Source organism: Paenibacillus sp. Y5S-9, from assembly GCF_036894235.1.
GTDB lineage: Bacteria > Bacillota > Bacilli > Paenibacillales > Paenibacillaceae > Paenibacillus.
In genome coordinates, this window is sequence record NZ_CP145887.1 from 1,845,486 (window position 1) to 1,960,828 (window position 115,343).

Below are 115,343 nucleotides of genomic sequence, written 5' to 3' on the forward strand. Positions count from 1 at the left end.
GTGTATTGGACGAAATTCCGTCTCAGGAAGCTGAATTCATTGGACTCATTAATAATGCAGCGATGCTGGAGCCTCTAAAACCTATCAATCAGTGCAGTGCGGCAGAGATAAGTCAAAGTCTCAACATCAGCCTCGCAGCGCCAATGATATTGAGTTCATCTTTTATTCAACAAACAAATCACCTGTCCGCCAGACGTAAAATTGTTAATCTCTCATCGGGTTCGGGCAGTTATCCCGCGCCTTCAATGGCAGTGTACTGTACATCCAAGGCAGGCATGAACATGTTCACCCAATGCGTATCTTTGGAACAAACGGGCCAACAGAACCCTGTTGAGATTATTGCTTTTGATCCGGGGATGGTCGATACGGAATTGCAGGCTGTTGCACGAGGCAAAAGTGCAGAGGAATTCGCCCTTGCAGGTATGTTCAATCAAGTATATGAAGCAGGACAATTAAGATCGCCACGAGACGTAGCGATGCAGTTGATCGAGCGGATGGACGAAAACAGTGATGCAAGCCATGTTATACACACCATGGAGAGCTAATATGATATATGTATTTCGGATCGTTTTCTTCACAAAGCATGGATACCTTTTGATATAAGCCCAACTTCCCTGTACACTGGAATCAACGATCGGAAGAACGATTCGTAACGGTAAAGGTGATCCTGCAACAACGGAGTCTAATTACCTTTTTCAACCTTAGAAGATCAGAAACGTGGTGAAGTCTCTTGTTTAAAATTATGCTCATTGAAGACGACGAATCGTTATTCAGTGAAATCAAGGAACGTTTGTCCCAATGGTCGTATGACGTGTATGGTGTGCAGGACTTTGGCAAGGTATTGCAGGAGTACAGTGTAATTCAGCCGCAACTGGTCATTATTGATATTCAGTTACCCCAATATGACGGGTTCCATTGGTGTCGGATAATCCGTTCGCACTCCAATGTGCCGATAATCTTTTTGTCCTCACGGGATCATCCTGCGGACATGGTTATGTCCATGCATTTGGGGGCAGACGATTTTATCCAGAAGCCTTTTCATTTCGATGTATTGATTGCCAAGATCCAAGCGACTTTGCGGAGGGTGTATAACTATAATACAGAGCATATTGAACTTCGAACCTGGCGCGGTGCCACTATTGAGTATGTGAAAAATACACTGACCTGCGGGGATGAATCTGTCCTGTTAACGAAAAATGAGATGTTTATCCTTAAAGTGCTGGTGGAGCACAAAAATCAGATTGTTACCCGTGAGGACCTCATACGGAGCTTGTGGGATCATGAGCATTTCGTGAGTGACAATACGCTGACGGTTAACGTTAATCGGTTACGGAAGAAGCTTGAACCCATCGGCTTGGAGCGTTACATTGAAACCAAAGTAGGTCAGGGGTACATGGCAACGGAAGAGGCAGAAGCATGATCGGAAAGTACATACGAGAAAGGGCTAGTTGGTTATGGCTACTGGTAAGCATGCAACTTATTATTTTATTGGTGGCCTACCTGGACTCGTCCATTCCATTCCAATCTGTGGCGTATATCGTAGGACTGAATGTGGTGGTATGTCTTGTTTTTATCTGGGCGAGATACCTGAAAGAAACCCGTTTCTATAAAAAATTGAGCACCTGGGATCATACCTATGATCTGGGAGAACTCGACATCGCCGAAAGTCCATATGAGCAGATTGTACATGAGGCCGTCAGTTCCCAGACACAGCGGTATCGTAAGGAGTCTTCACATCATTTTATCGCTCTGGAACAGGAGAAGGACGAGATGTTGTCCTGGATTCATGAGGTGAAGACCCCACTGACTGCGTTGCAACTGATGATCGAGCGCTTGCCAGATGACAAGTTACAGAGCCAAATGACATATGAATGGTTACGAATTCATCAGTTGCTGGATCAGCAGCTTCATCAGAAGCGTATTCCGTTTATGCATAATGATCTGTTCATCGAAGAGACGGAACTTGAACCAGTATTGAATAGCGAGATACGAGCGTTGAAATCGTGGTGCATTTCCAAAGGCATTGGCTTTGATATGTCTTTAATGGTATCGCGCGTGCTCACAGACAGCAAATGGTTAGGCTTCATCCTCCGCCAATTGTTGAGTAATGCGGTGAAATATAGTGATTCATCGGATATCCTCATTGAAAGTCGGGAACAGGATGGACACATCATACTCATGATTCAGGATCACGGGCGAGGGATTGAGACTCAAGATCTGCCGCGTATATTTGATAAAGGATTTACGTCCACCCGAGGCAGAATGGATGGGGCGGCTACCGGGATGGGACTATATTTGGTTCTTCAGGTTGTCCAGACGCTTCATATGAACATTCATGTAGAATCTTCTCTTGGCGAGGGCACAATCGTCACACTTACTTTTCCGCGAAAAAACGACATGGTGCATCTTGCAGGCGTGTGACAACAATGTCACATGCTTTTTGGTTTTGTTCGGTGAATCACACGATAACACTGCACATTCCGCCTATGATATAGACATGAGCATTTTGCAGAAGATCTAAGAGGAGTGAGTGGGATATGTGGATACTGGAAGCCAAAAAAATTCATAAAGTCTATGGGAATAAACTGAATAAACAGGAAGTGCTGAAGGGGATTGATCTTGGGGTAAGTAAGGGAGAGTTTGTTGGTATTATGGGGCCTTCGGGTTCGGGTAAAACGACGCTGCTTAATGTACTTTCCTCCATTGATCGGGTGAGTCAGGGCACGATTGATATTGAGGGCAAGGAATTCACCGGAATGAAGGAGAAACAGCTGGCTGAGTTCCGCAAACATCATCTGGGCTTTATTTTTCAGGAATACAATCTGCTGGATACCCTTACGGTGAAGGAAAATGTATTATTACCGCTCTCGATTACGAGCATTCCAAAGCAGGAGGCACACCGGAAGTTTGAACAGATTGCCCGTGAACTGGGAATCTACGAATTAAAAGATAAGTATCCATCTGAGATTTCGGGTGGGCAGAAACAGCGAACGTCCGCAGCACGGGCATTTGTCCACGATCCAAGTATCATTTTTGCGGATGAGCCGACAGGAGCGTTGGATTCCAAGTCCGCTTCGGATCTGCTCGGCAAGTTAAGTGATATGAACAGCGCACGAAAGGCGACCATCATTATGGTTACCCATGATCCGGTTGCCGCAAGTTATTGTAGCAGAGTGATCTTCATTCGAGACGGTCAGATCTACACCCAGCTGAATAAAGGAGACGAGTCCCGGCAATCGTTCTTCAACGATATTATCAAAACCCAAGGCGTATTGGGTGGTGTACAGCAATGAGCTTGAATTATATCATCATCCGCAATCTAAGGAAAAATCTTAAGAATTATTATCTCTATGTATTTGCGCTTGTGTTCAGTGTGGCTCTGTATTTTTCCTTTGTGACGTTACAGTATGATCCTTCCATGGATGAGGTGGCTGCTTCAACGAAAGGTGCGGCGGCTATAGGCGCGTCTTCGGTACTGTTAATCGTCATTGTCGGCATCTTTTTGCTCTATGCCAATACGATCTTTATCAAGCGGCGTAGCAAAGAAATTGGATTATTTCAATTGATCGGGCTGACGAAAGGCAGAATTTTTGGTATTTTGAGTGCGGAGAACAGTATTCTTTATTTTGGCTCCATGGCTATTGGTGTGTTAATTGGGTTTCTTGCGTCCAAGCTGGTATTGATGATATTGTTCAAAATTCTCGGTGTGGATGCGATTACGAAATTGTATTTCTCTCCGATGGCACTGATGCAAACGGTGATTGTTTTTACGATAATGTATTTGCTTATCATGCTGATGAACTACACTTTTATCAAGAGACAGAGTATTCTCTCGCTCTTTCGGGTGTCGGCGACTACGGAGCAGCAGGTGCAGAAGATGTCTGTCGGACAGATGATTATTGGCGTCTTGGGTATTGCTCTGATTGTGTATGGATACTACATGTCTGCACGGCTGTTCAGCGGTGAGGCAATGGATATGCAGCAGTTGATGTATACGATGATCCTGATTCTGTTCTCGGTCATACTGGGGACATACCTGTTCTATAAGGGTTCGGTAAGTTTTATTTTTAATCTGGTTCGCAAAAGCAAAAACGGCTACCTATCCATTCATGAGGTGTTATCGTTATCTTCAATCATGTTCCGCATGAAATCCAATGCATTGCTTCTCACGATTATTACAACCGTGTCGGCACTTGCTATTGGCATGCTGTCACTCAGTTACATTTCGTATTATTCGGCAGAGGCTCAGGCGAAGGAAAGCTTGCCGGAGGATTTCTCTTTTGCTCAGGTAAATGTGAAAGATCGCTTTGTAGCCGAGTTGAAACACAAACAGATACCATATGAAGAGAAGCACAGAGAGCCTATTTATATTGAAATTGATGCTCACGAAGTGATGGATGAGTCCATGACGGAACAGTACCTGTTCAGTAGTGTGTTGAGTGACAACATGGTAGATAACATTGATTTGCAAGCGGGTGAAGTGGTCTTCATGGGATATGGAAATGCCCTTCAGCAGTTAATTTCCATTCAGGAGAAAGGTCCAATCGTCTTGAGCGGGTTGAAACATACGCTGGCACAACAACTGATCGGAACAACCAAACTTGGAATTCTTCCCACGTATTATACTGGGGGCACGCCTGTAGCGGTGGTAGATGAGACGGTATACCAGCAGCTGCGGCAGGATCTCAATCCCAAGCTGCAAAAATCCGAGTGGGCTGATTACTATGGTGTACGTATTCTGAACGAGGGGCAGGCTGAAGAGGCATATGCCGTATATAAGGAGTTGCAGTTGGAAGCACCGAGCTTCTCCCAGATTGAGTTCAGAAATAACCAACGTAATAATATGGGACTGATTATGTTTATTGTTGGGTTCCTGGGGTTGACGTTCTTGATCACATCGGGATGTATCCTGTACTTTAAACAAATGAACGAGAGCGAAGAGGAGAAGGGGAATTATACCATTCTGCGAAAACTCGGCTTTACGCAAGGCAATCTGTTGCGTGGAATTCAGATCAAGCAGTTGTTTAACTTTGGTATTCCGCTTGTGGTGGGATTGAGTCATAGTTACTTTGCCGTGAAATCAGGTTGGTTCTTCTTTGGTACGGAGCTGGCGACACCTACGGTCATTGTTATGATTGTCTATACATTGTTATATTCGATTTTTGGTCTGTTGTCTGTGTGGTACTATAAACGGGTAATTAAGGAAGCTTTGTAGAATTGGGATGTGCTGGACTATAAGTTGTTAGAAAGAAGAAGATAGGAAAAGTCATCGTATTATGGCTTCACATTTCGAGTGTTGCCCTGCATTCAACGTGCAGGGCTTATTTGTCGTTGTTTCTGTTCAGAAATATGTGGGGCATAACCGAGGTTCCTTGTATACTTAGAGTATCTGAATGTACATATAATGAATCGGAAAAAAGTGCACCATGGTGCTGATTCAGGAGGATCTCATGCAACAGGAACATACCGCTGGTCTCCACGGAGACTGGCTTCAATTTATGATTTTAACAACCAAACTGGAACTTCCACCCTTGCCAGCAGATACAATGGACCGTCCACGGCTAAGTTTGCAACGCAAAGAATTGTTCCAATCCAAAGTCACTTTGTTGACCGCCCCGGCAGGTTCAGGGAAATCAACACTGTTAGGCAGCTGGGTAAGAAGTGAAGCTGTTCAAGCAGCCTGTGTCTGCCTGGATGATAAAGATCAGGACCCACTTCAGTTTTGGCTCTACATTATTCATGCACTGGATCGAGTGAGTAAGGAACTCTGCGGAGATGTACTGCCACATTTTTTGCAACGGTACCCGATAGACCCCAGGTCGGCATTGATATTATTGCTGAACCGCGTTGCCCAGACCAATCAACATACGTTGCTCATTCTGGATGACTATCATGCAGTAACCCAGCCGGAGATTCATGAACAGATGCAATACTTTATTGAAAATCTTCCCCTATCCATTCATCTAGTCCTGTCTAGTCGAACATATCCTCCATTCAAGCTTGAAAAGCTGCGTCTGAGAGGTGAATTGAAGCAATTTACGCTTCAGGAACTGGCATTTACGCCAGAAGAGGGCATTGAATTTTGCCAAGAGATCATGCAATTGGATATTGCCGGGGGAGATGCGCGTGGTTGGGTACAGCAGACGGAGGGTTGGGCTGCCGGATTGAAGCTGCTCGCTTTATCTCATGCATGGGGCGGAAACGCGTTGGTCAGCCCTATGAATTCGATATCGTCACCTCTGTCTCTTGAAGATCACGGAGCAACTGGCGAGAGGACGATTTCGGATTACCTGCTAGAAGAGGTATTCCAGCGTCAGTCACCGGAAATGCAGCAATTTCTGCTCCGGACAGCGATCACGAGAAGAATGAACAGCAGTTTATGTCAGGTATTAAGTGATATGCAGGAAGCTCCACAATTATTAAGGCAACTGGAGAAGGAACATCTTTTTCTTGTTCCACTTGATCGGGAAGCGCACTGGTATCGTTATCATCATTTGTTCTCTGCATTTCTAAAGCGTGAGCTGGATCGTTGTGGTACAGAACAAGTAAATGAATTACATGCTCTTGCTGCACTTTGGTATGAACAGCAAGGATATCCGGCAGAAGCGCTGGATCATTATATTCTCGGACAACACATGCAGGATGCATCGAGACTGCTGGAAGAGTTGTTTGCCCATTTTATTATGGGAGAGTGGTGGACGCTCCGGCGATACTTTGATGTTGTTCCACTGGAGATCGTGAAATCACGTCCCAAATTATATATGTCTTACCTGTTCCTTGTTGCACGTGAAATGCCTTATGGACAGATGGTAAAGCAGCTTGATGAACTGGAACACGTGATCCGGGTGCATCTTCAAGGGCAGCTGGAACCTGAGATCATCGGTTATTTGTTGCAAGTTATATGTGTGATGCGAGCATACATGGCCTATTTGAACAGAGATTTGGATGGGCTGGCTCATTATTTGGTGTCCTATATCGATCAGGGATATCCTGATGATATTGCCTTTCAGTATATGGACTATGATCGGAGAGAGAGCATGCGCCTGCGCAGCTTCCATGGCGTTAATGGCTACTTGAGGCGTGGGGAAGCTTGCTTCGGAGCGATTACGGAACGTTGGTATGCTGAACATGCCTATGTAACGTCCTACTATGGTGTTGGATATGGTGAGATTTTAATGGAACAGGATCGAATTGCAGAAGCGATCAGTTATGCGGACAGAGCGCTTGAAGTGGCTTTGCAGATCAAGGTGGCTGCGTTGCTCGTTCCAGCTTATGTACTCAAAGTCAGACTTGAACTTACACTGGGTCGATATGAAGAAGGCTTGAAACTGCTTCAGCAGGTATCAGGATTATTATCTGTGAAGGATATGGAGTACTGGCAGCCAGCATTGGAAGCACATCAATACCGAATTTTAATTGAAATGAGTCCGGTGGCATCGGCCCAAACCATTCTGGCTAAGCCTGCAAACGAAGGAGATGTGGCTACTGAGATTAGTTGTGATCAGATTTTCCTTTCTATGATTCGCATACGTGCGATGCTCATCCTTGAGCACTATGATCATGCACGAGAGGAACTGAGACGACTCCGTAAACAGGCTGAAGAACGGGACTTGCTTGCTGAACAGGTAGAGTGTGCTCTGCTAGAGTCAATCATGCTGCAAAAGCAGGGACTCACAGATGCCAGTGTTGTGACGTTATCCCGTGCTCTGGTACTGGGAGGACCCGAAGGGTATATCCGTTCATTTGTTGCTGAGGGTGAGCAGATGAAGCAGTTGCTGCAACAATATCTGTATCTGTGCCGTACGAAAGAGATACAGGATCATGGTGTAAAAATGGCTTATGTGAAGCAGTTAATATCAGCATTCGCTAAAGACAAACGGGGACGAAGCCGTTCCTCTATAGGGGAAGCGAAACTTGATTCGAAGGAAGTGGGACTCAGCCCGATGGAGCAAAAAATATTCGGTCACATCGCTGAGGGCCTGACCAGCAAACAGATTGCTGCCGAGTTTGGCATCTCTCCCGGAACTGTTAATACACACATTCGCCGGGTGTTTGCAAAGCTGGGTGCGAGTAGTCGTACTCATGCTGTACAAATCGCGGAGCAGCGGGGATTATTATAATTTTGTGAAACAGTGTCTACTCTTTTGTAGACTGTTTTCAAGCTAAGGTCTCTCCTACAATGAAGATAATCAAATAACGCTGACGAGTCTTTGCTGACACCAGAGTTATGTTCACGTGGGAGGTAACGTTAAGAGATGTCAACACGAATATCCAAACGAAAAGTTCATTCGAAAAACAAGATCCGTAAGGTCTCGCCTTATTTGGCAGCCCTTCTGTCTTTATCCGTCATTACTGTGCCCGGGACAGTACATGCAGCGACCGATGCATTAAGCATTCGTGACTTGCAGCAGGCAGCGCCGTGGGCCAAACAAGCCATTGAAAGGGCTGCCGAGCAACAGATGATTCTGGCGGACGAAGCAGGGAATTTCAACCCGAGCGCAACGTTAACAAGAGGGGACCTTGCGTACACGCTGGCTCAACTGTTGGAGATGAACGTGCCGTCGTCGGTTCAGCTTCCAGATCTGTTATTCAGGGATCTGGATCGTAATGCTGAGTATGGATCCTATATTCATGCACTTCAATTGGCTGGAATTATGAATGGTTATCCGGATAGAACGTTTCGTCCAGCTGGTCTGGTAACAAGGGAAGAACTGGCAACGACGATTATTCGGGCTCTGAAGGCTAAAGGATATGATGAAACATTAAACTTGACCAAAGAGTTGTCATTTAAGGATACTTCCGACATCAGTGCCTGGGCTTTGCCAAGTGTACAACAGGCTGTTGAGTTGGGAATCTTGAAAGGGGACAATGGAAACTTTGCGCCGAAGCGTTCTACTTCCAGGCAGGAAATGGCCGTGATCGCATTACGCGCAACTGAAGTGATTCAAGCGCTTGATGAAGCTGTGAGTCAAGGGGGTACCAATTCGGAATCCAAACCTGATGAGCCAGGAAAGGTAACTGAGGTGCAGGGTACAACTTCAGGCGGCAATAACGCAGGGAACGGTACAGGAAACGCAAACGGTAATTCCGGGGTGACAGCAGGGAATGGAAATGGCAGCACCGGTGGAGGAGGTGGATCTACGCCAACTACTCCGACGAATCCTTCCACTCCGTCCAATCCAGGTACGGGGAACAGGGCGCCACTGATTATTAGTGGCGGTTTGCCTGATCAGGAACTTACACTAGATCATGCCGGATTGAACTTGAACGTCTCGACGTATTTTAGTGATCCAGATGGTGATGAATTGCAATTCAGTGTCATAGCGGGAGAGGAAACCATTGTTTCCTCCACTGTGGTAGAAAAAGTGATTCGACTTGTTCCACAGGCTGCTGGAGAAACAATGCTGACGATCAAAGCAGTTGATGTCCAGGGCGCCAGTATCACGGCACAACTCAAGGTTAAGGTACAGCCCAATACGATAAGTCGCCAATTTCCTGATCCACATTTAGCTGGAGCGATTGCTTATTGGTTGCAAAAGAATGTGGATGATCCACTGACCAAAGATGAATTGGTGGAAGCTCTCATTCAGACCAATGGAGGATTGTATGCGAGAAATGCGGGTATTTCCGATCTGACAGGAGTCGAGATATTCAAAGGATTAAATGTAACCGAAATTGATCTGTCCGGAAACGCCATAAGCAAAGCGGATGCCTCTGGATTCGATCGTTTGAATTGGCTTGATTTATCCGGTAATGAACTGACGCAAATTAATGTGACAGGATTGGACCAGCTGGAGTATCTGAATCTCGCGAATAATCGACTTCCTTTATTGGATGTGAGTGGAATAGACTCCTTGCAAGAACTACATCTGAACAGTAATGAGCTTGTTCATCTACCAATTGGAGTTGTTGGGCTGTCTGATCTGCAATACTTGGATGTGAGTAACAATGCCCTACCCCTGAGAGAAGAGCCTGATTTCGCTCTACACCAGACGTTGCTGCAACGTTTGGACATGTACGATTTTGATGATGCTCCCCCTGTACTGGTGGAGGCACCTGCGGGTAATACCGCTTATGTTCATGGAGATGAGATTGAGATCGACCTGTCCTTTATGTTTGAGGATGAAGATGACGCCAGGTCGACCCTAATCCTACTGGCTGACTCTCCTGATCCACAATTGGCAGATGTCAGAATGGTTGGACAGAAACTATACGTTACTGCACTGGGGACGAGTAGTGAGACTATTCGGATTGAGGTGAAGGCTACGGACCCTCTGGGCAGAGTTGGTGTAGGTCACGTGTACGTGGATCTGAGAGAAATAGAGTAGCGTATTTTAAAACAGCATATGTGAACTAATGCAAGTTACATCAACGTGCCTTCCTCTATGGAAGGTGCGTTTTTTTTATATTGTATGGGATAAATTTATGTTAAAATATGCAATAAACGGAAGCTGTTGCGAGTAACGGCGTCCAATGTTGATCAACTGGAAAGAAGGAAATAATCCCATGTTATCGATTCATCGAGCGGAGTACCAACATAAATCAACTTTGCGGAATCTGATGGAATTGTACAAATATGATTTTAGTGAATATGACCCGGAAGATGTTAACGAAAACGGGTTATATGAGTATGTGTATCTGGATCATTATTGGACAGAAGCAGGTAGACATCCTTTTTTGTTTCGGGTAGAAGGACAATTGGCGGGATTTGCACTGGTTCGTGAAATTGAAACTGAACAGGGAACAAGGATATATCAAATGGCGGAATTTTTTGTAATGAAAAAATACAGAAAGCTGGGAGTGGGCGCGCAAGCCGCCATTCATGTGTTCAATCTTTTTCCCGGAACATGGAAAGTAGCGGAGATGGAGACAAATGAGCCTGCTCAGATTTTCTGGCGTAAGGTCATTGCGCGCTATACCGATCATAAATACCAAGAGGTTAGAGAGCCTGACTGGGAAGGTCCTATTCAGATATTCACTACGAAGTAATAAAGAAAAGGGGAGAAGAGGATGTCCCAAATAAATATCAATCCAAGTACTTCAGAGGATTCAGAGTACGTTCGCCAGCAATTAGTCGCATACAATGCGACCCATGTGAGCGAGGAATTAAGGCATCGGTACGAAGAACTGAATTTCAATATCAAAAATGAGACCGGCGAGATTGTTGCAGGTGTGCTTAGTACACTTTGCTGGAACTGGCTGGAGATTGATATTCTTTGGGTGGATTCTGAACAACGGCATCGGGGATATGGTTCCCAGTTGTTGCTTGAAGTTGAGCGAATTGCGCGAGAGAAATCTTGTGATTTTGTCATGTTGAATACTTCCTCCTATCAAGCACCGGAATTTTACAAGAAACATGGCTACCAATTAATCACAACGATCGAGAATGCACCGACTGGACACAGTCATTATTATTTTAAAAAGGACCTCATGTAAGACAAAGCGTGCGAAATAGGCAAAATCAGGAGGGTTATCATGGTTACCATTAAAGGAATCGAACTTGAAGATTTACCGGCACTAAGCCAGCTATACCATGAGTTGATGGGAATGTCTACCAATGAACAGCAGATGAAAAAGATGTTTCATTACATACAGCAGAATGGTCATTATCATGTGCTTGGAGCATTTTACAATGGCAAACTGGTTGGGTCCGTTATGGGGGTTGAGTGTATGGATCTGGTGGGGCCATGCAAACCGTTCATGGTTGTGGAAAATGTGATTGTATCGGATCAGGTACGCAGGCAGGGCATTGGGCAGAGATTAATGCTGCAGATTGAGCGGATTGCAAAAGATCTGGGTTGTGATTACATGATTCTGGTGTCTGGCGATCAGCGTAAGGAAGCACATATATTTTATGAGAAGTTAGGTTTCAAGGATGAGAAGGTTCAGGGTTACCGGAAGCATTTCTAAATAACCAAGCGGATGAAAATTTCTTACACAAGTGGAAGGATTACTTAAGGAACATGGCGAATAAGGCAGAGTCTTAACAAAAGAAACGAATAAGAGGGAGGCACTCTCGTGCTCAAAAAATGGGCTAATGTTTTCATGATTCTGAGCCTGGTATTCGCCGTATGTTCCCCAACCTCCTATGCTGCCGCCAAAACGGTTAAGGTAACGGTGACGTTGGTGAGCGCAGAGCTTGTCGAGAATAACTCTGTCGGTAATGAGTGGGCCATCGGAGCAAGTGTGAACGGCAAAGATCTGGAAGAGGGTTCATCGGTCACCTTAAATCTGAAGTCCACAGGTACGTTGAAACTGGAGGCCATCGCCGAAGAACAGGACAAAATTCCCGATTACGGGAGTAAAAGCACCAACGTCAAACTGTCTTCGTTCTCCAAATCAACCAACAAGACACTTTCCGTGGTGGTGACCGAGAACAGAGGTCGATATTCTGGTAACACAGCGACTTGGGCGTTCAAGTTTAAGATTAGCAAGAAGTGAATAGGAACCAACTGTGAGAAAAGGGAGCCTGGCTCTCTTTTTTTAATGCGTAGATAATTGGTGATCTAAAGGAAGAGAACGTTTCGAGCCACGCTGATCTTTGTTAAACTAAGGAAAACAACAGATAGAAATTTAAGATGAAATATTCAAAATAATACATAGGAGGTTAACACAATCATGCGTATCGTAGATAACATTAAAGTCTGGGGGGAGCCGCTGGAGAACGCCGTAAGTCAGGCGGTGACTTGCTCGCAATATGGAGATGTATTGGGTGTGGCTCTGATGGCCGACCATCACAAAGGTTACTCGCAACCCATCGGTGGTGTTGTCGCTTATCGGAATATGATCAGTCCGTCAGGTGTCGGATATGATATCGCCTGTGGCAACAAGGCTGTGCGCACAAATCTGATGTGGGATGATATTCGGGATCAGATTATAACGATTATGGATGACATCAATTCGACCATATCTTTCGGTGTGGGTCGTAACAATCCAACACCCGTGGATCATGAACTGTTCAACGACGCGAGCTGGAAGCTGTTTGATACCATTGAGCCGGGATTACAACATAAGCTGAAGACACTCGCACGCAACCAACTTGGAACCGTAGGCAGTGGTAATCATTTCGTGGATATTTTTGTAGAAGAGGCAACGGGAAAGGTATGGATCGCAAATCATTTTGGCAGCCGCGGGTTCGGTCACAAAGTGGCGAGTGGGTTCCTTAACCTGGCCGCAGGGCGTCAGTTCAGTGGCAAAGCGCCGGGCGAATCCATGGATCAACCGCCTACGTTGTTTGACTTGAACAGCGAAATGGGTGATATGTATTGGGATGGAATGACTCTGGCGGGTAGATACGCCTATGCAGGACGTGATTATGTCATTGAACAGGTGCTTGGAATTCTTGGGGCAAGTGCTGAATACGCCGTTCACAATCATCACAATTTTGCCTGGAAAGAACAACACATGGGTGAAGAGGTAGTTGTGGTCCGCAAAGGTGCAACACCACTGGCGCCCGGGCAACTCGGTTTTGTCGGAGGCAGTATGGGGGATATCTCGGTAATCGTGGAAGGAATCCACAGCGAGGAGAATACCGAGTCATTCCGCAGCACCGTACATGGGGCAGGGCGCACGATGAGCCGAACCCAGGCGGCTGGCAAAATGAATTACAAGTTGCGCACACGTATGGGCGGCGAGATTAGCGAAGCACAGATGCATGAGGCGATTCGTGCCTATGGTGTCGAGCTGCGGGGAGCGGGCACAGACGAAAGTCCGTTTGTGTATAAGAAACTGCAAGACGTACTGAATGCGCATGCGAATACGCTGAAAATCAACCATGTGCTGCGTCCCGTTGGTGTCGCCATGGCCGGAGGTAATGAATTCGATCCATATAAGGATTAGTCATATATGTTCAACTGAACATTTACACGATAACGGAGAGGGCAGAAATGACTTGAAGAAGCGGAGCGTTCGCCTAAAAGCTTTCTAAAGAAAGCTACATCGGAAGCATACGCTATCACTGGATTTCCCCTTTCAAAAAAAAGTAATAAAAAAATCTGGGGATAACAGCGATCGGAAAGTTATTCTGCCATCGGAGTGCCAGTGTAAATATTCATTAGTTGAACTATATATAGAGAGAGGGTGAGCTTCATGAGAAATTGTGCGATATATAGTTCTCAGTTTGACCTGGATCAGCTGTTTGAAGTGATTCAATCCATTTATCCTGAGGGGACGATTAAACGCCGGGAAGACAAGACTCATATTCAAGTGACTCAGAAGAAATGGTTCAGTAAAAAAACCAAAGGCTTCAATATCATGACCAGCCAGACACATCCTGAGGAATTTACGACAATGATTCAGGGAATGCTTGGATTTTTGAGTCAGATTGAGGGGCGCAATGCTTCGCTTCAGGAAAAGGTATTGATCAAATGTTCTACACTGAATATGGTGATTGGTATTGAGACGGAAGAGGATATCTCGGAAGAATTCTTCGGCGAGTTATTGCGATTGGCTGATGCGCTGGATGCTGTTATCTTCTGGGGAGGTGGATCTCTGCTGAATGCACAAGGCCAGCTATTGCTGGATGTGAATGGAGAATCTGAGGTAGAGGATTACACGGTGACAGCGCACACCAGTTTCCTTGACGGTAACAGACCCCAGTCGGAGTCTGGTATTCAACGTAAAGCGCGCTCAGAGCAATTGTTGACTGAACAAGGCATTCCGTATAATGCAAACTTACCTGCAAGGGCCGGAGATGAGCACACCACGATTCGGAGTAAAGAGGAAGTTGCGCGCCGTGCGGTTGCCCTATGTCTTGCCGCGCTTAAGGGTGAGTGTCTGGGAGCAGGCGAAAGTGCGGACGATACCGCAACTCTAGTTCAGGAAGTGATCGACAAGTATGAGGCTGAATCCTTTTTCTCACCCGTAGAGAAGAGGTTTATCGACCAGCACGGAGCAGAGCAGCAGGAGATCATCTCCTTTTCCTGGGGATATGAAGCGTACCACGTGATGTTGTGGGCGCTTGGTTATGTGAAGGAACTGGGTGCACCAACGGAGTTGTGTAACGTAGGGAAGGATGTCGGTTATTTGCAACAGAAGGATAGCTTTACCGACTTTCTCTCCGATGCATCTCTGCGTAACAAGAGCGAGATTCTGGATGAAGCAGATCTGATCTACCGTTATAACTGGGTGTGTGTCGATAGTCGTGTGAATGACAAAACACCTCCCGCTGGACTGAATGGTGGAGTGGCTTATGAACGTCACCGTGCATTGAACTGGTTGATCTGTTATCTGGATCAGGCGTGGGATGATGTGCGTACAGACACGTAGAGCTGGATGATGTTATGGCCTAATGTAATAAACAATAAACATTACACAACATACAACAATCAAAATACCCCTATAGCCGCACGAATACGGTTAAAGGGGTGTTTGGCGTGCTGTTCTGTGTGGACATAAGCTTTATCCATATATGCTTTTATCCACTATGCCTGCCGAACTGTTCACGAATAACGACGTCAGCAAGAATCAACTTTTTCTCGACGTTACTCTCTGGATTCGCAATGCGCCATAACATCTGATCCACTGCACGTGCACCGAGCAATTCCTTGTTCACATTGACTGTAGCCAGTAATGGGATATTGTCGTATAGATTATCAAATCCCGTGACAACACACTGATCGGGTACACGAATACCCATACTTTCAAGGGCTTCTATGGTGTATAAACCATAGAAATCATTCGCACATACAAACACTTCAGGCAGGTTATCCTCATTAATCACCGAAGTGAACGTCTGGCGGAACTCATCCAATGCCTGATTACTCAGCTCTGGAATCTGATGTATTTCCATCCCATTGCCCATAAGCACAGAAGTATACGCAATCCAGCGTTCATAGAAGCTATGAGCGTCCCCGATATTGCCAACAAACTGGAAGGTTTTGAAGCCCTTGCGGAGCAAATAGAGCATGATCTCGCGCATGGATGCAAAGTTATCGGTGAATATGCTGTCACTGTGAAAAACAGGGTCCAGGTGATCGACCATCACAACCGGAATACTGAGACGCTTGATTTCAAGCAGAATCGGGGTCGAGATCGAGCCAACGGTAATGATTCCACGAATGGCATCCGGGTTGAGCAGGGTAAATAGCTGGTCTGCTGAGGGTTCCGTCAAGGTCAGAATATTAATCCCTTTTTGGTTCAGTTTGGAAGAGATCCCGTTAAAGACGGGTCCCCAGTATACGGAGTCTTGATTTTGGTACCGAACATTGGGAAACAAAATCAAGATCGTTCCGCTTGAACGTGTGTTCTTTGGTTCCTGAGATTCATTGTTGTTATACAGTTCACCAGACAACATGCTGTTATCTTTGAAATATCCAAGCTTGCCAGCGGCCTTGAGAATGACATCCCTCGTTTGATCGCTAACTCCCGATTTTCCAGACAAGGCTCGTGACACCGCGAATTTCGACAAACCCGTAAAATGTGCAATCTCCTGAATTGTTACCTTTGTCTTCATCATACCATCCTTACACTCGTAGTTCTGCCGTATTCCTTATTTGGAGCGATATCCAACTGTTCCTAGTATAACATGATGTATTTCTCTTAATCTAATAACGGACAGAGAATTCAAAATGTTAGTGAAGCACAGTATTTTAGGATAAACGTTCAACGTGACAGTAAGCGCCATTTTCAGATAGAATGACGAATTTTGTCTGTTAAATTATTATTTTGTTATTATATAAAAATAACAAAATAAAAAAATATAGTCAGGGTTGTAATAAGTGTGTACTTAGGATTGAAGGTATTGAATAAGTTGTAACACAGGGATATAACAGTTTTATCAGCATTTTATCAGAATAATTAGAAAATGTTAACAACAAAAATGTTGACGCTTACATTTGGCTGTGTTAAATTTTGTTTGTCAAAAACAAACAAGAAAATAACAAATGGTGGTGGTCGTTCATTTTCGATTGGTTGGTGAATGGGGTTAATGATTTAGGGTGAACCATGATTGGTATACACATTCGGGGAGGTTGTTAAAATCATGATCAGAAGATGGAATGTTCTACCTCTGATGTTATTGGCCGTGATGCTTTTTGTATCCGCTTGCAATGGTGGGGGGACAGCGCAGACGGGGACCGAAGCAGAGGGAACAACGAACTCAGGTAACAGCACCGAAGTCGCTGAGACAGAGAAAGAGGGCGGAGCGGAAGAAGCTGTGGTTAATGTGCCTGATCTGGGTGGACGTGTCATCAAGGTCGCGGCCTGGTGGGACTTGAAGCCGGCGGGAGAGACGGCCTCCGATAAGGCCAGGCTCGATAAAATTGCAGAGGTCGAGAAGAAATACAACGTGAAACTGGAGTTTGTTAACGTACCTTTTGAAGAATACATGAACAAATTCACAACGTCTGCACTGGCTGGCGAACCGTTCGCCGACATCGTTCAGATGGAGTACAAATCCGCACTACCCGCCATCCTCAAAGGGCAACTATTGCCCATCTCCGAATTCACTACACCTGAGAATAACATCAACCAAGAGGCTAATCTGATTGCAAAATTTCCTGCCATTGCAGGCAACGAATACGCCTTCGACTCGCCAACCAGCATTGGTCTGGGACTTCACTATAACCGTGACTTGTTCAAAAAATTATCTTTGCCTGATCCTCAAGAACTGTATAACCAAGGCAAATGGGATTGGGACAAATTCATGGAACTTGCCAAACAGGCAACCAAAGATACCAATAACGACGGCAAAACTGATGTATACGGATTTTCTGGCTGGGCCCTTGATGTCGTTCGCCATTTTACCGCAGCCAATGGTGGCACGATCGTGGATGATACCAATAGCAAAGAAGGATTGTCTGATCCGAAAACGATTGAAGCTGCCGAATTCGTCAAACGCCTGTATAACGTGGAGAATGTCGTGAAGGTCAAAACCGGCGACAAAACCAATTGGGAGGAAAGCAATACGTTCAAAGATGGAGATGTAGCTCTGTTCACTGCTGCTGAATGGCAGTTGGGCGATCTCACCTTTGCTGTCGGCGTTGTGCCGATTCCGAACGGGCCACAGGGTAGCAAAGAGGTAACGTATGCAAACAACGCGGCATCGGCGAAGTTCATTCCAAAAGGTGTGGAAGATCCAAAGATCGTCTACCAAATCTATGAAGAGACCTTCGACATCCCGCAGATTGAAGAGTATCCAGGTCAGGATTATCTGGAAAGTCGTTATACCGACGAGAAGGATATCGCCATCATTCGCGAGCACATCGCTGGAACGGGCCGCATCTTGCTGGATGATGCCTACACGGGATACCCTTTCGGGGATTATGTGAACGATATTATCAAAAACAATGCTTCCGTGACAGCAACAGCCGAGAAATACAAAGCACAGGCACAAGCTGCCATTGATAAACTCGGCAAACAATAACAACACTTATCACAAGCAAACGATTCAGGCAGGGGCTCGTGTCGGCAATGTTGCACGGAGTCCCTTTTTCCTGAACCACCAAATCGGCATTGCTGGCATCAGCCTTGATGAGGAGGACTCGTAGGATGGCTGGAATTCTACAACGTAAAACATGGATATTGTCCACAGTGATCATCGTGGCGGCAGCTTGCATCATTCTATATGTAACTTCCGGCGCTGATGGGAAGAGTGCAGACGTTCCACCTGACAGTCTGCCTGCGATTGAAGTGGATGCGATTTTGCAGCAGACCCGGCAGAAGAAGGGATACGAACAGTATCGCTCGGGAACAGGGCAGGCTTCACAGCCGAGTGTGGACATCACCATTGAAGCAGGAGATTACATAAGAGCCGAAGGTGAAGACGTCCGCACACTGACGAATTATGAGGGAATGAATGGTGTATCTCTCCATACCGGAGAGACAGGACAAGTCGATTGGACCATTAACGTGCCGGAGACCGGGCTGTATAACCTGTCCGCGATTTATTTTCCCGTTGAAGGCAAGAGTTCGGCCATTGAGCGTGCATTATACATTGATGGTGAACTTCCTTTTGCGGAAGCCGCCTATTTGCAGTTTGACCGGGTATGGGCGAATGAGAAAGATGTTGTGGAGCAGGACAATCAAGGCAATGACCTACGCCCGAGACAAGTGGAGAAACCTCGCTGGATGGAAGAAACGTTTCAGGACTCAGACGGATACGAACAGGTTCCATTCAAGTTTTATTTGGAAAAAGGTGAACACACGCTAACGCTAAAATCATCGCGTGAACCCATGGTGATTCGGTCCATTCGTCTTTTCAATGAGAAGACAGCGGTCCCTTACGCGGAGACTGCGGGTGCACAACAGTCGGATTCTTCTGGACAGCCGAAGGATGTACTTATTCGCATTGAAGGAGAAGCCGCTGTTGCCAAATCTTCACCTACGTTATACCCGACGAGCGAAAGGTCAAGTTCTGCTGTATCTCCTTATAGCGCTTCCCAGGTACGCATCAATACGATTGGCGGCTTTAGCTGGCGTCTGCCAGGACAATGGATTGAATGGGAAGTGGATGTACCGGAGAGTGGACTGTATCATATCGGTTTTACCGCACAGCAGAATTTTGTCAAAGGCATCTATTCTACACGTAAACTGACCATCGACGGTGAAGTTCCGTTTGCAGAGATGGCCAAAGCACCTTTCCGTTACCAGAGTGACTATCGTATTGACGTCATGGGCGGCAAGGAAGCATACAAATTTCAATTGGACAAAGGAAAACATGTACTGCGGCTGGAGAACAGCCTGGGTGACTTCGCGCCGCTTATCCGCAATGTGGAGGACAGTCTGTACAACTTGAACTCCATGTACCGACGCATTCTGATGATTACAGGTACCAAGCCTGATGAATTCCGGGATTACCGGGTGGAAAAGCAGATCCCGAACCTGTTGGAAGTGTTCAGCGGGGAAAGTAAACGACTCAAAGACGTGGCCGTACAGCTTCGTCTTCTATCCGGGCAGTCCAGCGATCAGGAAGCCTTGATTAAGACGATGGCGCTTCAACTGGACGAGATGATTGACAAGCCAGATACCATTCCAAGACGGCTTGCGGCTTATAAAACCAACACAGGCGGTCTCGGCACATGGGTGCAACAGGCACGAGAACAGCCCCTGGAGATTGACGCACTGTACGTCACTTCGATTGACCAAGATATTCCCGGAACAGGTATGGGGCCACTTGCCAAGCTTGGTCATGAAGCGAAGATATTCTATCATTCGTTCTTTATTGATTATAATCAGATTGGCAATGTAGCCACATCGGAAGATCAGCGGACGGTAACCGTCTGGATTGGTAGTGGACGTGACCAGGCAAATACGATGAAAGCGATGATTGACAAGACCTTCACACCAGACAGTGGCATTAACGTGAATCTGAAGCTGGTCAACATGGGAACCTTGCTGCCAGCGACGTTGTCCGGTGAAGGACCCGATGTTGCCATGCAGATCGGCAATGATCTGCCGGTGAATTTTGCGATGCGGAACTCGGCTGTAGATCTTACGCAATTCAGTGATTATAGCACCGTGGAACAGGAGTTCAGGGAAAGCGCGATCGTGCCGTATGCCTATGATTCAGGTGTATATGCCCTGCCGGAAACACAGACCTTTAACATGCTGTTTTATCGTAAAGACGTGCTCGAAGAACTCGGACTTGAAGTGCCTCAGAACTGGGAGGATGTCGAGGCTCTACTCGCGATTCTGAGCAAAAATCATATGGAATTCGGTATGCCGATTGTGACCCAGGCGAATATGCAGGGTGTCAATATTCCGCCGAACTCACAGTATGCCACGATGCTGCTTCAGAACGGAGGCGCTTTCTATCGAAACGATGACAAGGAGTCGGATCTGGATTCCCGGATTGGAATCGAGACGTTCAAGCAGTGGACAGAATTCTATACCGATTACAAGCTGGAGCGGGAATATGATTTTGCCAACCGTTTCCGGACAGGACAGATGCCTATTGGACTAACGGATTACACCATGTACAACCAGTTGTCCGTATTTGCACCGGAGATTCGGGGACTATGGGGCTTCGTTCCTGTCCCGGGAACCGTTCAGGCGGATGGAACCTTGAATCGGGACGTACCGGGTGGAGGCAGCGCAGTCATGATGCTGGAGGGTGCCAAGGATCAGGATGCGGCGTGGGAGTTCATGAAGTGGTGGACCAGTACACCGATTCAGGCTGAATTTGGACGGGAGATGGAAGGACTGATGGGTGCCGCTGCCAGGTATCCAACGGCCAACATCCAGGCGCTGGATTCCCTGCCGTGGCCTGCGGAGGATTACGCCAATCTCAAGGCACAATTCGAAACGGTGAAGGGCATTCCTGAAGTACCCGGTGGTTATTTTACAGGCCGCCATCTGTTCAATGCATTTTACAAAACCGTTGTTGGCCAAGTGGAAGCCAGGGAATCCATCATGGATTATACCCAATATATTCAGGACGAGATTCGAGTCAAACGTAATGAATTTGGTCTTCCGTAAGCAGAGGGAGGGTTAATCGTGCCACAAATATCACTCCGAGACGGACAAAACAGTCCTCCTGAGAAAGCGTCAAGGATGGGCATGAAATCGTGGTGGAGCTGGAAGCTCCAGGAAATGAAGGCCAGCAAACATTCCTATGTTCTGCTTGCACCTTATATGCTCCTGTTCCTCATGTTTACCGTGATTCCGGTTGTCATCTCGATTATACTCAGCTTCACCTACTTTAACATGCTGGAATTTCCACGTTTTATTGGCTGGCAGAACTATACTCGTCTGTTTCTGGAGGATGATGTATTCCTGATTGCAATCAAGAATACGCTGCTGTTTGCCATTATTACCGGACCGATCAGTTATATTGCCTGTTTTGTCTTCGCGTGGATCATTAATGAGTTAACACCGAAATGGAGAGCGTTCATGACGCTGATCTTCTACGCGCCCTCCATCTCGGGCAATGTGTATTTTATCTGGCTGATGATTTTTTCGGGAGATCGTTATGGTATTGCCAATGGGCTGTTGATCAAATGGGGTTTTCTGCTGGAGCCAATCCAATGGCTGAAGACGGAAGCCTACATTATGCCTATTCTCATTCTCGTGCAGCTATGGCTGAGTCTCGGAACTGGATTTCTGGCGTTTATCGCCGGTTTGCAGACGGTGGACCGGACATTGTACGAAGCGGGAGCGGTGGATGGCATTAAAAATCGCTGGCAGGAGTTATGGTACATTACCTTGCCTTCGATGCGTCCGCAGCTCATGTTCGGTGCAGTCATTCAGCTCACAACCTCGTTTGCCGTGGCCGATGTGTCGATCGCACTGGCCGGGTTCCCAAGCGTGAACTATGCGGCAGAGACGGTGGTCACCCACTTGATCGACTTTGGTACAACGCGATTTGAGATGGGATACGCATCGGCGATTGCCACCGTGCTGTTCATGATTATGGTGGGGACCAACTTGCTGGTACAGAAACTGCTTCGAAGGGTGGGAGAATAGCTATGGCTGCAATTGCGACAGGCAAAAAGCGGGTGAATCGCTCGCTATCGGGAAGCCTCTCCCTGTTTGCCCTTCTGCTCGTATTTGGTGCCTTCATGGTGCTGCCGCTGATCTATGCGATCAACAATGCATTCAAACCATTGGATGAGATTTTCACCTTTCCACCAACGCTGTTTGTCAAAAATCCGACGTTCAGCAACTTTACAGATCTGCTGAATCTGCTGAGTGACTCGTGGGTGCCGTTCTCACGTTATATATTCAACACGGCATTTATTACAGGCATCGGTATCGTAGGCCATGTACTGCTGGCTTCCGCAGCGGCGTACCCGCTTGCCAAGCATAAGTTCCCGGGCAAAGTATTCATGTTCCAAGTGGTTGTACTGTCACTGATGTTCACACCTGCGGTGACGGCCATTCCGAACTATATGATCATGTCTTGGCTCGGATGGATTGACACGTACTGGGCTGTTATCATTCCGGCATTTGCCTATTCACTCGGGTTGTATCTGATGAAACAGTTTATGGAGCAGATCCCGGATGCACTGCTGGAAGCAGCCAAGATTGATGGTGCCAGTGAATACCGGATCTTCTGGTCCATTGTTATGCCTAATGTGAAGCCCGCGTGGCTTACATTAATCATCCTGCTGTTCCAGATGTTATGGGGCAGTGATGGCAATGGATACATCTACAGCGAGCAGCTCAAGACCCTGCATTATGCTGCAGGTCAGATTATTCAGGGCGGAATATCCCGGGCAGGAGCGGGTGCTGCGGTAGCACTGATTTTGATGAGTGTGCCGATCACGCTATTTATTTTCTCTCAGAGCCGAATCATTGAGACGATGGCGAGTTCGGGCATGAAGGATTAAGGGGGAACGATATGGCACGCACAGTGAAAAGATGGCTTGTTCTCCTGGCGGCAGTATCTCTGCTGCTGGTGAATGCCGTGCCTGCGGCGGCCTCCCCGGCGCCGTATGAGAGTTATAACTACAACTACTGGAAAGAGGCTGTACCTTCACCGGATGCCTATCTGCCCGAGCGTACTCTATCAGGCCGTGACCTCGGCATTAGTGAGTTCAAAGACCCCGGTGATGTGAACGTTTCACCCTCCGGGTTGATCTATATTTTGGATAGCGGCAACAATCGAATTGTTGTATTGGACCCAAGCTTTAAGCTGCTGCGCGTCATCGATGGATTCATGATGGATGGTAGCAAGGAGACCTTTAACCTTCCAGGTGGATTGTTTGTAGATGAAGAAGAACGCATATATGTCGCCGATACAGGAAACAGTCGTGTGGTTGTCCTTGATGGAGAGGGGACGCTGATACAAACCATCACGAAGCCTGAGTCGGATATCCTGTCGACCCAATTCCAGTTCCAGCCCTTGAAACTGACGGTGGACCATGTAGGCCGAGTTTACGTTGTGGCACAGGGGGTCTACGAAGGGATTATGCAGTTTGACGAGAGTGGGAAATTTATCGGATATGTCGGTACGAACAAAGTGGAGCGGGACTACGGCGAATATATCTGGCGCATGTTATCAACCAAAGCTCAGCGCGCACAGATGGTCCTGTTTGTCCCGACGGAGTTCTCCAATGCGGATATCGACCACAAAGGATTCGTGTATGCAACGAATATTGATCCTGGCTCAAATGAACCGATCAAACGCCTTAACCCGTCTGGCGAAGATGTACTGAAGCGGTTTGGTTATTACGACGTCAAAGGCGATATCCGGTTCCGCAACAATCCGGGTCCCTCCAAACTGATTGATGTGAAAGTGCTGGGTAACGGCATGTACAGTGTATTGGATGCGACACAGAACAGGGTGTTCACGTATGACGATGAAGGTCATCTGCTCTACATATACGGTGGCAAAGGAAATCAGGTGGGCACGCTCAAAACACCTGTCGCGATTGAACAATCGGGTGAGCATCACTTGGTTCTGGATCGGGGCAAGAACAACCTTGTCGTCTATGAGCCAACCCGTTTTGGTGCCCGTGTGAATGAAGCGGTGGCACTCCACTATCGGGGCGAGGACACGGAGGCCGTAAATATATGGAGAGAAGTGCTGAAGCTGAATGCCAACTATGACATCGCTTATATCGGTATCGGCAAGTCCTTATTAATGGAGAAGAAAAACGAGGAAGCGCTAAGTTACTTCGAACTTGGAATGGATCGCAAGAGTTATTCTGTGGCGTTCAAGAGGCATCGGCGGGAGATGATAAAGGAACATTTTGGTACATTCCTGACCGCTGCAATCGCGCTGATTGTCATTCTGATCCTGACCCGGGTGGCGGTTAAATGGAGACGGAGGAGGCAGGTTGATCGTGAAGCAGGATTTCATTAAGTTTCCGCTGCATCTCATTTTTCACCCCATTGATGCATTCTGGGACCTCAAGTCGGATAACCGGGGACGGCTTCTTGTTGCTTTTGCAGCACTGGCGCTTACTATTGTTATGATGATTTTGCAAAAGCAGTACGCAGGATTCCTCGTTAATTACATCGATCCTCGTACAATTAACAGCATCATCGAGATCGCCACGGTTGCCGTACCTTTCTTTCTATGGTGCATGGCCAACTGGGCAGTAACAACCTTGATGGAAGGGGAAGGCAAGTTCAGGGAAATCGTTCTGGCGACAGGTTACTCGCTTATTCCGGTTATTCTGATCTATGCCCCAATGATCGTGATCAGCCGTTTTATGGTACAGGAGGAAACTGCTTTTTATTATCTGTTCAATAGCATCGCGTTTTTCTGGTTTGTGTTGCTTCTGTTCATTGGCATGATGACGGTACACCAGTACACGGTGATTAGAACGATCATTACGATGGTGCTGACACTCATTGTGATGGGCATTATTGTATTCCTTGGCGCGCTGGTCTTCAGCATGTTGCAACAGCTGTACGAATTCGGTTATAACATTTACCGCGAGTTGATTTTTCGGACCTAAAGGAGGCGGCATCCGTGAACAAAAGGCAACGATTATATACGGTGCTGGCTGGTGGTGCAGCTGTAATCATGATTGCAGCCGGGCTGCTGTATATAAACAACAGGGGAATTCCTGCCGTAGAAGCCGCGGCTTATTTGGAGACAACAACCCAGGCCATGCCCGTCACGGAGGACCCGTTGCAGTTCCTTAGCGACTCTTCGCAGGGTGTACCTGGTATGCAGCTGGTCGCCGAGGATCAGGGGTTGGCCCTGTACTATAACGAGGAGACAACGGAAATTGCAGTACGGGACGGGAAAAGTGGAGAGATCTGGTACAGCAATCCGAAAGAACGGGCTGAGGATGGTCTTGCTTCCGCATATGAAAAAGATGTGCTGTCCTCCCAGTTGAACGTGTCTTTCCGGGATTCGATGGGCACACTGGAGAACTTTCCAAATTTCAGTTCGAGTATAAGCAACAAACAATTCACAGTGGGTCAGATCGATCAAGGGATTCGGGTGAACTATACACTTGGTGATACATCACTTGGTATTGATGCACTACCGAAGTTGATCAGCAAACAGCGTCTGGAGGAGAAAGTGCTTTCCAAGCTAGATGTTACTGTCGCAAGGTACACATCTGCCCGATATTATCCAACCAAGAACAATCCGGATATTCTGGAACGGCTGGATGGACAGATTTCGAAGCAACTTGTGCTGAACAAGATGCTGGGAGCCTTTGAGACGGCGGGTTACACGGCGGACGATCTGGCTTTTGACAATCAGGAGAATGGAGTCGAAGGCGGAGCTGTATCAGATAAGCCCAGCTTTGTCATTTCAGTGGAATACCGACTGGAGCAGGGGGCGCTTGTTGTGACCGTGCCTCTGAGCCAAATAGAAGAAAGTGGGCAGTATCGCATTCGGAATATTGATTTGCTCGCTTATTTTGGTGCGGCGGATACGAAGGGTAAGGGTTATATGCTCGTGCCCGACGGTTCAGGCAGCCTGATCCATCTGAACAACGGAAAAACCCAGGAAGAGCAGTATGTACAGCGCGTATATGGCACAGACCCAAATGATAATTCGCTCAGTCGTCCTCAGGTTAGTGAATCCGCGTATATGCCTGTGTTTGGTCTGAAGAACGGGGGAAATGCCTGGTTTGCAGTCATTGAAAAAGGGGATGGCATTGCCAGTATCTCCGCGGATATTGGAGGCAGACAGAATAGTTACAACCATGTACACGCGACCTTCTCCCTGCGCGGGGAGGATGAGCTGGAGATGTACACCTCGCAGAAAATGCAGGAGATCCAGCTGCTTAGCGAAGAGCCTTACCGTGGAGATATTCAGGTCCGTTATCATTTCCTTCATGGAGAAGATGCCAATTACTCGGGTATGGCCCGCCTCTATCAACAGCAATTAATAGAGCAGGGTGTACTGAAGCCGCTCGCAGAACAGACAGAGTTGCCATTCTATGTAGATGTGCTTGGTGCAGTAGACAAAAAGGCTTCGTTCCTAAGCGTGCCGTATCGGACGACTTTAGCCATGACGACGTACGAACAGGCCACCGAAATGGCGGCAAAGTTACAGCAGGAAGGTGTGAACCGCGTTCAAATGCGCTATCAAGGATGGTTCGGCGGTGGCATCAGTCATCATACGCCAACCCAGGTGAAGTTGGACAGTGAATTGGGCAGTCGTTCCGAACTGCAGGCGTTGTCCACCAAGCTGGAGCAGTCGGGTGGAGCTCTGTTCCCGGATGTGGCTTTCCAGCACATTTATCACGATGATATGCGCTTTGCTCCTTCCTCGGATGCAGCGCGGTTTGTAACAAAGGAGACAGCAGAATTGTATCCGTACAATCCTGCACTTAATCGCATGGATCAGAGTAGGGACAGCTATTATTTGCTCTCAGCGGCCAAGCTTCCTTATGTAGTGAGTGAGTTTGCTGACAAATTCAATCAACTGGACCTCGGCGGATTATCCCTTCGTGATCTCGGGCAGGTCCTGACTTCCGATTACCGGGATAGTCGGGTGATTCATCGGGAGACGGCGAAAAACATTGTGAAGGAGCAACTTGGCAAGTTGGAACAGTCCTATCCGAACCTGATGATATCTGCCGCAAATAGCTACGCTTGGGGTAGTGCACAACATGTTGTGAATGTGCCCGCAGGATCGAGTCGGTTCAATATTACCGATGAAGAAGTTCCTTTTTATGGGATGGTCATTCATGGATACATGAACTATGCGGCATCTCCGATGAATACGTCAGGGGATCAGGATCTCCGCAAACAATTGCTGCGCAGCCTGGAGCTTGGGGCAGCTCCATTTTTTCAATGGACCTATGAACCATCATCCAGGCTGAAGCTGACGAATTATGATTCGGCATACGCAACGGAGTACAGCTATTGGGTGGATGACGCTGTTGCCCTGTATAAGCAGGCCAATGAAGTGCTGGGAGAACTGGAGAATGAGCAGATCCTGAAGCATGAACGCATCCAGGATGGCGTGGTCCGGATCACCTATACTGGCGGTACATCCATCCTTGTGAATTACAATGCGGATGCAGTTACCGTGGATGGAACAACAGTTGGCGGGACGGACTATGTGGTGGGAGGAGCGAACCGATGAGAACCATTCGATTATCGCTGAAGTCACGGAGAGCGCTGCTTGGACTTGCATTTATTTCCCCGTGGCTGGTCGGCTTCATCTTCCTCTTTGCCACACCGCTCCTGCAATCGATTCGATTCAGTCTGAGTAATCTGTCTGTTGCTCCGGGCGGGTACGTTCTGGACTATGTCGGATTTAAAAATTTCAAGGATGCGCTTCTGGTTGATGCTACATTCAACCGAATTCTGGTCGATTCGGTTGGAGGGATGGTACTTAACGTGCCGATGATTCTGTTCTTCAGTCTGTTCACGGCGACACTGCTTAACCAGAAGTTCAGAGGCAGAACGATGGCACGTGCGATCTTTTTCCTGCCGGTTATTCTGGCTTCCAGTGCAGTTGCAGCAGCTGAGTCTGCGGGATTAATCAATCTGATGGGGGATGCAAGTGCGGTGGATGCATCAGCCGATGGCGGTGCTTCGTTCAATGTGGTGTCCATTGTACGGATGCTGGCGGATGTGGGATTGCCGATGGCCTATGTGGATTACATTGTAGAAGCCATCATGCGGATCTATGAGATTATTAGCAGCTCTGGCGTCCAGATTCTGATCTTCCTCGCTGCGTTGCAATCGGTACCGGGATCGATGTATGAGGTTGCGAAGATCGAAGGGGCGACAGCTTATGAATCATTCTGGAAAATTACATTTCCCATGGTCAGTCCGTTGATTCTGACAAATGTCATCTATACGATCATTGATTCATTTGCCGGGAGTCCAGTCACACAGGCTATCTACCAAACTGCATTCAAAACCCAGAACTTTGGCTTAAGCTCGGCGATGTCCTGGCTGTACACACTTGTGATTGGCCTTGTACTGATCGTAGTGGGCTGGGTATTGTCACGGCGGGTTCACTACAACTGATGGTTAACGTTAAGGGAGGCTTCAGATTATGGCTGCATCAGGGACAGATCGCATGGTGGTAGTTCCGAAGCAGAATTATCACATGCATCGGGTGCGAAACAAAACATCGGACCTTCTCTATTCCATATTTAGATATGCACTGGTCATCGGCATTTCATTTATTATTTTGTACCCGTTATTTCTCAAAGTGTCAGTTGCGTTCAAGGATAAACAGGATATCTACAATCCAACGATTTATATGATTCCTCAGCATTTTACGCTGGATAATATCCGGCTAGCGGCGCAAGTGATGGATTACCTGCCTTTGCTGGCGAACACGTTATTGTTCGTTACCATCACAACGCTTCTGACAGCCATGTCCTGTGCACTTGCCGGATATGGCTTCGCCCGGTTTTCGTTTCCGGGTAGTAATGTGCTCTTTGTGCTGGTAATTCTCACAATTCTGGTACCGACAAGTACGCTCATGGTGCCGATGTATCTGCATTTCCGCAGCTTTGACTTTATGGGCATTGTCCAGTTGTTCTCGGGAAAAAATGGCATCAATCTGCTGAATACGTATTGGCCTTCAATGATTACGGCTGCTACAGCGGGAGGACTGAAGGCGGGGTTGTTCATCTATATCTTCCGTCAGTTCTTCAAGGGCATGCCAAAGGAAATCGAGGAGGCCGCACTGATTGATGGTGCGGGTGGATTCAAAACGTTTGCCCGAATCATGCTGCCCAATGCGATCTCGCCACTAATTACGGTCATTCTGTTCTCGTTTGTATGGCAGTATAACGATACGTTCTACTCCGCGTTATTCATGAGTGAAAGTCCGCTGATTTCACTGAAAGTGGCTTCTTTACCGGCTCAGGCGAACCAGTTGATTCCGCAACTGATGGGATTTGGTTCGAACTCGGGCATTAAGGCCGATCCGAACTATGTGGCCATGATCGTGGATACAGGCATCTTGCTGGCAATTGCACCGCTGATTATTTTGTATCTGTTTGTGCAACGTTATTTTGTTGAGAGTATTGAGCGCTCCGGGGTTGTAGGTTAGCATGGTAAATCCAGTTGGAGGTGTAGGATGACAGTGCGTGAGATCAGCAGTGTTCCGGTGAATGAAGCAGCGACACCTGAAGCGCGAGAACTAATGACGTTTCTGGTTGAGCGTTATGGAAAAAGGATGTTGGCAGGCCAGCAGGATTACAGCAATCTTAACTGGATTAATGAAAATACAGGCCGAAAGCCAGCTGTGATTGGCTTTGATCTCATGGAATATTCCCCTTCAAGAACAGAACGCGGCGCGGTCTCCCAGGAGATTCGGGATGCGATTGCATGGCACCAGCAAGGTGGAATCGTGACGCTATGCTGGCACTGGAACGCACCAACGGATCTGATCGATGAACCAGGTAAAGAGTGGTGGCGGGGGTTCTATACGGATGCGACCAACTATGATATTGCCTCCGCGCTAGCTGATACTGAATCGGAAGCATATCGGTTATTGATTCGGGATATCGATGCGATTGCAGCCCACTTGCAAGAGTTGAAGGATGCGGGTGTACCTGTATTATTCCGACCACTTCATGAAGCAGAAGGTGGCTGGTTCTGGTGGGGAGCGAAAGGTCCTGAACCTGCCAAACAGTTATACCGTTTGTTGGATGATCGATTGGTTCAAGAACATCAGCTGCACAATCTTATCTGGGTCTGGAACTCGGAAAAACCGGAATGGTATCCCGGTGATGATGTCGTGGATATTGTCAGTGTGGATGTATACCCTGAAGCAGGAGATCACAGCCCGTTGGCTGCGCGTTACACCAACCTGAGTGAGCTTGTGAAGGATAGCAAAATCATTGCTCTGGCCGAGAACGGCTCCATCCCGGACCCTAAGTTGATGAAGGAGCAGGATGTACACTGGAGTTGGTTCTGTACCTGGACAGGTGGATTCCTGAGAGACGGGACGCATAATGATGTGGCATTTTTGAAGGAAGTGTATAACAGTAAAGAGGTCATTACGCTGGACCAGTTACCGAAGTGGAGCTGGTTATAAGCATCTCGCTTCCAACATGTATTGGAATCAGAGAAGCGTTAGTATTCGCTGTAAGAATTCATGCGAATATTAACGCTTCATTTGTTGGTAGCGCACATATGTCAATGGAACGCCTCATCCCTGAAACATGAGAAGTTGAACAACAATCTAGTTTGACGGGTGCAACATAGCTTGGATATTGGTATGTAAAGACACGCTGGAAGTGAATAAAATATACGATTGATTAACCGTGCGGATCAGAATCCTTTCGCTTGTGCCATTGACAGGACCGATCCGAATGGCGGATGGTTCGCTGCCACCGTACGTATCATCCAGGGTGACCGATGTGATATGTGCGATAGGAATTTCAATTTCGGAAAACTGCCACCGGATGACCAGCTGATCTTCTATTTTTTTCACGTTAACACCAAACATAAGATGACCTCCTGTTGTGATTCATATCATTGAAGTAATATCGTATGTCCAGTTTATCATATTTTGGGTAAAATTACCTTATTAATAATAAAGAGTGACGATCTCGATCAACTGATATCAGGGGTGGGAACTTAATGTAAAAAAATACAGGATTAACCATAATACATATCGAATACAAATAGAGAAATTAGAGAACTTATACTCCAACACAAAGGGTGTGCCACATGACGAATCTATTCGAACATTGTTCAGGTCAAACATTATCTGCCAACCTGGGATGGCTGAACGAGCCAACAGATTGGTCCATTGAAGACGGCAAAGTAACGATAACCGTTTCGCCAATCAGTGACTTTTTCATTGATCCGGGTGGTGAGCCAGTGAAAGCTTCAGCTCCATTTTTACATACGATAGTCAAGGGAGATTTCAGCATCGTCACTCGAGTACAGGTGGACATGAAAGAACAGTATGATTCGGGCTGCCTGATGGTGAGGGTGGACGATACGAATTGGGCTAAAGTTTGCTTTGAGTATTTTGAAGAACAGCCGTCTATTCTTAGTGTTGTTACTCGAGGTAACTCGGATGATTGTGTATCAGCACCTGTAGACGTTAACAAGCCTTATTTACGTGTAGCCCGGGCAGGCAACAGCTTTGCTTTCCATTATTCTCAGGATGGAGAGAAGTGGAAGCTGGTTCGTTATTTCGGACTCGACTGCCCGGACGAGATCAAAGTTGGCATTGTGGCCCAATCCCCTATTGGGCAAGGTACCACGGTTACTTTTACAGACGTGCAGCTTCAACATGGAGTGACCGGAAGTGTTCGGCGGGTAAAATAATCGGACAAATGTGAGCACAGCATGACAGGTTATGGCGTTGTTTTTCAGTTATATTAGACATCAAGGAGTGATTAACACATGAACTGGATCAACGCATTACAGGTCGCTATTCAATATATGGAAGACCACTTGCTCGAAAATATGACGATGGAGCAGATTGCAGCGCAGGCCCATATCTCTCCTTTTCATTTTCAACGTACCTTTGCCATACTAACTGATGTTACTGTAGCTGAGTACATAAGACGCAGACGATTGACTTTGGCGGCACATGAGCTGCTTCAGAGTGATGTTAAAATTATCGATTTGGCACTTAAATACGGTTACGACACACCCGAATCTTTCTCCAAAGCTTTTCGGAGACAACACGGTATTGCACCCAGTGAAGCACGCAAAAATAGTAACGCTGTCCAATCATATAATCGTCTGGTGATTCAAGTGAGTCTAAAAGGAGCAGAACCGATGAAATATAAAATCGTTGAACATCCCGAATTTACGTTGGTCGGAGTAGAGCAAACTTTCTCATATGCAGATGGAGAACATCTGCAAGGCATCGGAAAGATGTGGCAGGAAGCGTGGACGAGCGGTACAGAGGATCGTTTGTTTGAACTGAACAATGGGGATATTCAAGGATTACTCGGTGTCGTTGTGGATCAGAGCGAAATTCAGGAGAAACAGATGCAATACTGGATTGCTACGACTTACGATGGTGAAGTACCGGAAGGATTATCAAGCTTTACCATGCCTGCTTCCAAATGGAGTGTATTTGAAGTAGAAGGCCCGATGCCGGAGAATATGCAGCTTCTGTGGAAACGGATTATTTCGGAATGGTTTCCATCCAACCCTTATGAGCACGCATATATGCCGGAGCTGGAAGTATACCCGGGGCCCAACCAACCGCCACAAATTTGGATACCGATTAAATAAATTTTAACCGTTTCAAACTCGATCACTGTAGCCCATAAACATTCGGATAACCGAAGCTGTTTATGGGTTATTTGGTTGTGATTAATCAGAGATTCGAAGTTGTACAGAGGATGTTCAAGCGTTGTTCATTTTATTGCAGCCAGGTAAACATGATATATTGGAATGAAGGTTAACAGCTATAAGAGGACAATGAGGTAAACCGCAGGAGGCAGATATGTTATATGAGGACCTTTTCATTCAGACGATCATCAAACACGAGCAATTAATGCATGACCTGCGGAGAGTTCGTAGTCTCCATTTGCCTCAAAGTTACATAGGTGCAGGATATATTCGTAATTACATCTGGGATGTTCTGCATGGATATGATCTTCGCGAGCTGCATAGTGATATCGATGTTGTCTATTATGATGCGTCAGACCTGCGTGAGGAACGAGACATCCAGTTGGAGCGTCAGCTTCGCGAGTTGACAGGCAATGCCAAGTGGTCGGTCAAAAATCAGGCGAGAATGCATCTACGCAATGGCACAGTTCCTTATCAATCTACTGAGGATGCTCTTCGCTATTGGCCAGAAGTTGTGACTGCCATAGGAGTACAGCTGGATGAAGAGGATCAGGTGAACATCTGTGCTCCGCATGGCTTGCATGATCTGTATCGACTCGTAGTCCACAAAAGTCCGTTCTTCACGGATGCTGACTATTATAATCAGAGAGTACAGAAGAAGCACTGGCAGGAACAATGGCCGAAACTAACGATAATAACAGCTTGAATAATAAGTGATTTGCGGAATAGTGGGTACAAGAAGGAGTGTCTACGGATTTGATAAAAAAGTTCTTACAAAAAAATGGACTGATCATTGATCTTGTCCTGTTGGCATGTTTTGTGGCATTTCTGGTCTTCTGGGGCCGAAGTTTTGCAGTCATGTTTTTTGGAATGATCACGGTGGCTTTTATCGTGCTAAGACGGATTGACTATCAGAAGCATGTTATTTTGAAACGGATTATCCTTACCGGATTTGGCGTGGTTGCCGTCTCTTTTGTCATTATTGAAGCACTTGTATTCACACAGCTTGGTGCGAATGATCCGGAAGAAGCGGACTATGTCATTATTCTGGGTTCAGGCATCCGTGGAACGGAATTGTCATTAACCCTGAAGCAAAGGTTGGATGCCAGTCTGGACTACATTCGAAGTCACCCTCAGACACCGGTCATTGTATCGGGTGGGCAGGGACCTGGAGAATCCATTCCCGAAGCGCTCGCCATGAAAAACTATCTAATTGAACAGGGGATTAGCCCCGCTCAAGTCATTATGGAAGATCGCTCCACAAGTACACAGGAGAATTTGGCCTTTTCCAAAAAAATCATTCTTGAATCCGGGTTAGAGCATCCCGAGATCATGATTGTCACCAGTGACTATCATATGTTCCGCTCCAAATATATTGCTGCCAAGAACGGTTATGCGGCAGAATATGGCATATCGGCCCCGTCACCGGGTTATCTGAAACCCGTCAACATGATCCGTGAATATTTTGCTACGATCAAAACATTTATCTAATGCACATGACAGAAAAACGGAAACAGGACGAAGCGGAGATCTATGATCTATGCTTCGTCTTGTTTGCATATAAGGTGGCTATTGCTCCTTAAAGATAGGTTATTTTTCTGAAGGAACAGGTACAGCTTTGGTGACCTGGGCCTCAGAAGGGACGGATACGATTTCAGGAGATACACCCGTAGAAGGAACAGTTGCTGCTTCTACAACTTTAGCCTCAGAAGGTTTAGTAGTAGAAGGTACAGTAGCAGACGGAACTGGCGCAGCTTCGGAAACTTCATCCTCAGGGAGAGCCACGATTTCAGGAGTTTCGGAAGTGGAAGGAGCAGTTACAGCTTCGGAAATTCCGACCTTGTTGGGAGAAGCTACGATTTCAGAAGATCCATCAGTAGAAGGAACAGGCACAGCTTCAGTAGCATGGGCCTCTACTTTAACTGTGTGGTTTGATGCCCATACGGCAGTGGACGTACTTATGCCTGTAATAAGCAGGAGGGCTCCTATACTTAACATCCAATGTTTCTTTTTCAGTTTCTTTACATTAAACATAATCATCAATCTCCTTTTTAATTGTTTGCCTTCACCCGATAGGGACGAACAGAATTGAGCAGGCATTTTCTTGGTTCCCGCCATCACATTTAAAATCGTTTCACCATATCGTCTTCGCTCTTCATGGGACATCTCTTTCACCACATCTTCATCACAGGCCAACTCGCTCCAGGTATGAATGTCCCGGCGAATCATATGAATCAGGGGATTGAACCAGTGCAGTGCACTAACCCCCAAGGTCACAGCTTTGACCCACAGATCTTTATGTTTTAGATGTACCAACTCATGATGAATTACCATGCTGATGTCCATTTTCACCGTATTTTCGGGTGGCAGATATATCGTTGGTTTAAACAAGCCAACCAGTATAGGGCTTCGTACTAGAGTGCTGTGAGCAAGCGTGATATTACGTTTGAGACCCAAAGCCTCTTGGATTAATGGTAACTGTATAACTGCTTCACTATGACAGAGGACTGGGGTACGTGTACGAGATAATTCATTCAAAAATCTTCGATAACAGTACACCTGCCATGCAGAAAAACCTATGACTCCAATGCCCCATACACATAACAAGAACCAGGCTGTAGTTACCGAAATGGTTTGTTCCGGGATAAACGTTCCTGCAAGTAAGCGCGAAGCTGTTGCATTCTCCGTACCCGGTATAGTTGATGTCGTTTGGAATGCCATATCCAAAAGCCATGAAAGGCCAAGAGATACCGGGAACAGATAAAACAAGATAGCCAGTTTACCGAGTCTGTAGAGCCACTTGGTCGGAAAAACAGATACGGGTATAAGTCGTAGTGCCAAAATACAAACAGAAACGATACTTCCCGCCACGGTCAGGCTGCACAGAATTTCAAAAAATATGTTCATCATCTGCACCTACTTTTCCGAAAGCCATTTTTTCAGTTCTGAAATGTCATCGTCTGAAAGCTTGTCACCGTCATACATGGCCGAAACCAAATTCTTGACTGAACCTTGATAGAGTCCATCAAGAACATGCTGCGTTTCCTGTAGTTTGTAATCTTCGGGCTGTAGAAGAGGTACATAATCATTGGTTCGTCCACGTCTCGTGACGGTAAGTGCGCCTTTATCCACCAACCGTGACAAAAAAGTAGACATAGTCTGCGCTTTCCACGCTTTCCCCTTCTCAGCGAATATGTCTAATAGTTCTGTTGAAGTGACGGGTGGATCGCATGACCATATAACGACCATTAATTCCATTTCTGTTTCGGATAATTTTTGAATCTGGTTCACCGTGAACACTCCTTAACATCGTTATGCGTCCATAACGATTGTATTACTACGCTACGTAGTACGTATAAACTACTACAACTTGTAGTGGATAGTCAAGTTATCCTGATAGATGATTGCCAAACCATGTTATAATATAGGTCATTAATAGAAGAACGATGTAGGAGTGAATGATCATTACAGCATATCAATTACCTGCTCTCTATGAGCAGCAGCGAGTTTCAATGTACGAGATGGAAGAGATTGTACGCCTGTTGGCCCAGGCACCGCTATTATACGATGATGGACAGAGCATTCAGGTTCAGGATTACATGGGAGGCTTGGAGGTCGAACTTGAGCATGAGGTACGCCGTGCAGTGACCGAGTTGTATGAACTGGCTGTTCAGGCCTGCCGCGTCTTCGCCGATCCATTGGCGTACGAGCAACTTCAGGATGCGCTTGGGTTACAGGCTGAGTTATGGCAGGAGGAAGTGCTTACTCTTGCAAAGTGGATGGACTGGCTGAAGCAGATCAGTGAAGGAAAGAGAACACTGCCAGAGTACAACTTTACAGCGATGTTTGGGAACTTGCCGGACGGATTCATGATCCATGATTTTTATGATGAACTCCGATATCAGTTGGAACAAAACCCTGCAAACGCATGGGCTATCGAAGAGCGGGATCGCTTGTACGCCTCCCTGGGTGCGAAATAAATCAAACTAACGGCTCATCGGCGGTGTTAATCTAATATCTGCATTTTGCATGCATAGAAACATTCCAATCTATATCTTACGAATTCTTTACCCAGTATGGGAAATGAGGGGATACCGTGAAGAAGGTTGTATTAGCTGGTGGAACAGGATTTGTCGGACAGGATTTTGCCCAAAGATTCAAGAAACTGGGTTATGAGGTATTGATCATCTCGCGTCAGCCCGGTCAAATTGCTTGGGAGGATCGTGCAGGAATCATAGAGGCACTGGAAGAAGCAGAAATGTTGATTAACCTGGCAGGTAAATCGGTGAACTGCCGTTATACGGAGGAGAATCGCAAAGTCATTCTGGAATCCAGAACCCGGACAACGCGCATTCTCGGCGAAGCCGTCCTGGCTTGTAATCAACCTCCTGAATTATGGATTAATTCGAGTACGGCGACCATATACAGACATGCTGAAGATCGTCCCATGACGGAAAAAGAGGGCGAGATTGGCTCCGGATTCTCGGTCGACGTTGCCAAGGCATGGGAACAGGCTTTCTTTGAATTCAGTCTGCCGTCTACGCGTCAGATTGCACTGCGGATTGCGATTGTGCTGGGCGAGGGTGGTGTGATGGTGCCCATGACAAACCTCGTCCGTTTTGGACTGGGAGGATCGCAAGGCGCAGGAACACAGCAGTTCAGCTGGATTCATATCGAGGATCTCTTTCGCATGGTAATTTATATGCAAGAGCATCCACACTTGAATGGTGTGTTCAATGCGTCCTCTCCGCATCCGGTGACGAATCGGGAGCTAATGGCGCGTCTGAGAGAAAAGATGGGTGTTCGGATCGGACTACCTTCTCCTCGCTGGATGCTTGAACTGGGCGCACGTTTCATTCAGACCGAGACGGAACTTGTTCTCAAGAGTCGTTGGGTGATTCCCGAACGAATGGAGAGGGAAGGATTCACTTTCACATACGGTACACTAGATACCGCTCTTGCCGAGATTCTGAATAAGAAGAAATGACAACACAGTATAAATAATAAAACACAACAGGGAGGGCAGAGGCATCTGCCCTTCTGTTATATTCTAAAGCTTTCTGATAATGGCGTTTCGCCATTTGAGGTGGAGGATTCATTTCATTTATATATGTTCAACTAAACATTTACACGATAACGGAGAGGACAGAAATAACTTGAAGAAGCGAAGCGTTCGCCTTTATCCCCGGATTTCCCCATTTTACAAAAGGATTCAAGAAATCTGGGGGTAACAGCGATCGGAAAGTTGTTCTGTCATCGCAGTGTCAGTGTAAATACTAATTAGCTGAACTTATATATATCAGTCAGATGAACAGAAAGAGGTTGGGGAAATGCAACTTAGAAGAGTAAGGATCGCGGGAACAGGGAAGTACTTGCCTGAACAGGAAGTCACCGATGAGGAACTTGATCGCCGCTTGGGCGTGCCTGCGGGCTGGGTTAGCAAAGCCACAGGTGTAGGTGTACGCCATTATGCTTCGGGTGAAGAAACCTCCTCTTTCATGGGCGCGCGGGCTGCGGAAGCTGCACTGGCGGACGCAGGATTACAATTCAGTGATATCGACTGTCTGGTGTGTACCAGTGGCACGAAGGAACAACCGTTGCCAAGTACGGCGGTATTTATCCAGCAGGCCATGGGGCAGCAAGATTCGGGCGTACCTGCTTTTGATATGGATGCAACCTGCCTGAGTTTCCTGAACGGACTCGATGTGATCTCCTATATGGTAGACGCCGGACGTTACCAGCGAGTACTGCTCGTAGCCACCGAGATTGCCTCCGCGGGACTAAATTGGTCTGATAAAGAGAGTGCGGCCCTGTTCGGAGATGGAGCGGCCGCTGTTATTATTGAGCGTTCGCCTGAAGGGTCATCCTCACAGATTGTACATGCTTCCCTTCAAACATACAGCCGAGGTGCTCGCTTCTCGGAGATTGCAGGTGGAGGTACACGGCTGCATGCTTCGAATTATAAGGCAGATCAGCCGGAACCCTACCTATTTCATATGGATGGACAGGCCATCTTCCGCATGGCTTCCAGACTTTTGCCTGGATTCATTGGTGATATGTTGCAGGCAACTGGGAATCGGATGGAGGATTTCCAATTGGTGATTCCCCATCAGGGAAGTGCCATGGCGATGAGACTGATTCGCAAGAAGCTTGGCATTGCTGAAGATCGGTTTATGGACATCACACGAAATCACGGCAATACAATTGCGGCATCGATCCCGATGGGTCTGCATGAAGCGATTAAACAACAGCGTATTCAGCGTGGAGATCGGGTGTTGATGATTGGAACAGCTGCCGGATTATCATTGGGAGGACTCATTTTTGACTACTAGATCTGGGGGAACCAGACAACGTACATCTGCTTCTCTCCGTGTGCTGCTTACAGGCGGAAGGGCTCCCGTAACGCTTGATCTGGCACGCATGCTTCATCGGGCAGGCCATCGGGTCTATGTTGCGGAGAGTGCCGTACAGCATCTGACCAGATTATCTCGTGCAGTGGAACAGTGTGCTGTGGTCCCATCGCCGCGTCATGACACACGTGCTTATCTGGCAGAGCTGGAACGGTTGGCACAGGATTGGCAGATCGACCTGTTAATTCCGATGTGTGAAGAAGTCTTCTATGTTGCCCAAGGGGCAGGCAGATTGCGTGCATATTGCCGTGTTCTGGTTACAACTCTGGAGCAGCTGCATGAGCTGCACCACAAATATGATTTTATCCAGCTCGCAGGGTCACTCGGTCTTTCGGTTCCGGATACACGTCTGATCCACAGTCGGCAGGAATGGATGGAAGCCCAGTCTGTTCTAGAAAAAGTAGGAGATTGGGTGTGGAAACCGGTGTATTCCCGCTTCGCAGCCAAAGTTCGCATGCCAACACTCATGAACGATGAGGCTAGGGCAGGGACGGATCAGGAAGGAAACGTAAGCGAAAAGAAACATCGACATTTCCGTAACGACCCTCCAGACGAAGTAGCATTATCATCTAGTTCACCTTGGGTTGCACAGGCCTACATTCCTGGTCAGATGTTATGTACATACAGCATAGCGCATGAAGGGCAACTGGTTGCACATGCCACTTACGACAGTCGCTATCGTACAGGAAGCGTGGGAGCCAGTGTTTTTTTTGAACAGGTGGAACATGAGGGTGCCCTTGCGTGGGTGAGACAATTTGCCCAGGCAACGGGTTTTAGTGGACAGATTGGGTTTGATTTTATAGAAGGTCAGGATGGGCAAGTATACGCAATTGAGTGTAATCCGAGGGCAACGAGTGGGATTCATCTGTTTCACCCCGGAGATGACTTGGTGCGTGCACTGACTGAACCGGAGACGTTGGTCAAAGTAAGAAAAATGATCACGCCCGCACGGGGCAGCAAAGCCATGCTCATGCTTCCCATGCTGGGAAGCGGGGTTCAGCAGATATTCGGCAAAGGGAAACTCCGTGCATGGATAGCTGCGTGGCGTGGAGCCAGGGATGTGGTCTATGGAGGGCAGGATATCCAGCCTGTATTTGAACAATTTGCAGTGGTGCTAGCCGCATGGCGTCTGTCAAGATCACAGAAGTTCTCGCTGACTGAAGCTTTGACTCACGACATAGAATGGAACGGTGAACAACAATGAATAGAGCACTGGTTACAGGAGCTACAGGATGTCTGGGCAGGCATCTCGCGATACGGCTTGCACAAGAGGGATGGGAAGTAACTGGCATGGGCCGACAGCCCAAAGTTGGGGCAGAACTTGAGTTGGCAGGAATCCGATTCCTGAATGGAGATATACGGGATGAGGCTTCAGTAAACGAAGCGTGTGCGGGGCAGGATATGATCTTTCACTGTGCGGCACTATCATCGCCATGGGGCAGATATCGTGACTTCTACAGCAGCAATGTAGAAGGGACACAAAACCTCATTGATGGCTGCCTGCATCATGAGGTACAACGATTCATACATGTTTCGACTCCAAGTATATATTTTAACTACAACCCGCGATATAACGTACATGAGAATGACCCGTTGCCATCCAAACCAGCCAATCATTATGCAGCCACGAAGCTTCTCGCTGAGCAGGTTGTAATGGAGGGGCATGCGAAGGGACTTCCGTCGATCATGATTCGACCGCGAGCGATCTTTGGTCCGTATGATCAGACGTTATTTCCCAGAATTGTCACAGCAAACGCAAAATCGGGCGTGCCCATGATTGGTGGTGGACAGGCGGTAATCGATCTGACATGTGTGGATAATGTGGTGGATGCCTTGTTGTTGTGCCGCGATGCCTCTGATGAAGCGCTCGGCAAAGCTTACAATATCTCCAATGGCGATCCAAGGGCGTTCAGTGAATTGGTAAGCAGTTTGTTTGGTATGTTGGATATGCCCTTGCGTCGTCGAAATATTCCTTATCGGACGGCCTATGGTGTGGCAGCGTTGCTGGAGCGAGTTCATGGCTATATTCCTGCGTTGGGTGAACCTGCGTTGACACGGTATACAGTCGGATCCTTATCCATCCCACAGACGTTGGATATTACGGATGCACGGGAGCAATTGGGATACATTCCTCGGGTGTCCATTGAAGAGGGATTGCAAAAATTTGCAGACTGGTGGAGGGCTGAATCATGCTGACAACAACTCCGGTGAAACTATATTTGGGTGCGGCGGGTTACTGTACACATCCAGAGTTTCTGACGTTGCGCGGTGGTCGGTTGAGCCCGGTGCCTTTCCCGGCAGGATTTGCCTGCATCATTCATCCCGTACATGGACCGATCCTGCTGGATACGGGATATAGTTCCCGCTTTTTCGAGGAAACGGCTCATTTGCCTAACGCAATGTATAGTCATATTACACCAGTGGTCTATCGTGAAGAGGATAGTGCCGTTCATTTTTTGGCTGGAATCGGACTGAAAGCTTCGGATATTCGGTATATCATCCTCTCGCATTTTCACGGCGATCACATCGCGGGTGTGCGGGATTTCCCTGAGGCACAATTTATCTATTTGCCAAGAGCCTATGATGCTGTGCGCTCACTCGGTCCGATTGCGGCTGTAAAAGCAGGTTTTCTTGCCGGGCTGTTGCCCGAGGATTTTATGGCCAGATCATGGCCTGTTATGTGTCAGCCTGAGCGGTGGACGAGAACGGGGAAAGAGTTCCCTTTTGATGAGGTCTACGACATCTTTGGTGATGGCAGTCTGCTGGGGGTGGATGTATCCGGTCATGCGGAAGGCATGATGGGACTCCTGTTGCGTACAGAAGAACATGACTATTTTCTCTGCGCGGACGCGGTGTGGTCGAGTCGGGCTTTTCGTGAACAGCGTAGACCGAATATTCTTGCTGGAATCATTATGTCGAATCGACAGGAATACCACCGTAACTTTGACAAGCTGGTTCAGCTGCATCAGCAGTTTCCACACATTCGGATTGTGCCGAGTCATTGTCGAGATGTACTGGACGCTTGGGGTGTAGGAGGGCCGAAACGATGAGTAATACCTTTCGTATTGTGGTTCATTATGCTCTCGCACGTGGGCTGAGAAAGTGGAAAACGCGAGAACAACTGGAGCGCTGGCAAGAACGCCGGATTATTCGGCATGTTCATCAGATTCGTAACCGATCTCCATTTTACCGGAAGTGGTGGGGGAGCTTGGACGCATCCAATTGGAGAAGCTTTCCGTTGATTGACAAATCAATCATGATGCAACATTTCGATACACTGAACACGGTGGGCATTACCAAGGACGAAGCGCTGGTTCTTGCGGGTGAAAGTGAAGAAACGCGTGACTTCAAACCTTCCATTCAAGGTGTGACGGTTGGACTGTCTTCGGGCACGTCAGGGAACCGGGGGATATTTCTGGTGAGTGATCGGGAGCAGGGTGCGTGGACGGGCACAGTGCTGGCCAAGTTGCTGCCTGGTGGACTGTGGAAACCTGCAAAGATTGCGTTTTTCCTGCGGGCCAACAGTAATCTGTATGAATCGGTGCAACGTGGCAAATTGCAGTTTGAGTACTTTGATCTGCTGGAACGTGTGGAGACCTTGGTTAAGCGGCTGGAAACCTACCAACCTACCGTGTGGGTGGCTCCTCCATCCATGCTGCGTCTGTTGGCGGATGCTTATGTGGCAGGCTATCTGACTGCTGTACCGGATAAAATCATCTCTGTTGCCGAGGTGCTGGACCCCCTGGATCGCAAGGTGTTGGAGCAGGTCTTCGGACAGACCGTTCATCAAGTCTATCAGTGTACAGAAGGGTTCCTGGGTGCGACCTGTCGTTACGGCACACTGCATTTGAATGAAGATATCGTGCATATTGAAAAAGAGTTCATTGATCCGGCCACCCGGCGGTTTGTGCCCATTATTACGGACTTCTCCAGAACATCACAGCCGATCATCCGGTATCGGTTGAATGATATTCTGACCGAGGCGGCGCTGCCATGTGCCTGTGGTTCCCCGTTTACCGCCATTGAGCGGATTGAAGGCCGCTGTGATGACACGCTTTATTTTACACAACTACATACGGGTGAGGCGGTACCAGTCTTTCCGGATTTCGTTACCCGTTCGGTCATTGCGGCTTCGCCGGATATTGAACATTATCGTGTGGTGCAGCAAGGAGACGGAACAATGGAAGTATCCCTTCGGCTTGGCGGGAGCGCAGTGATGGAGCAGGTCGAGACGGATGTACGGAGTGAGCTGATGAAGCTGGGAGAGCGTCTGGAATGCACCTTACCTGAGATCAGATTTGTTCCGTATACGTTCGAACCGGGAATCACGAAGCTGCGCAGGGTGGAGAGAAAAGATAACGGAGTGGCGGATTAAGCAGCAGGGGAAGTGCGGTATAGGTAGAACGGAAGTAAGTAATTTACCGAGGAAAGAAGGACACACCGTGACAGCTGATGAACACTTAACAGAGGACGAGCAAGGACGAATTAATACGGGTCTTGATTCAGTGAGTAAGACAAAGGAGAGAGATAACGCTCCGGTGGCCTTAATTACAGGTACCTCCAGTGGTTTTGGTATGCTCACCGCAATCACCCTTGCCAAGCAGGGGTATCGCGTTGTTGCTACAATGCGTGATCTGAGTCGAAGAGAAGAATTGGTGAAACTGGCTGAACAGGCGGGGGTAGCTAAACGTTTGCAATATGTGCAACTGGACGTGACCGATGCTGAATCGGTGCAAAAAGCTGTGGGGGCCGTACTTCTTAATAGTGGCCGAATCGACATGCTGGTGAACAATGCGGGATTTGCGGTTGGCGGGTTCATTGAGGAAGTGTCAATGGAGGATTGGCGGCGCCAGATGGAAACGAATCTGTTTGGATTAATTGCCGTGACACGTGAGGTCCTGCCTGTGATGCGTGAACAGAAGCAGGGGCTGATTATTAACTTGTCCAGTGTAAGTGGGTTATCCGGTTTTCCAGGGTATGCACCTTATGCTGCCTCCAAATTCGCTGTGGAGGGATTCACGGAAAGCCTGCGGCATGAGATGTCTTCGTTTGGCGTTCGGGTGGTTTTGGTTGAACCAGGTGCTTATCGCACGCCGATCTGGAATAAAGGTTTGGGTGAGATTCATCGGAGCGAGAACTCCCCGTATAAGCATAAGCTGGATGCGGTTCTTCGTTATTCCCAACATGCGAGCGAGACGGCACCTGATCCACAGGAAGTGGCAGATCTGATTGGCCGAATTGCACGGATGCGTGCACCAAGACTTCGATATGCTTTGGGAAAAGGTTCGCGTGTGCTCATCATAGGCAAAGCCGTGCTACCCTGGAAGTGGCTGGAGTGGATCATTGCCCGTGGATTAAAATAGAGATAAAGTACGATTCACGATTGCAGAATTTCCGAAAGGGAGGGATTAACCATCTTCGAATTCATCGTTATTATTTTACTTCTTGCGATTGTGGTTCTGCTCTTTCGAATCAACAGCAAGCTGCCGGAACGTGATTGGGTGAAGGAAGCGATGGAACGGGATCGGAATCAGAAACTTAATCAGGATGCTCCAAATTAAAAAAGCGGAGGTTACCAATGAAAATTGCATTCGTTTTGTTTGATGGACTGACTTTCCTTGATTTTGCAGGGTTTTATGATGTGATCAATCGGTTGAATTTCTTTGAACCAACCAAAGGAACGACGTGGGAAACCTGTGCCATGACAGATCAGGTCACGGATGAGTCAGGTTTAACGATGAAGGTGGATCGAGTGAAGCCTGACCTGTCGGAATATGATCTCGTGTTCATCCCCGGGGGCATGGGAACGCGCAAGCTTCGATATGACGAGGCATTTGTAGGTTGGCTGAGACAGGCTGCGTCTGTACCTTTGAAGGTTTCGGTGTGCACAGGATCTCTGCTGCTGGGTGCAGCTGGTTTTTTATCCGGCAAAAAAGCAACAACACATCCCTATGCATATGATTTACTTCAGCCGTATGTCGATGAGGTGATTCAGAAGCGGATTGTAAAAGATGGAAATGTCATTACGGCCGGTGGAGTAGCCACGTCCATTGATCTGGGGATTTATGTTGTTGGGTTGCTTGCAGGACAGGAAGCGGCAGCGAATGTAAAAATTCAGATCGATTATCCTTATGAAATGCAGGGAGTGGTCGAAGAATGAACGAAGATCGAAAGCAAGAGACCTATATCATTCGTAATATTCAGCGGGATGAAGCAGACATCTACTGGCCTTTGCGACTGGAAGCACTGAAAACACATCCTGAAGCCTTCGGGGCTTCGTTTGAATTGTCCATTCAGATCCCCATGAATGAAGTACAGGAACGTATACATAATGAACACGATGATTATATTCTGGGGGCATACACAGCAGAAGGAACACTGGCGGGAATGATGGGTTTCAAAAGGGAACACGGCCTGAAACTCAGGCACAAAGGCATGATCTGGGGCGTCTATGTTGCTCCGCCATATCGGGGAAGTGGGCTGGCTTCGCGTTTGCTCCGCGAGGTGCTGGATCGGGGAAGACATCTGGAGGGTATCAAGCAGATTAATCTGAGTGTAGTGACAACAAATGAATCAGCCCGACGTTTATATGAGCGATATGGATTTGAAGTTTATGGCATCGAGCGCAACGCATTGGAAGTCAACGGTCAGGGATATGATGAGGCGCATATGAATTACTTTTATACGGAGCATTCAACATTGAATGAAGATATCACAGCAGGAGGGGCCCTATGACAGATCAGGTTGAACTTGAGATCAATGGTGTTTCCTTTGTCTTAAAAGAAGCCCACTCTTTCGATTGGTTACGGCCCATGGGTACGGTATTTCGCGTATTTGATCAGCAGGATTCAGGGAATCTCTCCTTCGGTATTGTACAAAAGGATGGAAAGCGATTGTTCGTAAAGTATGCGGGAGCACATACAATTCATGCGAATCATACGGGAAATCCCCCGGAAGCCATTCGTAATCTGAAATCATCTGTTTCCGTTTATGAGGATCTGGCGCATGACACGTTGATTCGACTAACGGATCATTTTGCAACGGATGAGGGTTATGCCTGTGTATTCGATTGGGTGGATGGGGAGTGTCTGCACTCCCAGTGGTATTTTCCGCCTCCTGCCAAGTATGAAGATCCACGTTCGCCCTACTATCGGTTCAGACAGCTTCCAGTGGAGACGCGCATTCGGGCGATGGAACAGATTCTGGATTTTCATATCGAGGTGGAACGAAGAGGTTATGTGGCTGTAGATCTGTATGATGGCAGTCTGATCTATGATTTTGACAGAAACTTTATGAAAATTTGTGATATCGACTTGTATCGGAAGGGCTCTTTCACCAATACCATGGGGCGCATGTGGGGATCTTCCCGCTTTATGTCTCCCGAAGAGTTTGAGCTAGGCGCGCCCATAGATGCGGTTACCAATGTATTCAACATGGGGGCAATAGCGTTTGGTTTGCTTGGCGGGGAGAAAGATCGTTCCTATGCCAGATGGGATGCCGGAGAAGCGTTGTATCAGGTTGTGATGCGTGCAGTGAGCGCCGATCGGTCCGAGCGGTATGCAACGATTGCGGAACTCGGTGAGGCTTGGAAACAAGCTGCGATTAAAGGTCAATGAGTGAGTGGTGGAATTTTCGCAAATATGCAAAATCCATTCGTATGTGCGTGTGAAATCCCGTATAATGGAAATTATTAAGGGGGTGCAGATGATGTGCAGATATGCCATGTCAGGACCATATAAAGACATCTATGCATGTTTCATTTGTCGCAAATCATTTAAACAAGTCTCCAGACATGACCTGAGCCCTGAGGTGGTGGCACAACTTGAATATAAATGCCCGCAATGTGCCACGTCTATGGTTAGCATGGGACACGATTTCCAAGCGCCCAAGAAAAATGATACCAAACAATGGACCAAAGTGATGAGGCTGTACCGTCATGGTTATACCTATCATAATTGCGGGTGCGGGGCTGGATATCGCCCGGCTGATTTACGTGAATTATCCGATTTTCTGGAGCAGCAGGAAGCGGGTAAAGGCAGTGAAGGCAAACGATTATTGCAAAGGTTAACTTCATAGTCATGGTCCCGAAATCAAACCTGTCGTCTATGGAAATGTTGAAAATACAGGTGAGTACTTTATATACGATCAACGAGCAGCAGCGTCTATTAAGCATCAACGAGCCAGGTGGTGGGCAAGCTCCAGCCATTTTTATCGGCATGACTTCTGCTGGTTCACTGATCTATTACCATGAGCAGTTACCGCCTAATCTAATGAATGAGTTGGGTAAGGATTGCGAGCTTCCGTTGGATATTCCGAAACTGATTCGCAAGGTGGAAACCTATGAGCTCGTTAACCGTGTGTGGATGGGACCCGCCTATGCTTTTCCTGAGTTATCTCACGAGTGGAATCAGAAGGTGCAGTTGATTGGTCAGGAGCAGCGTTATATGCTGGCAGAGCATTTCCCGGAATTAACGGATCACTTGCATGAAAAAAGCCCTGTTGCCGCTTATGTTATTGGGGATTCTGCTGTGGCAGTGTGCTGCTCCGCAAGGCTCTCCGATCATGGGGCGGAAGCGAGTCTGTATACGGCACCGGGTTATAGAGGACATGGATATGCAGCGGAGACGGTAAAGTGCTGGCAGTATTATGTCAAGGAGCGTGGACACGTGCCAATCTATAGTACATCTTGGGATAATCTCGCTTCACAGCAAGTTGCCCGTAAACTCGGATTAATTCAGTTCGGTGTGGATTTCAGTATCACAACTGTGGATTTGAGGAAGGACTGTGACGTCAGATGATCCGCACTTTCGTACAAAAAGATCTGCAGTATGTCATTGAAGCGCATATCCGAATCTATCGAAACGAGTATAATTATGATCATAGCTTTGCTGAATTTATTACCCATGCGGTGAATTCGTTTGGACTGACGGGTAATCACTTGAGGGAGATGTTGTGGATCGTTGAGTTGAATCAGTCAGCTTCCGGCTCCATAGGTATTACTCAGGTGAATGAAAATACGGCTCAACTGCGCTGGTTTCTGATCGAACCGGAAGCACGTGGTGCAGGATGGGGCGGGAAGCTTCTCGAACAGGCAGTTCTTTTTGCAAAAGAAAAAGGCTACACATCCGTGATCCTGTGGACCAATGAGTCTTTGATTGGCGCGCGTAGATTATATCAATCTGTGGGCTTTGAAGTGAAGGAAGTCCGCAAGCAGATGTTGTCAGGTCAGGAGCTTACCGAAGAACAATGGGAACTTGTTCTGTAGTTGGCCGAGGGCTTGAGTATGAAAGTCGAATCTGTTGCGTTAACTCGTTGTTGAAAGGAGTGGTACAGTGAATCGGAGAAGACTGATTCTGGGTTTGTTATCCGTATGCACAGCATTGACGGTAGTAGCATGTTCGACTCTGACAGAAGACCAAGCATTATCAGCAACCATTGAAAGCAACCTGCAGCAGATGGTTAGCGACCCTGTCCTCCTGACCAGCAGCAATCCCAATGATTATATTACTGGCAACCGGGAGGCTTACGAGGACATCCTGAATACGGGCGAGGCGGGACTGCTTCTCCTATTACAGCAACTCGAATCCAGTCCGGATAACGGTCTCAAGGAATGGATCATGGCTCAGGCCAGTACTGAACTGCTTGGAGAGCATAACCCCGTAGAGGCGTGGCATAGTGGCAAGGACTGGCTCAGACAGTATAAAATGAACATAGAATAATGGCTCATCTTCTCTATAGTACCTGACTTAGCGGAAGTAATGGAGGGGGCTGAATCGATTCTGAAGAAGCGATAGCGTTCGCTTTTGTCTCCGAATTTATACAATCTATAAGGTTATTCAAGAAAATTTGGAGACAACAGCGATCAGAAGAACGATCCGTAACCGGAATGGTTCCCGCAAGCCGTCAAGCACTGTAGTATCTGACGAGCCGGAAGTACAAACCTCACCTCCAGTCAGCATGAGCAGCATTGAGAGGTTCTTGGAACCCGAAAGAATACATTATAGAGGTGAAATCCTTGAATAAGAAAATTGCTTTTTTTGATTCAGGTATCGGTGGTTTAACCGTTTTGCATAAGGCATTACAACAGTTTCCGGAAGAAAAATTCCTGTATTACGCAGATACTTTACATGTCCCGTATGGAACCAAGTCTGCGGATGAGGTTAGAGGACATATTTTTGATTGTGTGGAAGCGATCGTTCAGGAGGATGTCCAGGCAATCGTGATTGCTTGTAATACAGCAACAAGTCTGACTGTTAAGGATCTGCGCGCCAAATACGATATCCCGATCATTGGCATGGAGCCTGCGGTGAAACCAGCCGTGGAGATGAATCGTGATAGTGGGAAGAGAGTGCTTGTATTTGCCACGGCCCTCACCTTGAGCCAAACCAAGTATAACGAACTGGTATCGCGTGTTGATGATCACCACAGTGTGGATTCCATTGCGCTGCCGGAACTTGTGGAGTGGTGTGAACAGCTGGATTTTGATCCGGGTAAAATCGCTGATTATTTCCGGTTCAAGCTGGCAGATCTCGATCTTCATATGTATGGCACAGTGGTGCTTGGTTGCACGCATTATCCATACTATACGTCCATTCTGCGCACGGTTCTGCCAGATCATATACAGATTATTGATGGCAGTACAGGCACGGTAAACCATCTGAAGCAGCGGCTTGGACTGGTGGCTCAGCATGGAGACAGAACAGGGGAACAGGTCACTTTCCTCAGTTCATCAGGCCGACCGGAAGAGCAGGAGAAGATGCACAGTGCACTCCAATATCTTAAGAAGAACTCCATGTAGGTTACACCATAGGAGGTGATAGCTATGAAGTCCATTTATCTTATCCGTCATGCCAAGGCCACAGGGCAGGAACCCCATGCAGAGCTTACAAATGAAGGGATTAGGCAGGCCGAAAAACTTGCAGATATCCTGGCTCATCATTCCATAACGTATATTGTCTCCAGTCCATGGAAAAGGGCTGTTCAGACCGCTATGCCACTAGGCATAGCAACGCTGCAACATATACATACCGATGAACGTCTCCAGGAGAGGATACTTAGCTCTCTTGATCTGCCTAACTGGATGGATGTGCTGAAACGTACATACGATGATGTGGATTGGGTGGAAGAAGGCGGGGAATCTTCGAGAAACGCGGCTGCAAGAGGGCTGGCACTCCTGGAAGAGTTGTGGAGCAGACCGGAACAGCACGGGGCCGTGGTTACACATGGGAACTTGTTATCACTGCTTATTCGTGAGTATGAACCATCCTTTGGTTATGAAGAGTGGACCAAACTGTCTAACCCGGATGTGTATGTGCTGGAGAGACAACGACCAAATGAAGGGCAGTCCACTATTCGAAGAATTTGGACAGATTAAACAGTAAAAGAGTGCTCCAGCGATATTATATCAGCCAGAACACTCTTTTCGTTTATCCTCGGGGCATGTTTACAATGCGGCAATCATGATCATAACCCATCCAGCCAAAAATGCGACTCCGCCAAGTGGGGTAATGGCTCCCAATTTGCGAACACCCGATACACTTAAAGTGTACAGGCTGCCGGAGAACAGGATGATCCCGGCGAACATCAACCACCCGGCAAGCATGACGAGTGAAGAGGATTCAAGACGATCTGCCAGCAGTCCGATCAGGATGATGCCAAGTCCATGGATGAGGTGATATTGAACACCGGTTTCATAGTTTTTAATCATGTCAGCGGATAGTTTGCGCTTGAGCGCGTGTGCACCAAAAGCACCCAATGCAACAGCCAGGAACATCATAATACTGCCGAGTATAATCAGGGTTTGCAATGTGTTTTTCTCTCCTTTTAAGGGTAATTAGATATAACATCAAAGTGTACTGTACGAGTGTTGTCTACAGTTTACGCAATTGAATCTGCCCAATGGAGTGGTCGGCTTCCTTTTTCAGAATCAGTCTGGCACGTCCTTTGGTTGGCAAAATGTTTTCATGCAGGTTTTTGGCATTGATATCTTGCCAGATCTGGTTGGCCGTACGCACGGTTTCTTCTTCATCGATATTGGCAAATCGTTGATGGAAAAAGGAATCCGTGTTCTGGAACGCTGTATTGCGGAGCAGCTTGAAACGCTCAACGTACCAATGTCGTATATGCTCTTCTTCCGCATCAATGTAGATGGAAAAATCGAAGAAATCACTAACCAGCAAAGGCGTTTCCTTTTTGATCTGGAGCACATTGATACCTTCAATAATGAGAATATCCGGTTGACAGATCTGCTTCTCTTCCCCTTGAATGACATCGTAGGCGAGGTGAGAATAGACCGGTGCTTTCACTTCGGGCTTGCCAGATTTCACATCACCCATGAACTGAATCAGGGATTTGATATCATAGCTTTCCGGGAATCCCTTGCGGTTCATGATGCCCTTCTCTTGCAGCACGGCATTGGGATATAAGAAACCGTCGGTTGTGACAAGGTCAACCTTTGGGCTATTCTTACCTCTGGCGAGCAGTGCCTGTAGCAAGCGGGCCGCTGTACTTTTGCCCACGGCAACACTTCCCCCGATTCCAATGATGTAGGGGGTGGGGAGGGCTTCTTTTTTCATAAAGGAGGCCGTCAGTTGATTCAGCTCTCGTGAAACTCTTGCATATAGGTCAATAAAGTGGGTCAGAGGCAAATATATATCTTCGACTTCTTGAATCGATACCTCTTCATTCAATCCCTTTAACTGTTCTAATTCGGCTTCCGTCAGTGGAAGAGTGGTCTGATGTTCTTTAAGTTCAGCCCATTCCTTGCGGTTAAACTCGATGTAAGGAGAGTATAAATTCATGAGATCCCGCTTTCTGTATGTAATATAATTGTGGACACAACCTTTAGTGTATCAAATTTCAGGAAACTGACAACACCTTTACATTGTGCCTTTCATAATGCCTTTCGTCAAAATGGAGCGAAAAACAACTTACTAGGAAAGTTTAACCCAATTTATGTTAAAGTCAACGTATACCATGCGGAAGGGTGACAGCAAATGATCGTATATGAGAGAGAGCATGATTTTGTTTTGACCGCACAGCATGAGCATGGATTAGTAGCCGGAGAAATGGCTTCCCACTGGAAAAATGAATTATTAGCCGATGCTGTGCATCGGGATGAATTGATTCTAGCGGCCAAGGAACATGACCGTGGTTGGATTGAACTGGATTCATCTCCGTTCTGGAATGATTACAGTCAATCGCCGTATTCGTTTCGTGACTTTCCATTGCGTCCGCGTTTTGTATTCTACCATAAAGGGATTGAAGAAGTTCGTCAGAAAAACCTTTACGCCGGATTATTGTGTAGCTTGATGTATACGGAACTGTTTCAGAAAAATCTGGGGGCCAATGCTCAGGATGATGATGAAATCCGAGATTATCTGCAGCAAGAACACGAACGTCAGTTGAGTTGGGAGAAACAGCTTGGTGGCGATGCTGAAGCACTGAAACAGAGGCTGCAAAGTGATGTGGAGATCATGCTTTTCTGTGATCAGCTCAGTTTGTTTCTCTGTATGGAGGAACCTGGAACACCTGCTGCGCGTTATGATTTTTTTGCAGAAGGGCTCAGTTGTACGTTTGATGCCTGTTCCAGACAACCGATTCAGGCAGAGTGGTTATCCAATGAAAAAGTAGGCCTGTCGTTTTTCCCGTTTGATGAGGACTTTACGGTCGTTTTGCCTTATAAATCGGTGCCAAAGGCAAGTATCCGCAAATTTGGTATGCAACAGGCTTATCGCCGGGCTGAATGGAAGGAACGCCGGGTGTTGATTACGGAATTGAACTGAGAACTGGAAACTCCAGGCTTGAGGAAAGAGCAGCATAGAATATCACAAAGCAGGCGGGCTTCTGATGTACAGGTGTACAGGGCGTCCGTCTTTCGTATGCATATATATCATCATAGACTATACTGTGAGACTGGTGAAAACAGCAATGAATCAGAGTGGGAATAAAGAAGGAAAACATAGGTTATTCCCAGAAATGTTAGTGTACAACAGAGAAGCACACGTTAGCAGGAGGACGAATATGGATACTAGAATAGAGATATTAACGATGTGTATGGTATGGGACAAAATGAATGATCAGGTGTTGCTAATGAATCGGCCGGATCGCAAAGGATTTCCGGGATACATCGCTCCTGGGGGGAAGGTAGACTTTCCGGAGAGTATCGTGGATGGTGCCGTGCGGGAGGTTCTGGAGGAGACGGGGCTAGCGGTCAATGAGATTACGTATAAAGGGCTTGATGAGTTCTGTGATCCCGAACAAGGATTGCGGTACATGGTATTTAACTATTTGGCGACTTCATTCGAGGGTCAGTTATTGCAAGATCCGCCCGAAGGCGAACTGTTATGGGTGCCTATGAAGCGGGTTTTTGAGTTGCCTATGCAGGATTGGTTTGCTGAACGTCTCCCGCGTTTTTTCCAAAAAGGCACTTTTGAGCGGAGTGTGATCTGGGAGAAGTCATCCGGACGTACACTTCAAGAGACATTTATGGTGTATAGCGATTCGATACTTGAACAGAGTGGGATCCGATAAGTTAAACCGTCAGAAGGAGGAAAAATCATGGGATACCAGCATGCCCTGCAAAGCTACATTGCGGCGACAAATACACATCAGTTTGATGAAGTCAGTAAATGGTTATCGCCACAAGCCGTATATTGGTTTACGGGAACGTCCTGTACTACCCCTAACGAATTCGGGCTTATTTTGAGAACGCTTGGGAGACAGTCAAGGAAGAAGTGTATCGTGCTGAAGATGTTAAGTGGATTACAACTAGCAAAGAGCAGGCCGTTTGTATTTATACCTACCAATGGAAGGGGATTTATCAGGGAGAGCCGGCTTATGGCAAGGGGCGGGCCACGAATGTATTTGTTGCTGGGCTTGATGGGGAATGGAAATTAATTCATGAGCATTTTAAGTTTGGGTTAGGATAAAAATAATGCCTCATAATGTATCATCCATATCTATATATTTATATCCAGATATTATGATATAATGAAGTTTACTATTTTTATAGGAGATGACTAGTCTGTGGGTATCGTATTTCGTGATACGTTAGAAAGTATAGCTCTTGAACAACTAGGTGGGAATTTCTTTGATGGTTGGCCAAACCCGCCGTCTACGCCAACATTTCTGAAGCTGCTGGAACAATCCTATGCTATTGAACTGGCTGTTGATGAAGATACCGGAAATGTGGTTGGATTCGTACAAGCAATCTCTGATGGTGTTCTCAGTGCTTATATCCCCTTACTGGAAGTAGTGCCAGAGTATAAGGGGCGTGGAATAGGTACGGCTCTTGTTCAGCGTATGTTCGAACGTCTTCGTAATCTTTATATGATCGATCTCTTGTGTGACCCAGAGCTTCAGGCATTTTATGAGAAACAGGGCATGGCCAATGCATCTGGAATGATCATTCGACATTATCAAAATCAATCAGGAGCAGTGTGTGTTTATTAGATTGAGAAAACTAGTTTGTTGAAATGAAGAATGATATATTTGTGGATTTGCCATACATAGGCTTCTGCAAACAGGACGTAAATGAATATTGTACGATGAAAAGGTGGAGATTGGCATGAAATTGTCGTTCCGGATTTTGGACTGGGAAGAAGAGAGACCCTACGAACTTTTATTGATGGCTGATCCTTCAAAAGCAATTGTGGATGAGTACCTGAGTCGGGGTGTTTGTTTTATTGCCGAGTATGAAGGAGAGATGGTTGGGGAGTTCGTATTGTTGAAGACTCGTCCAGAGACTGCGGAGATTGTTAATATTGCCGTACAGGAAGAACTGCAGGGACAAGGTGTAGGCAAACACATGATTAAGGAAGCGATGGAAGCTGCACGTAGATTGGGCTGCCGGATTCTCGAAATTGGGACGGGCAACTCCAGCTTTCATCAATTGAAGTTATACCAACGTTGCGGTTTCCGCATTATCGGGGTTGATCGTGACTTCTTTGTGAGGCATTATGAGGAAGAGATTATAGAGGATGGTATCCGCTGTGTGGATATGATCCGTATGGCCATAGATCTGGATGCTATTACAGAGGATGAAGATAAATAGGAAGTATTTGCTGAGATTAAATTTGCTATATCCAAAGAAGCTGCTCGGATAATTTATGTCTGGGCGAGCTTTTTTCAGTTAATCTCCTGAAGAAAACCCCAATTATTTGTTGAATGTGACGTCAAATGGTTAATGTTTAACTTGACGTTTGTTTTTGAACATAATGGACCACAATTCAATTAAGGAGGTAAAATGGGAGATCGTATGCCTATTTTGTTGTAATTAAGTGTTCGTTGTTCTATCCAAATTGACCGATTTATTCGATTCATCTAATTTATGCATCAATTGAACTAAAAATAGGAAATGCTCCTGAGCGTAAAAGTTTATAGAATAGATATTAGAACATGGACTTCACTTGAAGAAGAGGAGAAAGTGTAACCTTCGAACGGATCAGGACAGTATTCGACATCTGTGCGACGGTATATACAATCATTGTTTTACTTTGATTTTGAAAACGCAGACAAACCTTGACGGGAGCGTCGGACTAACGTTACTACCACCAACAGCACGATTATTGGACTTCATGAAAAATTTAGCTTAAAATGTTGAACGAACGCAAATTACGGCTTAGTCAATGATTTCCGTCAAAAACTTATGACTAAATCAAGACGGAGGGAACGTCGATGACGATCGTGGAAGGCAACAAGAAGCCCTGGGAAAGTTACTATGGCCCCAATATGGGATACGTACAGGAACAATATGAATTATTCACTCAAGACCCTGGTTCGGTTACACCGGCCTATCGTGAATTATTTGAACAATGGGGTGCACCGCCGATGTCTGGCAGGGATGCACGCACAACCTTGAATTCCGGCAATGCCCAATCGGCTTCCGGAAGCGTAGACATTCAACTATTACAGAAAGCGGTTACAGCGGGTAAACTGGTATGGAACATCCGTACCTATGGTCATCTTGCTGCAGATATAGATCCGCTTGGAATCAGTGAAGATACAGACACATCTTTGCTGGAACCTCAGCATTTTGAATTAAACGAAGAAGATCTGAAAGCTTTACCTGCTTCCCTGATCTGGGAAGGTGCAGATGGGCAGACAGCAACCGGATGGGATGCAATCCAACGCTTGCGTCAAATTTACACTGGACCTATGGCCTACGAATTCAGTCATGTGCACGAAGTTCAAGAGCGTGAGTGGCTGAATCGTCGTGCGGAATCTCGCACATCACCGGCTCCACTTACGCCGAAAGAACGTAAGGCTTTGCTGGAACGTTTGGTTGAAGTTGAGCAATTTGAAGATTATCTTCACAAAACATTTGTTGGGCAGAAACGTTTCTCCATCGAAGGTAACGATGTGCTTGTGCCGATGCTGGATGAAGCTGTTCGCATCATGGCAGAAGCCGGATCAAGCCACATTCTGATGGGTATGGCCCACCGTGGACGGTTAAATGTACTGGCTCATGTTTTGGGCAAACCGTACAGCAAAATTTTCTCTGAATTTCATCATGCTCCGAACAAAGATTTGGTTCCATCGGAAGGTTCGACTGGAATCAACTACGGTTGGACGGGGGATGTCAAATATCATATGGGTGCCAACCGTTTTGTAAAAGACGGGGAAACTGTACAGGCACGCCTTACTCTGGCGAATAACCCGAGCCATCTGGAATACGTTAATCCGGTTGTACAAGGGTTTGCACGTGCGGCTCAGGATGACCGTCGTGACCCTGGATATCCGAAGCAAGACGTGACGAAGGCAGCTACCATTTTGATGCACGGTGATGCAGCATTCCCTGGAGAAGGGATCGTTGCAGAGACGCTTAACTTCAAAGCTCTGCCAGGATATCAGAATGGTGGAACCATCCATATTATCGTCAACAATCGTCTGGGTTTCACTACAGATAGCAGTGATTCCCGTTCAACGTACTACGCAAGTGACCTTGCTAAAGGGTACGAGATTCCGATTGTACACGTGAATGCGGACAATCCGGATGCTTGTATTGCAGCCATTCGTATGGCAGCCGAGTATCGCAATCGTTTCAAAAAGGATTTCCTGATCGACTTGATCGGTTATCGTCGCTACGGCCATAACGAAACCGATGATCCCGAAACAACTCAACCTATCGTTTATGACAAGGTGAAAAACCATCCAACGGTAAGCCACTTGTATCAGGATCAGTTGAAAGAGGAATCGATTATCGATGATGCATCCATTACGAGCATTCGCGATGGAGTAACGAACAAATTAAAAGAAGCTTATGACCAGATGAAGAAAAATGAAGTACATGAATATTACCAACGGAAAATCAGTGAGCCGGAAGCTGTTACGATTACTCCGACTGCGGTACCACTGGAGAATCTGCGCAGCATTAATGCCGATCTGCTGAAATGGCCTGAGAACTTCAACGTGTATCCGAAGTTACAGCGGATTTTGCAACGCCGGAGCACTTCCCTGAACGAAGGGGAAAAAGTGGATTGGAGCCTTGCGGAGACACTCGCATTTGCAACCATTCTGGCAGAAGGTAAGCCAATTCGGATTAGTGGACAGGATGCCGAGCGCGCTACATTCGCTCATCGGAATCTGGTGTTGCACGATTCGGAGAATGGAGCAAAGTTCTGCCCATTACATCACTTGCCACAGGCAAGAGCATCCTTTGCAATCTATAACAGTCCGTTGTCGGAAGAATCCGTTGTTGGATTCGAATACGGATATAACGTATATTCACCAGATACACTGGTCATCTGGGAAGCTCAATTCGGTGACTTTGCCAATTGTGCACAGGTTATATTTGACCAGTTTGTATCAGCGGGTCGCGCCAAATGGTCTCAGAAATCCAGTCTGGTTATGTTGCTTCCACATGCGAATGAGGGTCAGGGACCTGAGCATACAAGTGCTCGTCTTGAACGCTTCCTGCAGCTTTGTGCAGAAGACAACATGACGGTTGCCAACTTGTCGAGTGCATCTCAGTACTTCCACTTGTTGCGTCGACAAGCTTCGTTGACTGAAACCGAAGATGCTCGTCCACTTGTGATGATGTCACCGAAAAGTCTCATTCGGAATCCGCGTGTTGCTTCACCGGCAGTCGAATTCAGTGAAGGCAAGTTTGAGCTTGTGCTGGAGCAAGCTGGACTGGGTACACAGCCGGATCGCGTAGAGCGCATTATTTTGTGCAGTGGCAAGATTGCCATTGACCTGGAAGATGCTTTTGAAAAAGATAAAGCAGATTGGTCATGGCTTCACATCATTCGCGTAGAACAGCTATATCCGTTCCCGGCAGAAGAGATCAAACGTATACTCGCACGTTTCAGCAATGTAAAAGAACTGGTATGGGTACAGGAAGAAAACAAAAACATGGGTGCCTGGACATACATGGAGCCTCGTCTTCGTGAAGTTGCTCCGGAAGGCACAACCGTTAGATACGAAGGTCGCCCGGAACACGCAAGTCCTTCCAGCGGTTATCAGCTTGTGCATAGTATGGAACAGCAACAGATTATTACATCTGCGTTGAAACAAACGACGAAGAATAATATTCCACTGGGGAGGTAACAGCTGTGAGTGAAATTAAAGTACCTGCAATGGGTGAGTCAATAACTGAGGGAACTGTATCCAGATGGATGGTTAAAGAAGGGGATACCGTTAATCAGGGTGATGTGCTTCTTGAACTGGAAACGGATAAAGTAAATATTGAAATCAGCGCAGAAGAAAGTGGCGTGCTGGAGAAGATCATTCGTCAGGAAGGAGAGACGGTCGAGATCGGTGAAACGATCGGTACACTCTCAGCTGGTTCTGGAGGAGGAAGCGGTGCACCCGCTTCCGAACCAGCAGCTGAAGAGAAAAAGGCCGTTACTCCTGCACCTGAAGCTCCAACACCACCACCAGCACCTGATGCGGCAGCACCTGAGTCATCCGATAGTGCCAAGACGGCTTCACCGTCTGCCCGTAAGCTTGCACGTGAACGTGGTATCGAGTTGGATCAGGTTCAGAGCAAAGATCCGATTGGACGGGTATACCAGGATGATGTGAAGAGCCATAACAATCAGGCGCCTGCTCCTGCTGCTCCACCTGCGAGTAAAGCTCCAGCAGCACCAAGTGCTCCGGCAGCTGGAAGTTCTACCTATACCAAACCGGTAGAGCGTCAACGCATGTCTCGTCGCCGTGCGACCATTGCCAAACGTTTGGTAGAGGCGCAGCAGACAGCAGCGATGTTGACTACGTTTAATGAAGTTGATATGACTGCGATCATGGATGTACGTAAACGCCGTAAGGACAAGTTCAAAGAGAAACATGAGATTAACCTGGGATTCATGTCCTTCTTCACTAAAGCGGTTGTGGGAGCTCTGAAAAAATTCCCTACAATTAACGCAGAGATTGATGGCGAAGATGTTGTTCTCAAAAAGTATTATGATATCGGCATTGCCGTATCAGCGAAGGAAGGACTGGTTGTACCGGTTGTACGTGATGCCGATCGTCTGGGCTTTGCCGAGATCGAGAAGAGTATTGCGGACCTGGCATCCAAAGCTCGTTCCAACACGCTGGCGTTATCTGATCTGCAAGGTGGAACGTTCACCATCACCAATGGTGGAACATTTGGTTCCTTGTTGTCTACGCCAATTCTGAATACGCCTCAAGTGGGTATTCTGGGGATGCATAAGATCCAACTTCGTCCAGTGGCGATTGATGCAGAACGGATGGAGAACCGTCCAATGATGTACATCGCGTTGTCCTACGATCACCGGATTATCGACGGTAGTGAAGCTGTTCGTTTCCTCGTGACCGTAAAAGAACTGCTTGAAGACCCGGAATCCCTGTTAATTGAAGGTTAGTCCATAAAGCTTGTTTATAGCTATTATTCATATCGCTTAACAAGAAACCCCTGAACTGGAGCGCGCAGCGTGAGCTGTACATCCGATTCAGGGGTTTCTTGTGGATTTTGGTATGTTGCCTCCGACTCTATTATATAGAGTCAGCCGTCTCAGCAGGGCTCACTGCATCGTCGTGTTCACTAGAGTTAGGTGTATTCCGCTCTAGCCAGTCTACAACGTGCTGAGCCACTTCTGTTCGGTTGATCTCATGCAGCATTTCATGGCGTCCATCCGGATACAAGCGATACTCAATATTCTCCAGCTGAAGCTTCTTATACTGGGAGACCAGATTAAGAACGCCTTTGCCATGAAGTCCGACAGGGTCCTTCTCACCTGAGAACAGGTAAACGGGTTTGTGTTTGGGTATGCGCTCCATATTGTGTGGAAGATGTACTTCAAGCAGCAATTTGAAGAAGTCGCGGAAAAAGCCTGCTGTACAGACTGCTCCGCACAGGGGATCATCAATGAATCGCTGAACCTCTTGTGAGTCCCGGGACAACCAATCAAATGGTGTCGTTGCAGGGCGGAAAGAGCGGTTAAATCCACCAAATACAATTGCGTTGAGCAGCATGCTGGGGTGGGTAGCACCCTGAATGCCGCACTGTAAGAAGGCCAGCTTCTCTCCAAATCGGAGCAGACCGCGTCTGCCGTTTGTCCCGGATAAAATAAAGGCATGGTACTGCTCATGACCAGCGTACATGAGATGTTGTACCAAGAATGAGCCCATGCTATGTCCCATTAGAAACATGGGCACCCCAGTATTCTCCTTGATGGCTACTTCGCCCAAATTGATCATATCACTCGCCATCCAGCGGAAGGCATCGATACCAGCATTACCAAGCAACTTGGCATTCTCCACAGTTTTGCCATGACCCCGATGGTCATTGGCATAGACCGCATAGCCATTTTGGGTAAGAATGCTGGCAAATTCTGCGTATCGGGCTGCCGTCTCGCCCATGCCATGTGCAATTTGCACTACACCTTTAACGTTGCATTCCGGATCGGGAAGCCAGCGGTACACATGAATACGGGTACCTTCACTAGCGACCAAGGCAAAGGTAGATTCCTGCATCTCGTGTAATTCCTCCTTCACAGGTTACATATAAGCTTGATTTATGGTAGATAAGAGCGAAGAACAGTGGTATTTCCATCTAATGTATAAGAACCCAGATTGGCTGGCAAGAGATAACATTGTCCAGCTTTCAATTCAATGTTGTCTGATTCAGCATGTGCCCACGAAAGTGTTCCTTTGCCTTCACAGACAACGAGAATCGTGAAGCTGTCAGGATTGGTGGAGAGTTCCCACCGTTCAGTTACAATCCCTTTTTCCACCACAAAATAAGGGCATTCCGCAAGCTTTAGCCATTCACCAGGAGTAGCGTTATTTGTTTTCATCGTTGAGGCACCTGCGCCCTCATAGGCGGTAACATTTAATGAGTCTTCAACATGCAACTCACGTGGTTTGCCATCCAGCCCTGGACGATTGTAATCGTAAATTCGGTACGTCGTATCCGAGTTTTGCTGAATCTCAGCGACAACGACACCTGCACAGAGCGCATGTACTGTTCCGGCAGGGATAAAGAACGTATCACCAGCTTCTACAGGTACCTGACGAAGGGTATCCATCACCGTTCCGTTTTCCAATGCTTCTTTTAATGTTGCCCGATCAACGCCTTCATTCAAGCCATAGATGATGTGTGCGCCCGGTTTTGCATCGAGTACATACCACATTTCTGTTTTGCCAAGCTCGCCAGGAGGAAGTGCCTCATACTCGTCTGTTGGATGAACCTGCACGGACAGGTCATCGTTGCAGTCAAGCAGCTTAATCAGAAGGGGGAAACGGCCGCCTTTTTCGGAAACGCCTTTGGTTCCAAGCCATTCGGTGCCGAGTTGTTCACGAACTTCATCCAGACCCTTGCCAGCTAGTGCTCCATTTAATACCTTGGTTGTACCGTTTGGATGATCCGCAATCATCCATCCTTCTCCGATATGTCCTTCAGGGGGCGTAAGGCCGAATTGCTCCAGCGCACGACCGCCCCATACACGTTCTTTGAATTCAGGTTGGAATTGTAATGGGTATGGCGTAGACATCAGTAATCTCTCCTCTAGTATATGAAATGGTGGATCGCTTTAATCAGTCATGGGCGTGTAATCGCCATGAACAAACAAGTGAATACGTTTGCATATGTAGATTTAGAACACAGATCGCAGGAAGAAAAAGCCGTTAATAGCTCGCTTTGCGATTGTGTCTAGTTTATTGTATTTGGTGAACAAAGGAAATTATTTTTTCTCGATTCCGATCAGAAAAGGAGAAGTTTCTCGCTGCAATTGGCGATACATCACAACCTGTGCCTGTTCCACCGGCAGGGCAGAGGACCATTCCAATACGGCTGCTGCTTCCTGTGCGCCTCCGTTATGACCAGGGTAAAGCACAACCGTAATGATTCCGCGAGGGCGTAATAAAGCGAGTGCAGCCTCGAGTGCAGCAATCGTGCTGTCAGTCTCGGTTATGATGGAGGAATCTGCACTTTCTGAAGGCAGGTACCCCAGATTGAACATAACTGCACCAACCGCACCAGGCCATGACTCAGGAACCGCTTCTGCCATTCGAGCATGGCTTAGTTGAAGCATGGAGATGGAGCCAAGTTTGGCTTCATCGTTTTGTTTTCGAATCCGGGCCTGTGCCAGCGTGAGGGCTTCACTTTGAATATCGAATCCAATGACTTGACCACGCCTGCCTACTTGTTGTGCCAAAAATAGTGTGTCTGCTCCTGTACCCACCGTTGCATCTATGGCCAGATCACCTGGCTGCAGACGGGAAGCAATCCACTGATGTGCACAGCTGAGAACTGAAAGAAAGCCCATCTATGCTCGCCTCCAATACTTACCTTGCCATGAATCCCGCTCTCGCAGCTCACGATCAATGGAGTTCAACACTTCCCATTTGTTCATGGACCACATCGGTCCAATCAACAGATCACGCGGTGCGTCGCCTGTAAGACGGTGTACGATCATTTCCGGTGGAAGCATCTCCAGTGTATCTACGATCAGTTTGATGTACTCGTCCTGATCCAAAAAACGTAAAAGACCGGCTTCGTATTGCTTCACCATTGGTGTTTTGCGCATCAGATGCAGCAGGTGAATCTTGATTCCCTGTACATCCATATTGGCAACTGCCCGTCCAGTGTCCAGCATCATCTCATGTGTCTCTTGAGGCAGACCATATATGATATGTGTGCACACACGTATATTCCGTTTGCGCAGTTTCTCAACCGCTTCTTCGTAACACTTTGTGTCGTGTGCACGATTAATCAATGTTGATGTGGAATCATGGATCGTTTGAAGGCCCATCTCAACCCACAGATAGGTGCGTTCGTTCAGTTCAGCCAAATAATCAACAACGTCATCTGGCAAACAATCCGGGCGAGTGGCGATGGACAAACCAACAACACCGGGTTGCTCAAGAATTTCTTCAAAATATTCGCGCAGCTCCTCAACCGGAGCATACGTATTCGTATAGGCTTGGAAGTAGCCAATATAATGCGCTGTAGGCCACTTGAGGTGCTGTTTATCTCGAATTGTATTGAATTGGGTGACCAGATCTTCACGTCTGCTGCCAGCAAAATCGCCTGATCCACGCGCACTGCAGAAGGTGCAACCACCTTTGGCAATGGAACCATCGCGGTTGGGACAGGTGAATCCAGCATCCAGCATCACTTTGAAAACCTTATTGTTAAATTGATCGCGCATCTCATAATTCCAGGTATGGAATCGTTTATCTCCCCACAACAGAGGGGGCTGTAATGCAGGTGCATTCATCTTCAGGGTACTCCTTTGGCTGTCGAATTACAGTAATCATACGTGAACAAAAGAAGAAGCGCTATGCGATTTCCGTCATAGACGATTGATAGCGATTTTAGGTGTCTTCATGAACTTTTATCATTGTATCAAAAAACTAAAAAAAAAGGGAATCGAAACGCAAAAATAGGCCGTAAAATCAAGGTTTTCTCCTTGCTATAGTTTACACCTTATGTTATATTTAAATCAGCGTCAGACACCATCTAATGGGTATTATTCATCATAGCATTTGAATCAACGTTGACGTCATGGACCATACTATACCGTGAGGTGATATGAATGAATTCCCAAGTTAAAAACAATGAATTGAATCATGTGTCTGTTGAATTGACGGCAGAAGAAGCACTGGCTTTAACAGGTGTTCGTTTTAATGGAAATCCGAAAGTGAAAGCGGCTGCAAGACAAAAAGTTCGCGATGCTTTCGAAAAGACATTTGATTTTTCACACCAAGATAAGGTAGACTATGAACTACTAAAGTAGTTGGACCCCAATTCCAAATAAATCGAAGAGGGAATCTTTGAGATTTGCCCAAAGTGGCAGATCCGAAGATTCCCTTTTCATTGCTCTTTACAATTTGCCAGTTCTTCGGCAAAATAAGTCTGAGACAAGTATGGGACAAACGGAGGAATAAAATGCGTTTACGTGGCAGAAAAGGGATAAGAGAAAATCTGGAGCAACAAATTGATCTTGTTGTACTGGACCCCAAGCAACATAAAGGAAAATGGTCTGAACTGTTTGGCAATGATCACCCGATCTTCGTGGAATTTGGTATGGGTAAAGGTCAATTTATCAGCCAAATGAGTTATAAATATCCGGAATTTAATTTCATCGGTATTGATATGTATGATGAACTGGTTCGTCGTGCCAGTGAGAAAGCTCGTAATGCGTGGAGTCAGGCTGATGTGGAGACACCTCCGAACCTGAAGCTTGCGTTGGCAAATATCGAACAGATCGAGGAAGTTTTTGAACCGGAAGAACTGGAGCGCATTTATTTGAACTTCAGCGATCCTTGGCCAAAAGCAAAGCATGCACGTCGTCGTTTGACGCACCCGCGATTCCTGAAGAAATACACGGAATTGCTTAATCCCAAAGGTCAGATTCATTTCAAAACCGATTCGGAGACGCTGTTTGATTTCTCGCTCAACGCCATTGCCGACTTCGGCCTGCAAATGACCAATATTTCTTTGAATCTGCATCGTGATGGATTGAATGAAGAACATGTGATGACCGAGTACGAGCAGAAATTCATGGGTAAAGGTATGAACATTCACCGCGTTGAAGTGATTGTGGGTGAAGAGGCCTTGCGTGAGTATCAGCAGACACGTTTGGACAAGTATAAAGTTCGTGAAGCTTCGGATGAGTCTGGCGAAGATCAGGAACACGAATAAATCGAAATCTAACTTATACTCATTAAAGAAGAGCGACACATGAGGTGAATGATTCATTCTCATAGGTCGCTCTTTTTTTTGCATTAACAATCGATATGCAATACTCCATCAACTCAAGTCTCGGATGATTTCAAAAGTTTTCTGAATGAAATTCTTTGCGGCGATAATCGTTTGGTGTAACCCCGTTGAACTTTTTGAACATGCGATAGAAATATGAACTGTTGGTGAATCCGGTTCTCTCGGCAATGTCGGCAACAGAGTTTTCTGTCTCCACCAGCAGATGCTGGGCCTTGGCTATGCGGGTTTCGTTAATCACGTCCGTGAGCCCTTTCAGGGTGAGCTGTTTGTAGAGCCTGCTTACATAAATGGGCGACATGCCCAACTCATCTGCGATAGAAGTTAGACATAGATTGGGGTCCGCATAGTCCCGCTCAATTATGCCATTGATTTTACGAATCAACTCTTCGTGCTTAAGCGTACGTTTCTCCTCAACTTTGGAACCAAGCTCATCAAACATCCGATAGAAGTGTTCATGTACTTCACTGATATCTTCCGCGTCTTTGACAGGCAGCATTAGACCATCCGAGACTGAATCAAGCGTGAGTTGATTATTCTTTTTAAGGGTATTTCGTACATGGTTCAGTGTCATCGTCAGATGGGATAAGGCTAGCTGGAAGACGGTAAAGGGATATGCGGCTGTTTCGCCGACGATATCTGCATAGACTTGTTTTGCTTCTCGCGTCTTACCTGTCATTAGATGATCGACAAGCTGTCTTTCCTTAGCTGCCGGAAATGCGTACTCCTTGGCGTGATAAGCCATGATGTCAGAGGTATAGATCAGACAGCCTGGTCCCATGAACAAACGATGCAGTGAAGCTTCGGCTGATCTGGTGTAAGATGCAATACTGTCTTCCAACGAATCTTCTTCCGTGCCGATCGTACAGGAGATGGAGCATTTCAGATGGGTCATTACAGCAGCCTGCATCATGCGCAGCAGCTCTTCGATCCGGTGATGAGCAGGTTGCCCAAGTTCATGGTTTTCCGCTTTTTCATTGAAGATGAGTGTGATCAGATCACCGCCCATGTCCACAGCTTCCGCATTGTAGTGGAGATCGGCTGTCTCGGTGCATATGTTCATCATGGCGTATTTTACAAGCTGGGTCTCGTCACGATACGTTTCGCAGAATTCGGTAAAATGGTCAATACGCAGCAATACCAGTCTGGATGCACGCTGAACATCAATGGAGGAACCATAGAACTTCATCCGTTCTTCCAGCATACCTCCAGTTACTGTTTCGCGGCCCTGCAGGGCCCCTCGTAGAAAATCCTGCCGTAACAAATGAAGACTGCCACGTCGCTCTGCTTCCATCACACGTAAACGAACAAGCACCTTATCAATAGGGTGATATAGTTTTCGGGACACAAGGTAAGAGAGCAGCAACCCTGCGAAGAGAAGTCCAACACAAAACAGAACGGTATGTGTGCGCATACTCCGTATATCTGAGGTAATCAGATCATAAGGTGTTATTCTCACATAACGCCAACCCAGGTCATCGGGAGCGGTATAGGTGATGAGAGATTTTTCTCCGTCGACCTTCTCGGTAAAGTAAGCTGACTGCTCCGTATCCTGCATAATTGGCTTCATAAAAGCTTCGCTGGAGAGATTTTTCATCAATGCACGGTCGCCAAAGTCAGATAAAAGGTCTCCATTCTCATTCACGATAAAGGTCTTGCCTGGTTGATCCACAGCGTTCATATTTGGACCGAGCCAATCATCCTTGATATTAACGATGACAGCATAGTTTAGCTTTGCGTTGTCATTGATCGTGTCATAACAGAGATAGGTGTAACTGTTAACCTCTGTTGCTTCGGTAGAGCCGACCTGATATGTACGCGGGATGGGAACAAAAGGTTTGTAGTCATGGAAGCGTTGGAGGATGCTTGTAATCCCCTGATCGTCGATCTCCGAGACGGACTGCTGCCCATTACGAACGTTGGAACTAATAAAGAATTCATTGCTTTTAGAGTTATATACATAGATGGATTCAATAAAGGGAAGGGACATACGGTAGTTGTCTAGCTGCTCCATCGCCGATGTGATCTCATAGATATTTGGTTTGGAATAGAGCAGTAATGAAGAGATGGTGTAGTCTTGATAAATCTGATATGACAATGATTTTGCAGTCTCAGTCATTTTCGCCACTTCACGGCTGGTTTGTGTAAGACTGTTCATATCTGTACGATACACCTGGCGAAGAGCAATCCGATTATAGTTGACGTACAAAATAGAAGAAGCCACAAGTAAGGTAGCGACCGTACTGATAATAATGCCGATCAGAATCCGTGTGAAGACCTTCTGACTGTCCTCTGAACGTTTACGCATTCTTCTTCCCCCTCAGACCTCCTGTTTTGGGTGAACAACGTAGAACTTCATATACATACGCTAGATTTCATATATGGATGAGCAGAAGAGCAAGAGTATCTTGAATTATATATTATGTATGCGTTTACATCAATGCTGGACAGGCCATTTTGCCTGTTTTCTCTACATAAAGTTCAACTTTCGCTGGATTGTTCACTAGGTGTAGCCTATGCACGATATCAACATTTGTGAACGGATGTGTGTGGATGTCTGTTCATTTCATGGTTCGTTCATTTTGTTCATAGTTCATTTCGCAGAATCGTTCATTTTCTGATGGGAAGCTTCAGTATTCGTGAGTGAAGAGAGCATCTACAATAAAAAGAGAGCTCCACCACGCAGCACCGCAAGAAATTCGGGAGGGATCGAGCCATGCTCAAAGAATTGAACAAAAACAAAATCATGTTTCTGATGCTGTTGCCCACGCTGATCTTTTTTCTGATTAACTCGTATTTTCCGATGGTCGGCATCTATTATGCGTTCACCCGGTATGATTTTGAAGGCGGATTATTTGGTAGTCCATTTGTCGGTCTGGAGAACTTTAAGTTCCTGTGGCAATCCGGAATGCTGCTGAAGCTCACAACCAACACTGTGGGTTACAATCTCGCTTTCATTATATTAGGAAACGGTCTGGCGATCTTCTGTGCGATCATGCTTAGCGAAATCCGGGGCAGGTTATTCAAAAAAATCACGCAATCCGTCATGTTCTTGCCGTATTTCATCTCATTTGTACTATTAAGTGTAATCGCTTACAACATGTTTAACTACGAGTCGGGTTTTGTGAACACGGTGCTCAAACGTTTTGAGGCCGGCCCGGTCGACATTTATAACACACCCTGGATCTGGGTGTTCCTGATCATCATCTTTTATCTATGGAAAAATCTTGGATACAGCATGGTCATCTATCTGGCCGCCATAACGGGTATCAGTGACGAGTATTATGAAGCTGCCCGAATCGACGGAGCCAATATATTTCAGCGGATCTGGTACATTACGGTACCGATGCTGAAGCCAACCTTTGTCATCCTGCTGTTGTTCTCGCTTGGCAGCATTATGAAGGGGCAGTTTGACCTGTTCTATCAACTGATCGGCAACAACGGGGTGCTGTACAATGCTACAGATATTATTGATACGTATGTGTATCGTTCACTGAAAGTAACATTTGATATCGGGATGGCAACGGCTGCTGGTCTGTATCAGTCCTTGTTTGGATTCATTTTGATCATGACCGTCAACTATATTATCCGCAAAGTCAATGAGGACTACGCCTTGTTCTAGAACGCCCGCAGGGCAGGAGGGAGAACGATCATGAACACGCCAATGAATACTCACACGCGTACGAATACGCGTCTCAGAGATTCGGAATTCACTTTCATGTTTCAACTGATTTCCTACAGCTTCATCATCATTTTATCAATCATGTGCTTGCTACCGTTTTTGCTGATTCTATCTGGTTCATTCAGCAGCAACGAGTCCATTGTGAGGGATGGTTACCACCTCTTTCCAACGGACTTTTCCCTGGAAGGTTACAAAATGGTGTTCAAATTCCCGACTCAGGTACTCAAGGCTTATGGGGTAACGGTCTTTACAACGGTGGTGGGGACTACGCTAGGGCTGTTCCTCATCACGATGGCCGGATTTGTGCTCCAGCGTAAGGACTTTAAATATCGGAACACGTTCTCGTTTTTTATCTACTTTACAACCCTGTTTGGTGGGGGACTTGTGCCTTGGTACATTATGCTGGCGAACTACTTCAATCTCACAGATACGTACACCGTACTGATTTTTCCGGGGTTGATGACGCCATTCCTCATTATCCTGATGAAAAACTTCATTCGCTCGGCTGTGCCGGATGAATTGATTGAGTCCGCCAAAATTGATGGAGCGAATGACTTCCGCATCTATTTCAGCATTGTGTTGAAACTGGCGATGCCTGGTATCGCAACCGTAGGTCTGTTTCTCGCGCTGGGTTACTGGAATGACTGGTTTACCTCATCCCTCTTCATTAACAACCCGGATATGTACCAACTGCAATTTTATCTCTACAACACGATGAACACGATTACATTCATTGACCAGATGGCGATTGGCACAGGGATCACACTCAGTCAGGATGTGCCTACCGAATCAACCAAGATGGCAATGGCTATCGTTGTAACGGGACCGATTTTGTTTCTGTATCCGTTTGTACAACGTTATTTTGTCAAAGGACTCACCATTGGTGCAGTGAAAGGTTAGAACGTGAGCACGCTGTGGGTATTAGGCCATTAACATCATTTCCGGTCTGAAACATGGCGAGTCTGCGCTAACATATAAAGGTTCACCACAAAAAGGGAGGATGCGTATGCGTAACAAAACAATTCGGCACCTGTCTCTGGTACTTGCCCTGATGTTGTTCGCCGGGGTACTTGCCGCATGTAATAACGGTTCGGGGGGATCGACGCAAGGAAGTGAGCAGGGAGGAACGTCCGAGAATAAAGGTGAGAAAGTAACACTTCAATTTTACATGCTTGGGGATGCTCCGAAAGATCTGCCTGTTATTGAATCCGAGATCAATAAGCTGGCTGAGGCTGATCTGAACGTCAATGTGAAATTTAACTACACCTCATGGACCGACTGGGATCAAAAATATAAACTGCTGCTGTCTTCCGGACAGCCGATCGATCTGATCTTCACAGCGGATTGGACATTCTACCAGTCCTATGCGAAGAAGGGCGCGTTCCTGCCACTGGATGAAATGCTGCCTACAGCAGCGCCAGCACTGAAAGCTCATGTACCTGATGACATGTGGAATGCTGTCAAAATCAATGACAAAATCTATACTGTTCCATCAACTTGGATTGAGTATGTAACCGAGGGGATTGCTTACCGTGAGGACTTGCGTGAGAAGTACAATCTTCCGAAACCGGAATCCTTGGAGACGCTCGAAGCGTATCTGGAGGGCATCAAAGCCAACGAACCCAATATGATTCCGATTGCGGATAGCAATGCCAACCATACCCATGGTATTCGTCAATTGACATCCAAGCTGGTTAATACAGCAGGTCAACTTCCATATGGACTGGATATTATGTATGACTCACCATCAACTGTGACGTCTTACTGGGGATCCGCGCAACACCTGGAAGACCTGAAAACATACAAACGTTGGATGGACAAAGGATTTTTCCCGAAAAACGTACTGAATGTAAAGGATACTTCTAACTCATTGCTGCAAAATGGAAAAGCGGCTGTTGTTCTTTCCGGGGAGAACCCGAACAAATTTAATGCAGATGTAATCAAGGTGCAGTCTACGCATCCAGATTGGAAACTGGCTTATTTCCCATACCCGAATGCGAAAGGGTTTGCACAACCGGTTCACCCGATCCACAATGGTTTTGCGATTCCGCGTAGCAGTAAAAACCCGGAAAAAGCATTGGCATTTTATGAGAAACTGGTGACAGACAAACGATATAATTGGTTAACTGAATATGGCGTGGAGGGCAAAAACTTCGAGGTGGACAATGGATACTACAAAATGGTAGGCGATGCACAAACAAATGGCTTCCCGCGTGAGGGCATGAATGGTTGGGCATGGCGTAATCCGGAATACATGCTCTATGACAAAACTTTTGATGACGTGCTGACCATGTTTGAAGATCTCGACAAAATCAAAAAGCCTGATATTTATACCGGATTTGCTGAAGACTGGACACCGTACCAAGCCGAGAAGGCTGCATTGGAACAAGTAGAAAAGCAATATTTGTATCCGCTTAATGTAGGTTTGGTGGCAGACGTAGAGGCTGGATTGAACACATTTATGGAGAAGGCTAAACAAGCAGGATTGGAAAAAATTCAGGCAGAATACACCAAGCAGTGGCAGGAGTACTTGAAGTCAGCAGGCATTCAATAGTTTGTACTTTCCTTCATAAAGAAAAGGTGCCTTCAAATTCGAAGGCACCTTTTCAATGTGGTTGCAGGCTTGTTTGAAGCCGTTGGTTAGAGGCATGATTTGACGAAGAATGCGGGAAGCGACATCCTATTGGGATAAATTCATAAACGGGCCTCTTCTGCGGATGAAGGACGAACGTCCTCCAGCAGATCGATAATACTTTGAGCGCTCTGCATTGGATGAACCTTGGCGATTTCCGCCAAATGACGTTTGCGTTTACGTACAACATCCGGGTAGTGATGCAACAGCTTGTTCATCCATTTAACCACTACGTCGGGCGAAGTTATGGGTTCTCCCAACCCTCTTGCCGTAAAATAATGGACGTTTTCTTCTTCCTGACCAGGTATAGGGTTGTGGAACAACATGGGAATTCCTTTGGCCAAGCCTTCACTGCATGTCATTCCCCCAGGTTTGGTAATCAGAAGGTCGGATACTTCCATTAATTTGTCCACTTCGTTGGTGTATCCCATAATGTGAATGTTTTCTTTGCGATACATGGGGTTCTGTTCCATGCTGATCCGTGCTTTATCATTGCGACCCAGACAAAAAATGATCTGAATATCTTCATGCCAGCGTGTCAGCAGCGGATGGACCAGCTTGTCGCTGAGCATTCCCCAACCGCCGCCCATCACCAGTACAGTAGGCATGTTCTTGAGGTTAAATCTGCTTCGGATCTCTTCTCGCCCGGGATGCTCCCAGAAATTTGGATGCACCGGAATGCCCGTGACTCGAATGTTGTCTGTAGGTACGCCTCGTAGCATTAGTTTGGACTTAACCTCATCTGAAGAAACCAGATAAAGGTCTACTTCACGGTTAATCCACGTCCCATGTGCATCATAGTCGGTGATGACTGTGCATAGGGGAACCTGTACACCCAGACGCTTCAGTCTGGATATGACAGCACTTGGAATCGGATGTGTACAGACGATCGCATCGGGACGTAACTGGCGCACAACGCTGCGTGTGTGTGTATAGAACAGTTTATGCAACGCCAGTGTGGTCAGCCTGTTCAATGATTTTTTATATTGGTGTCTGTATACGTATCCGAAAAGTTTGGGTTGGTTGGTAACCGTTTTTTTGTATGCTGTTATAATCAGAGGTGCAACCTTTGGATTTAAGAAACTTCCCAGTTCAAGCACTTTTGTCTGCACGTCTGGCGAGAGCTTTCGCAAATTGCTGGACAGTGCATAGGCGGCTTGAGTATGACCCGTACCAAAGCCTTCAGATAATAGTAATACTCTTTTTTTCTCCACGCTTACTTCACCTGTTCCTGCTAGGTTTTTCTGAGTCTAACATATCGGCTTTAAGACCAGAATGCAACTGTTGCAAGTGCGACTAAAGTACCTATTGTGGCACCCGCCAGAACATCAGAAGGATAGTGTAACCCCAGATAAATTCGAGAGAATCCGACAATAAGGGCTACAGGCAACAATATTAGCAATAAGATCGGATCAGTGGTCATAAAGGGAACCGTGACCGAAAAAATGGCAGTCGTGTGCCCTGAAGGAAACGAGTGATCCGTCAGGGGATTACGGAACGTAATTGTATCCGGCAAGGCCAGGTAAGGTCGAATGCGGGGATACAATTTTTTCGCGATGGCTACAGGGATGTGGCTGACCGCAAGGGCGATACATGCCTGGAGTCCTGTTGTGCTCCATGGAGCTGGAGCAAGCAGCCAGATTAACAGTGATATTGCAATAGAAGAAGTTGCTCCACCCAGATGGGTGAAATAATACAGCCAAAAATTCATAAAACGATTATGAAGTCGGCCGTTGATCCACATAAAAACATTTCGATCATAATCTTGAAACTTTAAGAATAAACGGCTCATATTGGCCTCCTGCCAGTCAGGCCGCCCGTAATGGCGGCATTATTTCCGGTGATTTTCTGCATCCGGTTTCGTCCTGATTAGTATATAACCGTTTTTCATGAACTTGAGGTTATTTCAGGTATATGTTTATCATATTTTTAAATGTTGTCCTTTTCAAGAAGAACCCATGTAAAGAACGTGAAATTCATGTTAAAGAGTGGATATATACCCATCTTAACTTTTTGACTTGGGTCAGCCAAAAAAGATACAATGATTCAACATGGCTGAAATGAGGTAAAAAAATGTGAGTTCTGTTTCAAACTTTTTGAGGTCTGTTTGCGTTATTTGTTATAGAGCCTCTGACGAAGAATAACATGCTGATGAAAAAAGCAGGGACTTTAGAAATAAAAATCAAGTAAACGGCTGAAAATAAGATATAACAGGCATGAATGCGAGGTTGTGCTATCACGAAGTGTCTATTCAGCGCTTAAAGATCACATTTCTGCTTCAGAAAGTGGAATTGGGGTTTTGACAAATGACTGAAAAGGATACAGAATCGATAAAGCAGCCAACTGATAGCAACCAAGCTTTGAAACATTGCCTGATATAATCACGTAGTACACAAAAGAACAGGGTCATATTCTGCAGATCAAAAAAAAATAAATTGCAGAATCAGGAAGAGAAATGCTTGAGTAAACTGGGTTTTGAAAAAAAGGGGGTAACAGAGAACGATGTTGGACGCTATATTCGTCACGATGCAGGTCATTCTGGCACTGCTAGCCGTGTACCAATTCACGTTTTCGCTGTTCGGTCTGATTAAGAAAAAGAAAAAGAAACATTATCCGGCGACAAAATCATTCGCTGTACTCGTCGCAGCACACAATGAGGAACAAGTCATTGGTGCCTTGATGGAGAACTTGAAACAACTTGATTATCCGGAAGATCTGTACGATGTGTTTGTCATCTGTGACAACTGTACGGATGGAACGGCTCAAATTGTCAGAGAGCATGGATTAAACGCCTGTGTACGTACCAATGCCGATTTAAGAGGTAAAGGGTATGCCATCGAATGGATGCTTAAGTACCTGTGGAAATTGCCGCGTCAGTATGACGCAGTTGTTATGTTTGACGCGGATAACCTGGTTGACCGTAACTTCTTGCTTGAGATGAATGATGACTTGAACAATGGTTCGCGTGTTATCCAAGGATACATTGATACGAAAAATCCGGAGGATTCCTGGATTACTGCAGCTTACGGAGTATCTTACTGGTACATCAACCGTCTGTGGCAGTTGTCTCGTCATAACTTGAATATGGCGAATTTCCTCGGAGGAACCGGAATGTGCTTTGAGACCAACCTGCTGAAGGAAATTGGTTGGGGTGCAACAAGTCTGGTTGAAGATCTGGAGTTTACGATGCGCAGTGTGCAACGTAATGTGTATCCTGTTTTCAACTATGACGCCAAAGTATTTGATGAGAAGCCATTGACATTTAAAGCTTCAGCGAGACAACGTCTGCGCTGGATGCAAGGTCACTTTACAGTTGCGCGTAGATACTTCTTCCCGCTGCTATGGCAGTCCATTAAGGAAAGAAGCCTGGTGAAATTTGACCTTGCTATCTATGGAGCCAATGTCTATGTGGTATTGCTTACGTTCCTGATGACGGCTGTGATGTGGGTAGATATGGCTATATTCAGTGGTCCGCACATTGCTAATATTTATGGATACTTCCCGTTATGGGTTGGGTTCGTGGCTATTGGTTTGAACATTCTGACGTTCCTACTGTCCATGGCGCTGGAGAAGGTTACCTTTGCCAAAGTTTATCTATATCTGATTTTGTTCCCGATCTACCTGCTGTCTTGGTACCCGATTACGTTCTACGCTTTCTTTACGCAGAACAACAAACAGTGGAGCCACACTCAACATACACGTGTTGTACGGTTGGATGAGGTGCAGAGCAAACAAGGGTAAGGAACATGCATATGAGACTTTGTCGACATCTGATATAACAAATGTATAATTTACAAAAAAAAGTTGTGAAGAATGTTGACAATGTGTTTTATGGGTGATATAGTATTCAAGTGCCTTAAAACGAATAGAAATGGAATCACAAGCAGAAGCCCGACTTCTCACCTGATCAACAAACATGTTGGCTGGTCAACGATCCCAATAATTTATGAAGTGTATACTCATGAAGAATTGTGTTGATTACAGGGATGTCGGTAGCTTGACCGGCATCCCTTTTATTTTTGTTTAACTGGATATTCAAAATGACCTGGAGGTGGACGATTATTAGTAAAGATCACATGATTAATGATGAGATTCGGGCGAAGGAAGTACGCCTTGTCGGAGCTGAAGGAGAACAAATTGGGATTACGCCCATTCGCGAAGCACTGCAAATGGCGATTGACCTGAATTTGGATCTGGTCAATGTGGCACCACAGGCTAAACCGCCGGTGTGTCGTATTATGGACTATGGCAAATTCCGCTATGAGCAACAAAAGAAAGATAAAGAAGCCCGTAAGAACCAGAAAATTGTTGATATTAAAGAAGTATGGTTCCGTTCCAATATTGAGGAGCACGATTATCAAACGAAGCTTCGTAATGTAGTTAAGTTTTTGAACGAAGGCGACAAAGTGAAATGTTCTGTTCGTTATCGCGGACGTGAAATTGCACATGCCGCGATTGGTCAACGGATTTTGGAGCGCGTTAAGGTAGAAGTTGCAGAACTTTGTACTGTTGAACGTCAACCAAAATTGGAAGGCCGCAGTATGATCATGATCTTGGCTCCTAAAGCCTGATAACATTGGAGGAGGAAACACAAAATGCCTAAAATGAAAACACACAGCAGTTTGAAAGGACGCTTCAAAATTACCGGTTCTGGTAAGGTCCTTCGTTACAAAGCTCACAAAAACCACTTGCTTTCCCACAAATCTAAACGTGCTAAGCGCGTTCTGAACGGTAACCCAGTTATGGCTGCCGGGGATGTTAGACGTTTGAAACAAGGTTTGGCTAACTTGAAAGGCTAATTCTAATTAGTACATTCCGTATGGGGGATCGGCTACGGCCGTACACATACCACGGATACATTTATATTTATTTGGGAGGTTCTTTAATATGGCAAGAGTAAAAGGCGGTTTTGTAGTACGTCGTCGTCATAAAAAGGTTTTGAAACTGGCAAGAGGTTATTTCGGTTCCAAACACCGTATTTTTAAAACAGCTAACGAGCAAGTAATGAAATCCCTGGTATACGCATACCGTGACCGTCGCAACACGAAACGTAACTTCCGCAGACTGTGGATCGTTCGTATCAATGCTGCAGCACGTATGAATGGTTTGTCTTACAACAAACTGATCCATGGTTTGAAACTTGCTGGAGTAGACATGAACCGCAAAATGTTGGCTGATCTGGCCGTTAACGACATCAATGCGTTCAACTCTTTGGCTACTGTAGCTAAAGGCAAAATCAACGCTTAAATTGTATGATACAAGCCGCCGTACCTATATGGCGGCTTTTTTTACGGCTTGGAAGAAATCCGAAGCCCAATCTCTGAAAGAGTAGGCGAATAGGCTATGGTCTGGAAGGGAACAATGAAACCAGATAACTGGTTGAATAACAGACCATGGCGATACATAAAATACGAACGGTGAAATAATACAAAAGAAAACAGGTAAATTCCACTTAGCACTAAAGTTCACGATATGTTTTTGTTATATAACATCACATCGTTGTAACGTTAGTGTGTTAAAACGCTAAATTATTAAGCGTTTTCAATAAAAAAAGAACAAAAATATGTGATATTTGGTGATGAAACATCTGGATTTTAACACTGGTTGATTGTATAATCACCTCTAGTAGGCTAGTCCTAGATTTTTCTCTCCATGTCATAATGTTCGGTTTTTCGACAGATGATAGGATGCTTCAAGGGTGAGAATGCGCTTTTAATGTCGAAGAAACCATACATTCTGCATAAAAGTCATTCCTGCTATCTGTTAACCGTTCAATTGTAGGCTGGATTGGAATGAGGGATATATCATTAAGGGGGAAAAAGAGAAATGAAAAAGATGCTCAGCTTGTCTTTGGTAATGTTGCTGGCGGTATCGGTTATGCTCGCAGGTTGCGGTAGCAAACCGAAAGAAGAAACAAATGCCGGAGGAGATACAGGTGGCACATCCACTGAAGCGAAATCCGACCTCAAAATCGGTATGGTTACTGACGTAGGTGGAGTTAATGACAAATCCTTTAACCAATCCGCTTGGGAAGCTCTGCAAGCGACTGAAACAGAAACAGGTGCTGCTGTTAAATACCTGCAAAGTAAATCCGATGAAGAATACATTCCTAACTTGAACGAATTCGTTAAAGGTGGATATGATCTGACTTGGGGTATCGGTTTCCAATTGGCTGATGCAATCAAAACGGTTGCTGAGCAAAACCCTGATGCTAAACTCGCGATCATCGACAGTGTTGTTGATGCTCCTAACGTTAAATCCGTAACATTTGCTGAAGAAGAAGGATCTTACTTGGTTGGTGTTGTAGCTGGTCTGACAACAAAATCCAACAAAATTGGTTTTGTAGGCGGTATGGAAAGCCCACTGATCAAAAAGTTTGAAGTAGGATTCAGAGAAGGTGTTAAAGCAGTTAACCCTGATGCTCAATTCATTTCTAACTACACAGGTGCATTTGATAAACCTGACTTGGGTAAAGCAGCAGCAGCAACACTTTACAATGAAGGCGTAGATATTATCTTCCACGCTTCTGGCGCAACAGGTAACGGTGTGTTTAACGAAGCAAGTGCTCGTAAGAAGCAAGGTCAAGATGTATGGGTTATCGGTGTAGACAAAGACCAATCTCTTGAGTTTGGTGATGAGATCACTTTGACTTCCATGATTAAAAAAGTTGACGAAGCCGTTAAGCGCGTTAACAAAGAAGTAGTTGATGGTACATTTGCTGGCGGTTCCGAGAACCTGACTTTGAAAGAAAACGGCGTAGGTATTGCTGATACCTCTACTGCCAATGTATCTGCTGATACACTTGCAAAAGTGGAAGAGTACAAAGAAAAAATCATCAGCGGCGAAATCAAAGTTCCTACGGAGTAAATTTTATCTTAGTCGCAAATGAATAATCATTGGGGCCGGTCTTGACCGGCCTTATGATTGCAAGAACAGGAACATTTGATCAAGTCATCATAACAATTGTACAAGGTCACTGTGCACCAACGCTCCGGTAGGAGCTTTTCTTAAGATAATGGAATTGATATGTTCTTAATGAGCTGAACCATTCGATTGTCGCAAGAAAAACTTCAGCTAAGCGCGGTCTGTCTTCTTTGAAAGTACGTCGATAGACGTTTTTTTTACGTTTGCGGAACCACACTATATCAGTTATAAGGGTGATTACATGGGTGCAGCAACCCCCGTCGTTGAGTTAAAACAAATTACGAAGCGTTTCCCAGGCATTGTTGCCAACGACGCCATCAGCCTTCAGCTTCGTAAAGGCGAGATCCATGCGCTACTGGGCGAAAACGGCGCTGGTAAGTCAACGTTGATGAATATTGTATTTGGTCTCTATCAGCCAGATGAAGGTTCCATTGAAGTGAATGGCAAGCCTGTCATCATCGACAGCCCTAACCGAGCGATCGATCTTGGCATAGGCATGGTGCATCAGCATTTTAAACTTGTACAGCCGTTCACGGTAACAGAGAACATTATTTTGGGATCTGAACCAACGAAGGGTCTCAACATTAACTATAAAAAAGCAGCTGCTGAAGTTCAGCGTCTTTCCGAACAGTATGGACTTAAGGTGAATCCTCATGCCAAAATTCATGATATTTCTGTCGGAATGCAGCAACGTGTAGAGATTGTTAAAACGTTGTATCGCGGTGCAGACATTCTGATTTTTGACGAGCCTACAGCTGTATTGACTCCTCAAGAGATCAAAGAACTGATGATCATCATGAAGAAGCTTGTAGCTGAAGGAAAGTCCATTATTTTGATCACGCACAAACTGAAAGAGATTATGGAAATCTCCGATACGGTGACCATTATTCGTCGGGGTAAAGTAATTGATTCGGTTAAAACATCGGAAACAAATCCGAATGAGCTGGCAGAGAAAATGGTGGGGCGGAATGTCACATTCAAAGTGGACAAAAAACCGGCTACACCTGGAGCTAATGTGCTCGAAGTCAGTAAATTAACGGCCAAGAATAAAGAAGGTATTTCGGTTCTGAACCAACTTAACCTGAACGTACGTGCAGGAGAGATTGTCGGAATCGCAGGCGTGGATGGTAACGGTCAAAGTGAACTGATTGAAGCCCTTACCGGACTTCGTAAAGTCGAGAGTGGTTCGATTCTTTTGGAGGGCAAGGAGCTGTCCAATCATTCTCCGCGCCATATCTCGGAGTCGGGTGTAGCCCACATTCCGGAAGATCGACATAAACACGGACTTGTACTTGATTTTTCAGTGAGTGAAAATATCGTTCTGGAATCGTATTATAAAGCACCATACACCCGTAAAGGCTTCCTTAACTTCGATGCCATCAAACAGCAGGCGAAGCGGCTTGTTGAGGCATTTGACGTGCGTACACCAAGCATCGAGACCAAAGCTCGTTCCTTGTCCGGAGGAAACCAGCAAAAGGCCATTATCGCCCGTGAGGTAGATAAAAACCCTGAACTGCTTATCGCTGCACAGCCAACGCGTGGTTTGGACGTAGGGGCTATTGAGTTCGTGCAAAAGCAACTGATTGCACAGCGTGATCAAGGTAAGGCTGTTCTGCTGATTTCATTTGAGCTTGATGAGATTATCAATGTATCTGACCGAATTGCTGTCATTTATGAAGGCCAGATCGTTGGCGAGGTGCTGCCGGAAGAAACCAATGATAGGGAGCTCGGCTTGATGATGGCGGGCAGCACTCAAAAGAGAGGTACTGCGCATGAATAACGTATTGAAATGGTTTACGCGAGATTCATTTATTTTGCCTGTAGTAGCTATTATTATGGGTCTTATTCTCGGTGGAGTTGTCATGCTGATTGGTGGCTACAATCCAATTGAAGCCTATGGTGCATTGTTCACCAAGGTATTTGGCGACATGTACAACTTTGGTGAAGCAGTACGGGAAATGACACCACTAATTATGACTGGACTTGCATTTGCATTTGCATCACGTGCAGGGTTGTTTAACATCGGGGGAGAAGGTCAATTTCTCGTTGGTATGACCGCTGCAACATTTGTTGGTGTTAAATTTGCAGGTTTGCCGATCTACCTTCATGCGCCACTGGCTTTGATTGCCGGTGCATTGTTTGGTGGTCTGTGGGCCGCTATTGCTGGTTATCTGAAGGCGGCACGTGGGGTCAATGAAGTTATCAGTAGTATCATGTTGAACTGGATTGGTCTGTATCTGGCCAACCTTATCGTACGCCAATTCTTGCTGTTGAAGGGCGAGAATCGTTCCGTGGATATCAGCGAATCAGCGTCGATTAGTTTGACATGGCTCTCTGAACTGATGGGCAATTCCCGTGTACACATGGGGACGTTGATTGCCCTTGTGATGGCTGTGCTCTTTTATATCTATATGTGGAAAACAAAACAAGGTTATGAAATCCGCGCGGTAGGTTACAACCCTAATGCCGCTGAATATGCAGGTATGCATGTTAACCGGAATATCGTAAAAGCGATGTTTATCAGTGGTATGCTTGCCGGTCTTGGTGGTGCCTTCCAGGTTCTTGGTGTGTTCCATTACCAGACCGTAATGTCGGGTTCACCGGGTACAGGCTTTGACGGAATAGCGGTTGCACTAATTGGTTTGAATCATCCATTTGGAGTGTTATTGGGTGCAGTGCTGTTCGGTACCCTCACGTACGGATCTGCAGGTATGAGTTTTGCTGCGGATGTTCCGCCTGAGATTATTCGGATTGTGATCGGTTCGATTATCTTCTTCATTGCGGCACAAGGCATCGTGCGCTGGATACTTAAACCGTTCTATTCGAAGCGTAAGAAAGAGAAGGTGTTGTAGATGGACTTGTTGACAATTGGGCAAATTATCAATACGACGCTTGTCTTTGCTACGGCATTGATTTTTGCATCACTCGGCGGAATTTTTTCGGAAAAATCAGGTGTAACAAACCTTGGACTTGAAGGCTTTATGGTTTTTGGTGCCTTTGCAGCTGGAATCGGGGCGCATTATGCTCAAGAAGCGGGCATGGGTGGAACGACATCGGCCTGGATGGGCGTTTTGCTCGCGATTGTATTGGGCGTACTGGTATCGCTGATTCATGCCGTTGCGTCCATCACATTTAAGGCAGACCAGATTATCAGTGGTATCGTCATTAACTTTTTGGCAGCAGGAAGTACGTTGTACTTGGTTAAACTGTTGTTTGAAGGTTCTGGTGATTCACCGTTGGTTCAAGGCTTCAGCAAGTTTGATGTGCCATTCTTGAAAGACATTCCTTTGCTTGGAGAAGCCTTCTTCAAGAACGTATATCCAACGACATATCTGGCCATTCTGTTCGTATTCCTGACGTATTACATCATGTTCAAAACGCCATTTGGTCTGCGCCTTCGTTCTGTAGGTGAACATCCAAGTGCGGCTGATACGGTTGGTGTTAAAGTGCTTCGTTATCGCTATATTGGCGTTATGATCAGTGGTGCGCTTGCGGCCATTGGTGGAGCTGCGATTACGTTGACAACTACGGGGACATTCTCACACAATACGGTTTCCGGCCAAGGTTATATTGCCATTGCAGCTATGATCTTTGGTAAGTGGAATCCGATTGGTGCCTTTGGTGCGGCTGTCTTCTTTGGATTCTCACAAGCGATCCGAAACTATGTACAGTTGTTTGAGTGGTCACAAAGTATTCCCCAGGAAATTATTTTTATGTTGCCTTACCTGCTTACCATCATCGTTCTCGTTGCAGCGGTTGGACGTTCTTCGGCTCCGTCTGCACTCGGTGAAGCATATGATCCGGGTAAAAGGTAACAACCTTTCCCATATCAGGTTAGCTATTCAGAGTTTTGATAAAGGGTCCGCCTTGTGCGGGCCTTTTTTTGTTTTCTTAAACGCCCATCGACCTTTACATGCTTAACTTGGTTCTCGTGCAGATACCCATATTTTCAGGTAGGGACAAAGAAACAGGCGAATTCAGTGATGGACGAATACACTGTTTTGAACGATCCGAGGAGGAGGGGAAAGTATGAAACAACAAGTTACGCGTGATGAAGCGATGAAATTAATAGGCAAAAATATTGTTGCAATCAAAAAAGACGGCACTCGGGTTACGGGAAAGCTGTTGAAAGTATCGGGCAACAAACTGGTACTGAAGCGTCTGAATGGCAAAAAAGTACGTACAAAAGCGATTCTGCCACTGGTATTGTTTGATCTGCTCGCTATTGCCACACTGCCTTATGCTTATGGAGGTGGTCCCGGCTTCGGTCCCGGATATGGACCTGGACCAAAACCAGGCCCTGGATATGGTCCAGGCTACGGACAGGGATATGGACCTGGAGGACCTGGTGGCGGATATGGACCTGGTCCTGGATTCGGCCCTTATGGTCCAGGTCCACGCCCACCAGGATTTTTCTAGGACATTCTATAATGTTTTTTCCAATTCGTAGCAGCGGCTTATCATGATGTATCGAATCGCGCTGTATCCATTTTTTTGATAAAACTGAAGCCCTTTGGTATTGCCCTCATCCACCATTACTTTAGATCTTCGACAACCTCGGGATGCCGCAAAGCTCTCTGCTTTGAGCAACAAAGTTTGCCCGTAACGTTTGCGTTGTTCTTTCGGACTAACGGCCATCATATCGACATAGAGCAATTCCCCATGCATGAGAAAATGGATGAATGCCACAGCAGCTTTGTCTGGCTCCGGCGAGACAACAAAGGTCATGCCCCTGTTCATTCGCAGGGGTATTTCTTTGCGGATTTTATTAATTTCCTTTTCGCTCATATGGGATAAAGGAACAAGTTGAGTGTCAATCAGCTTCATGATGGCGCCATCATCCAGCTTGGATGTGCGTTGCCGAATCACCATGCGGAGCCTCCTTTCAGGACCAGTCGTGCTGCTCGTATATCCTATGCCCGAAGCAAGATAAAAGGTGACTGAATGAAGCGCTGGGATTAGGGCAACCTTATAGGTTGAAGAGGGAGGAAGGAAGGTTCTCTGAATTTTTATGCAAAACAGGTATTGACTTATCGGTTGGAGGAATCATATAATGTTCCTAACATTTAACGAGAATATTTCATCGGCTATGAAGAGGACGAAGTTTTAAGGGCTCTTTTGCTCAGAGAGTGGCTGGAATTGCTGAAACCACCACCATTATCCCTTATATACGAGCTCACCTCGGAGCTGTTTTCCTGAAAAGCACTGGATGTCACTCCTTTCGCGTATTAGGGAAAATCGTATGTCTGCGTTACAGACAACAGGTATGGGAAACGACTATGTTCGTTTGAGCTATTCGTTTTGTTGTACCTGGTAAGGTCCGTTATTGCGAAATTTCGGGCAAAGTTGGGTGGTACCACGGAAGCGATAACCTTTCGTCCCTCGCAAGCATGAACTTGTTTGCAGGGATGGAAGGTTTTTTTTGTAACTTTAAATGTCAGAATGGTGTAAATTTCGAGAGGAGGATGACTGATGGGAGCTCAAATTCCAGAAGTACGGTCAACAGATGAATTACGTGAAAAATGGATGAAGCCGGAGGTCATTAGCGGATCCGAAATTCTGCTGAGAAGTTTGTTACTTGAAGGTGTCGAGTGCGTATTTGGTTACCCGGGCGGCGCAGTGTTGTACATTTACGATGCGATGTATGGTTTCGAGGATTTCAAACACGTTCTCACTCGTCACGAACAAGGTGCAATACATGCAGCTGACGGATATGCACGTGCAAGCGGCAAAGTTGGTGTCTGCATCGCGACTTCCGGACCAGGAGCAACGAATCTGGTTACAGGTATTGCAACAGCGTATATGGATTCAGTACCACTCGTAGTCATTACGGGGAACGTTATTTCAAGCTTGATCGGTTCAGATGCTTTCCAGGAAGCGGATATTACGGGGATTACAATGCCAATCACCAAACACAGTTACCTGGTGAAAGATGTAAAAGATCTGTCCAGTGTAATTCATGAGGCATTCCATATTGCCAATACCGGTCGTAAAGGTCCTGTACTGATCGACATTCCAAAAGATGTATCAGCGAACAAAACATTGTTTGAACCAACAACTGAACCTGTTATATTGAGAGGGTACAATCCACGGACAGTACCAAACAAACTGCAGGTTGACCGTTTGGCCCAAGCCATTCAGGAAGCAGAACGCCCAATGATTCTGGCTGGTGGCGGTGTGGTATACTCGGGAGGACATGAAGAACTGTTCGAGTTTGTTGAGAAGACAGGCATTCCAATTACGACTACTCTCCTTGGTCTAGGCGCATTCCCAAGCGGTCATGAATTATGGACGGGTATGCCAGGTATGCACGGAACGTACACTTCCAATCAGGCTATTCAAAAAGCGGATTTGCTGATTAATATCGGCGCACGATTCGATGATCGGGTAACAGGCAAGCTGGATGGATTCGCTCCACATGCCAAAATCGTTCATATCGATATTGATCCGGCTGAGATTGGTAAAAACATTGCAACCGACATTCCAATCGTTGGTGATGTGAAGACGGTACTGGAAATAGCCAACAAAGAAGTTGGACGTGCAGAGCGTGCAGATGCATGGAGAGACCAGATCAAACAGTGGAAACAAGAGAAACCTTACAGCTACACGGATTCAGACGAAGTACTGAAACCCCAGTGGGTTGTTGAAATGCTGAATGATACAACCAAAGGTGAAGCGATTGTAACTACGGATGTAGGACAACATCAGATGTGGGCAGCACAGTATTATAAATTTAATCAACCGCGTTCATGGGTAACTTCGGGTGGTCTCGGAACGATGGGCTTTGGATTCCCTTCTGCCATAGGTGCTCAGATGGCCAATCCGGACAGACTCGTTATCTCCATTAACGGTGACGGCGGAATGCAGATGTGTTCCCAAGAACTCGCGATCTGTGCCATTAACAATATACCGGTAAAAATCGTAATCATTAACAATCAGGTACTCGGAATGGTTCGCCAATGGCAAGAGATCATCTATGAGAACCGTTACAGCCATATTGATCTGGCAGGAAGTCCAGATTTTGTGAAACTGGCTGAAGCTTATGGAGTAAAAGGATTGCGTGCAACCAACAAGGAAGAAGCCCAGCGTGCTTGGCAGGAAGCCTTGGATACACCAGGACCGGTCGTTGTTGAATTCGTAGTACGCAAGGAAGAAAATGTATATCCAATGGTTCCGCAAGGAGCGACAATTGATCAAATGCTGATGGGGGATGCTGACGAATGATAAGACATACGATCTCGATACTGGTAAACGATCAGCCTGGCGTCCTTCAGCGGGTATCAGGGTTGTTCGGTCGACGCGGATTTAACATTGAGAGTATTACAGTAGGTCAATCGGAAGAACCTGGACTCTCCCGAATGGTTATTGTCACCATTGGTGACGATAAAACGCTGGAGCAGATTGAAAAACAATTGTACAAAATCATCGATGTTATTAAAGTGGTTGATTTCAGCCTGAAACCGATGGTAGCCCGGGAACTTGCCCTGATCAAAGTGAAAGCAGAGCCTTCCGAGCGTCCTGAAATTCTGGGTGTGGTAGAAACATTCCGCGCATCCGTTGTAGATGTTGGTCCAGGCAGCCTGATTGTGCAAGTAGTCGGAGATACGGACAAAATTGATGCTATGATTGAATTGCTCAAGCCATATGGCATTCGCGAATTGTCCCGCACAGGCATAACTGCATTGGTACGCGGCAACGTATAAAGTTATAATGAATGAAGAGGGACGACGGTTAGCTAACATATACAGTTGATCTTATGTGAGTGTCAGTCCCTTAACAGTTGTAATTTAACATTTTAGTGATGTAACGCTTGAAAATATAGCTACATTCCCGCATTAATGGGCGGGTGTCTGAACGGATCGGATCAGACCAGAGATGTTTTTGACACTCCAAGCGAGGCGGTCCCTTGAGACACCCGCTCATTAATGAAGGGTTCTTTACAATACAAAGGAGGACTTATAAACATGCCAGTAACTACTTATTATGAACAGGATGCAGAGCTTAACGTATTGAAAGGAAAAACGATCGCGGTAATCGGTTATGGTAGCCAGGGCCACGCCCAAGCTCAAAACCTTCGTGATAGTGGATTGAACGTAGTCATCGGACTTCGTGAAGGTAAATCCTTCGACACTGCAAAAAATGACGGATTTGAAGTTCTGTCCCCGGCTGAAGCAACAAGCCGCGCAGATGTAGTTCAAATCTTGCTGCCAGACGAAACTCAAGCTTCTGTATACAAAAACGAAATCGAACCAAACCTGAAAGAAGGCGCTGCATTGCTCTTCTCACACGGTTTCAACGTTCATTTCGGTCAAATCGTTGCTCCAAAAAACAGCGATGTATTGCTGGTAGCTCCTAAGTCCCCTGGTCACATGGTACGTCGTACTTATGTGGAAGGTTTTGGTGTACCAGGCCTGATCGCGATTGAGCAAGATGCAACGGGTAAAGCTAAAGAAATCGGTTTGGCTTATGCTAAAGGTATCGGTTGTACACGCGCAGGGGTTATCGAAACTTCCTTCCGTGAAGAAACAGAAACAGATCTGTTCGGTGAGCAAGCTGTTCTGTGTGGTGGTGTGAGTGCATTGGTAAAAGCTGGATTTGAAACATTGACAGAAGCGGGTTACGCTCCTGAAATGGCATACTTCGAATGTCTGCACGAACTGAAACTGATCGTTGACATGATGTATGAAGGCGGACTTTCAAGCATGCGTGATTCCATCAGTAACACAGCTGAGTACGGTGACTATGTAACTGGACCTCGCGTGGTAACTGAAGATACGAAGAAAGCAATGAAGGAAGTACTGACGGATATCCAACAAGGTAAATTCGCACGCGACTTCATTCTGGAAAACCAATCCGGACGTGCATTCTTGACAGCAACTCGTCGTAACGAAGCTGAACACCCAATCGAAGTGGTTGGCGGACAATTGCGTGAGATGATGCACTGGATCAAGAAGTAAGCATTAACTTCTGGACATGCACTTTAAGGTATTAAAGTAAACTTAGAGCTTTAACTGGGAATAGCGGCCGTGCTTTATGCGTGAGCCGCTATTGCTGGTTCAGAGAAACATATAATAACAAGTACAGGAGGTGCGAAGCGTGCGTAAAATCTATGTATTTGACACAACGCTGCGTGATGGAGAGCAATCCCCGGGAGTCAATCTGAACACTCGTGAAAAGGTGGAAATTGCCCATCAGCTCGAGCGGCTGGGCATTGACCGGATGGAAGCGGGTTTCCCGGCGGCATCTCCAGGTGACCTGGCAGCTGTCAATGCAGTAGCAAATGCGGTCAAAAATGTGACTGTAATTGGCTTGTCCCGATCCAGAGAGCAAGACATTGATGCGGTTAAAGAAGCACTTAAAGGTGCACAGGACCCGTGCATTCACGTTTTCCTGGCAACTTCACCTATTCACCGCCAACATAAATTGCGCATGGACAAAGCGCAGGTACTGGATACAGCTCGTTCCGCAATTCGTTATGCAAAGAAAACATTCTCGAAGATTGAATTCTCACTTGAGGATGCAGGTCGTACCGAGTATGATTTCCTCGTGGAAATGGTGAATATGGCTGTGGAAGAAGGTGCAGCCGTCGTGAATATTCCGGATACGGTTGGTTACCTGAGCCCATATGAATACGGAAACATTTTCAAACATCTCAAGGAGAATGTACACGGCATTGAAAAGGTACAGCTGAGTGCCCACTGTCATAATGACCTGGGTATGGCGACGGCCAATACACTTGCAGCCATTCTCAACGGAGCCGATCAGATCGAAGGTACGATCAATGGTATTGGTGAACGTGCCGGGAACACGGCGATCGAGGAAATTGCTATGGCGCTGGAGACACGTCAGGAATTTTTCCAGGCGAAAACATCGCTGCAGTTGTCTGAGATTGCACGGACCAGTCGTTTGGTTAGCCGTTTGACAGGGATGGTTGTGCCTGGAAACAAAGCCATTGTTGGGGCGAATGCCTTCGCACATGAATCCGGGATTCACCAGGATGGCATGTTGAAGGAAAAAACAACGTATGAGATTATGACTCCAGAGTCCATCGGTCTGAAAGAAAGCAAGCTTGTACTTGGTAAACATTCTGGTCGTCATGCCTTCCGTGAGCGGTTGATTGATCTGGGATATGAGCTGGAAGAAGAAGCATTGAATCGGGCTTTCGCCCAGTTCAAAGATCTGGCTGATAAGAAAAAAGAAGTTACTGATGAAGATCTGCTTGCCGTAATTGAAGAGAAATTGCAGGATGCACCTGAGGTGTATAAACTGGAATCCATCTTCGTAACGTACGGAGATGAATCGGTACCAACGGCCAAAGTCCGCATTGCGACGCTTGACGGGGATACGATCGAGAAGCAAGCAGAGGGTAACGGATCGGTAGATGCAATCTACAACGCGATTGACCAGGTGAGTGGGGAAGACGTAACGTTGTCTGACTATTCCATCAAATCGGTAACGCATGGTAAGGATGCATTGGGTGAAGTACATGTTGTGTTGACTCAAAATCAGGTGTCGGTACAAGGACGTGGTGTAAGTACGGATATACTTGGTGCAAGTGCACGTGCTTATGTGGACGGTCTGAACCAATTGATTGAGAAACGCAAAACATATACGAACCGTGTAAACGTTAACCTGTAGGCTCCGATGAAAGAAGCACGCCCCCTTCCTTGAACTGAACTTTAAGCTGGGACGTATGTACGCTGCCAGGAAGATCTATCTTAATCTGAATTGATGTGGTAGATCTTTCGGCTTGCTTTGTTACGTTTAGTGAGGGATGTAAAGAGTCTGACTCTCCTGTGGAGGGTCAGACTCTTTTGCTTGTATTTAAGCATTTTGCATAAATCCTCTAAGCGTCTTCCAATCAGCAAGATATAGATCGAAATGATTCTGTTCGTCTATATCTTGTACCCGTGAGCGGTATAATTCGAATTATGCAAAATGCTGATTTATATAATTATGGCAGTGAAATACAGTTCTACGCTTACCTATTGCATTGGCTTACGCTATCAAGCTATTACCACGCGTATGCATTAGGTGCATGTCCACCTGGACCCGGGAAAATCTCATCCAGACGTTTGAGCACAGCTTCATCCAAAGTCACGTCCAGACATTTGAGTGCGGTCTCAAACTGCTCCAGCGTACGCGGTCCGATAATCGGGGCGGTCACTGCCGGATTGGCTGCAACCCATGCTAAAGCCACCGTATCCTGTGGTTCACCGAGATCACGACAGAGTGCGGCAAAGTCTTCAAGCTGAGTCTGCTGCTGCTCGATCCGTCCAGCGATGCCGCCACTGCGTGTTCCTTCCAGCTTCTGCAAAGCGTTACGTCCCAGTAATCCACCATCCAGTGGACTCCATGGAATGACGCCGAGGCCCAGCTCTTTGGCTGCGGGCAGTACTTCCAATTCAGGCAAACGACAGTTGAGACTATATTTATGTTGTTCGGAAACCAGGCCGAGGAAATGGCGATTCTTGGCTTCGCTTTGAGCGATTGCAATCTGCCATGCAGCAAAGTTACTCGATCCTACATAACCGATCTTACCTTGATGAACGGCATTCTCAAATGCGCCCCACAGTTCGTTCCACGATACGGCAGGGTCCACATGGTGCATCTGGTACAGCTCGATATGATCGGTCTGTAAGCGGCGGAGGGAACCCTCCAGATGCCGTCTGATTTTGTAGGCGGAGAGGCCAGCTTCGTTGTTGGGGCCATCTGTATCATCATGCATGGAGCCATAGACTTTGGTGGCCAGAACCACTTTCTCACGTCTGCCCCCACCCTGGTTGAACCAGCGTCCGATAATTTCTTCGGTAAGACCGGAATTCTCACCCCAGCCGTAGATGTTAGCGGTATCAAAAAAGTTCACGCCTGCATCAAGTGCTGCGTCCATAATGCGGAAAGCTTCTTTTTCATCTGTAGCAGGCCCGAAATTCATAGTACCGAGACAGATTCGGCTGACCTTGAGGCCTGATTTACCCAAATACGAATATTGCATGTTGCTTATCCCTCCTGCGTACCTGATTTGAATTCAGCTATATTTTACCCCACCGGGAGGTCAGGAACAACTTGGAAAGGCCAATCTCTATTAGCTTATAGGTAAAATCTATTAAAGTCATAGATTGTATATCTTGGTCAAATGACCTTGGAATATGATACAAAAGAGAGAGTTAATATGAGACGTTACTTTATGAATAATTAATGAATGAAATATAAGGAGTGGACAACCCAATGGCAGACGTGAAAAAAATTGCAGTTATTGCTGGTGATGGAATCGGCCCTGAAGTGGTAGCTGAGGCTGAGAAAGTGCTTAAACGTACGGAGGAAGTATTCGGTTATCGTTTTGAGACAGAGCATGCGCTGTTTGGCGGAATCGCGATTGATGAGAAGGGAACACCTCTTCCTGAAGAAACACTGAGCGTATGTAAAAGTGCAGATGCAGTCCTGCTTGGAGCGGTTGGCGGTCCAAAATGGGATAACAACAGCAAGGAGCTTCGCCCGGAAACAGGCCTGCTGGGTATTCGTAAAGCACTCGGATTATTCTCCAACCTGCGTCCGGCTGTCGTATTTGATTGCCTGAAGGATGCTTCAACTCTGAAGCCTGAAGTATTGGAAGGTACAGATCTGATGGTGGTACGTGAGTTGACAGGTGGTATCTACTTCGGAGAGAAGTTCAGACGTGAAAGTGCACAGGGCGAAGAGGCAGTAGATACTTGTGCATATAATGTAACGGAAGTGGAGCGGATCGTTCGTCAGGCGTTCGAAATTGCGCAAGGACGTCGCAAAAAGCTGGCTTCTGTAGACAAAGCCAACGTATTGGAAACTTCCCGTCTCTGGCGTGAAGTCGTGAACCGGGTAGCACCGGATTATCCGGATGTTGAACTGGAGCATGTACTGGTAGACAACTGCGCGATGCAATTGCTGCGTCGTCCGTCTAGCTTCGACGTCATCGTAACGGAAAACATGTTCGGAGATATCTTGAGTGATGAAGCAGCGATGTTGACAGGTTCCATCGGTATGCTCGCATCTGCATCACTGGGAGAGGGCAGCTTTGGACTCTATGAGCCGGTACACGGTTCTGCACCGGATATCGCAGGTCAAGGCCTCGCTAATCCGATTGCAACCATTCTCTCTTTGGCATTGATGTTCCGCACAACCTTTGGTTATGCAGAAGGTGCGGATGCTATTGAAGCAGCTGTGTCGGATGTATTGAACGCAGGACACCGCACAAGTGATATTGCTGTAGACAAGAGCACAGCGATCAGCACGACCGAAATGGGCGATTTGATCGTAGCGGCTATTCAGAAACAGGCGTAATTATATTATCAACTACAGGCAGCCCTTTGTTTCCAGTTATGGAATGTACAGAGGGCTGTTCCTTTATCATTTTTGCCACGAAAAATCCTTATTTATAATTATTATAAAAAAATAATGTTTATAATCTTGACTTTGGGAAGTCCGGATGATAACATTTTACTTGTACTTGTTATCAAGTATCAAATTATTTTAATTACAGGAAAAGCGTACGCGTTTTTCTTGATGATGAGCAATCCGCAAGGATGCTTACATAATCCCAAAGGAGGAATTTTTAGTTATGGCAGAACGTTTGGTTGGTAGACCAGCACCGGATTTCGCAATGGAAACAGTATCGGGAGACGGACAAGATTTCGGTTCCGTTAAACTGTCCGATTATCGTGGCAAATGGCTTGTATTCTTCTTTTATCCTTTGGACTTCACATTTGTGTGCCCAACTGAAATTACAGCTTTGAGCGTTGCTTCCGAGCAATTCAAAGCTTTGGATACTGAAATCCTTGGCGTGAGCATAGACTCCGTACACAGCCACAAAGCATGGATCAACACACCTGTAGACAGCAATGGTCTGGGTCAATTGAACTTCCCGCTGGCTTCTGACATCACGAAGCAAGTGGCTAAAGATTACGGCGTTCTGATCGAAGAAGAAGGCGTAGCATTGCGCGGCTTGTTCATCATCGATCCAGAAGGTGAATTGAAATATCAAGTGGTTAACCACAACGATGTAGGCCGTAGTGTTGAAGAAACACTTCGCGTACTGCAAGCACTGCAATCCGGCGGATTGTGTGCAATGAACTGGAAACCAGGCGACACTAACCTGTAAGCCAGGTTAACTTGAACGGTTTTTGTTCAAGCCCTCATCCCGTTAGGGATTGAGGGCTTTTTGCACCCTTTTGCCAAAAGTTATTACGAAGTTAATCAAAAGTGTTTGAACAAGCAGCTAAGCGTGTTAATAATATATTAGAAGAAAGTCTTCTTTTTATCTGTTGAAAGAGGAATTGATGGCCTTCAAGGCGAATAGGGTATGGAAACCCGGTAAATATTCCGGTGCTCTGCATTTATAATCTGTACATGAATGTGATACACTGATGGAACTATTCCTTTTCGGAAGTGCTGGAAGTGTACGGGATGGCATTTTAACAAAAAAGTCCCGGCACGTAATAAGGAGGGTGAACAAAAATGAGTTACTGTTGTGGGGCAAGTATGGTTGGAACGAAGGGCACGCTGAAGCATTACCGCACCCAGGTTCATAATGTTCCCCTGCTGTTTTGCCCGGTGTGTCACCGGGTCGAGGTGCATTATAAAGTGGAAAACGAATACGAAATTCTGGCTGAATATGCGCATGGAGACGGTGCATCCGAAATCGACTTTCAAGATTATGTGACAGAAGATGAAGATGCGATTTTCGAAAACTGTGTAAACCGTGAGAGCGAGGATGCCATGGTCATTGTGCAGCGCCAGATTGATATGGCTCTGGATTTGCTCAGGCTCGCCAAAGAAACCAAAGACGAGAAGTGGGAAAGCGAACTTAAACGTCGATTAGCTGTGATGAGTCAGCGCAGACTGAAAATTCAGCATAATAAGACCGGACTATAGATGAACTCGGATATATCACCAATTAAAGATATTAAAAACGAAGCTGATTTGCCTATTGGGTGAAACGGCTTCGTTTTTGTGCTGTATTCTGGAACTAATTCGAGGTTTTTTTTAAAATAATTTCCATTCGACACTTTCTCCGATTGACTCTCTTCTATAAACTTGTCTATGATAAAAACAGACTTGCAAAAGAGGCGGAGCAAAAAATGTTCGTGTTTGGGAATAGGAGAAGGTCAGAATGGGACAAACGTATATGATTTTCCGGATCGACTGTTGGTTACCGGGAATAGACCAGCTTGAGTTCCGGCCATGCCATCCATATTTTCGGCTCAGCCCCCCAACGAAAGGGCACCGGTAATGAAAAATAAAATCGGCCCTTCCTGTTTCTGTGATGATATGATGTCCGAATGGCAAGTTTATCATTTACGTGAAAAGGAGGAACCTGACATGATTAGTGAATTTCAGGATACAGTGCCTCAACCAACGGATGGATTCCCGCCTGTGCATCTGGATAACAACAAGTACGAGAATGTACTGGAACATCTGGATAGCGGTATTATGTTGTTTGACAGTCACGGTGTATTGACGTTTATTAACGTTCAGATGGCAAAGTTGTTGGAACTTCCAAGAAGTCTGTTGAGCGGCTGCACCCTGATGCAAATGCTGCATCATCCACAGATGAGCCGATTCAAGAAAAAGAAAATTTTACGAATCTATCGGGAAACCATTTTTCACCGTAAGCGCTATCATGAATTGATTGATGAATACGGAAGGCATTGGCTGGTTACTGTGACGTATGGTGATCAGATGGATGGCGACTTCTTGTTCAGCGTCAAAGATGTATCTGATTATAAACAAATTGAACAGACCGCTTATCAAAATGACAAACTTGCGATGCTGGGGCGAATTTCAGCATCTATTGCTCATGAAATTCGTAATCCGTTGACTGCAATCCGTGGGTTCATCCAACTGCTCAGGCCCCATTTGCTGCAGCTCGGCAAAGACGAGTACGCTCGAATCATACTGACGGAGATTGATCGGGCGAATGACATCATCTACGAATTTTTGAATTCTTCCAAACCGTCAGCTCCACAGAAGACCGTGATATCCGTCGACTCTTTGCTCAAAGAGGTGGTCTTGCTGACCGAAAGCGAAGGTTTGATGAAGGGATGCGAGATCGTACTGGATGAAGGGGATGCCCCGTTGAATGTGTCCATTGATGTCAAACAGATTAAGCAGGTTATTTTGAATATGGTGAAAAACGCAATGGATGCCATTGAGGAAGTTGGCGAAGAACATACGGGTCTAATTCGAATATCTACCGCCACGGAAAACAAGTTCGTGCAGATCTCCATCGCGGATAACGGTCATGGGATGGACCATAACACGCTTGTACGTCTGTTTGATCCATTCTTCACGACCAAGGAGAGCGGAACGGGGCTTGGACTCTCGGTTAGTTACCGAATCATCAAGAACCATGGAGGCACCATCTCTGTGGATAGCAAAAAGGGCGAAGGCACGCGGTTTATGATTATGTTACCCTTGGTATACTGAGAAAAGCGGGGAGTTAAGGAGTTGGTCATTTGCCAACTCCTTTGTTTTATGTTGCCAATAACGGTTATAGTTAGTAATGAATGCGAATACATAAGCCCCATAACGGAAGGATGAGATGCAGATGGAAATCCAAGGAATGGAACGAATGAATCAACAATTGATGGATCACGTGGGACAAGTGATTGTGGGAAAAGAGCATACCATAGAACTGGTGATGACAGCGATCATAGCGTCAGGACATGTGCTGCTGGAGGATGTACCGGGTACCGGGAAAACGATGCTTGCCAAATCGGTAGCCTCTTCATTGGACTGCACATTCCAACGGATACAGTTCACACCGGACTTGCTGCCCTCGGACTTAACAGGGATTCATTTTTTTAATCAAAAAGAAGGGGATTTTGAGTTCCGACCCGGCCCCTTGTTTGCCAATCTTGTACTAGCCGATGAGATTAACCGGGCTACACCGCGTACACAATCAAGCTTGCTGGAGTGCATGGAAGAGCGCCAGATCAGTATCGACGGTTCAACGAGACAGCTGGAACGGCCATTCATCGTTATCGCCACCCAAAATCCTGTAGATAACCAGGGAACTTTTCCGCTACCTGAAGCGCAGATGGATCGTTTTATGATGAAAATTCGCATGGGTTATCCAAGCAGTGAAGAGAGTGTAGAAATTTTGAGACGTACGGTAGCCAGTCGTTCTGTTGATGATCTCTCGGCAGTGATCAGTCGTGAAGAACTTTTGAAGGCGCAGGATACGTATAAAACAGTGCAAATCAACGAAGATTTGTTACGATATATCATTCAGTTAACCGAAGCGACAAGGCAACATCCCGAGCTCTCGCTTGGCGTAAGTCCACGAGGGGCTCAGGCATTACTTAAGGCAAGTCAGGCATGGGCTGCACTGCATGGCAGAGACTTTGTTTTGCCTGATGATATTAAAGTTCTGGCGGAACCTGTGCTGGCCCACCGACTGGTATTTCGTAATCGGATCAGACAACAAGAGGGCTTGGCGGAGCGTATCATCCAGGAACTTCTGAATCAGACAGAAGTGCCTACGGAGAATCTCGCTACAAGCGGGCGTTAATCTTATGGCATTATTATGGCTTGTCCTTGTTGGAGGCATTGTCGTTGTTATACATGGTGTGTGGTTTGGACGACCTGCACTGCGAAAACTCAAGTACAGCAGACAATTCAGCAAGCTGCGTTGTTACGCTGGAGATGAACTTGAGATGGTGGAGACGATATCGAATGAGAAACGAGTCTCCGTACCGTGGCTCAGACTTGAATCGATGATGCCAGTGTCGTTTGTATTTCGTTCCGGCTCAGGAATGGATATTAGTCAAGGAGAAATCTATCAGAACCATAAGAGTATTTTTACGTTAAAACCGTTTACTCGTATTACGCGCAAGCATCCTTTTACATGTACTCAGCGTGGGATTTATCCATTAAATACAGCAACGATGACAGGTGGGGATCTCTTTGGTGTGTGGCGTTCCACCAAACCGATTCCTTTGCAAATGTCGATGATCGTGTATCCTTCATTAGTGAATGCAGAGGATCTTCCTGCAATTTATCAAGTATGGCAGGGAGAAGTGGAAGTATCACGATGGATCGTTGAAGATCCTTTCTTGATCCTGGGTGTTCGGCCTTATGGTGCAGGCGACCCCATGAATCGTATTCACTGGAAAGCGAGTGCACGTACAGGTGAATTACAAGTCTACAAACAGGGATGGACGGCTGATCCGCAATCCTGGATTGTAGTGAACATTCAAGAATCAGCAGATATGTGGAGTGTTGTTACTCGACCGGAAAAGATTGAACGTGCACTCCGTTACGCTGCCACGGCTGCAGTGGATGCCATCGGTAGAGGGTTGCCGGCAGGCTTCGCCCATAATGGTTATCATGTGGGTGGAGGCCGCGATACACTTCGGATTGAGCCGGATTATGGCACGCCCCATCTGGAACGGTTACTGGAAGCTATGGCTGAGACAGAGTTGAAATGCATGGTGCCCATGGAGCAATTCCTGAATGATGAAGTACGTCTGAATGAAGAAGCGCAGCAAATCCGCAGCTATCTGCTGATTACATCCTATGTATCTGCCGCTATGGAGCACGAGATTGCACGTCTGCACGAACAAGGACATCGTGTAACGATTCTCCCGGTAGAGGACGTGAAGGGTAATACAAAGGCGGTGAGTGCATGAGGAGAAGACAGGAAGCGACGACCAAAGGACTCATAGCGATGCTTGCCGTCTTGATGGCGGGCATATACCTTTTTCCGATATTTACGATCGCTTCATTCTACGCAATGGAACATTTGCCGTTCACATTATTCATCCTGGTTGTTTTTGTAGGCTGGTTGGGACAGTTCATTCAGCATAAAATTCCAGGTTTTAGCGAGAAGAGTACATTCATTCGTGGAGTAACGGCACTCGTCATAGGATTTCTCTTCGCACTCGTTGTTGGGATGAGCCTCATTCTCCCGTTGCCGGATATCATCACATTGGTACTGTGTGGAGTCATCTCGGCTTATGCAGGTCTGACCTTCCAGCCAGTCTTTCATTCTGTGTTGTTATGGCGCTTGCAGATTATGGGTGTAATCAGTGCGATCGTGCTTATGATTGCTTCGAACTCGCTGGAATTCATGCAGCCGATACGAACCTATACCCTATGGATCTATATTGCGGGAGTGATCAGCTTTGCCTTTTGGTTGGTGGGACGGTATATGCTGCAACTGGATCAGGCAATACTCAATGACGGCAAGAGAAGATTGGTATTGAGAGATTTTGCACGTGCGAATCATCAGCGGTTCATGTGGATGTTTATTGTTATCGTTGCAATCGGTGCTTTCCCCAGCCTGGCTGCCTGGCTGGGGCCGCTACGTGACCGCTTGCTTGCATGGATCAGGGGATGGTTTGGTCCGATTTCCGGCGAGGAGCCTCGATTACCAATAGACAACCCCAATCAGCCGTTAAATTTACCGAATGACTGGAGAGAGCCGCCATCCGAGCCCTCAATCTTTTGGAACATCCTCGGTTGGGTAGTGATGTGTGCTGTAGCAGGAGCAATCCTGTGGCTGCTTCTGAGGTTGGGACAAAAAACGATAAACAGACTTATGGACCGATTCAAGGGGATGTTACAACCAGGTGAAAAGAAGGCAGAACCACGGACGGAGTATATCGATGTCAGTGAGACGCTTGATGCGCCAGCAAAAGTCCGAAAGAATTGGTTTCGGAAAAAAGAAGCGCCACCTGCGCAGGATGCTGAACGTGTTCGCTATTATTATCGGACTTGGATTGAAAGAGCCGCTCATCGAGGCGTGGAAATACAGGGGACGCACACTCCACTGGAGGCTGCACAGACCATTATTCAGAATGGTGTGAAGGTAGAAGAGGATGAGCTGTCTGCGAGACTGCCAGATACGTATAATGCCGTTCGTTATGGTGAGAAAGCTCCCGATCGTTCCGATATGGTTGAGATTGACCGAATCTGGAGATCTTATCGAAGTAAATAAGTCCGGAATCCCTTTACTTTTCTTGTCACGTTCAAGTATCATGAGAGGAATACACAAGTTGGTCAGAAAAGGAGCAGACATTAATGAAGACAAATCATTGCAAAATTGTAGATTGTACGATCCGTGATGGCGGATTGGTGAATAATTGGGACTTTAGCGTGGACTTTGTTCAACAGCTATATGCTGGATTGAATGAAGCTGGCGTTGATTATATGGAAATTGGATATAAAAACTCTCCGAAGTTGCTTAAAGGCGCCGAGGAAGCAGGACCATGGCGTTTCCTGAACGATGATTTCCTGCGTAAAGTTATTCCTCAAAAAGGAAATACCAAACTGTCTGCTCTGGTTGACGTAGGTCGTGTGGACGAAAATGATATCTTGCCTCGCAGCGAGAGCATGCTGGATCTGATCCGGGTTGCCTGCTACAGCAAAGATGTGGACAAGGCACTTGCACTGGTTCAAACATTCCACGATCGTGGATATGAAACTACACTTAATATTATGGCACTCTCCAATGTTATGGAGAATGAATTGCTGGAAGCATTTGAATTGATCAAAGAAAGCGCTGTGGATGTTGTTTACATTGTAGACTCCTACGGTAGCTTGGACCATAATGATGTGAAATATCTGGTAGAGAAGTTCAAGACTCACTTGCCTAACAAACGTCTTGGTGTTCACACACATAATAATATGCAACTTGCGTTTTCTAACACATTGGTTGCGGCGGAACTTGGCGTTGAGCTGCTTGATGCTTCTGTGTATGGTATGGGCCGTGCGGCAGGTAACTGTCCAACCGAATTGCTCGTAGCTCATCTGAAAGGAACAAAATACAATCTGCGTCCAGTACTTGGTGTATTGGAACAGTTGATGGTTCCACTGAGAGAAAAAGAAGAATGGGGTTACATTCTGCCTTACATGATTACAGGTGCGTTGGACGAGCATCCACGTTCAGCGATGGCGATTCGCTCATCGGAAGACAAGGATAAGGTTGTTGATTTCTATGATAAATTAACAACACCAGAAGTGAATTTTGATAAGTAATATAGTCTGAAATACAGTTGCAAAATAGGAAAACATGGACTCTAACGGGAGATCCATGTTTTTTTAGTTCTTAATGCCTTGTTTTTCTCTATATTTATGAATAAATATTCCTAGGAGTGACTATTTTTTAGTTCACGTATACAAAATTAAATGTTATTATGTACCAGATAGCATGTGTATGCATGTGAATTGAACGTTGGTTAATATGTTTTTTTGTCGAATCGTGTAGTAAGCTGTTAAGTTTGGTTAATGTAATTCAGGATAGGTGATCCCGGGAAGGAAAACACGGCATGAAGGTTAATCTGCAAGATCAGAGAAAAATAAGTTGGGTCGCTGTATGCGGCTTATTGTGTTTCCTCGCAAGTCAATGGTTTCGTTCTTCTTCAAGCTCTGATCTGACCATATCGGGTTACCCGGTTTTGACACTCTTGGGTGGATTTGCTGCGGCAGCAGCTTGTATCGGCATCTATAATCAAAGCTGGTTGTTTCGGACACAGAAGCTAACTCTTCGGAGAACATTATTGACAACACTCTTTTTATTGATTGGTCTGTTTGAACTGGTTCATATCGTTTCATTTGCAGAAGAGATTCCAAATGGAGCCATGATGGAATCGGAGTTCTCCTTAATGATGTCAACCATGGGATCTTTGGTATGTTCCGTAGGTTTACTGCTCGTGTATACCTTAAATGAGAAAGAAATTGCATTACCACGCAAATTCTTACTGTTCAGTGGGACATTGGGTACCTTTGTTATTTTGTACATACTGGCTATTCAGGAATGGAGTATGTTGCCTAGTATGCTTGATGGGGATGTGCTTGGTGGAATCTTCACCCGCGTTCATTTTATGGTTGGATTGCTCTATGGCATGATTGCAGTTCTTTTGTTTGTACAATGGAAAAAAACCAAAGATGGTGATCTACCAACCATTCTGTGTGGCATTCTGTGTTTCTTTTTTGGTGAATGTTATTTTGTTTCAGCAACTGGGGTGAACGACCTCAATTTGCTGTTAGGATTGCTGAGTAATTGTATGGCATATTTTTTCATTCAAAAAGGGCTGTATACGTCCGTAGTGGACACACCTTTCCTGCAACAGCAGGTCGCGGAAGCCAAGATGAACTATATTGCTCATCATGATGATGTAACGGGACTTCCAAACCGTCGTCGCCTTTCACAGCGGTTGAAAAAGATGATGGATGATGCCGTGGTGCAGGAACAGCTTGTTGGTGTACTGGTCCTGAATATTAATCGGTTCAAGACCATTAATGATTCGCTCGGACAGCAAGCAGCTAACCGGGTTTTGCGTCAGGTAGGTCAACGACTGAAACATTCGTCACTTCCAGGAGAAGAAGTCTTTGGATTGGGAAGAGATGAGTTTGCATTAATGATGACAGATTTCAGTTCAACCGATACAGCGTTGCGTCGGACAAGATCCATTTTGCAACTTTTTGAGAAACCCGTCTTGGTTGATGGCAATGAGTATCATCTTACACTTGGGATCGGGATGGCCATTTTCCCACATGATGGTGAGTCACCATTGGAGATTATTCAGAATGCCGATACGGCTCTGCACAGTGCAAAGGAACAAGGAATGGAACTGAATCGGTTTGCCCATGCGATGCAGATGAAGGCACAGGAGCGTTTGCAGCTTGAGAATGATCTGCGCAAGGCGTTGGATCGAGGTCAGTTCTACCTGGTCTACCAGCCGCAGGTTAATCTGCAAAGTGGGCTAATCGTTGGCATGGAAGCATTGGTGCGTTGGCAGCATCCGCAGCGAGGCTCGGTATCTCCGGCGGAATTTATTCCTCTGGCAGAAGAGAGTGGGCTCATTGTGCCACTTGGTGAATGGGTGCTTCGTGAAGCGTGTGCACAGAACAAACAGTGGCAGGAAGCAGGTTATCGTAAACTGTGTGTTTCGGTAAATCTGTCGATGAGACAATTCAGACACTCCCATTTGTTGGACAATATCAATGGCATTCTCAAAGAGACAGGACTAGAGCCTGTATGGCTTGAACTGGAGATTACAGAGAGCATGACATTTGATAAAGATCGGTCATTCGAACAATTGCGCAAAATCAAAGAAATTGGTGTGCATATCAGTATTGATGATTTTGGAACGGGATACAGCTCGTTGCACTATCTGAAGGATCTGCCGATTGATCGACTCAAGATTGACCGTTCATTTGTCAATGAAGTCATGGAGGACAGCAATAACGCTGCGATCGTATCTACCATCACTTCAATGGCGCATCATTTACAACTGAAAGTGACAGCTGAGGGTGTGGAGAACGAAGATCAGATGGTCTTTCTTCGCAATCAACACTGTCACGAGGCTCAGGGTTATTTCTTCAGCAAACCGATTAAAGCCGCTGAATTTGAAAAGCAGTTTTTGAGAGATGTGGATAAGCCTACAGGATAGGAAACAGCGGGGGTGCGAGGGTACTCCTGCTTTTTTAAGATGGGTACGTAATGAAAAAAATGGGAAATATGACTTGCATGCTATAGAGGATCATGGTATATTATTAATTGTAAAATCACTGTTAAATTCCTAAGGAACTTAACAATTAAATGTTCAATCATGCGGGTGTAGTTCAATGGTAGAACTTTAGCCTTCCAAGCTAATAGCGTGGGTTCGATTCCCATCACCCGCTTAACGAAGTAGTACCGGAGTCCTTGCGATGCAAGGGCTTTTTTTCTGTGTTAAAAGAAATTTTTAATAAAAGTAACCAGAAGACCGCATTGTGGCTGGATTGGCGAGTAGTAAGTCTTCTTTAGTGTAATTTATATACCCTTTGCTTTTTTACAATGATCTGTTACAATAACGGAGAAATTGATACTACACATGAATGAGAGGTAACCATACGTCCCATGAAGTAAAACACATGAATTGAACCCCAGTTAACTGCAGACGGTTTTATAACGCAGTCAGCCAGAGCGGCTGAGCAATGAGGGGATTCGTGTGTCCAAATTCAGCTATGGGAAAAGGTATGGAACAAGTAAGCCATGAAGGTTTACGTGTACCCTGTATTTGGGGTTTCTTTGTTCATGCCGTAGCTTACCTTAGATCTGTCTTTGAATGCTTGATCCAACCCTGAATTGCCAAACCGCCGGCTGATGCCAGCGGTTTTTTTTGTTCAGCAAAAAGGATGCAGGAAGGATGAGGCCTCATGATGACATTGGTACGCTTACATGAAGTATCAAAAGAATGGAACGGCAATGAATTGTTTACAGGATTGAATTTGGAGATTAATGAGGGCGAGCGACTCGCCATTTTGGGTCGCAACGGATGCGGCAAGACGACATTGTTACGCATCATTTTGGGTGAGGAGCATGGTGGTGGACGGATTGAACGTCATATTCCTCAGCAGGAATGGGGGTTCATGCGCCAGCGCTCGGAGATTGAGGCCGGGATGAATGTACTGGATGCAGTCCGGCGTGAGAGCGGTCAGATCTATGAAGTGAAACGGAACTTGGAAGAACTGGAACAACGGTTGAGCATTAGCACTGAAGCGGATGAAGAGCTGCTTGCAGTTTATACTAAAGTGATGGAGCAATATGAACAGTTGAACGGTTATATGTGGGAGACTGAGGTAGAGAAAGTACTGACTCGCCTTGGATTATCCGCAGAGCATTGGAACAGACCCTATCAATCCTTGAGCGGTGGACAAAAAACAAAGGCTCGTTTGGCGGGGCTGCTTGTCAGCAAACCCAAATTCCTGATTCTGGATGAACCGACGAATCATCTGGATGAGGGAAGCATGCGCTGGCTTGAAGAGTGGTTATCCTCATATGAAGGTACGCTGTTATTTGTATCACACGATCGTACGTTTATTGATCAGGTAGCAACAGGCGTCATTGAGTTCAGTCCAGATGCCCTGACTAAATACAAGGGCGGATACTCCGACTACAAGATCCACAAAGAGCGTGAATTACGCGAACAGGAAACGATCTACCGCAGGCAGGAGTTGGAACGTAAAGCGCTGGAAGAAACGATTCGAAATTATCAGGAATGGTTCCATAAAGCGCATAATTCGGCGACTGATGTGGAGGTGAAGATCACCCAGAGCTTCTACAAGGCCAAAGCCAACAAAAATATTTCACGTTACCATGCGAAACAAAAGCAGCTGGAACGTTTGGAGCGGGAACGGGTGGATAAACCTCGTGAAGCTGCAAAGTTGAACATGGAATTACAGATGAATCCACTGGCTGCACGCCAGCTGCTTGCGCTGGAAGAGGTGAGTTTTTCATATACGGGAGAAAAACTATTGCTGCGTGATCTTCGAATTACTGTGGAACGTGGAGATCGGCTTGCCGTACGAGGCCCTAATGGAACGGGCAAGACAACACTGTTGAAGTTGATGATTGGTGAGCTGGAACCTTCGCAAGGCAAGGTCACACGGCATCCACAGCTGAGAATCGGTTACTTTTCACAGGAGCTGGAAGGGCTACCCGAGAACCTGACGCTGCTGGACAGCTTGCTTACCCTTCCATCCATGACACAAAGTGCGGCACGTACCATTCTGGGATGTTTCCTATTTTCCAGAGATGATGTGTTCAAGCGCATTGGGGATTTGAGCATGGGGGAAAAGTGTAGAGTGGCATTTCTGAGACTGTATTTTGGCGGAGCGAATTTGCTGGTGTTGGACGAACCGACAAACTACCTGGACATCGATACCCAGGAAGTCATGGAGAATGTATTAAAACAGGCTTCAGGTGCTTTGGTGCTTGTATCCCATGACCGGATGCTGACAAAGACACTCGCGAATCGGTTATGCGATCTGGAGACTGGTGGCACAGCAACTCTGTTTGAAGGAGGTGTGTCGGATTGGGAGCAGTCCACCAAACTTCGGGAGGTGGCGCTGGAGACCCGGGAATCCGATGATGAGCGGTTACGATTGGAGATGCGACTATCGGAGTTGCTGTCTCCTGTAAGCACTGCTGGAAAAGACAGTCTGACACAGCCCGAGCATTCGAATGAGCGAGCAGTCGAGGCAGCTGAGATTCGCGAAATCCAGCAGCGCCTGAAACAATTGAAAGATAAGGGTGCAAGCATAAATTAGAATATGGACGGCTTGCTATTTCGATCTATTTTGCATATAATTATGAACGATCATCGATGATTACATCGATATAGGTAAGTGTTCAAAAAGATCGGTTTTCAGTACCAAGAAGATGGGATGAAGATAGAAATGGAGTAGCGGAGCGTAGGGAAAACTACGTGAGCAACGGATATTTCGGCTGAATGCCATATTCGATGCTGATGATGCCGTCAGGCATCATTCGTAATCAAAAGCGGACTTTTTGACAACCTCTAGAGGTTTAACTAACAAAGAAACGTGATGATGGAGATAAGTAAGCAGTACCTCTGGACAGGGAGGAAGCGCCGTAGATTGAGAGCGTTTCTGTAGAACAAGGCTGCCGAAATTCACTCCGAAGCGGTTCCCTGAACCTGTTTGTGTGCAGACACAGAGGCAACAGTAGGGGCAAACGGTTAACGGTCGTTATTCCGTACAAAGTGAGACAGAACCGGTTGCAGTCCAGAAGGGCCACGCAGCAATGGATGTCTAACAAGGGTGGTACCACGGTCTTTTCGTCCCTTCAGGGGAGAGAAGGCCTTTTTTTGTTGCAAAAACACCACAAAAAGGGGGCAATTACACATGAAAGAACGTTTAGAGGCATTGAAGATCGAAGCGCTGGAGCAGTTGTCTGGTGTGAATGATCCGCAGACGCTCGGTGATCTGCGTGTAAAGTATTTGGGGAAAAAGGGTGCATTGACTGAGATTTTGCGAGGTATGGGTGCACTTAGTGCAGAGGAACGTCCGGTTATTGGTCAAGTAGCCAACGATGTTCGAGCTGCCATTGAGGAAGTTATCGACAGCAAGCAGGATCAGTTCCAGAAGGAAGAGACGGCGAAGCGTCTGCAATCCGAGAAAATTGATGTAACTCTGCCAGGACGTCGTGGACGTCAAGGCGGACTGCATCCACTGACCAAAGTGGTACAGGAGATCGAAGATATTTTCATCGGTATGGGATACCGCATTGCGGAAGGTCCTGAAGTCGAAATGGATTATTACAACTTTGAAGCATTGAATCTGCCGAAGAATCACCCGGCGCGCGATATGCAGGATTCCTTCTATGTTACCGAAGACTTGTTGATGCGTACCCATACATCGCCGGTTCAAGTACGTACCATGCAGAGCATGAAGGGCGAAGTGCCTGTTAAAGTCATCTGCCCTGGTAAAGTGTACCGCCGTGATGACGACGATGCAACGCACTCTTTCCAATTCAACCAGGTTGAAGGATTGGTCATCAGCGAAAACATTCGTATGAGCGATCTGAAAGGAACCCTACTGCAATTCGTACGCGAAATGTTCGGTTCCCATACGGAAATTCGTCTTCGTCCAAGCTTCTTCCCGTTTACAGAGCCAAGTGCAGAAGTGGATGTAACTTGTGTACAATGTGGCGGCAGCGGCTGTCGGGTATGTAAGCAAACAGGCTGGCTCGAAATTTTGGGCGGCGGTATGGTTCACCCGAAAGTACTGGAAATGGGCGGTTATGATCCGGAGAAATACAGTGGTTTTGCATTCGGAATGGGCGTAGAACGTATCGCGATGCTGAAGTATGGTGTTGATGATATCCGTCACTTCTACAACAGCGATCTGACCTTCCTGAAGCAATTCGGACGGCTGTAACTTTAAGACAAGAAAGATTAACCATATAGAGCAAGCGAATGAACCGGGAACACCAATTTATAGATGAAGGAAGTGAACGTCCATGAGAGTATCGACAGATTGGCTGTCTGATTATATTTCCCTTGAAGGTGTGACGCCACAGGAATTGGCGGAGAAAATCACCCGTGCGGGTGTCGAAATTGATGTAGTGGAGAACCGCAACAAGGGCGTGAATAAAGTTGTTGTAGGTTATGTGAAGAGCAAGGAGAAACACCCCGATGCAGACAAACTGAATGTATGTGTCATCGATGCCGGTCAGGAAGAAGATCTGCAAATCGTGTGTGGTGCGAAAAATGTGGATGCAGGCCAAAAAGTAGTCGTAGCCCTGGTTGGAGCAAAGCTCCCTGGTGGATTGGATATCAAAAAAGCCAAACTGCGCGGTGTTGTCTCCCTTGGCATGATCTGTTCCGCCAAAGAGCTGGGCATGAACGACAAATTGCTGCCCAAAGATCAGCAGGAAGGTATTCTCGTTCTGCCAGAACAAACAGAGGTTGGTACGCCAATCAGCCAGGTTCTTGGTCTCGACGATCATGTGCTTGAACTGGACCTGACACCAAACCGTTCCGACTGTCTTAGCATGCGTGGTGCTGCCTATGAGGTGGGTGCTATCTTGGGTCGTGAAGTGAAGCTGCCGAGTCCCAAAGACCAACTGGTTGAAGTTGGAGATGCAGCTGCGAATCATATCTCTGTAGAGATTAAGGCACAGGAGCAATGCAGTCACTATGCGGCTCGTTATGTAACCGGCATTAAGCTGGGTGCTTCCCCGCTGTGGATGCAAAACCGTCTGATGGCGGCAGGTGTTCGCCCAATCAATAACATCGTTGATATCACGAACTATGTCATGCTTGAATACGGTCAACCGCTACATGCATTCGATGCGGATAAGCTGGAAAAGGGCCATATTGAAGTGCGGATGGCCAACGAAGGCGAAACGATTGTTACGTTGGATGGCCAGGAGCGTAAGTTGGAGCCACATATGTTGCTCATCACGGATGGCGTGAAACCTGTAGCCATCGCTGGGGTTATGGGTGGCGAGAATTCCGAGGTATCGGAAGGCACGGTGAATCTGCTCTTGGAGTCCGCCAAGTTCGACGGCGGAACCGTTCGGAAAACGTCGCGCCAACTGGGGCTGCGTTCCGAAGCAAGCATGCGTTTTGAGAAGGAAGTAGACCCGGGTGCGGTGATTACGGCTTTGGATCGTGCGGCTGAACTGATTCAGCGTTATGCTGAAGGTGAAGTGCACCAGGGAATCGTGGAAGCTGGAGCAGAAGCTGCGGAGAAACGTGTAATTCAATTGTCGCTGGATAGACTGAATCGTTATCTGGGAACTGATCTGTCTTTGCTTGAGGTGAAAACGATCTTCGCTCGCTTGCACTTTGCATGTGGTGATGCTGATCAAGGATTGCTGGATGTGGAAGTGCCAACACGCAGAGGGGATATTACGCTCGATGTAGACTTGTTTGAAGAGATTGCACGCCTGTACGGATACGACAACATTCCAACCACATGGATTGAAGGACCGACAACTCCGGGGGCATATACACGCTCTCAAGCGATGCGTCGCACCATTCGTGGATTGCTCTCAGGCAGTGGCTGGCAGGAAATGATCAGTTACTCCTTTGTACACCCGGATAAAGCGACATTGTTCCCGGCATTGACACAAGGCAGTAAAGCCGTGAAACTCGCGATGCCTATGAGTGAGGACCGCAGTGTGCTTCGTAAGAGTATTTTGCCGCAAATGCTGGATGCAGCGGTGTATAACATGAACCGTAAACAGGATTCACTGGCTGTATTTGAAGTGGGCAATGTGTTCTTCACCGAGGAAGATCAGTTGACCAAGCAACCGCATGAAATCCCAGTACTGGGGCTGTTGCTCACCGGGAATCGTGCAAGCCAGCAGTGGAATGTTGGAGCGGAGAAAGTAGACTTCTTCGATCTGAAAGGTGCCCTTGAGCAACTGTTCGCTTATGTAGGTCTGGAACAACGCATTCGCTTGGTAGCAAACAGCCCTGAAGGATTCCATCCGGGACGTTCCGCATCGGTTTACCTGGAAGGCAAAGATGGCGGGGAAGGCACTCTGATCGGTACATTGGGTCAATTGCATCCGGAACTGCAACAGCAGTATGATCTGAATGATGTGTATATCGCAGAGATTGCACTTGAATCAATCTACAGTGAAGCGGACGCTGATATTCGTTATCGTGAACTTCCGCGTTTCCCGGCTATGGAACGTGATATCGCAGTTGTTGTGAATGAAGATATTGAAGCTGGAGATATGCTGTGCGCCATTCGTGAATCGGCGGGTGAATTGTTACAAAACGTACAGGTATTCGATGTGTTTACTGGCAGTAAACTGGGTGAAAACAAGAAAAGCGTGGCAATGGCACTGGTGTACCGTAATCGTGAACGTACACTTACCGATGAGGAAGTTACTGAAGTTCATGCCCGTGTAGTGGCTCGTCTGGAAGAGCAATTCGGAGCGGAATTGCGTAAATAGGACAGAAGAAGATTTTTTGAACAAAGATTAGCAGGAATTGTTTGAAGTCACATCGAATCCTTAGCATTAGAGGATCGATGTGACTTTTTTGTGATTACAGCTTAGAATCAACATACAGACTTGAAGGAGGGCACAACTGTGACTACACCTGATCGTACACGCGTCACCGTAGAGATCTACGGGACTTCCTATAAACTGGTTGGCAGCAGTGCCGACTATATGAAACAAGTAGCTAACCTGGTAGATGAGCGTATGAGCGCGATCTCCAAGCAAAATTCCCGTCTGGATACTCCGCGTATTGCGGTACTGGCGGCTGTACATATGGCTGAACAGTCTCTTCAGACTCAGGAAATCCGTAATGAACTGAAGATGCTTACTGGAGAACGTACAGAACTGAGAAACGAATTGAATCGGTTAAACGCCATACAAAATGAACATCAACAAGAATTGGAAAGGCGTGACCAGGCTCTTGCTGATTTGCAAAAGCTGAAGATTGAAGCAGAGCAGGCGCTGCAAAAGTCCGAATCGGACAAAAATTCAGAGATAGCCAAGTTGAATACGCTGCTCGAGCAAGAACGCGCCCAAGCAACGGAGCGAGTGCAGAAATTGCAGGCCCAAGCGACGGCACAATTGAAGGAAGCAGAAGCCAAGGGAACGAAACAGCTGAAGGAAATGGAAGAGAAGACGGCTAACCAGCTTAAAAATGCACAGGCACAGGCTGCTTCCCAGCTCAAAGAAGCTCAGAACCGTTCTGCAGCCGAATTGCAGCAGGCGCAGGCCAAAGCTGCGGCGCAATATAAAGAGTTGCAGGACAAGACTGCAGCTCAATTAAAAGAAGCCGAAAGCCGTGCCGTTGCAGAACGTCAACAAATTGAGGCCAAGGCTGCACAGCAGGTTCAGACAGCCAAGGAAGAAGCCGAGTCCGCCATTCTGTTAGAGTTGGAACAGGCTGAGAACAACCTGAAGAAAGCTCAGGAAGAAGCAGCGCTGCAATATAACGAACTTCAGCAACAGATGGAACTTCGGCTCCAGCAGGCTGAAGAAAGAGCGCTGGAACAGACCCAGGCTCTGACGGATAAAGCGAATCAGGAGCGGGCTGCCTTGCAGGAACAAGCGGAGCAGAAGCGCCTGACTGAGATAAATCAGTTGAATGCGGAGTTCAAGGCGTTATCCGAGCAGTTGGAACTCGAATGGATGGAAAAAGAAGCAGCCCTCGAGGAACAATTGCAGCAAGCCAAGGAAGCAGCAGCGTCCCAGGCGAAAGAAGCCGAAGCTGCGGCAGAGGTCTTATTGCAAGAAGAACAGGGCAAGCTCAAGCAGCAGCTTGAGGAACAACGTAAACAGGCGGAGACTCGACTATTAGATGTCGAAGAACAATTGGAAGAAGTAATGACCCAGCTCATCAGTGCACAGGACATGGTTGCAGAGCAAGAACAGCAGCTTCAGCACGAGCGCGGTCAATTGGAATCGTTACGTCATGAGCATGGTGTCCGTAAACAGGAGCAGGAAGTTCAGACTCGCCGAATTACGGAACTGGAGCAACAACTGGAGCAGTTGAAAGAAGACCGTTCCCAGTTGCAGGAGCTTCTTCGTGAAACGGAGCAGGCTGCCCAGCAATCCCGTGATTCACAGGAACAATGGAAACAGAAGTATAATGAAACTGTGGATAGAGAAACCTCTCTCACAGCACAGCTACGCAAACTTCAGGAGCAGCATGCACAGCTTGAACAGGAAGTGCAAAAGCTTCGTGAGGCTGAAGTGAAGTCGGAAGAGGAACAGCGCAGGTTGCATAAGGTGCTTGAACAGGCTCATGCCGCGGTGCGTACATTGCAGAATGAGATCGGCACGCTTACGGAACGTGAGCAGTCCTGGAAGGACCTTGCTGAGCAGCGATTGGCTGAGATCGGAGACCTGGAGAATCAGATTCTTGAAGTTGCTGAACAAAATGAAACGTTGGAGTCTGGTGTGCAATCCCTTCATGATGAATTGTCCGTGGTGAAGGAAGAGTCTCGTTTCAACCATGAAGAGGCTGTGCAATACCAGAAGGATGCAGAGCTTTTGGAAGAGAAACGCAATCAACTTGAAGTTGAGCTGAATGTTGTTCGGGAAGAGCTGAACCGACTTCAGGATAACTATAAACAAATCCGTAATGATTACAGTGATGCATTACAACGGGAAGAGAATTACAGTTCCAAGCTGGATGAATTGAGCAAGGAGAAACAAGAGATTGTGAGCGCACTTGAAGAAGCGAGACAGTCTTCGGCTAAACTTTCCGAGCGTTACTCTGAGCAAGAGAGCCGGCTAGCCCAGACTGAGGAAGAAGCGTTGGAATGGCAGATCAAACACGAAGAACTGTCAGCCAAACAGGCCGAGTTGTCTTCCCGTTTGGAGCAGTTGACAAGACGTGAAGAAGAACTTCGCTCAAGCGTTGAACAAGCAGAGCAGAACGACCAGGTGTGGCAACGCCGCGCAGATGAATGGGCGGCTCAGGAACAATCCTGGCAGGAACGCTGGGCTGCACTTGAGAATGAACTGACGGTTTGGAAGAGCGAAAGTGCTGCAAGTAGTGAGTTGCTGGAGGGACTGGAGCAAGAACGACAGCAGCTGGACAAGTTACGTGCAGAAGCAACCCAAGAGAAAGAGATCATGGAAACTGAACTGCTTGAGATGGGGGAGCGTTACGAATTAGCGGCCAATCAATTACGTTTGTTACAGGTTGAACGTGAAATGGAGCAGGAGAAGGCAGAGCAGCTGAACACAGAATATCGTCAGTTGCATGATGAATATACGAAATTGCAGACGGAATATAACGAATGGATTGAATTGATTGAACAGGACCAGACCTAGTGGAATGAATGTAGCAGAACTGGCTCGTGGGCAACGTACTCTGGTACAATTTGTTATACTAAAGAAGGAGCTCCCGTCGCTGCGGGGGCTCCTTGTCTTGAATACTATTCTTCAACGATAATTTTGGAGATCATGCTGCTGTGTCCTGAACCACAGAAGACAGAACAGGACATTTCAAACTCACCAACTTTGTCCGGGGTTATGACTTTGGAGCTATTTCTGGTATCCAGTTGAAGATTCAGCTCAGGCACAAGGATTCCGTGATTTCCGTTTTCATTTTCATAAACAATGTTAACGGGAACGCCTTTTTTAAGATGGTACTCAGGTTGATCGAATTCATAGTTACTTGCCTTGATGACCAATTCTTCACTGGCTGTAACTCCAGCATCAGCATCGGATCCATTGCTGCCAGATTCTGCGGACTGTTTCGCCCCTCCACATGCAGTGAGGACCAGAATTAACATACAGGCAGCAAGCCATGTTATGCCTTTCTTCATCATGTGCCTCCTTAAAGCGTGATATGGATAAAATTTGAATGATTGCTCCAGTCATCATACCGCAATATGTGGATGCCTGTACACGCTGCGTATGTCGTTTTTTTGAAAATTGTACGTGTACGTCAGAGCGTGCATACTGCCCGAATGAAATAAACCCCTTCCGGCCCAGGGCCTTCAGAGGTTTAGGAAAATTCATGGGGATGTTAAGGTGAAGTGGAGATTAACTTTTGGAGCTTCGTCCGGCATCAAAAGGGGTGGATACCGGGATGAAGAGATCGATAATCCCGATAACGAGCGCAGCGAGAATGGCACCGAGCAGGCTGACTTCAACATGATCTACAACATATTGACCAAGCCAAATCACCAGTGCGCTAACGATAAATCCGACAATACCGCGACCAAACGGGTTAACTCTTTTGCCGAAGATACCTTCAACGATCCAGCCGAGCAGGGCAATGACGAGAGCAAGCAACAGGGCGCTCCAGAAGCCACCAACGGCGAATCCGGGAACGATCCAGCTAACCACCATTAATACAATTGCGGCGATGATAAATCGCACGACATGTCCCAGGAAATTCATGGTGTGTACCTCCTTTTATTCGGATTGAACTGAGCAGGGCAACTCCAAGGGGATGGAGAGGTTGCACAATCCTGACACCTGTAGTTTGTGGTGCTATGGTCGAAGTTATGTGTGGAAGGATTCGTTAAATAGCGTAAGAAAGTTTCTTTCGTTATAATACAGATATAGTTTGGAAGGAGTTGTACACTTGGACACGAAAATTTTACACACACTGGAATATCGCAAAATTTTAAATACATTGCTTAGCTTTGCCCAGACAACCATGGGAAAAAAGAAAGCGGAGCAACTTGAACCAAGCAGTGAACTTGAAGAAGTGAAGCGGTTGCTGCAGCAAACCGATGAAGCCTTCACATTTGATCGCCTGAAAGGCTCACCGTCGTTTGGGGGAATTGTCGATATTACGGCTTCCATCAAACGTGCTGAAATTGGAGGCACACTTAACCCTCACGAACTGTTGGGAATATCCAATACAACCTTTGCGGCGCGGCGATTGAAACGTCAGATTGGTACTTTGCATGAAGATGAGCCCATCGAATCATTGTTCTATATCAGTGATCAACTGTCAGAGCAAAAAACGCTTGAGGATGCCATCAAAATCTGTATTGACGATAATGCAGAGGTTGCCGACAGTGCAAGCGTAACGTTGGCGCAGATTCGTCGTGAGCTGCGAGGCGGAGAAGCGCGGATTCGCGAAAAACTCGATTCCATGATTCGATCCTCTACCGTATCCAAGATGCTTCAAGATCAGCTCATCACCATCAGAGGAGACCGTTTTGTTATCCCGGTGAAAGCTGAATATCGTTCGTACTTTGGCGGGATTGTGCACGATCAATCCGGTTCGGGTGCGACATTGTTCATTGAGCCGGAATCGATTGTTGCAATGAACAACAAATTACGCGAGACCCGGATTCGGGAAGAGCGCGAAATAGAAATTATTTTGCAGAAATTGACGGCACTTGTCAGTGAGCAGGGAGAGTGGCTGTTGTATGATGTCGACTTGCTGGGATCACTTGATTTTATCTTTGCCAAAGCACGTCTGGCTCGTGAACTGAAAGCAACATTGCCTCGCATGAATGATCGGGGGTTCCTCAAACTTAAAAAAGGTCGGCATCCACTGATTGCGATCGAAAACGTGGTTCCAATCGACATTGAGCTGGGCAATGATTACACATCCATCATCGTGACAGGTCCGAATACGGGTGGTAAAACGGTAACGCTCAAAACGATTGGATTGCTGAGCCTGATGGCAATGTCCGGTTTATTTGTTCCGGCTGAGGATGGCAGTCAGTTATGTGTATTTGATGCGATCTATGCAGACATTGGGGACGAGCAGAGTATCGAGCAGAATCTGAGTACTTTCTCCAGTCATATGACCAACATCATTCGCATTCTGAAAAACATGACGCCAAAAAGTTTGGTATTGCTCGATGAACTTGGCGCAGGAACAGATCCGGCTGAAGGTTCCGCACTGGCGATCTCCATGCTGGAGCATATGCACCGGACGGGATGTCGCATGGTTGCAACCACTCACTACAGTGAACTGAAAGCATACGCATATGAGCGTAAAGGTGTCATTAATGCCAGCATGGAATTTGACATCAACACACTGAGTCCAACCTATCGCCTTCTGGTGGGTGTACCTGGACGAAGTAATGCATTTGCCATTGCAGAGCGACTGGGACTGCCGGGTTACATTCTCGACTACGCCCGTGGCGAAGTGAAGGAAGAGGATCAACGGATTGAGCACATGATTGCTTCTCTTGAAGAGAACCGTCTTACGGCTGAACAAGAGCGTGAGAAGGCAGAGAGCTTGCGCCAGGATATGGAGAAATTACGCAGTCGTCATCAGACCGAACTGGAGAAGCTGGAACAGCAGCGTGATCGCCGGATTGAAAAAGCAGAAGAAGATGCACGCAGCATTGTGGACAAGGCTCGCGCGGAAGCGGAGAAAATTATAGCAGATCTTCGCCTGTTGGCTATGGAAGAAGGTGCTTCCGTGAAGGAGCACAAACTCATTGCTGCCCGCAAACAGTTGGACGAGGCAGAACCTGAGAAACGCAGGAAAACGGTCAAGAAGACGGCAACAGCGCCGAAGACGCGTGCCATCGGTCCTGGTGATGAAGTGCTTGTCTATAGTTTGAATCAAAAAGGCCATGTTGTAGAGATGGCGGGCAGCAAAGACGCTATGGTACAACTGGGGATTATGAAAATGAAAGTATCCCTGGATGACCTGGAAC

General features: G+C 46.5%; 99 protein-coding genes, 1 tRNA gene and 1 pseudogene (2 of these 101 cut by a window edge). 84 read left to right on the forward strand and 17 right to left on the reverse strand.

Features of this window, described 5'->3' with window-relative positions; all coding sequences use genetic code 11:
• The 13 genes from V6669_RS08290 to V6669_RS08350 all read left to right on the forward strand — a co-directional run.
• Window positions 1-545, forward strand: partial view of an SDR family NAD(P)-dependent oxidoreductase gene (locus tag V6669_RS08290; RefSeq protein ID WP_338592710.1) — the 3' portion only. The gene continues 220 nt to the left of window position 1, outside the view; 545 of the gene's 765 nt are visible here — the last part of the coding sequence; its start codon lies beyond the left edge, outside the window; the stop codon is at window positions 543-545.
• A 185-nt stretch (window positions 546-730) separates the two neighbouring features.
• A complete protein-coding gene (locus tag V6669_RS08295; RefSeq protein WP_036610298.1) occupies window positions 731-1,420 on the forward strand; it encodes a response regulator transcription factor in 690 nt (229 codons plus the stop codon).
• A complete protein-coding gene (locus V6669_RS08300; RefSeq protein ID WP_338592713.1) occupies window positions 1,417-2,421 on the forward strand; it encodes a sensor histidine kinase in 1,005 nt (334 codons plus the stop codon). The genes V6669_RS08295 and V6669_RS08300 overlap by 4 nt, the downstream gene beginning before the upstream one ends.
• 116 nt (window positions 2,422-2,537) lie before the next feature.
• Window positions 2,538-3,293, forward strand: a complete 756-nt coding sequence (locus V6669_RS08305; protein WP_338592716.1) for an ABC transporter ATP-binding protein — start codon at window positions 2,538-2,540, stop codon at window positions 3,291-3,293.
• Complete coding sequence (locus tag V6669_RS08310) at window positions 3,290-5,215, forward strand: ABC transporter permease (protein WP_338592718.1); 1,926 nt, start codon at window positions 3,290-3,292, stop codon at window positions 5,213-5,215. The genes V6669_RS08305 and V6669_RS08310 overlap by 4 nt, the downstream gene beginning before the upstream one ends.
• A gap of 235 nt (window positions 5,216-5,450) precedes the next feature.
• Window positions 5,451-8,120 carry a LuxR C-terminal-related transcriptional regulator gene (locus V6669_RS08315; protein ID WP_338592720.1) on the forward strand — a complete coding sequence of 890 codons (2,670 nt, stop codon included), beginning with the start codon at window positions 5,451-5,453 and terminating at the stop codon, window positions 8,118-8,120.
• A 135-nt stretch (window positions 8,121-8,255) separates the two neighbouring features.
• Complete coding sequence (locus V6669_RS08320) at window positions 8,256-10,328, forward strand: S-layer homology domain-containing protein (protein ID WP_338592722.1); 2,073 nt, start codon at window positions 8,256-8,258, stop codon at window positions 10,326-10,328.
• 178 nt (window positions 10,329-10,506) lie between these two features.
• Window positions 10,507-10,989 (forward strand): GNAT family N-acetyltransferase, encoded by a 483-nt coding sequence (locus tag V6669_RS08325; RefSeq protein WP_338592724.1) that lies wholly within the window; start codon window positions 10,507-10,509, stop codon window positions 10,987-10,989.
• A gap of 21 nt (window positions 10,990-11,010) precedes the next feature.
• Window positions 11,011-11,436, forward strand: a complete 426-nt coding sequence (locus V6669_RS08330) for a GNAT family N-acetyltransferase (protein WP_338592726.1) — start codon at window positions 11,011-11,013, stop codon at window positions 11,434-11,436.
• 39 nt (window positions 11,437-11,475) lie between these two features.
• Window positions 11,476-11,910, forward strand: coding sequence for a GNAT family N-acetyltransferase (locus V6669_RS08335; protein ID WP_338592729.1), 435 nt, complete (start codon window positions 11,476-11,478; stop codon window positions 11,908-11,910).
• Between the two features lie 108 nt (window positions 11,911-12,018).
• Window positions 12,019-12,441 (forward strand): hypothetical protein, encoded by a 423-nt coding sequence (locus V6669_RS08340; protein ID WP_338592731.1) that lies wholly within the window; start codon window positions 12,019-12,021, stop codon window positions 12,439-12,441.
• Between the two features lie 177 nt (window positions 12,442-12,618).
• Window positions 12,619-13,839 carry an RtcB family protein gene (locus V6669_RS08345; RefSeq protein ID WP_338592733.1) on the forward strand — a complete coding sequence of 407 codons (1,221 nt, stop codon included), beginning with the start codon at window positions 12,619-12,621 and terminating at the stop codon, window positions 13,837-13,839.
• A 249-nt stretch (window positions 13,840-14,088) separates the two neighbouring features.
• The gene (locus tag V6669_RS08350) at window positions 14,089-15,267 is read left to right on the forward strand and encodes a DUF4272 domain-containing protein (protein ID WP_338592735.1); all 1,179 of its coding nucleotides are present in this window, start codon (window positions 14,089-14,091) and stop codon (window positions 15,265-15,267) included.
• A gap of 148 nt (window positions 15,268-15,415) precedes the next feature.
• Here the strand turns inward: V6669_RS08350 and V6669_RS08355 are convergent, their stop codons facing one another.
• The gene (locus V6669_RS08355; protein ID WP_338592737.1) at window positions 15,416-16,456 is read right to left on the reverse strand and encodes a LacI family DNA-binding transcriptional regulator; all 1,041 of its coding nucleotides are present in this window, start codon (window positions 16,454-16,456) and stop codon (window positions 15,416-15,418) included.
• A gap of 525 nt (window positions 16,457-16,981) precedes the next feature.
• On the opposite strand from V6669_RS08355, the gene V6669_RS08360 reads away from it, so the two are divergent.
• The 10 genes from V6669_RS08360 (at window position 16,982) to V6669_RS08405 (ending at window position 30,874) form a co-directional block, all read left to right on the forward strand.
• A complete protein-coding gene (locus V6669_RS08360) occupies window positions 16,982-18,364 on the forward strand; it encodes an extracellular solute-binding protein (protein WP_338592739.1) in 1,383 nt (460 codons plus the stop codon).
• 125 nt (window positions 18,365-18,489) lie between these two features.
• Window positions 18,490-21,417, forward strand: a complete 2,928-nt coding sequence (locus V6669_RS08365; RefSeq protein ID WP_338592741.1) for an extracellular solute-binding protein — start codon at window positions 18,490-18,492, stop codon at window positions 21,415-21,417.
• Between the two features lie 75 nt (window positions 21,418-21,492).
• Window positions 21,493-22,404, forward strand: coding sequence for a sugar ABC transporter permease (locus tag V6669_RS08370; RefSeq protein ID WP_047842211.1), 912 nt, complete (start codon window positions 21,493-21,495; stop codon window positions 22,402-22,404).
• 2 nt (window positions 22,405-22,406) lie between these two features.
• A complete protein-coding gene (locus V6669_RS08375) occupies window positions 22,407-23,270 on the forward strand; it encodes a carbohydrate ABC transporter permease (RefSeq protein WP_310333736.1) in 864 nt (287 codons plus the stop codon).
• 11 nt (window positions 23,271-23,281) lie between these two features.
• The gene (locus tag V6669_RS08380; RefSeq protein WP_338592750.1) at window positions 23,282-24,748 is read left to right on the forward strand and encodes an NHL repeat-containing protein; all 1,467 of its coding nucleotides are present in this window, start codon (window positions 23,282-23,284) and stop codon (window positions 24,746-24,748) included.
• Complete coding sequence (locus V6669_RS08385; protein ID WP_133384080.1) at window positions 24,729-25,349, forward strand: YIP1 family protein; 621 nt, start codon at window positions 24,729-24,731, stop codon at window positions 25,347-25,349. The genes V6669_RS08380 and V6669_RS08385 overlap by 20 nt, the downstream gene beginning before the upstream one ends.
• Window positions 25,350-25,363: 14 nt before the next feature.
• Window positions 25,364-27,949, forward strand: a complete 2,586-nt coding sequence (locus V6669_RS08390; RefSeq protein WP_338592758.1) for a DUF5696 domain-containing protein — start codon at window positions 25,364-25,366, stop codon at window positions 27,947-27,949.
• Window positions 27,946-28,845 (forward strand): sugar ABC transporter permease, encoded by a 900-nt coding sequence (locus V6669_RS08395; protein ID WP_338592760.1) that lies wholly within the window; start codon window positions 27,946-27,948, stop codon window positions 28,843-28,845. Before V6669_RS08390 ends, V6669_RS08395 begins: the two co-directional genes overlap by 4 nt.
• Window positions 28,846-28,873: 28 nt before the next feature.
• On the forward strand, window positions 28,874-29,884 hold the full coding sequence (locus V6669_RS08400; protein ID WP_338592764.1) for a carbohydrate ABC transporter permease: 1,011 nt from the start codon (window positions 28,874-28,876) through the stop codon (window positions 29,882-29,884).
• Window positions 29,885-29,911: 27 nt separating this feature from the next.
• Window positions 29,912-30,874 carry a glycosyl hydrolase gene (locus tag V6669_RS08405; RefSeq protein WP_338592766.1) on the forward strand — a complete coding sequence of 321 codons (963 nt, stop codon included), beginning with the start codon at window positions 29,912-29,914 and terminating at the stop codon, window positions 30,872-30,874.
• A gap of 147 nt (window positions 30,875-31,021) precedes the next feature.
• On the opposite strand, the gene V6669_RS08410 is transcribed toward V6669_RS08405, so the two are convergent.
• Window positions 31,022-31,288 (reverse strand): hypothetical protein, encoded by a 267-nt coding sequence (locus V6669_RS08410; protein WP_338592768.1) that lies wholly within the window; start codon window positions 31,286-31,288, stop codon window positions 31,022-31,024.
• Between the two features lie 224 nt (window positions 31,289-31,512).
• Here V6669_RS08410 and V6669_RS08415 point away from each other — a divergent pair, with 224 nt between their 5' ends.
• From V6669_RS08415 to V6669_RS08430, 4 genes are all read left to right on the forward strand, one after another.
• Window positions 31,513-32,121, forward strand: coding sequence for a DUF1349 domain-containing protein (locus V6669_RS08415; protein ID WP_338592770.1), 609 nt, complete (start codon window positions 31,513-31,515; stop codon window positions 32,119-32,121).
• A 78-nt stretch (window positions 32,122-32,199) separates the two neighbouring features.
• A complete protein-coding gene (locus V6669_RS08420; protein WP_338592772.1) occupies window positions 32,200-33,045 on the forward strand; it encodes an AraC family transcriptional regulator in 846 nt (281 codons plus the stop codon).
• Between the two features lie 214 nt (window positions 33,046-33,259).
• The gene (locus V6669_RS08425; RefSeq protein ID WP_338592774.1) at window positions 33,260-33,811 is read left to right on the forward strand and encodes a nucleotidyltransferase family protein; all 552 of its coding nucleotides are present in this window, start codon (window positions 33,260-33,262) and stop codon (window positions 33,809-33,811) included.
• A 50-nt stretch (window positions 33,812-33,861) separates the two neighbouring features.
• Entirely contained in the window at window positions 33,862-34,596 is a 735-nt protein-coding gene (locus V6669_RS08430) for a YdcF family protein (RefSeq protein WP_338592776.1), read from the forward strand.
• Window positions 34,597-34,695: 99 nt separating this feature from the next.
• Here the strand turns inward: V6669_RS08430 and V6669_RS08435 are convergent, their stop codons facing one another.
• Window positions 34,696-36,015 (reverse strand): M56 family metallopeptidase, encoded by a 1,320-nt coding sequence (locus V6669_RS08435; RefSeq protein ID WP_338592779.1) that lies wholly within the window; start codon window positions 36,013-36,015, stop codon window positions 34,696-34,698.
• Between the two features lie 6 nt (window positions 36,016-36,021).
• Window positions 36,022-36,396, reverse strand: a complete 375-nt coding sequence (locus tag V6669_RS08440) for a BlaI/MecI/CopY family transcriptional regulator (RefSeq protein WP_076209251.1) — start codon at window positions 36,394-36,396, stop codon at window positions 36,022-36,024.
• Between the two features lie 167 nt (window positions 36,397-36,563).
• Here V6669_RS08440 and V6669_RS08445 point away from each other — a divergent pair, with 167 nt between their 5' ends.
• From V6669_RS08445 to V6669_RS08525, 17 genes are all read left to right on the forward strand, one after another.
• Entirely contained in the window at window positions 36,564-37,085 is a 522-nt protein-coding gene (locus tag V6669_RS08445) for a hypothetical protein (RefSeq protein ID WP_338592782.1), read from the forward strand.
• Window positions 37,086-37,201: 116 nt separating this feature from the next.
• Entirely contained in the window at window positions 37,202-38,092 is an 891-nt protein-coding gene (locus tag V6669_RS08450) for a TIGR01777 family oxidoreductase (RefSeq protein WP_338592784.1), read from the forward strand.
• A 343-nt stretch (window positions 38,093-38,435) separates the two neighbouring features.
• Window positions 38,436-39,437 carry a beta-ketoacyl-ACP synthase III gene (locus V6669_RS08455; protein WP_338592787.1) on the forward strand — a complete coding sequence of 334 codons (1,002 nt, stop codon included), beginning with the start codon at window positions 38,436-38,438 and terminating at the stop codon, window positions 39,435-39,437.
• Window positions 39,427-40,719, forward strand: coding sequence for an ATP-grasp domain-containing protein (locus tag V6669_RS08460; RefSeq protein ID WP_338592790.1), 1,293 nt, complete (start codon window positions 39,427-39,429; stop codon window positions 40,717-40,719). Before V6669_RS08455 ends, V6669_RS08460 begins: the two co-directional genes overlap by 11 nt.
• On the forward strand, window positions 40,716-41,711 hold the full coding sequence (locus V6669_RS08465) for an NAD-dependent epimerase/dehydratase family protein (protein ID WP_338592793.1): 996 nt from the start codon (window positions 40,716-40,718) through the stop codon (window positions 41,709-41,711). Before V6669_RS08460 ends, V6669_RS08465 begins: the two co-directional genes overlap by 4 nt.
• Window positions 41,705-42,565 (forward strand): MBL fold metallo-hydrolase, encoded by an 861-nt coding sequence (locus V6669_RS08470; protein ID WP_338592796.1) that lies wholly within the window; start codon window positions 41,705-41,707, stop codon window positions 42,563-42,565. Before V6669_RS08465 ends, V6669_RS08470 begins: the two co-directional genes overlap by 7 nt.
• Window positions 42,562-43,890 carry a F390 synthetase-related protein gene (locus tag V6669_RS08475; RefSeq protein WP_338592799.1) on the forward strand — a complete coding sequence of 443 codons (1,329 nt, stop codon included), beginning with the start codon at window positions 42,562-42,564 and terminating at the stop codon, window positions 43,888-43,890. Before V6669_RS08470 ends, V6669_RS08475 begins: the two co-directional genes overlap by 4 nt.
• Window positions 43,891-43,957: 67 nt before the next feature.
• Window positions 43,958-44,878: an SDR family oxidoreductase gene (locus tag V6669_RS08480; protein WP_338592801.1), complete on the forward strand. Its 921-nt coding sequence runs from the start codon at window positions 43,958-43,960 to the stop codon at window positions 44,876-44,878.
• A 215-nt stretch (window positions 44,879-45,093) separates the two neighbouring features.
• Window positions 45,094-45,675 carry a DJ-1/PfpI family protein gene (locus V6669_RS08485; RefSeq protein WP_338592804.1) on the forward strand — a complete coding sequence of 194 codons (582 nt, stop codon included), beginning with the start codon at window positions 45,094-45,096 and terminating at the stop codon, window positions 45,673-45,675.
• Window positions 45,672-46,250, forward strand: a complete 579-nt coding sequence (locus V6669_RS08490; protein WP_338592806.1) for a GNAT family N-acetyltransferase — start codon at window positions 45,672-45,674, stop codon at window positions 46,248-46,250. Before V6669_RS08485 ends, V6669_RS08490 begins: the two co-directional genes overlap by 4 nt.
• Window positions 46,247-47,131, forward strand: a complete 885-nt coding sequence (locus V6669_RS08495) for a serine/threonine protein kinase (protein WP_338592809.1) — start codon at window positions 46,247-46,249, stop codon at window positions 47,129-47,131. Before V6669_RS08490 ends, V6669_RS08495 begins: the two co-directional genes overlap by 4 nt.
• An 88-nt stretch (window positions 47,132-47,219) precedes the next feature.
• A complete protein-coding gene (locus tag V6669_RS08500) occupies window positions 47,220-47,591 on the forward strand; it encodes a hypothetical protein (RefSeq protein ID WP_338592811.1) in 372 nt (123 codons plus the stop codon).
• Between the two features lie 2 nt (window positions 47,592-47,593).
• A complete protein-coding gene (locus tag V6669_RS08505) occupies window positions 47,594-48,313 on the forward strand; it encodes a GNAT family N-acetyltransferase (RefSeq protein ID WP_338592813.1) in 720 nt (239 codons plus the stop codon).
• Window positions 48,310-48,780 (forward strand): GNAT family N-acetyltransferase, encoded by a 471-nt coding sequence (locus V6669_RS08510; protein ID WP_338592815.1) that lies wholly within the window; start codon window positions 48,310-48,312, stop codon window positions 48,778-48,780. The genes V6669_RS08505 and V6669_RS08510 overlap by 4 nt, the downstream gene beginning before the upstream one ends.
• A 67-nt stretch (window positions 48,781-48,847) precedes the next feature.
• A complete protein-coding gene (locus V6669_RS08515; protein ID WP_338592817.1) occupies window positions 48,848-49,234 on the forward strand; it encodes a hypothetical protein in 387 nt (128 codons plus the stop codon).
• A 296-nt stretch (window positions 49,235-49,530) separates the two neighbouring features.
• On the forward strand, window positions 49,531-50,313 hold the full coding sequence (gene murI, locus V6669_RS08520) for a glutamate racemase (RefSeq protein WP_338592819.1): 783 nt from the start codon (window positions 49,531-49,533) through the stop codon (window positions 50,311-50,313).
• A 24-nt stretch (window positions 50,314-50,337) separates the two neighbouring features.
• Entirely contained in the window at window positions 50,338-50,889 is a 552-nt protein-coding gene (locus V6669_RS08525; protein WP_338592821.1) for a histidine phosphatase family protein, read from the forward strand.
• Window positions 50,890-50,958: 69 nt separating this feature from the next.
• Here the strand turns inward: V6669_RS08525 and V6669_RS08530 are convergent, their stop codons facing one another.
• Both V6669_RS08530 and coaA read right to left on the reverse strand, forming a co-directional pair.
• The gene (locus V6669_RS08530) at window positions 50,959-51,321 is read right to left on the reverse strand and encodes a DUF423 domain-containing protein (protein ID WP_338592824.1); all 363 of its coding nucleotides are present in this window, start codon (window positions 51,319-51,321) and stop codon (window positions 50,959-50,961) included.
• A 64-nt stretch (window positions 51,322-51,385) separates the two neighbouring features.
• Window positions 51,386-52,315 carry a type I pantothenate kinase gene (coaA, locus tag V6669_RS08535; protein ID WP_036610217.1) on the reverse strand — a complete coding sequence of 310 codons (930 nt, stop codon included), beginning with the start codon at window positions 52,313-52,315 and terminating at the stop codon, window positions 51,386-51,388.
• 195 nt (window positions 52,316-52,510) lie between these two features.
• Here coaA and V6669_RS08540 point away from each other — a divergent pair, with 195 nt between their 5' ends.
• The 7 genes and pseudogenes from V6669_RS08540 (at window position 52,511) to odhB (ending at window position 60,343) form a co-directional block, all read left to right on the forward strand.
• Window positions 52,511-53,299 carry a DUF3891 family protein gene (locus V6669_RS08540; RefSeq protein ID WP_338592827.1) on the forward strand — a complete coding sequence of 263 codons (789 nt, stop codon included), beginning with the start codon at window positions 52,511-52,513 and terminating at the stop codon, window positions 53,297-53,299.
• Window positions 53,300-53,537: 238 nt separating this feature from the next.
• Window positions 53,538-54,047, forward strand: a complete 510-nt coding sequence (locus tag V6669_RS08545) for an 8-oxo-dGTP diphosphatase (RefSeq protein ID WP_338592829.1) — start codon at window positions 53,538-53,540, stop codon at window positions 54,045-54,047.
• Window positions 54,048-54,074: 27 nt separating this feature from the next.
• Window positions 54,075-54,445, forward strand: a pseudogene (locus tag V6669_RS08550) (nuclear transport factor 2 family protein).
• Window positions 54,446-54,542: 97 nt separating this feature from the next.
• Complete coding sequence (locus tag V6669_RS08555) at window positions 54,543-54,968, forward strand: GNAT family N-acetyltransferase (RefSeq protein ID WP_338592832.1); 426 nt, start codon at window positions 54,543-54,545, stop codon at window positions 54,966-54,968.
• 115 nt (window positions 54,969-55,083) lie between these two features.
• Window positions 55,084-55,569, forward strand: coding sequence for a GNAT family N-acetyltransferase (locus V6669_RS08560; protein WP_338592835.1), 486 nt, complete (start codon window positions 55,084-55,086; stop codon window positions 55,567-55,569).
• 623 nt (window positions 55,570-56,192) lie between these two features.
• Window positions 56,193-59,066 carry a 2-oxoglutarate dehydrogenase E1 component gene (locus V6669_RS08565; protein WP_338592837.1) on the forward strand — a complete coding sequence of 958 codons (2,874 nt, stop codon included), beginning with the start codon at window positions 56,193-56,195 and terminating at the stop codon, window positions 59,064-59,066.
• Between the two features lie 5 nt (window positions 59,067-59,071).
• On the forward strand, window positions 59,072-60,343 hold the full coding sequence (gene odhB / locus V6669_RS08570; protein WP_338592839.1) for a 2-oxoglutarate dehydrogenase complex dihydrolipoyllysine-residue succinyltransferase: 1,272 nt from the start codon (window positions 59,072-59,074) through the stop codon (window positions 60,341-60,343).
• Between the two features lie 130 nt (window positions 60,344-60,473).
• On the opposite strand, the gene V6669_RS08575 is transcribed toward odhB, so the two are convergent.
• From V6669_RS08575 to V6669_RS08590, 4 genes are all read right to left on the reverse strand, one after another.
• Window positions 60,474-61,454, reverse strand: coding sequence for an alpha/beta hydrolase (locus V6669_RS08575; RefSeq protein WP_338592842.1), 981 nt, complete (start codon window positions 61,452-61,454; stop codon window positions 60,474-60,476).
• Window positions 61,455-61,495: 41 nt separating this feature from the next.
• Window positions 61,496-62,473 (reverse strand): type I phosphomannose isomerase catalytic subunit, encoded by a 978-nt coding sequence (locus tag V6669_RS08580; RefSeq protein WP_338592845.1) that lies wholly within the window; start codon window positions 62,471-62,473, stop codon window positions 61,496-61,498.
• 189 nt (window positions 62,474-62,662) lie between these two features.
• The gene (locus tag V6669_RS08585; protein ID WP_338592847.1) at window positions 62,663-63,247 is read right to left on the reverse strand and encodes a class I SAM-dependent methyltransferase; all 585 of its coding nucleotides are present in this window, start codon (window positions 63,245-63,247) and stop codon (window positions 62,663-62,665) included.
• Window positions 63,248-64,201, reverse strand: coding sequence for a TIGR01212 family radical SAM protein (locus tag V6669_RS08590; protein ID WP_076330245.1), 954 nt, complete (start codon window positions 64,199-64,201; stop codon window positions 63,248-63,250). It lies immediately after the preceding gene.
• Between the two features lie 318 nt (window positions 64,202-64,519).
• Here V6669_RS08590 and V6669_RS08595 point away from each other — a divergent pair, with 318 nt between their 5' ends.
• Both V6669_RS08595 and trmB read left to right on the forward strand, forming a co-directional pair.
• Window positions 64,520-64,720 (forward strand): hypothetical protein, encoded by a 201-nt coding sequence (locus V6669_RS08595; RefSeq protein WP_036610190.1) that lies wholly within the window; start codon window positions 64,520-64,522, stop codon window positions 64,718-64,720.
• Between the two features lie 152 nt (window positions 64,721-64,872).
• On the forward strand, window positions 64,873-65,628 hold the full coding sequence (trmB, locus tag V6669_RS08600; RefSeq protein WP_338592856.1) for a tRNA (guanosine(46)-N7)-methyltransferase TrmB: 756 nt from the start codon (window positions 64,873-64,875) through the stop codon (window positions 65,626-65,628).
• 130 nt (window positions 65,629-65,758) lie between these two features.
• Here trmB and V6669_RS08605 read toward each other — a convergent pair whose 3' ends face one another.
• On the reverse strand, window positions 65,759-68,011 hold the full coding sequence (locus tag V6669_RS08605; protein ID WP_338592859.1) for a helix-turn-helix domain-containing protein: 2,253 nt from the start codon (window positions 68,009-68,011) through the stop codon (window positions 65,759-65,761).
• 408 nt (window positions 68,012-68,419) lie between these two features.
• On the opposite strand from V6669_RS08605, the gene V6669_RS08610 reads away from it, so the two are divergent.
• The 3 genes from V6669_RS08610 (at window position 68,420) to V6669_RS08620 (ending at window position 71,939) form a co-directional block, all read left to right on the forward strand.
• Window positions 68,420-69,325, forward strand: a complete 906-nt coding sequence (locus V6669_RS08610; RefSeq protein WP_017689672.1) for an ABC transporter permease subunit — start codon at window positions 68,420-68,422, stop codon at window positions 69,323-69,325.
• Between the two features lie 30 nt (window positions 69,326-69,355).
• Entirely contained in the window at window positions 69,356-70,285 is a 930-nt protein-coding gene (locus V6669_RS08615) for a carbohydrate ABC transporter permease (protein WP_081745926.1), read from the forward strand.
• A 106-nt stretch (window positions 70,286-70,391) separates the two neighbouring features.
• Entirely contained in the window at window positions 70,392-71,939 is a 1,548-nt protein-coding gene (locus V6669_RS08620) for an extracellular solute-binding protein (RefSeq protein WP_338592864.1), read from the forward strand.
• Between the two features lie 140 nt (window positions 71,940-72,079).
• On the opposite strand, the gene V6669_RS08625 is transcribed toward V6669_RS08620, so the two are convergent.
• Both V6669_RS08625 and V6669_RS08630 read right to left on the reverse strand, forming a co-directional pair.
• Window positions 72,080-73,231 (reverse strand): glycosyltransferase, encoded by a 1,152-nt coding sequence (locus V6669_RS08625; RefSeq protein ID WP_338592867.1) that lies wholly within the window; start codon window positions 73,229-73,231, stop codon window positions 72,080-72,082.
• 50 nt (window positions 73,232-73,281) lie between these two features.
• Window positions 73,282-73,809: a phosphatase PAP2 family protein gene (locus tag V6669_RS08630; RefSeq protein WP_017689668.1), complete on the reverse strand. Its 528-nt coding sequence runs from the start codon at window positions 73,807-73,809 to the stop codon at window positions 73,282-73,284.
• A gap of 710 nt (window positions 73,810-74,519) precedes the next feature.
• Here V6669_RS08630 and V6669_RS08635 point away from each other — a divergent pair.
• The 9 genes from V6669_RS08635 to V6669_RS08675 all read left to right on the forward strand — a co-directional run bounded on the left by V6669_RS08635 (window position 74,520) and on the right by V6669_RS08675 (window position 83,360).
• The gene (locus V6669_RS08635; protein ID WP_036610177.1) at window positions 74,520-75,758 is read left to right on the forward strand and encodes a glycosyltransferase family 2 protein; all 1,239 of its coding nucleotides are present in this window, start codon (window positions 74,520-74,522) and stop codon (window positions 75,756-75,758) included.
• A gap of 335 nt (window positions 75,759-76,093) precedes the next feature.
• Window positions 76,094-76,588 (forward strand): translation initiation factor IF-3, encoded by a 495-nt coding sequence (gene infC / locus V6669_RS08640; RefSeq protein WP_017689666.1) that lies wholly within the window; start codon window positions 76,094-76,096, stop codon window positions 76,586-76,588.
• A gap of 24 nt (window positions 76,589-76,612) precedes the next feature.
• Window positions 76,613-76,816, forward strand: a complete 204-nt coding sequence (rpmI, locus tag V6669_RS08645; RefSeq protein ID WP_017689665.1) for a 50S ribosomal protein L35 — start codon at window positions 76,613-76,615, stop codon at window positions 76,814-76,816.
• An 88-nt stretch (window positions 76,817-76,904) separates the two neighbouring features.
• On the forward strand, window positions 76,905-77,264 hold the full coding sequence (gene rplT, locus V6669_RS08650; protein WP_017689664.1) for a 50S ribosomal protein L20: 360 nt from the start codon (window positions 76,905-76,907) through the stop codon (window positions 77,262-77,264).
• A gap of 579 nt (window positions 77,265-77,843) precedes the next feature.
• Window positions 77,844-78,884, forward strand: coding sequence for a BMP family ABC transporter substrate-binding protein (locus tag V6669_RS08655; RefSeq protein WP_338592870.1), 1,041 nt, complete (start codon window positions 77,844-77,846; stop codon window positions 78,882-78,884).
• Window positions 78,885-79,182: 298 nt separating this feature from the next.
• Window positions 79,183-80,721, forward strand: a complete 1,539-nt coding sequence (locus V6669_RS08660) for an ABC transporter ATP-binding protein (RefSeq protein WP_036610171.1) — start codon at window positions 79,183-79,185, stop codon at window positions 80,719-80,721.
• Window positions 80,714-81,793 carry an ABC transporter permease gene (locus tag V6669_RS08665; protein WP_074094292.1) on the forward strand — a complete coding sequence of 360 codons (1,080 nt, stop codon included), beginning with the start codon at window positions 80,714-80,716 and terminating at the stop codon, window positions 81,791-81,793. The genes V6669_RS08660 and V6669_RS08665 overlap by 8 nt, the downstream gene beginning before the upstream one ends.
• Entirely contained in the window at window positions 81,794-82,756 is a 963-nt protein-coding gene (locus tag V6669_RS08670) for an ABC transporter permease (protein WP_062833426.1), read from the forward strand. It abuts the gene before it with no gap.
• Window positions 82,757-82,970: 214 nt separating this feature from the next.
• Window positions 82,971-83,360, forward strand: a complete 390-nt coding sequence (locus V6669_RS08675) for a hypothetical protein (RefSeq protein ID WP_249911280.1) — start codon at window positions 82,971-82,973, stop codon at window positions 83,358-83,360.
• A gap of 6 nt (window positions 83,361-83,366) precedes the next feature.
• Here the strand turns inward: V6669_RS08675 and V6669_RS08680 are convergent, their stop codons facing one another.
• Window positions 83,367-83,813 carry a GNAT family N-acetyltransferase gene (locus V6669_RS08680; RefSeq protein WP_091014845.1) on the reverse strand — a complete coding sequence of 149 codons (447 nt, stop codon included), beginning with the start codon at window positions 83,811-83,813 and terminating at the stop codon, window positions 83,367-83,369.
• 600 nt (window positions 83,814-84,413) lie between these two features.
• Here V6669_RS08680 and ilvB point away from each other — a divergent pair.
• The 4 genes from ilvB to V6669_RS08700 all read left to right on the forward strand — a co-directional run bounded on the left by ilvB (window position 84,414) and on the right by V6669_RS08700 (window position 89,579).
• Entirely contained in the window at window positions 84,414-86,165 is a 1,752-nt protein-coding gene (gene ilvB / locus V6669_RS08685) for a biosynthetic-type acetolactate synthase large subunit (protein ID WP_091032851.1), read from the forward strand.
• Window positions 86,162-86,644, forward strand: a complete 483-nt coding sequence (ilvN, locus tag V6669_RS08690) for an acetolactate synthase small subunit (RefSeq protein WP_024628317.1) — start codon at window positions 86,162-86,164, stop codon at window positions 86,642-86,644. Before ilvB ends, ilvN begins: the two co-directional genes overlap by 4 nt.
• A gap of 261 nt (window positions 86,645-86,905) precedes the next feature.
• Window positions 86,906-87,898: a ketol-acid reductoisomerase gene (gene ilvC, locus V6669_RS08695; RefSeq protein ID WP_036669754.1), complete on the forward strand. Its 993-nt coding sequence runs from the start codon at window positions 86,906-86,908 to the stop codon at window positions 87,896-87,898.
• A gap of 139 nt (window positions 87,899-88,037) precedes the next feature.
• The gene (locus V6669_RS08700; protein WP_036610154.1) at window positions 88,038-89,579 is read left to right on the forward strand and encodes a 2-isopropylmalate synthase; all 1,542 of its coding nucleotides are present in this window, start codon (window positions 88,038-88,040) and stop codon (window positions 89,577-89,579) included.
• A gap of 376 nt (window positions 89,580-89,955) precedes the next feature.
• Here V6669_RS08700 and V6669_RS08705 read toward each other — a convergent pair whose 3' ends face one another.
• Window positions 89,956-90,936, reverse strand: coding sequence for an aldo/keto reductase (locus V6669_RS08705; RefSeq protein ID WP_221822893.1), 981 nt, complete (start codon window positions 90,934-90,936; stop codon window positions 89,956-89,958).
• Between the two features lie 233 nt (window positions 90,937-91,169).
• Between V6669_RS08705 and leuB the strand changes: the two genes are divergently transcribed.
• The 14 genes from leuB to V6669_RS08775 all read left to right on the forward strand — a co-directional run bounded on the left by leuB (window position 91,170) and on the right by V6669_RS08775 (window position 112,029).
• Complete coding sequence (gene leuB / locus V6669_RS08710) at window positions 91,170-92,255, forward strand: 3-isopropylmalate dehydrogenase (RefSeq protein WP_017689651.1); 1,086 nt, start codon at window positions 91,170-91,172, stop codon at window positions 92,253-92,255.
• A 277-nt stretch (window positions 92,256-92,532) separates the two neighbouring features.
• The gene (locus tag V6669_RS08715) at window positions 92,533-93,072 is read left to right on the forward strand and encodes a peroxiredoxin (RefSeq protein WP_338592899.1); all 540 of its coding nucleotides are present in this window, start codon (window positions 92,533-92,535) and stop codon (window positions 93,070-93,072) included.
• A gap of 356 nt (window positions 93,073-93,428) precedes the next feature.
• Complete coding sequence (locus V6669_RS08720; protein WP_017689649.1) at window positions 93,429-93,845, forward strand: hypothetical protein; 417 nt, start codon at window positions 93,429-93,431, stop codon at window positions 93,843-93,845.
• Window positions 93,846-94,292: 447 nt separating this feature from the next.
• Window positions 94,293-95,399 (forward strand): ATP-binding protein, encoded by a 1,107-nt coding sequence (locus tag V6669_RS08725; protein ID WP_338592902.1) that lies wholly within the window; start codon window positions 94,293-94,295, stop codon window positions 95,397-95,399.
• A 121-nt stretch (window positions 95,400-95,520) separates the two neighbouring features.
• The gene (locus tag V6669_RS08730) at window positions 95,521-96,486 is read left to right on the forward strand and encodes a MoxR family ATPase (protein ID WP_338592904.1); all 966 of its coding nucleotides are present in this window, start codon (window positions 95,521-95,523) and stop codon (window positions 96,484-96,486) included.
• Between the two features lie 4 nt (window positions 96,487-96,490).
• Window positions 96,491-97,606 carry a DUF58 domain-containing protein gene (locus V6669_RS08735; RefSeq protein WP_047842250.1) on the forward strand — a complete coding sequence of 372 codons (1,116 nt, stop codon included), beginning with the start codon at window positions 96,491-96,493 and terminating at the stop codon, window positions 97,604-97,606.
• Window positions 97,603-98,916, forward strand: coding sequence for a DUF4129 domain-containing protein (locus tag V6669_RS08740; RefSeq protein WP_338592909.1), 1,314 nt, complete (start codon window positions 97,603-97,605; stop codon window positions 98,914-98,916). The genes V6669_RS08735 and V6669_RS08740 overlap by 4 nt, the downstream gene beginning before the upstream one ends.
• Before the next feature lie 83 nt (window positions 98,917-98,999).
• On the forward strand, window positions 99,000-99,956 hold the full coding sequence (locus V6669_RS08745; protein WP_047842252.1) for an aldolase catalytic domain-containing protein: 957 nt from the start codon (window positions 99,000-99,002) through the stop codon (window positions 99,954-99,956).
• A 290-nt stretch (window positions 99,957-100,246) separates the two neighbouring features.
• The gene (locus V6669_RS08750; protein WP_338592911.1) at window positions 100,247-102,373 is read left to right on the forward strand and encodes an EAL domain-containing protein; all 2,127 of its coding nucleotides are present in this window, start codon (window positions 100,247-100,249) and stop codon (window positions 102,371-102,373) included.
• A 161-nt stretch (window positions 102,374-102,534) separates the two neighbouring features.
• Window positions 102,535-102,605 (forward strand) — tRNA-Gly (locus tag V6669_RS08755).
• 516 nt (window positions 102,606-103,121) lie between these two features.
• Window positions 103,122-105,014 carry an ABC-F type ribosomal protection protein gene (gene abc-f / locus V6669_RS08760; protein ID WP_338592913.1) on the forward strand — a complete coding sequence of 631 codons (1,893 nt, stop codon included), beginning with the start codon at window positions 103,122-103,124 and terminating at the stop codon, window positions 105,012-105,014.
• Between the two features lie 597 nt (window positions 105,015-105,611).
• Complete coding sequence (gene pheS / locus V6669_RS08765; protein ID WP_124113690.1) at window positions 105,612-106,646, forward strand: phenylalanine--tRNA ligase subunit alpha; 1,035 nt, start codon at window positions 105,612-105,614, stop codon at window positions 106,644-106,646.
• Between the two features lie 82 nt (window positions 106,647-106,728).
• Window positions 106,729-109,182 (forward strand): phenylalanine--tRNA ligase subunit beta, encoded by a 2,454-nt coding sequence (pheT, locus tag V6669_RS08770; RefSeq protein ID WP_338592917.1) that lies wholly within the window; start codon window positions 106,729-106,731, stop codon window positions 109,180-109,182.
• A gap of 138 nt (window positions 109,183-109,320) precedes the next feature.
• Window positions 109,321-112,029, forward strand: a complete 2,709-nt coding sequence (locus V6669_RS08775) for a hypothetical protein (RefSeq protein WP_338592920.1) — start codon at window positions 109,321-109,323, stop codon at window positions 112,027-112,029.
• Between the two features lie 104 nt (window positions 112,030-112,133).
• Here the strand turns inward: V6669_RS08775 and V6669_RS08780 are convergent, their stop codons facing one another.
• Both V6669_RS08780 and V6669_RS08785 read right to left on the reverse strand, forming a co-directional pair.
• Window positions 112,134-112,526, reverse strand: coding sequence for a cytochrome C oxidase subunit II (locus V6669_RS08780; protein ID WP_289392723.1), 393 nt, complete (start codon window positions 112,524-112,526; stop codon window positions 112,134-112,136).
• 220 nt (window positions 112,527-112,746) lie between these two features.
• Window positions 112,747-113,106 (reverse strand): phage holin family protein, encoded by a 360-nt coding sequence (locus V6669_RS08785; protein ID WP_017689637.1) that lies wholly within the window; start codon window positions 113,104-113,106, stop codon window positions 112,747-112,749.
• Window positions 113,107-113,293: 187 nt separating this feature from the next.
• Between V6669_RS08785 and V6669_RS08790 the strand changes: the two genes are divergently transcribed.
• Window positions 113,294-115,343, forward strand: the 5' portion of a protein-coding gene (locus tag V6669_RS08790; protein ID WP_338592923.1) for an endonuclease MutS2. It continues 317 nt past the right edge of the window; only the first 2,050 of its 2,367 coding nucleotides appear in the window; the start codon lies at window positions 113,294-113,296; its stop codon lies off the right edge, out of view.

Coding starts and splice junctions, on each gene's coding strand:
- V6669_RS08745 (WP_047842252.1), top strand. CDS start 99,000: ATGAAGACAAATCATTGCAAAATTGTAGATTGTACGATCCGTGATGGC.
- V6669_RS08635 (WP_036610177.1), top strand. CDS start 74,520: ATGTTGGACGCTATATTCGTCACGATGCAGGTCATTCTGGCACTGCTA.
- V6669_RS08725 (WP_338592902.1), top strand. CDS start 94,293: ATGATTAGTGAATTTCAGGATACAGTGCCTCAACCAACGGATGGATTC.
- V6669_RS08375 (WP_310333736.1), top strand. CDS start 22,407: ATGGCTGCAATTGCGACAGGCAAAAAGCGGGTGAATCGCTCGCTATCG.
- V6669_RS08680 (WP_091014845.1), bottom strand. CDS start 83,813: ATGGTGATTCGGCAACGCACATCCAAGCTGGATGATGGCGCCATCATG.
- ilvB (WP_091032851.1), top strand. CDS start 84,414: ATGGGAGCTCAAATTCCAGAAGTACGGTCAACAGATGAATTACGTGAA.
- V6669_RS08560 (WP_338592835.1), top strand. CDS start 55,084: ATGAAATTGTCGTTCCGGATTTTGGACTGGGAAGAAGAGAGACCCTAC.
- V6669_RS08315 (WP_338592720.1), top strand. CDS start 5,451: ATGCAACAGGAACATACCGCTGGTCTCCACGGAGACTGGCTTCAATTT.
- V6669_RS08630 (WP_017689668.1), bottom strand. CDS start 73,809: ATGAGCCGTTTATTCTTAAAGTTTCAAGATTATGATCGAAATGTTTTT.
- V6669_RS08525 (WP_338592821.1), top strand. CDS start 50,338: ATGAAGTCCATTTATCTTATCCGTCATGCCAAGGCCACAGGGCAGGAA.
- V6669_RS08325 (WP_338592724.1), top strand. CDS start 10,507: ATGTTATCGATTCATCGAGCGGAGTACCAACATAAATCAACTTTGCGG.
- pheT (WP_338592917.1), top strand. CDS start 106,729: ATGAGAGTATCGACAGATTGGCTGTCTGATTATATTTCCCTTGAAGGT.
- V6669_RS08380 (WP_338592750.1), top strand. CDS start 23,282: ATGGCACGCACAGTGAAAAGATGGCTTGTTCTCCTGGCGGCAGTATCT.
- V6669_RS08735 (WP_047842250.1), top strand. CDS start 96,491: ATGGCATTATTATGGCTTGTCCTTGTTGGAGGCATTGTCGTTGTTATA.
- V6669_RS08730 (WP_338592904.1), top strand. CDS start 95,521: ATGGAAATCCAAGGAATGGAACGAATGAATCAACAATTGATGGATCAC.
- V6669_RS08305 (WP_338592716.1), top strand. CDS start 2,538: ATGTGGATACTGGAAGCCAAAAAAATTCATAAAGTCTATGGGAATAAA.
- leuB (WP_017689651.1), top strand. CDS start 91,170: ATGGCAGACGTGAAAAAAATTGCAGTTATTGCTGGTGATGGAATCGGC.
- V6669_RS08425 (WP_338592774.1), top strand. CDS start 33,260: ATGTTATATGAGGACCTTTTCATTCAGACGATCATCAAACACGAGCAA.
- V6669_RS08445 (WP_338592782.1), top strand. CDS start 36,564: ATGATCATTACAGCATATCAATTACCTGCTCTCTATGAGCAGCAGCGA.
- V6669_RS08605 (WP_338592859.1), bottom strand. CDS start 68,011: ATGCGTAAACGTTCAGAGGACAGTCAGAAGGTCTTCACACGGATTCTG.
- V6669_RS08750 (WP_338592911.1), top strand. CDS start 100,247: ATGAAGGTTAATCTGCAAGATCAGAGAAAAATAAGTTGGGTCGCTGTA.
- abc-f (WP_338592913.1), top strand. CDS start 103,122: ATGATGACATTGGTACGCTTACATGAAGTATCAAAAGAATGGAACGGC.
- V6669_RS08575 (WP_338592842.1), bottom strand. CDS start 61,454: ATGCAGGAATCTACCTTTGCCTTGGTCGCTAGTGAAGGTACCCGTATT.
- V6669_RS08565 (WP_338592837.1), top strand. CDS start 56,193: ATGACGATCGTGGAAGGCAACAAGAAGCCCTGGGAAAGTTACTATGGC.
- V6669_RS08665 (WP_074094292.1), top strand. CDS start 80,714: ATGAATAACGTATTGAAATGGTTTACGCGAGATTCATTTATTTTGCCT.
- V6669_RS08310 (WP_338592718.1), top strand. CDS start 3,290: ATGAGCTTGAATTATATCATCATCCGCAATCTAAGGAAAAATCTTAAG.
- V6669_RS08585 (WP_338592847.1), bottom strand. CDS start 63,247: ATGGGCTTTCTTTCAGTTCTCAGCTGTGCACATCAGTGGATTGCTTCC.
- V6669_RS08335 (WP_338592729.1), top strand. CDS start 11,476: ATGGTTACCATTAAAGGAATCGAACTTGAAGATTTACCGGCACTAAGC.
- V6669_RS08595 (WP_036610190.1), top strand. CDS start 64,520: ATGAATTCCCAAGTTAAAAACAATGAATTGAATCATGTGTCTGTTGAA.
- V6669_RS08350 (WP_338592735.1), top strand. CDS start 14,089: ATGAGAAATTGTGCGATATATAGTTCTCAGTTTGACCTGGATCAGCTG.
- V6669_RS08655 (WP_338592870.1), top strand. CDS start 77,844: ATGAAAAAGATGCTCAGCTTGTCTTTGGTAATGTTGCTGGCGGTATCG.
- V6669_RS08670 (WP_062833426.1), top strand. CDS start 81,794: ATGGACTTGTTGACAATTGGGCAAATTATCAATACGACGCTTGTCTTT.
- V6669_RS08545 (WP_338592829.1), top strand. CDS start 53,538: ATGGATACTAGAATAGAGATATTAACGATGTGTATGGTATGGGACAAA.
- V6669_RS08365 (WP_338592741.1), top strand. CDS start 18,490: ATGGCTGGAATTCTACAACGTAAAACATGGATATTGTCCACAGTGATC.
- V6669_RS08465 (WP_338592793.1), top strand. CDS start 40,716: ATGAATAGAGCACTGGTTACAGGAGCTACAGGATGTCTGGGCAGGCAT.
- V6669_RS08420 (WP_338592772.1), top strand. CDS start 32,200: ATGAACTGGATCAACGCATTACAGGTCGCTATTCAATATATGGAAGAC.
- V6669_RS08715 (WP_338592899.1), top strand. CDS start 92,533: ATGGCAGAACGTTTGGTTGGTAGACCAGCACCGGATTTCGCAATGGAA.
- V6669_RS08415 (WP_338592770.1), top strand. CDS start 31,513: ATGACGAATCTATTCGAACATTGTTCAGGTCAAACATTATCTGCCAAC.
- V6669_RS08360 (WP_338592739.1), top strand. CDS start 16,982: ATGATCAGAAGATGGAATGTTCTACCTCTGATGTTATTGGCCGTGATG.
- V6669_RS08510 (WP_338592815.1), top strand. CDS start 48,310: ATGATCCGCACTTTCGTACAAAAAGATCTGCAGTATGTCATTGAAGCG.
- V6669_RS08345 (WP_338592733.1), top strand. CDS start 12,619: ATGCGTATCGTAGATAACATTAAAGTCTGGGGGGAGCCGCTGGAGAAC.
- V6669_RS08720 (WP_017689649.1), top strand. CDS start 93,429: ATGAGTTACTGTTGTGGGGCAAGTATGGTTGGAACGAAGGGCACGCTG.
- coaA (WP_036610217.1), bottom strand. CDS start 52,315: ATGAATTTATACTCTCCTTACATCGAGTTTAACCGCAAGGAATGGGCT.
- trmB (WP_338592856.1), top strand. CDS start 64,873: ATGCGTTTACGTGGCAGAAAAGGGATAAGAGAAAATCTGGAGCAACAA.
- rplT (WP_017689664.1), top strand. CDS start 76,905: ATGGCAAGAGTAAAAGGCGGTTTTGTAGTACGTCGTCGTCATAAAAAG.
- V6669_RS08320 (WP_338592722.1), top strand. CDS start 8,256: ATGTCAACACGAATATCCAAACGAAAAGTTCATTCGAAAAACAAGATC.
- V6669_RS08395 (WP_338592760.1), top strand. CDS start 27,946: ATGAGAACCATTCGATTATCGCTGAAGTCACGGAGAGCGCTGCTTGGA.
- V6669_RS08580 (WP_338592845.1), bottom strand. CDS start 62,473: ATGTCTACGCCATACCCATTACAATTCCAACCTGAATTCAAAGAACGT.
- V6669_RS08300 (WP_338592713.1), top strand. CDS start 1,417: ATGATCGGAAAGTACATACGAGAAAGGGCTAGTTGGTTATGGCTACTG.
- V6669_RS08355 (WP_338592737.1), bottom strand. CDS start 16,456: ATGATGAAGACAAAGGTAACAATTCAGGAGATTGCACATTTTACGGGT.
- V6669_RS08400 (WP_338592764.1), top strand. CDS start 28,874: ATGGCTGCATCAGGGACAGATCGCATGGTGGTAGTTCCGAAGCAGAAT.
- V6669_RS08620 (WP_338592864.1), top strand. CDS start 70,392: ATGCGTAACAAAACAATTCGGCACCTGTCTCTGGTACTTGCCCTGATG.
- V6669_RS08455 (WP_338592787.1), top strand. CDS start 38,436: ATGCAACTTAGAAGAGTAAGGATCGCGGGAACAGGGAAGTACTTGCCT.
- V6669_RS08410 (WP_338592768.1), bottom strand. CDS start 31,288: ATGTTTGGTGTTAACGTGAAAAAAATAGAAGATCAGCTGGTCATCCGG.
- infC (WP_017689666.1), top strand. CDS start 76,094: ATGATTAATGATGAGATTCGGGCGAAGGAAGTACGCCTTGTCGGAGCT.
- V6669_RS08675 (WP_249911280.1), top strand. CDS start 82,971: ATGAAACAACAAGTTACGCGTGATGAAGCGATGAAATTAATAGGCAAA.
- ilvN (WP_024628317.1), top strand. CDS start 86,162: ATGATAAGACATACGATCTCGATACTGGTAAACGATCAGCCTGGCGTC.
- V6669_RS08490 (WP_338592806.1), top strand. CDS start 45,672: ATGAACGAAGATCGAAAGCAAGAGACCTATATCATTCGTAATATTCAG.
- pheS (WP_124113690.1), top strand. CDS start 105,612: ATGAAAGAACGTTTAGAGGCATTGAAGATCGAAGCGCTGGAGCAGTTG.
- V6669_RS08330 (WP_338592726.1), top strand. CDS start 11,011: ATGTCCCAAATAAATATCAATCCAAGTACTTCAGAGGATTCAGAGTAC.
- V6669_RS08780 (WP_289392723.1), bottom strand. CDS start 112,526: ATGAAGAAAGGCATAACATGGCTTGCTGCCTGTATGTTAATTCTGGTC.
- V6669_RS08500 (WP_338592811.1), top strand. CDS start 47,220: ATGATGTGCAGATATGCCATGTCAGGACCATATAAAGACATCTATGCA.
- V6669_RS08370 (WP_047842211.1), top strand. CDS start 21,493: ATGGGCATGAAATCGTGGTGGAGCTGGAAGCTCCAGGAAATGAAGGCC.
- V6669_RS08610 (WP_017689672.1), top strand. CDS start 68,420: ATGCTCAAAGAATTGAACAAAAACAAAATCATGTTTCTGATGCTGTTG.
- V6669_RS08660 (WP_036610171.1), top strand. CDS start 79,183: ATGGGTGCAGCAACCCCCGTCGTTGAGTTAAAACAAATTACGAAGCGT.
- V6669_RS08785 (WP_017689637.1), bottom strand. CDS start 113,106: ATGAATTTCCTGGGACATGTCGTGCGATTTATCATCGCCGCAATTGTA.
- V6669_RS08485 (WP_338592804.1), top strand. CDS start 45,094: ATGAAAATTGCATTCGTTTTGTTTGATGGACTGACTTTCCTTGATTTT.
- V6669_RS08705 (WP_221822893.1), bottom strand. CDS start 90,936: ATGCAATATTCGTATTTGGGTAAATCAGGCCTCAAGGTCAGCCGAATC.
- V6669_RS08405 (WP_338592766.1), top strand. CDS start 29,912: ATGACAGTGCGTGAGATCAGCAGTGTTCCGGTGAATGAAGCAGCGACA.
- V6669_RS08475 (WP_338592799.1), top strand. CDS start 42,562: ATGAGTAATACCTTTCGTATTGTGGTTCATTATGCTCTCGCACGTGGG.
- V6669_RS08740 (WP_338592909.1), top strand. CDS start 97,603: ATGAGGAGAAGACAGGAAGCGACGACCAAAGGACTCATAGCGATGCTT.
- rpmI (WP_017689665.1), top strand. CDS start 76,613: ATGCCTAAAATGAAAACACACAGCAGTTTGAAAGGACGCTTCAAAATT.
- ilvC (WP_036669754.1), top strand. CDS start 86,906: ATGCCAGTAACTACTTATTATGAACAGGATGCAGAGCTTAACGTATTG.
- V6669_RS08505 (WP_338592813.1), top strand. CDS start 47,594: ATGGTCCCGAAATCAAACCTGTCGTCTATGGAAATGTTGAAAATACAG.
- V6669_RS08470 (WP_338592796.1), top strand. CDS start 41,705: ATGCTGACAACAACTCCGGTGAAACTATATTTGGGTGCGGCGGGTTAC.
- V6669_RS08495 (WP_338592809.1), top strand. CDS start 46,247: ATGACAGATCAGGTTGAACTTGAGATCAATGGTGTTTCCTTTGTCTTA.
- V6669_RS08590 (WP_076330245.1), bottom strand. CDS start 64,201: ATGAATGCACCTGCATTACAGCCCCCTCTGTTGTGGGGAGATAAACGA.
- V6669_RS08615 (WP_081745926.1), top strand. CDS start 69,356: ATGAACACGCCAATGAATACTCACACGCGTACGAATACGCGTCTCAGA.
- V6669_RS08540 (WP_338592827.1), top strand. CDS start 52,511: ATGATCGTATATGAGAGAGAGCATGATTTTGTTTTGACCGCACAGCAT.
- V6669_RS08435 (WP_338592779.1), bottom strand. CDS start 36,015: ATGATGAACATATTTTTTGAAATTCTGTGCAGCCTGACCGTGGCGGGA.